Here is a 91618-nt window from a genome sequence, read left to right on the forward strand (position 1 = left end):
AGTTCACCCGGAGATTACGCCGCCGTCCAATTTCCACCACTTCCGAGACACGACCCTTACATCGGCGCCCACCGGCTGATCCAGCACGAGCGCCACGTCCAGATCCGGCGTGACGGGATATTTCAGCCCGAGGATGTAGGTGTTGAAGTTCCCCATCACGCCACCGCCGGTTGACACCGGCAGGCCGTTCAACCGCCCGCTCGAGTCGAGATTCACCGTGCCGAGGCTCAACTCCACATAGCGACCCTCTTCGAACAGGATCGAGGATGACGTGAAGGTGCGCTCGATAGCAGCAGCCTGTGCGAGAGTGGCGGACAACCCGAAAAAGGCCGTCGTGAGCAGCAGTCGTTTCATTTTCCCCCCTTTTGGGCGCGGCCTGCGGCACGCCCTTGTGATGAGGCTAGATAACGCATGCGAGCGGTCAACGGTAACCCAAGGGAAAGCAGATCGTTTTTTGCGCGCGCGGCGATGATGCTACACCTGTGGTTGCGTGAATTCCTGTGATGGCGAGTATTTCTCAGCCGCCGCCGAATCCGGGCGACCGTTCCGCAGTTGCGCCTGCGAGGCGGCGGATGTTCCGACGGACGGCCACGGGCAGGATTTTCTTTCTACGGGCCAGCAATGGTGAGTTGGTTGAAGGGATAAGTATTCTATAAAACGTAGATCATATAGCATGTTATGCTTTCAACGGTGCCAAAATCGCCCATCCCGTTTCCTTGTTCAGGGTGTTCGCCGCCTCTAGCTTCCGTTGACCCGGAACCCGAGGAAAATGGTAATGGCTCTGATCATCGAAAGGCTCACCAAACGCTTCGGGACGACGGAAGTGCTGCGGGGAATCGGGCTGGAAATCGGCTCGGGGGAGCTTGTCGCGCTGCTGGGGCCGTCCGGTTCCGGCAAGACGACGCTGCTCAGGATCATCGCCGGGCTGGACTGGCCGGATGCGGGCGCGATTTCCCATGACGGGACGGATTGGCTGGCGCTGGACGCGCGGACCCGAAACACCGGGTTCGTGTTCCAGCATTACGCGCTTTTCCCGCATATGACGGTGCGCGACAACATCGCCTTCGGCCTGACAGTGCGCCCCCGCTCCAGCCGTCCCGCGAAGGCGGAGATCGCGGCGACGGTGACGGAGTTGCTGAACTTCCTGCAGATTGCGCATCTTGCCGACCGTTATCCGGCCGCTCTTTCCGGCGGGCAGCGGCAGCGGGTGGCGCTCGGACGCGCGATGGCCATCGGGCCGGAAGTCCTGCTGCTCGACGAGCCCTTCGGCGCGCTGGATGCCGCCGTGCGCCGCGATCTGCGCCGCTGGCTGCGCGAGGTGCACGAGGCGCGCGGCACGACCACGGTCTTTGTCACCCACGATCAGGAGGAGGCCTTTGAACTGGCCGACCGGGTCGTGGTGATGGGCGAGGGGCGGATCGAGCAGATCGGCACGCCCGACGAGATCTACGACCATCCCGCGACACCCTTCGTGGCCCGTTTCCTTGGCGCGACGGTCGAACTGCCGGTCACGCTCAGGGCAGGGCGGGTGGAGGCTGCGGGCGTGGATGCGTCCCACCTGCCACGCGTGGCCTATCCCGACGGGGCTGCGCGGCTGTTCCTGCGCCCCGGTGAGATCAGCCCGGCGGTGGATCGGACATCCCCGTTCACGGTCTCGACCATCGTCAGCACCGGCGCGACGCTCCGGCTGTGCGTGACCGGCCCGGGCGGGCTGTCCTTCGATATCGAGGTTCCGCGCCGGTCGAGCGGGGTCGCGGATATCCGCACCGGCACCCCGATCAGGCTGCGCCCCGAAGCGGGCCGCGTCTTCGCCGACGGAAAGCGCGCCCCCCAAGCCGCGCCGCTCGTCGCTCCCACCGCCATACTCAAGGAGAACCGTTCGTGAAACACGCCCTTTTCGGAGCCGTCCTTGCCGCAGGGCTGGGCTTCGCCGCGCCCGTTCTGGCGCAGGACAAGCTGCTCAACGTGTCCTACGACATCGCACGCGAGCTTTTCGCGGCCATCAATCCGGCCTTCGCCGAGAAGTGGAAAGCCGAAACCGGTCGCGACGTGACGATCGACCAGTCGCATGGCGGATCCTCCCGTCAGGCGCGCGCGATCCTTGAGGGGTTGCCCGCGGACGTGGTCACCTTCAATCAGGTCACCGATATCGACGTGCTGGCCGAAGGCGGTCTGATCGCGAAGGACTGGCGTGACCGGCTGCCGAACAATGCCTCGCCCTATTACTCGCTGCCGGCCTTCCTCGTGCGGCAGGGGAACCCGAAGAACATCAGGGACTGGTCCGACCTTGTCCGCGACGATGTGAAGGTGGTTTTCCCGAACCCCAAGACCTCCGGCAACGCGCGGTATACCTATCTCGGCGCCTATGCCTTTGCGCTGGATCAGAACGGCGGCGATCAGGCGAAGGCGCAGGCGTTCGTGAAGAAGCTCTTCTCCAACGTCCCGGTGTTCGACACGGGCGGCCGCGCCGCGACGACGACCTTTGCCGAACGCGAGATCGGCGACGTTCTCATCACCTTCGAGGCGGAGACCGGCGGCATCGCGCGGGAATATGGCGACAAGGGGTTCGAGCGTGTGACCCCCTCGCTCTCCGTCATGGCGGATTTTCCGGTGAGCGTGGTGGACGAGGTCGCCAAAAAGAACGGCACGGAGAAGCTGGCGGCGGACTATCTGGATTTCCTCTACGCGCCGGAGGGGCAGAAGATCCTCGCCGAGCATTTCTACCGCGTGCATGACGAAGCCGCAGCGGAAGAGTTCGCCGAGAACTTCCCGGAGGTGAAGCTGGTGACGGTGGACGATGTCTTCGGCGGCTGGGAAAAGGCACAGGCCGAGCATTTCGCCGAAGGCGGCATTCTCGACAGCGTGTTCGTCAACCAATGAGCCTCTCCGCCCCCTCCACCGCGCCGGTGCGGCCGAAACGGGTGCTTCCCGGTTTCGGCCTCTCCATCGGCGTGACGATGATCTACCTCACGGTGATCGTGTTGGTGCCTGTCGCGGCGCTGGTGCTGAAGGGGGCGGATATCGGCTTCGCGCGCTACTGGCAGATCGTCACCGGCCCGCGCACGCTTGCCGCGTTTCGGCTCACGCTGACGGCGGCGGCGATGGCGACGGTCGTCAACGCCGTCTATGGCCTGCTGATGGCATGGGTGCTGACGCGCTACGACTTTCCCGGCAAGCGGCTGCTGGACGCGCTGATGGATGTGCCCTTCGCGCTGCCTACGGCGGTGGCGGGCATCACGCTGACGGCGCTTTTCGCCGGGAACGGCTGGTTCGGCATGTGGCTGGAGGCCGCTGGCTTTCCGGTTGTCTATACGATCTGGGGCGTGGCCATCGCGATGGCCTTCACCTCCATTCCCTTCGTGGTCCGCACGGTGCAGCCTGTGCTGGAGGATCTGGATCACGCGCTGGAGGAGGCCGCGACGACGCTGGGCGCGCGGCCGTTCACGATCTTCCGCAGGGTGATCTTTCCGGCGATCCTGCCCGCCTTTCTGGCCGGGGTGACGCTCTCCTTCGCTCGCTCGCTCGGGGAGTTCGGCGCCGTGGTGTTCATCGCGGGCAACCTGCCGTTCGAGACGGAGATCGCCTCGCTGCTCGCCGTCATCCGGCTGGAGGAATACGACTATTCCGGCGCTGCCGCCATTGCGCTGACGCTGCTGCTCTTTGCCTTCGTTCTGCTCGTGCTGTCCAACCTGCTGCAATCCTGGGCGATGCGCCACAAGGAGGCCGCATGACCGCCACCGCCACCGCCGCCGCCACTGGTGCGCTTGCGCCCCGCCGGAGCCTGCTGGTTCCCCGGCTGCTGATCGGGCTGGCCGTGGCGATGACGCTGGCGCTCGTCGTCGTGCCGCTCGTCTATATCTTCTGGCGCGCCTTCGGGCAGGGATGGGCGGTCTGGCAGGCGAATATCCTGCATCCCAACACGCTGCATGCCATCTGGCTCACGACGCTCACCGCGCTCATCGTGGTGCCGCTGAATGTGGGATTCGGGCTTGCTGCTGCGTGGCTGGTGGCGCGTTTCCGCTTCCCGGGGCGGAAGTTCGTCATGGCGCTGGTGGAGATCCCGTTCTCCATTTCGCCGATCATCGCCGGTATCTGCTACCTGCTTCTCTACGGGCGGCAGGGGCTGCTGGGGCCTTGGCTTGCTGCGCATGACATCCAGATCCTCTTCGCCCTGCCGGGCATCATCATGGTTACCCTGTTCGTCACCGCTCCCTTCGTCGCGCGGGAGGTGCTGCCGCTCATGCAGGCGCAGGGAAGCGAGCAGGAGCAGGCGGCCGTCACCCTCGGCGCGTCCGGCTGGCAGGTGTTCCGGCGGGTGACACTGCCGAACATCCGCTGGGCGCTGCTTTACGGTGCGGTGCTCTGCACGGCGCGGGCGGTGGGAGAGTTCGGCGCGGTTTCCGTTGTTTCGGGCAATATCCGCGGTCAGACGAACACACTGCCCCTGCAGATCGAACTGCTCTACAACGACTACAACGCCGTCGGCGCCTTTGCTGCCGCCACCGTTCTGACGTTGATCGCTCTGCTTGCCCTCATCGCCAAGGCTTTCGTTGAGGCGCGTCGGTCATAAACCTTCTGTTAACCTCGCCGTGAGATCGTCGATCCTCAGAGAATTCTATTGATTTGTTCTCGTTTTGATCGCATAGATGATGAGAACAATGAAAGAACTTCCGGCGAAGGTTGCCGGTCGCGGCAGGCTGTGACAAGAAGGGCGCATCACATGGCAATGGCGAACCTCCTCGACATGACGGACAAGCGCGTGAGCGACAAGCAAAAGGCCCTCGACTCGGCGCTCGCCCAGATCGAGCGGCAATTCGGCAAGGGCTCTATCATGAAGCTCGGGGTGGACAGCCCCGTGACGGAGATCGAGTCGACTTCGACGGGGTCGTTGGGCCTCGACATCGCCCTTGGTATCGGCGGTCTGCCGAAGGGGCGTATCGTGGAGATCTACGGCCCTGAAAGCTCCGGCAAGACCACGCTCACCCTTCACGTGGTGGCGGAGGAGCAGAAGAAAGGCGGCGTCTGCGCCTTTGTGGATGCGGAACACGCGCTCGACCCCTCCTATGCGCGAAAGCTGGGCGTCAATCTGGATGAACTGCTGATCTCCCAGCCGGATACGGGTGAGCAGGCGCTGGAGATCGTGGATACCCTGGTCCGTTCGGGCGCCGTCAACCTGGTGGTGATCGACTCGGTGGCCGCCCTCACTCCCAAGGCGGAGATCGAGGGTGACATGGGCGACAGCCAGGTCGGCGCTCAAGCGCGTCTGATGAGTCAGGCGATGCGGAAGCTCACCGCTTCGATCGGCCGGTCGAACTGCATGGTGATCTTCATCAACCAGATCCGCATGAAGATCGGCGTGATGTTCGGTTCTCCCGAAACCACTTCCGGCGGGCAGGCGTTGAAATTCTATGCCTCCGTGCGCCTCGACATCCGTCGGACCGGTTCCATCAAGGATCGGGATGAGGTGGTGGGCAACACCACGCGGGTGAAGGTGGTCAAGAACAAGGTCGCGCCGCCCTTCAAGCAAGTCGAATTCGATATCATGTACGGCGAAGGTATTTCCAAGACCGGCGAACTCCTCGATCTCGGCGTCAAGGCTGGGGTAGTGGACAAATCCGGCTCGTGGTTCTCCTACGGCGATGAACGCATCGGTCAGGGTAGAGAGAACGCCAAGCAGTTCCTGAAAGACCATCCCGAGGTTGCCTCCACCATCGAGGATCGTATCCGTGCTGCCCATGGTCTCGATTTCGCCATTGCGGAGAACGATGGCGACATGGTCGAGGATTGAGCAAGGAGGCCGCTTTCAAGCGGCCTCTTTCATTCAACGGGTCAATGGACACCCATTGAATCCGCGACGTTGTACCTCTGTCAGCACACTTTCCTTCGTCTCCGGTTGTGTGCGCGGGTTGCCATAGAGCTTGCACAGATTGGTCAGGGACATGCCTGCGAGCTCCTGAGCGCGCTGCTCGGGCGTGTTGTTCTCCCGATGATTGGACGAAGCCTGTCCACATCCGGCAAGCACTGCCATGACCAAAAGCATCTTTTTCATCGTTCATCCTTTCCAAAATGACCGCTATGGGAGCATTTCATTTGCTATGACCCCCGATAGCTTGTCCATCCGATGCTAGAGGCCGACTCAAGGAGAGCACCGGACATGAAGGGAGTACTCTGCCCCCTGAGAACTGGACCGTTTGAAACTGGAGTTTTCGGCTAACCTTCCCTGGCTGGGAGAGTAGCTGAACACAGGCTGGTTCATGGCGCGTGCTGACGAGCGCGAGAAGATAGCGGCTTGACTCAAGGCTACCATGAGGACGCCCTCACGGTGCGATCGGTTGCGAGACCCCGATCAGACCTCCCAAACTCCGCAGCAGAACTGGCCAGCTGCCTCGACAAAAGCCCGGAAATCCCAACCCCGGTCGACCCAAGGTTCGCTCTCGCACCGATGTTCGCTGATGCTCCATCGAAGCAAGCGCTGAACGTTTTCACGTCAGGGAAAGACGAAGGGAGCCTTAAAAACTTCAATCGGAAAGCCATAGAAAGCCGCCGATTACCTCAACTGTCAGTAGCTTCGAATAAGCCCGACAAGCCGACCCTGCACCTTCACCTGATCGTCACGGAGAAGGCGGGTTTCATAAGTCGGATTTGCCGCTTCTAGCGCGATCATCGAGCCACGCCGCCGGAAGCGTTTGAGCGTTGCTTCCTGACCCTCGACCAAGGCGACGATGATGTCACCATTGTCTGCCGTGAGCTGTTCGCGAATCACCACGATATCACCGTCATTGATCCCGGCTTCGATCATGGAATCGCCACGCACCTCCAGGGCGTAGTGATTTCCGCGACCGGAAAGCATCTGCCCGGGCACCGCGACATGATGCGATATTTCACTGATGGCCTCGATCGGAGTACCCGCTGCGATTCGTCCCATCACCGGCAGCTCCGTTGCGTGGATCGGGGTGACAGGACGTGCACCCTTTGGCTGGGAGGGGCGATCTCCGTCAATGACGCGGGGCGCGAAGCTTGCTTTCTCCATCGCCTCCGGCAACTTGAGGATCTCGATGGCCCGTGCGCGATGGGCGAGTCGGCGAATGAATCCGCGTTCCTCGAGCGCAGTGATAAGGCGATGAATCCCGGATTTGGAGCGGAGATCCAGCGCCTCCTTCATCTCATCAAAAGAGGGGGGAATGCCGTCGCGCTGCATTCTTTTATTGATAAAATCCAGAAGTTCCAATTGCTTGCGCGTCAGCACGGAAACTCTCCCGCCAGTATGTTCCGCTTAAGTTCTAACGGTGTTCGTGCTTTGTGTCAAACTTAAAAAGGAAACCAAGTCACTGTTTCCCCGGCTTTTCTCGCCGGGTCGCCTATGGGGCGGAAGAGGAGTGCATTCGAACCCGAAAGCACCGCAATGAGCGAGCTGTCCTGACTTTCCGCCGGATGCAGCAAGGGAAGCGCTCCGGTCTCTTCGAGCCGTGCCCGCATGAAATGCGCGCGGTTACCGTTCCCGGCGATATCGCGGGCGAGGCGGGCGGTGCGAGGGCGTGGAAGGGGGTCCGGGTGGCCCTGCATCGCCCGCAGCATGGGGAGCAGAAACAGCGCGGCGCAGACCATGGCGGAGGCCGGATTGCCCGGCAGCCCCAGAAGCGGCACGCTCCCCCTCCGTCCGGCCATCAGCGGTTTGCCGGGGCGGAGGGCAATGCGGTGGAACTCCAAATCAAGCCCGAGGTCTTCACCGCGTTGCGACATCAGGTCATGATCTCCGACGGAGGCCCCCCCGATCGTGACGATCAGGTCGGCGCCCGCCGTCAGGTCCAGCACCGTTCTCAGGGCATCGAATTCATCGCGGGCGAGGGGAAGGATGCGGGCGATGCCGCCCTCCGCCTCGATCATCGCGGCGAGGGCGAAGGAGTTGGCGGAGACGATCTGGTCTGGGCGCGGCGTCTCGCCGGGCATGACCAGCTCATCGCCAGTGGCGACGATGGCAACGACCGGGCGGCGATGGACGCGGACATCGGGACGATTCATGGCGGCGATCAGCGCCAGATCGGCGGGAGAAAGGCGGCGTGGTGCGGCCAGCGTCGTGCCGACCGCGAAGTCACCCCCGCGCGGGCGGATGTAACTGCTCGCGGGATCAACATGGGCAAGCGTGACCAGCGTGCCATTCCGGCTCGTGTCTTCCTGCGGGACGACAGCAGCCGTGCCCTGGGGCACCGGCGCGCCGGTAAATATGCGGAGCGCCTCTCCTGGCGACAATCGACCTGCATGGGCATGTCCGGCGCCGGCTTCACCGATCACACGGAGCTTTGCCCCGGCATGGTGATCGGCGGCGGTGATTGCATAGCCATCCATCACTGAGGCATCGAAGGGCGGTTGATCGCGCTCTGCCAGCACGGGCTCCGCAAGCACCCGGCCGGCGGCCTCCCGGAGGGGCACCGTCTCCACCGCCAGCGGAGAGACGAGGGCCAGAACCCGGGCCTGCGCCTCCTCATGCGGGATCACGGGGCGTCTCCGGCGGTGTAGAGACCGGAGCGGCCACCATCCTTCATCAGCAGGCGAATGTCGGAGATGACCATACCCCGCTCGACCGCCTTGAGCATGTCGTAAACGGTGAGCGCAGCGACCGTGACGGCGGTCAGGGCCTCCATCTCCACACCTGTCCGGCCAGTGGTCCGCACTGTCGCCTCGATCCTGAGGCCCGGAAGCGCGTGATCGGGCACGAGGTCCACGGCAACGCGGGAAAGCGGCAACGGGTGGCAAAGGGGGATCAGCTCGGCGGTACGCTTGGCGGCCATGATGCCCGCCAGACGGGCCACACCGATGACATCGCCCTTTTCCGCCGCACCGGTGAGGATGCGGGACAGCGTGGCTTCCGTCATCCTGACGCTACCCGCAGCCGTCGCGGTGCGGGTGGTCACGTCCTTTTCGGTCACGTCGACCATATGGGCGCGGCCTTCCGCATCGAAATGCGTGAGGCGCTGGCCGATGCCTTCGCCAGCCGTGGCCCCGGTCATGGGGGCGGGCGGCTCCACGGGGGACTGGCTTGCTCCGCCGTCAGCAGCAGCCCGCGGGCCATTCCCGAGCGAACCGGCGACAGCGGAACCGGCGCGGGAAGGCTCGCTCACCCCATCGCTCCGACCATGGGGTTGGCCAGCAGAGTGCGCGTGGCGGAGGCGACATCCTCCTGCCGCATGAGGCTTTCCCCGATGAGGAAACAGCGCGCGCCGTATTGCGCCAGATCGGCGAGATCGGCGGGCGTGGACATGCCGCTTTCTGCAACGATCGTGCGCTCCGGCGGGACAAGCCGCGAGAGACGGCGGGTCACGTCGAGACTGGTCTCGAACGTATGCAGGTCGCGGTTGTTGATCCCGATGAGCGGCGAGGTGAGGTGCTGGGCGCGGTCCAACTCCCCCTCGTCATGCACTTCGATGAGCACATCCATACCCCAGTCCTTCGCAGCGCCCTCCAGCTCCGCGGCAAGGCTGTCGTCCACCGCAGCCATGATGATGAGGATCGCATCGGCGCCAAGGGCGCGCGCCTCCGCCACCTGATAGGGGTCGAACAGGAAATCCTTGCGGAGCGCCGGAAGATCAACCGCTTCACGCGCCGCGATGAGGTAGCTGTCGTCCCCCTGGAAGGACGGTCCGTCCGTCAGCACCGACAGGCAGGTCGCCCCGCCCTCGGCATAGGCGCGGGCGAGAGCGGGCGGATCGAAATCGGCGCGGATGAGACCCTTTGAGGGGCTGGCCTTCTTGATCTCCGCGATCAGGCCGTAGCCGCCGTTCGATGCCTCGATCAGCCGCTCGGCGAAGTTGCGGGGCGCGGAGGCGGCGCGCGCGTCGGCCTCCACATCGGAAAGCGGCCGCGCGGCCTTGCGGGCGGCCACTTCTTCGAGCTTGTAGGCCCGGATCTTGTCGAGGATCGTCGTCATGGCCGGAAGGTAGCGCCGCCGCCGCTCAAAGGAAAGGGCCGCGCGCGGATCGGGCTTGCGGGCGGGGCGACATGGCGGCAACAGTGCCGCATGGCAGACACAGTTCCCTCCCTCGCGCTTGTGCCGGAAGTCCGGCGGAGCGCGGCCTGGCAGGCCGCTTTCGCGCCGCCCGCCCGGGAGGAACGGCCGCCTTTCGGCATCGGCCACAATGGCGGCCCTCCCTTGCAGGGCCTGGGAATGGTGCTGCGCTGGCAGGCGGAGGTGAAGGCCGCGTGGAAAGCCCCGGTCGAGGTGGTGCGGCGGCGGATGAAGCTCGCCGAGGCCTGCGGACTGACCTACCGGGAATACACGCTGGAGATACTGGAGCGGGGGCGCTGGCTCACGCCCGGACAGGACAGCGCGCGAATCGCGCAGATCATCGCGGGGCGGTGACAGAGCACGCTCCTATCCCGGGCCAATCCCGGGGAGCACGGCATCCGGCTTGCCGGGGGAAACAGCCGGACCCGGTTTCGCACGGCAGGCGGAAGACCCTCAGGGCCGGTCCCGCTGGCATCCGCAGAATGAGGCGCTTTCCTTATCCTTCCGCAGCCGCTATATGCGCGAGCTGATCGAAAGGAGCCTAGCATGCGGGGCAGCGCCAATCTCAACCTGATGATCAAGGCCGCGCGGCGCGCGGGCCGGAGTCTTGTGAAGGACTTCCGGGAGGTGGAAAACCTTCAGGTCTCCTCCAAGGGGGCCGGGGATTTCGTCTCCAAGGCCGATATCGCCGCCGAGCAGATCATCAAGGAAGACCTTCTTGCCGGACGGCCGACCTACGGCTGGCTGGGCGAGGAGACGGGCGCCATCGCGGGCGCGGATCCGACCCGGCGGTGGATCGTCGATCCGCTCGACGGAACGACCAACTTCCTGCACGGGCTGCCGCACTGGGCCGTTTCCATCGCTCTGGAGCACAAGGGGGAGATCGTCTCCGCCGTGGTGTTCGACGCGGCCAAGGACGAGCTTTACTGGGCGGAGAAGGGCGCGGGCGCCTGGATGAACGAGCAGCGTCTCCGCGTCTCCGACCGTCGCACGATGATCGAGTGCATCTTTGCGACCGGTGTTCCTTTCGGCGGGCGCAGCACGCTGCCGGCGACGCTGAAGGATCTCGGGCGGCTTATGCCGGTCTGCGCCGGTGTGCGGCGCTGGGGGGCGGCGGCGCTCGACCTCGCCTATGTCGCGGCGGGGCGCTACGATGGCTATTGGGAACGCGGGCTGAACCCCTGGGACATGGCGGCAGGTCTGCTGCTGGTGCGCGAGGCTGGTGGCTTTGCGGAGGCCGTCCGCAAGGACGACGACCCGATCGAAAAGGGCACCGTTCTGGCCGCGAACGCGAATATCTTCGACGGTTTCGCCAAGATCATCCGCGAAGCCTGACAGTCGGTTGGAAAAAGCTTTCAGGTCTGCGTTTGAGTGAAATCCTTCGCAATCCGGCGAAATCCAGCCGGAGATCTGGACATTTCGGATCATTCATGGGCCGATTTGCCGATTTCCAGAACCTGGACATGAGACGCCTGAACCTTTGAGCAGCCTGCCAAGGAACCCTGCCCCGGGCAGGGTTTCAGTCTGGCACGCCAAGCGGTGCGCCTGCGGACGCAACGGCCGCGGACCGCCGAGCGACCGGTCTGCCCGCTCCAAAGCGGGACGGACCGTAGGCACCGAGGTGACCACCGACATCGTGTGGGTCTGCCCGCTCAGAGCGGGACAGACCGCCCGCAACGGCGTGCCGCCGTCACCCGCTTGACGTGACCGTCATGTCATTCGGGGGGGCGGAGCGGCAGGCAGGCTGATGGACCGCAAGCGCCTGTTGACCTCCGCCCGGCGCGGCACTAGGCCAGCGCCATGGCACGCGCTCCCCTTCTCCAGCTTTCTGGCATCTCTCTCACCTGGGGTGGAAACCCCGTTTTCGCAGGTCTCGACCTTGTGGTGCAGCCCGGCGACCGGCTGGCGCTCGTCGGTCGCAACGGCTCCGGCAAATCGACGCTCATGAAGGTCATGGCGGGGCTGGTGGAGGCCGATGCGGGCGAAAAGGTGCTCTCTCCCGGAACGCATGTCGGCTACATGGAGCAGGAGCCTGACCTGTCGGGCTTTGCCACGCTGGGCGACTTCGCGGCGGATGGCCTGCCCCCGGGTGAGGAATACCGTGTCGCGATGGCCGCCGAAGGGCTGGGCTTCCGCGCCGAAGCGCCGGTTGCCACGGCATCGGGCGGGGAGAAGCGGCGCGCGGCGCTGGCAAAGCTTCTGGCGGGAGAGCCGGAACTGATGCTGCTCGATGAGCCGACCAACCACCTCGACATTTCCGCGATCGGCTGGCTGGAGGAGACGCTCTCCACCACGCGCTCGGCCTTTGTGCTGATCTCCCACGACCGGGCCTTCCTGCGCCGCCTCGCCCGCGGAATGCTGTGGATCGACCGGGGGGAGGTGCGCAGGCTGGATCAGGGCTTCGACGGTTTCGAGGACTGGCGCGACCGCATCTGGACGGAGGAAGACGCCGCCCGCCACAAGCTCGATCGTAAGATCAAGTCGGAGGCGAAATGGGCGGTGGAAGGCATCTCCGCCCGCCGCAAGCGCAACCAGGGCCGTGTCCGCGCGCTTGCCGCGCTGCGGGAGGAGCGGTCCTCCATGATCCGCCGTCAGGGCACGGCGGACCTCGCGCTGGAGGCTGGAAACCAATCCGGGCGTCTCGTCGTGGAGGCCAGCCATATCTCCAAGACCTTTGGCGAGCGGACGATCCTGCGCGACTTCTCGCTCCGCATCCTCAGGGGCGACCGGGTGGCCTTCGTCGGACCGAACGGCGCGGGCAAGACCACCCTCATCGGTATGCTGACGGGGCAGATCCCGTCCGATACCGGCGCGGTGCGGCTCGGCACCAACCTTGAGATCGCCATCTTCGATCAGGCCCGCGCGCAGCTGAACCCGGCGCAGACGCTGTGGGAAAGCCTTACGGGCGACCCGGAGATGCGCGTCTCCGGCCAGTCGGATCAGGTGATGGTGCGGGGGCGGCCGAAACACGTGGTGGCCTATCTGAAGGACTTCCTGTTCGACGAGCGGCAGGCGCGCGCGCCGGTCAGCGCGCTGTCCGGCGGGGAGCGCGCGCGGCTTCTGCTCGCGCGGATCATGGCGCGCGAGTCGAACGTGCTGGTGCTCGACGAGCCGACCAACGACCTCGACGTGGAAACGCTGGACCTGTTGCAGGATCTGCTTGGCGAATATGAGGGCACGGTGCTGTTGGTCAGCCACGACCGCGACTTCATAGATCGTGTCGCGACCACGACCGTCGCGATGGAGGGGGACGGGCGCGCCACCGTCTATGCGGGCGGCTGGAGCGACTACCGCGCCCAGAAGGCGGGCGCGGCACCTGCGTCTGCCGATGAGCCGAGGGGCCAATCCCGCAGGGCGGAGCCGAAGAAAGAGGACGCCGCGCCCCGGCAGGAAAGCGCGCCGGATCGCACCGGTCTCAGCTTTACCGAAAAGCACCGGCTGGAGGCGCTGCCCGCCATCATCGCGCGGCTGGAGGCGGAGATCGCGAAGCTTACCGATTTTCTCTCCGATCCCGAGCTATTCACGCGGGAGCCTGCCAAATTCGCAAAGGCCAGTTCCGCGCTGACGGAGCGGCAGGAGGCGCTGTCACTGGCGGAAGAGGAATGGCTGGCGCTTGAGGAACGCGCCTCCGGCTGACGCGGGATACGCCGGGATCAAAAAAGGGGGGAGAGGATGACGGAAGTGAATGGCCCGCTCGCGGGGATCAGGGTTGTCGAGTTCGCGGGGCTGGGACCGACCCCCTTCACCGCCATGCTCATGGCGGACATGGGGGCGGAGGTCATCCGTATCGAGAGACCCGGCAGCGAAAGCCTGCTTGGTCTGGACTACGACATCCTGAACCGGGGCAGGGGATTCATCCGGTTGGATCTGAAGAATGCGGAGGACAGAGCGACGGCCCGCGCCCTCGTCTCCCGCGCCGACGCGTTGATCGAAGGGATGCGGCCCGGTGTCATGGAACGGCTGGGCCTCGGCCCGGATGATTTCCCTGAGAACCCGCGTCTCGTCTATGGGCGGATGACGGGCTGGGGGCAGACGGGGCCGCTCGCCCCCGCGGCGGGGCATGACATCAACTACATCTCGCTCTCGGGTGCGCTGCACGCGATCGGGCCGCAGGAGATGCCTGCGGTTCCTCTGAACCTGATAGGGGATTTCGGGGGCGGTGCGCTCTATCTCGCCTTCGGCATGGCTGCTGCGCTGCTGGAGGCTGCCCGCTCCGGCAGGGGGCAGGTGGTGGACGCCGCGATCACCGATGGCACGGTGCATCTCATGTCGATGATCTACGGCATGCGCGCAGGCAGCCGCTGGCAGGACCGGCGTGGCGCGAATCTTCTGGACGGGGGCGCGCCCGAATATGGCTGCTATCGCTGTGCGGATGGCCGTTTCGTTTCGGTCGGGTCGCTGGAGCCGAAGTTCTATGCCGAACTGCTGGCGCGGCTCGGCCTGAATGCCGCTGACCTGCCGGACCGCTCCGATCCCGCGAACTGGCCGAGCCTCAGGGAAACCTTCGCCGCCGTCTTTGCGACGCGCAGCCGTGACGCGTGGTGTGCGGAGATGGAGGGGACGGATGTCTGCTTCGCCCCCGTCCTGTCGATCGACGAGGCGGCCAGCCATCCGCACAACGTCGCGCGTGGGGCCTTCGGGGCGTGGGACGGTGTCGTGCAGCCCGCACCGGCGCCCCGCCTGTCTCGCACGCCGGGCGTGGTGCGTGAGACGAGCCAGACGGAGCCGCTGGCGGTGCCGGACATTCTGGCGCGCTGGGACTGACCTCGTAGGCTGTCGAAAAAAGCCGGCCACCTCGCCGGGCTTGCGATGAAAGCCAGAACATCTGTCCGGTCACGCGTCAAAAACTGCGGTTTCCGGGGCGCTCCTCAACAATGTGGGAAAAATCTTCGCCCCAAGGCAACCGCGGAATGCTTTTTCAGCGGCCTGCAAGGGGCGGCGGCGCGAAGGCGCCCTCCTCCTGCGCACCGGTCAGCGGGCGGTCACGCTCCGCTGGTTGGTTTCTCCGACGACGACGATATTGCGGATACCCTCAAGCTGATAAGCGTTGATGAACCGCGCTGCCGTCACCTCACGCGCAGTGGTTGAGCCTGCGGGAACGGGCGTACCGGGCGGGACGGCGACGAACCGGTAGGTCATCGTGCCGTTTTCGGCCGGGCCCTGCGGAAGCAGCGCGACGTTCCAGTAGCCCTGGGTCGGCGGGAGCCCGGTGGCGCGGACGATCACGCCGCCCGGGGCCTGATCGATTGTCAGTCCCGTCACCTGCGCGACCAGCGGCCGGGTGTCCACGGTCGCGGCGGCATAGCCTTCCTCCGGCTCCAGCGTGTCCGGAGCCGAGTTCGACCCCGCCCAATTCATCGGATTCCAGCGCGAGGCGCAGCCACCAAGCGCGATGACCAGCGTCAGGGCGGCGAGCAGCGGTATCTTCATCGGACGTCCCTCGTTCTTGGCTTCTTCGGTAGCCGAAAGGGCAGCAGTTGGAAAGCCAATTCCCGCTCGGCCTTTGCGCCGCCGGACATAGGGGCGCGCTCGCGAGCCGCGTTTGCTGCCGCGCGGTTTCGGACGCCGGGTGGAGCGCTGGCCTCCGCGCGACGGAGAGGCGATTGCCCGCCTCCCTTCCAAAGCTACTTCGGCGGCTGGGGCTGGACGAGGGGCGGCGGGACGCTTAGGTCCAGTGCCAAAGGAGACCTGCCGTGGCCACGCCAGCTTTTGAAGACATCGCCGACACGTTCGACTTCCTCGACGACTGGGAGGACCGCTACCGCCATGTAATCGAACTGGGCAAGGCGATGCCGCCGCTCGACGATGCCTTCCGCGTGCCCGCGACCAAGGTGGATGGCTGCGCCAGTCAGGTCTGGATCCGTCCCGTGATGGAGGGCGCGGGCGCGGATGCGGTGTTTTCCTTTGAAGGCGACAGCGACGCGATGATCGTAAGGGGGCTGATCGCCATTCTTCACGCGCTCTATTCCGGGCTGACCGTGGCAGAGGTGCGCAAGGTGGATGCACCGGGTGAGCTGAAGCGGCTCGGCCTTGACGAGCACCTGTCATCGCAGCGCTCGAATGGTCTCCGCGCCATGGTGCGCCGGATCCGCGACGTGGCGGATGCAGAGGCTGCCCGCGCCTCCTGATCCTTATCCCGGACGCCGGAAGAGCGCGGGCGGAACCAGTTCCAGCGTCGGCTGCGCGCCCTGCATGTCCGCCAGCGCGCTCAGCACAAGGCGGGCCACCGGCGCCGCGGAGGCCGGATTCTGCCCGGTGACCAGTCCGCCGTCGCGAAGCGCATGGGGCCGGAACAGGTATTCGTTGCGGCCGATCCGCGCGCCGCGCTCTACCAATGCCGCTTCGATGGAATAGGGGGCGGGGCCTGCAGTCGAAAGCTCCGCGTCCGGGGCGGTGCTGATCCGCCGCCGCCGTACTATCGGCTCTCCCTCTGCGTCCAGCGCCGTCAGAAGCGCCGCCGCTCCGGTGGAGACGGTCGCGACAATACCGCCCTTGGCCAGAACGGCCGAAACAAGCGCGCCGACCTCCGGGGTTTCGTGCAGATCCCACAGCGGCCCGACACCGCCCGGAAAGAACAGCGCGTCGAAATCCTCGGCCTTGGCGGCAACGATGGGCAGCGTGCCTTGCAGCAGCTCCATCTCCTGCCCGCGCTCCTGAAAGCGACGGACGGAGCGGGAGATGCGCCCATGCGGGCCATCGACCTCCGATCCGGGCAGACCCGTCGCCTCTCCGCCGAGAACCGATCCCACGACCACCTCGTGCCCCGCATCGCGGAAAGCCCAGTAGGGGGTGACGAACTCCTCCCAGTGGAAGCCTGCCGGTGTCCGGTTTCCGCCGGTTTCGCGCCGTGAGGTCAGGACGAAGAGGATGCGCGCCATGGAAACTCCTTTCGGGACTTCCCCCTGCTTAAGGGAGTGAAGCCCTCAGGGGAAACCCACAAGTGGGAGAGGTCGGCGGAAAGGGGCCGGTGCTCCCGCCTCAACCGGCGAAAGACCGCCGGAAGCCAGTTGTTATGTTCGCTAAATGTTCTAATACTGCCCGCATGGCGAAGATCGGCGATTCTCCTCTCCCTCCTCATCTGCGGCTCCGGGCGCGCGGGGCCGGCAGCAATGCCAGCGGCAGGTTCGAAGCGGAGCGGAGGGAGGTGTTCCATGACGGATGGGACATCCCGGAGGAGGAGCGCCTACTCCGCACCGAACTGCGGATCGAACGTCCGCGAAGCGCCATCACCCGCAACAAGTCACCCGACGTCGGCTTCGACCGCTCCATAAATCCCTATCGCGGGTGTGAGCATGGCTGCATCTATTGCTTTGCCCGGCCCACCCATGCCTATCTGAACCTCTCGCCCGGGCTGGACTTCGAGACGAAGCTCATCGTGCGCCCCGGCATACATGAGGTGCTGGCGCGGGAGCTGTCTTCGCCGAGATATGCCTGCGCTGTCATCGCCATCGGCACCAACACCGACCCCTATCAGCCGGTGGAGGCGAAGGAGCAGGTGATGCGGCGGGTGCTAGAAGTGCTCAGCGAATTCAACCATCCGGTGGCCATCGTCACGAAAGGCGCGCTGATCGAACGGGATATCGACATTCTCGCTCCCATGGCCGCTTCCGGCCTCGCCGCGGTCGGGGTCTCCGTCACCACGCTGGACCCCGACATCGCGCGCAGGATGGAGCCGCGCGCGCCTGCGCCCGCCCGGCGGCTGGCTGCGATCCGCAGGCTGGCGGAGGCCGGCATCCCGGTGCGCGTCATGGCCTCTCCGATGATACCGGCGCTCACCGATCATGAGATGGAAGCGATCCTCGAGGCAGGGCGCGACGCGGGTGCGACCACGGCCAGCATGATCCCGCTCCGCCTGCCGCGGGAGGTGGCCGACCTGTTCCGCGACTGGGCGGAGCAGAGCTTTCCCGACCGTGCCGCCCGGATCATGGGACGCGTGCGGGAGCTGCACGGCGGGCGCGACTACGATCCGGCCTTCGGCAAGCGGATGCGGGGGGAGGGACCATGGGCCGACCTGATGTCCGCCCGGTTCCGCGTCGCCGTGACGCGTCTCGGCCTCACGCGGGAGGGGCGGGCGCTGCGCACCGACCTGTTCCGCGTTCCACCGCGCCCGGGCGATCAGCTTTCGCTGTTCTGACTGTCAGGGATGGAGGCTTCGGAACCTGCGAAAACCCGCGCTTTCCACATCACAGATACGCGGGAACCCGCACGGAGCCGCCGCTTCGGCATTGATGGCGGCACAGGGGAAATGGTATTCGATCCGCTGCGCGCGAGGTTCCTCCGCGCCGACGGCCCTTTGACGACGCCGTCGCATGTTGCCAGCCAGCAGGAACACCGACGATGTCCATCCGCCTTACCCGACGCAGCCTCCTTGGCGCCGCCGCGGCCACTGCGCTGATGCCGCCCCTGCTCGGTATGTCATCGCGCGGCGCACGCGCGCAGGAAAACAGCCTCCACCTCGGGACCGCGCAACCCTTCACCTTCGAAACGCTGATTCAGCGGGCCGAGGCCGCGGCAAAGACCGCCTATCGCTCGCCGTACCGGCCCGCGCCGGAGGTCACGCAGGAAATCGACTACGAGGCCTGGGGCAAGATCAAGTTCAACACGGACCTCTCGCCCTATGCGCGCGAAGGGTCGGGCGGGGCCTATCCGGTCGTCTTCTTCCACTTCGGCCAGTATTTCCAGAAGTCGGTGCGGATGCACCTCGTTCAGGACAGCACGGCGCGGGAGGTGATGTATTCGCCCTCCTATTTCGCCATGCCGGACGACAGCCCGGCGCGCCGCCTGCCGGAGGATTCGGGTTTCGCGGGCTTCCGGCTTCAGGAATGGTGGGGGGCGGACGACTGGCGGACGCAGGATTGGGTGGCTTTCCTGGGTGCCTCCTATTTCCGGGCGATCGGTGCGCTCGGGCAATACGGCTTGTCGGCGCGGGGCGTGGCCATCAACCCGGCGGTCCCGGATGCGCCGGAAGAATTTCCCGATTTCACCGATTTCTATATCGCGGAATCGCCCGATCCCGAGCAACCCGTGACGGTCTATGCCCTGCTTGACGGGCCGAGCGTGACCGGTGCCTACCGCTTCACCATGACCCGCGGACAGGACCGCTCCAAGGGCGTGCTGATGGATATCGAATGCACGCTTTTCCTGCGGGAGGACGTGAAGCGCCTGGGCCTCATGCCGCTCACCTCCATGTTCTGGTACGCGGAATACGGGCGCGCACGGATGGAGGATTGGCGGCCGGAGGTACATGATTCCGATGGTCTTGCCCTCTGGACCGGCGCGGGCGAGCGTATCTGGCGCCCCCTTCGCAACCCGACGGAGACGCGCATATCCGCCTTCGGCGATGATAGTCCGAAGGGGTTCGGCCTGCTCCAGCGGGACCGGAACTTCGACCATTACCGCGATGGTGTGTTCTACGACCGCCGCCCGAGCCTCTGGGTGGAACCTTTGAAGCCGCTTGGCAGGGGAAGTGTACAGCTTCTCGAAATCCCTACGGATGACGAGATCCATGACAACATCGGCGCCTTCTGGGTGCCTGAGGAAGCGGCGGTGAAGGGGAGCCGCTACGACCTGTCATACCGGCTTCACTGGGTGGATCAGGAGCCGTTCCCGGCGACAAACGTGGCGCAGGTGATCTCCACCCGCTATGGGCGCGGCGGCCAGCCCGGCAAGCCGCGTCCGCAGGGCGTTTACAAGATCGCCATCGAATTCGACAATCCGCCCGTGCTGACCCAGATCCCCTATGGCGTCTTCCCGACAATCGAGGTCACGACCAGCCGGGGAGAGATCACCCGCACGCTGGTGGAGCCGGTGCCGGGGGGGAACGTCTGGCGCGCGATATTCGATCTGACCGTGGCCGGGACCGACATCGTGGAGATGCGCGGTTACATGGCGCTTGACGGAAAGCCCCTGACGGAGACGTGGCTCGCCCAGTTCGCCCCCAACAATCCGGGGGGCTGAGAAAAGGGGCGCCCGCTGTTGGGGCGCCCCCTATTGCAGATCGTCAAGAACCTCCCGGCGCGCCCGGGAGGTGCATTCGTTGAGCTTGTCGCGTATATCCGCCTCCGCCGCGCTGCCGGAGAGTTGCTCCACCAGATGCGCGACCACGTCGGCCTGGCCGCCGCTCAGAAGATCGGTACGAACAATTGCGGCAGCGAAGGCGCTGGCCTCCGGGCCGGTCTTGCCGAGGACATCCGCAGCCCACAGGCCGAGCAGCTTGTTCCGCCGCGCCTCCACCCGGAACTTGAGTTCGGCGTCATGCGCGAACTTGGCTTCAAACGCGCGCTCACGGTCGGCAAACATGGTCATGACTGCAACCTCCTCGCATCTTGGTTATAGGGCCCACAATACACATATGTTCGTCACGGCCACGGTCGCAAGTCCGCGACCGGCTTGCGGGAAGGGCCTTATTATCCTATGACGCAGCCAAGGGCGACGGGTGCGACCGCCGCCGGCCGACGGAGAATTCATGGCACGGCGCAACAAGATTTACGAAGGCAAGGCAAAGATCCTCTACGAAGGGCCTGAGCCGGGTACCCTGATCCAGTACTTCAAGGACGATGCAAAAGCGCAGAACGCGCAGAAATCCACCGTGGTGGAAGGGAAGGGTGTGCTGAACAACCGCCTTTCCGAGTTCTTCATGAATGGCCTCAACGCGATTGGCGTTCCCACGCATTTCATTCGCCGGATCAACATGCGTGAGCAACTGATCCGTGCTGTGGAGATGATCCCGCTGGAGGTTGTCGTGCGGAACTTCGCCGCGGGGGAGATCTCCCAGCGGCTGGGCATTCCGGAGGGAACCGCATTGCCGCGGCCCATCGTGGAGTTCTACTTCAAGGACGACGCGCTCGGTGACCCGCTGGTATCCGAAGAGCATATCATCGCCTTCGGCTGGGCCGCGCAACAGGACCTGGACGATATGGTGGCGCTCGCGCTCCGGGTGAACGACTTCATGTCGGGCGTGATGATGGGCGTCGGCATCCGGCTGGCCGATTTCAAGATCGAGATCGGACGCATCTGGGATGGCGACTATCAGCGGCTCGTGGTGGCGGATGAGATCAGCCCCGACAGCTGCCGTCTTTGGGACATGAAATCTCCCGTCGAGCGGCTCGACAAGGATCCGTTCCGGCGCGAGGCTTCCAACCTCTCCGAAGCCTATACGGAGATCGCGCGGCGTCTCGGCGTCCTTCCGTCCAACGTGACCCATGCGACGAAGCCGACCCTCATCAACTGAGGCGGTTTCGGCGTAAGCGGGCTTTCTTTTCCGCGCTGAACCGCCTAGGAGAGCGGCGAATGCCGGGGGGCCGGCGACTGTCCAGGAGAGCGATCCCATGAAAGCCCGCGTCCACGTCATGTTGAAAGACGGTGTGCTCGACCCGCAGGGCGAAGCCGTGCGCCACGCGCTCGCGACGCTCGGGTTCGGGGGCGTGGAAGGTGTCCGCCAGGGCAAGGTGATCGAACTCGACCTGGCAGAGACGGATCGCGCCGCCGCCGAGAAAGCCGCCCGCGAGATGTGCGAAAAGCTTCTCGCGAATACGGTCATCGAGAAATATACTGTCGAACTGAGCTGATCACCCGCGGCAGGCCATTGTCACGTTGATCGGGTTTGGCACGAGTTCCTGCGATGCCCCTGTGGCAGCGTCGATGCCAAGCCCGATGATGCCGCCTGCAAGGATGTTGCCCGCGAGGGCCGCCCCGCCGCTGCCCGATGTCTTGTGCGTGACATTCACCTCTGTCGGCTCGCATTTTTCTCTGGTGAGCGAGACGGCGAATTCCGACCGGCGCGGCATCTTGATCGCGCAGGGCGTGCTTGCACAGCTGTAACCATTGCTAGTCTGGACGGTGGCGCCGGGCGGCAGCGTGATGATCTCGAGCACATCGCTCTTCCCGCGTGTGACGGTGGCGCATCCGCTTATGAGCAATGCAATCGGCAGAAAAAGGGCAACGGAAACCATGTTCATGAGAAACTCCTGTTTAGTGAGCAGAAGAAATCACCAAGAAGTGAACATTAAGTGAACAAGTCGCGCGCTTTCTCGACCCCCGTTGCCTGAGGAGGCGTTTGGCGCTACAGCATCGGCCATCCCGCATCGACATCCTTCGAGGAGCCCGCCATGAAGGCCGCCGTCATCGTTTTTCCCGGATCGAACTGTGATCGCGATCTTGCCGAAGCGTTCCGCAAGGTGGACGGGATCGAACCCGCGATGGTCTGGCACAAGGAAACCGCACTTCCGCCCGGGATTGACGTGGTGGGGGTGCCCGGCGGCTTTTCCTTCGGCGATTATCTGCGCTGCGGGGCGATTGCCGCGCGCTCGCCCATCGTTTCCGCCGTCCGGGAGTTCGCGGAGCGGGGCGGCTACGTTCTGGGGATCTGCAACGGCTTCCAAGTGCTCACGGAAACCGGCCTGCTGCCGGGTGCGCTGATGCGCAATGCGGGGCTGAAATTCCTGTGCAAGCCCGTTGATCTGACCGTCGCCACGACTGACAGCGCTTTCACCTCCGGCTGGGAAAAGGGCGCGCGGGTGTCCATCCCGATCGCACATCACGATGGAAACTACATCGCCGATGCCGCGCTGCTGGACCGGCTGGAGGCGGAGGACCGCATCGCCTTCCGCTACGCCGACAACCCCAATGGCTCGACCGGCGACATCGCGGGCGTTCTGTCGGAGAACCGCCGCGTCCTTGGCATGATGCCGCATCCCGAGCGCGCCGTGGAAGCGATCCAGGGCGGAACGGATGGGCAGGCGCTGTTCCGTTCTCTCGCCGGCCTGATGGCGGTGGCCTGACGTCATTGGCGGCGGAGCGCCTATCTGCCGCAGGCGTGAGTTGAGCCTGCCCGCGCCTGTGGCTAGAGTGCCGCAATGACGGCAATAGATGAAATGAGCCTTGCAGAACGTGCGGGTCGCATGCCTTGGGTGATGCGGACCGTCATTGCGCTGTTCGTCGTCGGCGCGGTTGCCGTTGTCTGGCTCACCAATCACCTGCTGACTGATCGTCTGACCGATACCACCCGCAACCGGGCGGAGCTTCGGCTCGTTCTCTATGCGGGCAACGTGGCCAGCGAGTTGCAGCGGAATTCCGTGGTTCCGCTGCTGCTGGCGCGCGATCCGGCGTTGATCGGCGCGCTGCAATCGGGCGATTTCTCGGTGACGACGCAGCGGCTGATGTCTTTCCAGACGGAAATCGGCTCTGCCGCGCTGACGCTGATGGACAATGACGGGCGTGTGGTGGCGGCGACGAACCGGAACCTGCTCGGCACCAATCATTTCGACGATCCCGCCTTTGCGGAGGCGCAGAAGGCCAAGGAAACCGTGTTCACCGTCGCCGAGACGGAGACGCAGGGCTATCAGTTCAATTTCTCGCGCGCCGTTCTATCCGACAGCCGTCCCATCGGGGTCGTCTCGGTGAGTGTCGATCTGAGCAAGTATGAGCGGTCCTGGGGCGGCTTCTCCGACGCCGTTTCGGTGATCGACAGCCAGGGCAAGATCATCCTCTCCACCGAGCCGCGCTGGCGGGGGCTGACAATGGAGGAGGCGCTGGCCGTCCGCTCCGCGCCCTCCGCCATTCAGCGCGCGCTGCAGGCGACGACGGATTGGGCGCAGGCGCCCCCCGATGCCTATCTCCGGGGCGAGGCGGTGATGCGCAATGAGACGCGCATTCCGTTCCGGGGCTGGAAGCTCGTCTCCTACACCCGCTACGACAGTGTGCGGGAGGGGGTGAACACCATCCTCGCGCTGGAGATCATGGGCTTTGCCATTCTGCTGGCGCTTATCTTCTATATGTTTTCTCGCAGGGCGTGGTCGCAATCGGCCAGCCTCAAGAAGGAATCGGCAGAGTTGCGTATTCTGAACGCCCGCCTCCAAAGGGAGATCGCGGAGCGGGAGAAGGTGCAGAAGGATCTCGCGGTGGCGGAACAGACGCTGGCCCAATCCTCGAAACTGGCGGCTCTGGGAGAAATGTCCGCCGCCGTCAGCCATGAGTTGAACCAGCCGCTCGCCGCCATGAAGACCTATCTCGCGGGCGCGAAGCTTCTTCTGCAACGCAAGCGGCCGGACGAGGCGCTGTCCTCCTTCCAGCGGATCGACGACCTCATCGAACGGATGGGCGCGATCACCCGGCAGCTCAAGAGTTTTGCGAGAAAAGGCGGAGAAGCCTTTGAGGCTATTGATTTTCGTTCGTCCGTTTCCACGGCGCTTTCCATGATGGAGCCGCAGCTCAAGACCCGTGCCGTCAAGATCACGCGTGGCCTGCCGCGGCAGCCGGTCATGGTGATGGCGGACCGGATCAGGCTGGAGCAGGTTATCATCAACCTGCTTCGGAACGCGCTGGACGCGACGAAGGACTCCAGCCAGCCGCAGATAGACATCCTCCTCTCCGCCGGGGAGACGGCGACCCTGACCGTGCGCGACAACGGCCATGGGATCGAGGACTTGGACAATCTTTTTGAACCTTTCTATACCACGAAGAAACCGGGAGACGGGACAGGGCTCGGCCTCGCCATCTCCTCCGGTATCGTGACCGATCTCGGCGGTCGTCTGACGGCGCATAATGCGTCCGGCGGCGGCGCCGTATTCGAGGTGCAGATCCCGCTCCTCGATCAGCAAGCTGCAGCAGCGGAATAGGAGACCCATGGCCCGCACGATGAAGATCGCCATCGTCGATGACGAACAGGACATGCGTCAGTCGATCAGCCAATGGCTGGCACTTTCGGGCTTCGACACGGAAACCTACGCCTCCGCGGAGGAGGCGCTCAAGGTCATCGGGCCGGACTGGCCCGGCGTGGTGGTGTCCGACATTCGCATGCCCGGCATGGATGGCATGGCGTTTCTGAAACGTCTGATGAGCATGGATTCCGGCCTGCCCGTCATCATGATCACCGGTCATGGCGACGTGCCGATGGCAGTAGAGGCGATGCATGTCGGCGCCTACGACTTCCTTGAGAAGCCGTTCAACCCCGATCGCATGACCGAACTGGCAAAGAAGGCCACCCAGACCCGCCGCCTCGCGCTCGACAACCGGACCTTGCGGCGGGAGCTGTCCGACGGCACGACGATGATGAAGAAGCTCATCGGCGGTTCCCCGGTGATGGACCGGCTGCGGGAGGATATCCTCGATCTGGGGCAGGCGGATGGCCACGTCCTGATCGACGGTGAAACCGGCACGGGCAAGACGCTGGTGGCCCACGCGCTCCATGCCGTGGGGCCGCGCGCAGGCAAGAAGTTCGTCTCGCTTTCCTGTGCCGCGCTTGGAGAGGACCAGCTGTCCCAGCGGCTGTTCGGACCGATGGAGGAGGGCGCGTCCAGCCTTCCAGCAGTGGAGGAGGCGCGGGGCGGCACGCTGGTTCTGGAGGATGTGGAGGCGCTCAGCCCGGCGGCGCAGGCCCGCCTGCTGGAGTTCATCAACGATCAGGGCACGCCCGCCGCGACCCGGATCATCGCCATCGTCAATCAGCATGAGGCCGGCCGGACGGTGGAGGACGTTCTGCGCTCCGATCTCTATTACCGGCTTGCCGCGCTGAAGATCACTCTCCCGCCCCTCCGCCAGCGGGGGGAGGACATCCTGACGCTCTTCACCCGCTATGGCGAGCAGTTCTCCGAGGAATACGGTTGCGATGCGCCGCAGGTCACGGCGCAGGAAGCGGCGCAGCTTCTGCAGGCGCCCTGGCCCGGAAACGTCCGTCAGCTCATCAATATCGCAGAGCGTGCGGTGTTGCAGAACCGGCGCGGCTCCGGCTCCATCGCCTCGCTGCTGATGGCCGACAGCGACGACAACTCCTCTCCCGCAATGACGACGGAGGGCAAGCCGCTCAAGGAATATGTCGAGGCGTTCGAGCGGATGCTGATCGACAATACCATGCGGCGGCACAAGGGATCCATCGCCGCGGTGATGGACGAGTTGTGCCTGCCGCGCCGGACGCTGAACGAGAAAATGGCGAAATACGCCCTGTCGCGTACCGATTACCTGTAACGCAATGATTCGGTCGGCCATGGGCTCACCGTGCGCCAGCCTCCGGCTGGAGGAGCGATCGACGGCGGGGCAAGGGCCGCGCAGCACCGGAGAGATCTTTGCGATCCATGCCCGGCGCCCCATTTCGGGACGCTGGCATCGGCGACCTGCGATGCCTATGTAGCGCATAACCTGCGGGGGGATGAATTTTGGCGTTGGCAATCGCCGGGATACCCCGTTAGTGTTGCAGTTATCTGGAGTGCGCGGTTTCCGCCCTCCGGGCAAAGATTTCGCCGCGAACGATGCGAAGGCAGGGCGTCCCGAGTATCCGTTCGTCGGAGGATTTGGCCGAAAGGCCGGAGCAGCGCCTCACGCATCAAGCACGGGGCGCACATTGGGGGCGCGGCAGACCGCGTCCAGGATTTGAAATGCGATGGACCGAGTCATGAGGAAAGGACAGCCGAGCGTGCAGACCCCGTCTGCCGCCGCCCTTGCCATGACACGCCTCGCCCCAGCCAGTCACCACCCGGAACCTGTCCGCCCGCCCGTTCGCATGCCGATCGGGCTTTCGGGTTGCCGCGGTGCAACGAGAGATCATGACAAAGAAGATGCTAATCGATGCCACGCACGCGGAAGAAACCCGCGTCGTGGTCGTGGATGGGAACAAGGTCGAAGAGTTTGACTTTGAGACCGTAAACAAGCGCCAGCTCGCGGGAAACATCTACCTCGCCAAGGTGACGCGCGTGGAGCCTTCGCTTCAGGCGGCCTTCGTGGATTACGGCGGCAACCGGCACGGCTTTCTGGCATTCGCCGAAATCCACCCAGATTACTACCAGATCCCGGTGGCCGACCGCCAGGCGCTGATTGCCGAGGAACGTGCGCTGGCCGAGCAGCAGGAAGCCGATGAGGCTCGCCGCGGCCGCCGCCGCTCCAGGGCTGCCCGGGCGGAAGGGGATGGCGACGCCGTTGCCCAGTCGGAGGCGGATGCCGAACCGACGGGTATGGACGTCGTCGATCTCGGTGAGCCGATGGAGGCCGACCTGTACGTCGCGCCCGACCGGTCCGAGGATGAGGGCGCCTATGCCGCCGTGGATACGGCCTCCGAGACGGATTCCGACATCGAGTCCATCGCGGAGGAGGACGTCTCCGAGGAGCTTCCGCCGCCGCCGAAACAGCGTGCCCGCCGCTACAAGATCCAGGAAGTGATCAAGGTCCGGCAGATCATGCTGGTCCAGGTCGTGAAGGAGGAGCGAGGCAACAAGGGTGCGGCGCTCACCACTTATCTGTCCCTGCCGGGCCGCTACTGCGTTCTCATGCCGAACACGGCGCGGGGCGGTGGTATCAGCCGCAAGATCACCAATGCCGCCGACCGCAAGAAGCTGAAAGAAATCGCCTCCGAACTGGAAGTGCCGGAAGGCGCGGGTCTCATCATCCGCACCGCGGGCGCGCAGCGCACGAAATCCGAGATCAAGCGCGATTATGAGTATCTGATGCGGCTCTGGGAACAGATCCGCGATCTGACGCTCAAGTCCATCGCTCCCGCGCCGATCTATGAAGAGGGCAACCTCATCAAGCGCGCGATCCGCGATCTTTATGAATCCGGTATCGAGGAAGTGCTGGTCGAGGGAGACGCGGGCTATCGCACCGCGCTCGACTTCATGAAGATGATCATGCCGCCGGATGCGGGAAAGGTCGTCCACTACCATGACACCATGCCGCTGTTCGCGCGGTATCAGGTGGAAAGCTACCTGTCGGGCATGTTCAACCCCGTGGTGCAGCTCAAGTCGGGCGGTTACATCGTCATCGGTGTGACGGAAGCGCTCGTCGCCATCGACGTGAACTCCGGCCGGGCGACCAAGGAAGGCTCGATCGAGGATACCGCGCTCAAGACCAACCTTGAGGCGGCGGATGAGATCTCCCGCCAGCTTCGTCTGCGCGACCTTGCCGGGCTGATCGTCATCGACTTCATCGACATGGAGGAGCGTCGCAACAACGCCTCCGTCGAGAAGCGGCTGAAGGAAAAGCTGAAAACTGACCGTGCCCGTATTCAGGTCGGCCGCATCTCCGGCTTCGGTCTGATGGAAATGTCGCGCCAGCGGCTCCGCCCCGGCATGATCGAGGCGACGACGGCTCCCTGCCAGCACTGCCACGGCACCGGGCTCGTCCGCTCGGACGACAGTCTCGCGCTCGCCATCCTGCGGCAGATCGAGGAAGAGGGGACGCGCAAACGCTGCCGCGAGGTGGTGCTGAAAGCGCCCGTGGGCGTGGTCAACTTCCTCGTCAACCAGAAGCGGGAGCATATCGCGCAGATCGAAGCGCGCTACGGCATGTCCGTGCGCATCGAGGCCGATCCCTTCATGATCAGCCCCGATTTCTCCATCGAGAAGCTGAAGACCGCGACCCGCGCGCTGCCGGAAGCCCCGAGTGCGGTGATCTCCCTCGATACGACGGAAGCGATGCCGGAGTATGAGGAAGACGTGGCCGAGGTGGAGGAAGCTCCCGTGGTCATCGCCGCCGCTCCGGTTGCGGAGGAACCCCGCGAAGAGGGCGAAGGGCCGGCGCGTAAGAAGAAGCGCCGGCGGCGGCGTCGGCGGAACGGCCAGAACGGTGAGGGCAACGCCACGGCTCAGGACACTGATGCCGAAGGTGATGAGGGCGACGACGAGGTCTCGGAAGCCGAAGCTGAAGTCGTGACCGCTGAACCGGCTGCGGAAGAAGCTCCTGCCGTGGTTGAGCCTGAACCTGTTGTCGCCCCGGTTGAAGCCGAAGCGCCGGTGGTTGAGGTTGCGGCTGTTGCTGTCGAAGCCGTGGCCGAAACGGTGACCGCCGAGGTGGCGCCCGCCGAAGAACCGAAGGCCGAAGCCGAACCGCCGAAGAAGAAGCCGCGCACCCGCCGCAAGAAGGTGGAACCGGTTGCCGAGGCGCCTGCCGAGGCCGCGGAAGCTCCGGCGGAGGCTGAGCCGCCGAAGAAGAAACCGCGCACCCGCCGCAAGAAGGTGGAAACACCCGCGGAGGCAGTGACGACCGAAATCGCCCCCGAAGCGACTCCGGTGTCCGAGGCGACGCTTCCCGCGGATCTGGAGACGGCGGAGCCTGCTCCCGCAGCTCCGGTGTCGGAAGCGACCGCACCCGCTCCTGCAGAGGAGGAGACGGTGACGGCGGAACCGGCGCTCGCGGAGGGAGAAGATGGTGAAAAACCCGCGTCGAAGCGGCGCGGCTGGTGGACGGTCAACACCTGATCGCCGCTGGAACTATCGAGAAAGGGCGCCCCGGTGGCGCCCTTTTTTCGTCCTCGTCACCCGCGGGCCTGTATGAGGAACGTTATCTCGTCCCCGTTTTCATGACTTTCGAGCAGCCTGTGCCCGGTCTCGGTGCAGAAATGTGGAATGTCTATTCGAGCCATCGGGTCGGTCGCGAGCACGCGAAGCACCTTGCCGGGGGACAGACGGGCCAGCCGCTTCTGCGCGCGCAGCACAGGCAGGGGGCAACGCAGGTCTCGCGCATCGAGGTCTTCATCCCACATATTCAATCCTTTCGCGGCTGTGCTCTGCCTACCTTCGACTGGCAGGCCACGGCAAGCACCGGCAGGCCACGGCACGAATGGGCCACGGCAAGGTGACATTGGTCGCAGGTGACGGGGGCGTCGGAAGCGGCTAGGAGAAGACATGTTCGGAATCGATCTCTTCGACGCAGCCCTTTTGCCCGCGATGCTCGTCGCGCTGGTAGCGGGTGTGCTGTCCTTCCTGTCGCCCTGCGTCCTCCCCATCGTGCCGCCCTATCTTGCCTATATGGGCGGGGTCAGGATGCACGAAATGACCGAAGGGAGCCGAAGTCGCGCCGCGATCCTGCCCGCGCTGTTCTTCGTCATGGGCCTGTCCACGGTGTTCCTGCTGCTGGGCTTCACGGCCTCGGCGCTCGGCACGTTCTTCCTGCGCAATCAGGAGATGTTCACCCGGATCTCCGGGGCGATCGTCATCATCTTCGGTCTGCATTTTCTGGGCGTGTTCCGCATCCCGATCCTGGATCGCGAGGCGCGGCTGGATGCCGGCGACAGGGGGGGATCGGCTTTCGGCGCCTATGTTCTGGGGCTGGCCTTCGCCTTTGGCTGGACCCCCTGCATCGGCCCGCAGCTGGGGGCGATCCTGTCGCTTGCCGCCTCGGAGAGTTCGGTGACGCGGGGGACGGTGCTGCTTGGCGTCTATGCGGCAGGGCTGGGCATTCCGTTCCTGCTCGCGGCGGTGTTCATCCAGCGCTCCATCGGGCTCATGAACCGGCTGAAGAAGCATATGAAGGTGATCGAGCGGGCAATGGGCCTGCTGTTGATCCTCGTCGGGCTGGCGCTGGTGTCGGGGGCGTTCTCCGCCTTTTCCTGGTGGCTTCTGGAGACATTCCCCGCGCTCGGGCGAATCGGCTAACGGGTGAGCGCCCGCTCCAGCACCCAGACCCGGATGGCGGAGGCGAGGCCGACATCCGGCGCGCGGGCCGCGTCGATTTCCGCCGCCAGCGCATTGATTGCGCGGCCATCCTCCTCCGCGTAACGGCGGAACGCGCGCCAGAAGGCCTCCTCCAGCGAGACGCTCGTTCTGTGGCCGTTGAGGGTGAGCGAATGCTTGACGGGGCGCCCCTTCACCGCCGCCGCTCCATCGTCACCGTGCGCTCCCCCTCGAAGTTCCGCTCGCCCGTCGCCACGAAGCCGAGCGCGGCGTAGAAGTCCACCGCCGACAGGGAGGCATCGAGCCGCAGCACCGGCACCTCCTTCGCCTCCGGTGCGGAGAGCAGGGTTTGCATCAACGCGCCGCCGATTCCACGGCCCTGATGGGCAGGATCGACGAAGACGCTCCGCACCCGATCCCCCTCCAGCGCGGCAAGCCCGACCGGATGGCCCCCAGACAGCGCCACGTGGCAACAGGGTCCGGCGATCAGCGCCGCGATTCGCTGGACGGTAAAGGCGGTGACGAGCCGTTCGATGACGGCGGGCGGGTAATCTCTGGCATTGGTCTGCCGCAAGGCCCGGTGGATCACTTGCAGCAGAGCACTCGTATCCCCGGCCTCTGCGCGGCGGATTTCCGGTTGCAGACGGTGGCCATCGAGAAAGGCGCGCTCCTTTCCGGCGCGCGCCTCCTCCATCTGACGTTCGGCCTTGGTCCGGCCGAATTTCGCAGCGTTGGCGTCTCCCTCCGCGCGGCGGGTGGCCCGCTCGCGCGCCTTCCGTGCCTCGCGGAGATTGACGACCTTCGCCATCAGTCCTCCGGGCCGACCATCTTTTCGGGCCGCACCACCTCGTCGAAGGTCTTCTCGTCCACGAAGCCGAGGGCGATGGCCTCTTCCTTGAGCGTGGTGCCGTTCTTGTGCGCCGTCTTGGCCACTTTCGTCGCGTTGTCGTAGCCGATCGTGGGCGCGAGCGCCGTGACCAGCATGAGCGACTCCTTCATCAGCTTGTCGATCCGCGGCTTGTTGGCTTCGATCCCGACGACCATGTTGTCGGTGAAGGATCCCGCCGCATCGCCCAGAAGCTGCATGGACTGCAGGACGTTGTAGCTCATCATCGGGTTATAGACGTTGAGTTCGAAATGCCCTTGCGAACCCGCGAAGCCCACCGCCGCGTCATTGCCCATGACATGCGCGCAGACCATGGTCAGCGCCTCTGCCTGCGTCGGGTTCACCTTGCCCGGCATGATGGAGGAACCGGGTTCGTTTTCCGGCAGGATCAGTTCGCCCAACCCCGACCGCGGGCCGGAGCCGAGCAGGCGGATGTCGTTGGCGATCTTGAAGAGCGAGGCCGCCACCGTCTTCAGCGCGCCGGAGAACATGACCATCGCGTCATGCGCAGCCAGCGCCTCGAACTTGTTGGGGGCGGTGACGAAGGGCAGGGCGGTGATCTCCGCGATCTTGCCGGCGATGGCGGTGTCCCAACCCTTCTTGGTATTGAGCCCGGTGCCGACGGCGGTGCCGCCCTGCGCCAGCTCGTAGATGTCGGGCAGGCAGGCTTCGACCCGCTGAATCCCCTTGGCCACCTGATGCGCATAGCCGGAGAATTCCTGGCCCAGCGTCAGCGGCGTCGCATCCTGCGTATGGGTCCGGCCGATCTTGATGATGTCCTTGAACTCCTCCGCCTTGGCATCCAGCGCGGCGTGGAGCTTCCTCAGCCCCGGGAGCAGCACGTCACGCGCCTGTGTGCCGATGGCGACATGCATGGCCGTCGGGAAGGTGTCGTTGGAGGACTGGCCCATGTTCACATGGTCGTTCGGGTGAACGGGCTTCTTCGACCCCATCTTGCCGCCCAGGATCTCGATGGCGCGGTTGGAGATGACCTCGTTCGCGTTCATGTTCGACTGGGTGCCGGAGCCGGTCTGCCACACGACCAGCGGGAAGTTATCGTCGAATTTGCCGGCCACGACTTCCTTCGCCGCTTCCACCATCGCATTGCCGATCTCGGGCGACAGGTTGCCGGTGGCCATGTTGACCTCTGCCGCCGCCTGCTTGATGACGCCGAGCGCGCGGATGATTGGCACGGGCTGTTTCTCCCAGCCGATCGGGAAGTTCTGGATCGAACGCTGCGTCTGCGCCCCCCAATACTTGTCGGCAGGAACCTCCAGCGGGCCGAAGCTGTCGGTTTCGGTGCGGGTCGCGGTCATCTCGGACTCCTTCATGGACACCGGGCCGGTTTAGCGACTCCCGCCGAAAAGGCAATCCGGCGTTACCGCTAGCGTTGAGACAATGCAGAATCTCATGCTACCCTTCGACCATTGGGAGAAGGAGAATCTTATGAAAATCTGTATCTTGTGCGCTGCAGCAGGCCTCGGGATGGCGACGCCTGCGGTTGCCGCGACATACACTTACCATGGCAGTCAATTCACCTGCAGTTACGCCTATGACCTCAACACGGGGGAGATGCTGGACGGCTGTCCGACCGGAGAAGTCGCGGCGGCCGCCAAGGCGAGCATCGAGATAGATGAGACCAAGGTCCCCGGCGGCAGTCTGGCGGGCCTCACGGTCAGCCTTTCCTTTGACTGGGACTTTCCTGCGCCCGCGATACCGGAATATCTGATCTCCGTTTCGGCCACCTCTCCGCTTTACTTCGGGGGTGGGGACAGGTCGATCTTTGAATTGGGCTATGGTAAGCCGGTGCCGTGGGTACCCGGTATGCTCTATCTGAAATTCGATGAAGCGGAGAATTTGATCAGCTATTACATGGGATTGTTCATCGAATATGACAGTATGATCGCCAGCGGGGGGGATGCCATCGCGGGCTTCCTTACGCGCAGCCCGACGGGAAGCACGGATGTGGTCGCATACTATCATGCTCCAGCTGGTTATTGGGAGCGCGGGGAGCCAAGCCCGGTTCCGCTGCCCGCGGCGGGGTCTTTGCTGCTGGCGGGGCTGGGCCTGACGGGAGCCGTCAGCTACCGGAAAGCTCGCGCGCGGGGATGATCGGGAAGAAGCTGCGGCCTGACCACAGGCCCAGCCAATCCTCACCCTCCCGCTCCTCCACCGTGGCGATTTCCACCAGCCGGTAGAAGCTCTTGCGGTCTATCAGCGCCTCCAGCCCGCGGCGGATATGGACATAGGGGGACGGCTCGCCGGTGGCGGGATCGCGCGCGACGCGGATCGGATGCTCCTCTCCCGCGACGACGATGTCGCCGACCTGCGTGGTGAAGGTGAGGCTCTGGTCCTTGCCTAGCCCCTCGCGCTCGAAATCGACGGCGACGAAGGGGGCGTCATCCACGGTGATGCCCACCTTCTCGCCCGGCGTGACGAGGAAATATTTCCCGTCCTCCAGCTTGAGGATGGAGGAAAAGAGCCGCACCAGTTCCGGCCGTCCGATAGGGGTGCCGAGGTAGAACCACGTTCCGTCCCGCGCGATCCGCATGTCCAGATCGCCGCAGAACGGGGGGTTCCACAGATGCACGGGCGGCAGGCCCTTCTTGCCGCCCTGTGCCGCCGAAACGCTCTTTGCGAGGCCATCCGCCGAAAGTTCTGCCATCTGTTCCTCCGGTAACGGTTTTGCCATTTGTACCAGTCACGTTATCTGGCTCTAATGTTGGTATAACCTACAATCACCCGGCAAAAGGGGGAGCGCCGTGACCGAGGAAACCGATCTTGTGGCGGGCATCGAAGCGCTGGCCGGGAAGCTGGCGGAGGCGCGGTCCTCCATCGACCGGCGGTTCATCGGGCAGGAAAGGGTAGTGGAGCTGACGCTCGCCGCGCTGCTTTGCGGCGGACATGCGCTGCTCGTGGGGCTTCCGGGGCTGGGGAAGACGCGGCTCGTCGATACGCTGTCCACGGTGATGGGGCTGAAGGGCAGCCGCATCCAGTTCACCCCCGATCTCATGCCGGCCGATATTCTCGGCTCCGAAGTGTTGGAAACGGGCGGCGACGGCTCCCGCGCGTTCCGCTTCATCGAGGGCCCGATCTTCTGCCAGTTGCTGATGGCCGACGAGATCAACCGCGCATCCCCCCGCACCCAGTCCGCGCTGCTGCAGGCCATGCAGGAGCAGGAGGTGACGATCGCCGGGCAGCACCGGCGGCTCGGCCCGCCGTTCCACGTGCTCGCCACCCAGAACCCCATCGAGCAGGAGGGCACCTATCCCCTGCCGGAGGCGCAGCTTGACCGGTTCCTTGTGCAGGTCGATGTCGAATACCCCGACCGCAAGACGGAGAAGGATATCCTGATCGCCACCACCGGGGTGGAAGAAGGCGCGGTGCATCAGGTCTTTGCGGCGGAGGAACTGATGGCTGCGCAGCGCCTCGTCCGCCGGATGCCGGTCGGGGATTCCGTAGTGGAACTGATCCTCGATCTCGTCCGGTCCTGCCGCCCCGGCGAGCCCGAGGCGCTGGCCGTGGTGCGGGAAAACGTGAGCTGGGGCCCCGGTCCCCGCGCGGCGCAGGCGCTGATGCTGACCGTCCGGGCGCGGGCGCTGCTGGAGGGGCGGCTGGCGCCTTCGGTGGAGGACGTGCAGGCGCTGGCACGGCCGGTGCTCATCCACCGGATGGCGCTGAACTTCGGGGCGCGAGCGCGGGGCGTGCAGCTTTCCGATGTCATCGCCACTGCCGTCGAGCGCGTTGCGGGCATCGAGGCCGCGGCGTGAGCGAGGCCGCCCATCTACGCGAAAGCGCCGAAAATCTCGCGGGCGGGTTGCCGCCGCTGCTTGCCGCGGCAGAGCAGCTGGCGGCGACGGTTCTGCTTGGCCCGCACGGGCGGCGGCGCTCCGGCATGGGCGAGGAATTCTGGCAATACCGTGCGTTCCAGAACGGCGATGAGGCGCGGTCGATCGACTGGCGGCGTTCCGCGCGTTCGGACACTCATTTCGTGCGCGAGCGGGAGTGGCAGGCGGCGCAGAGCGTCATGGTCTGGATCGACCCGGGCCGTTCCATGGCTTTCAGCGGGACGCCGAACCGGCCCGAGAAACGCGCGCGCGCAGAGCTTCTGGCGCTCGCCCTGTCCGTCCTGATGATCCGGGGCAACGAGCGTGTGGGCCTGCTGGGTGCCGATGCGCCGCCCCGCGCGGGACAGGCGCAACTTCTGCGTCTGGCCGATGCGCTGACCCGGACGGAGGAGGGCGGCGACCATGCCGACCCCGACGGGCGCGCCCTGGCCGCACATTCCCGCGCGGTGTTCCTGTCGGACTTTCTGGGCGATCTGGAGGGGGTGGAGCGCGCCATCGGCGAGGCCACCGGCCGGGGCGTGCGCGGCGCGCTTTTGCAGGTACTGGATCCGGTGGAGGAGGATTTCCCCTTCGACGGGCGCACGATCTTTGAGAGCGTCACCGGCGCGGTGAGCTTTGAAACCCGCAAGGCGGGAGATTTGCGCCGCCGCTATCTGGACCGTCTGGCGGAGCGGAAGGACAAGCTCTCCGCACTCGCCAGCGCGGCGGGCTGGCAGTTTTCCACCCATCACACCGGGAGCACCGCGCTGAGCGCGCTTCTGTGGCTCTATGGTGCGACGGAAAGGGGGCATTGATGTGGATGATCGGCCCCGTGGGCTTCACCGCGCCATTGCTTCTTGCCGCGCTGGTCGTGCTTCCCGTTCTGTGGCTCCTGCTCCGCGCCGTGCCGCCCGCGCCGATCCGCCGCCGGTTTCCGGGGGTGGCACTCCTCCTTGGTCTGAAGGACGAGGAGACGGTGGCCGACAAGACGCCGTGGTGGTTGCTGCTGCTCCGTGCAGCGGCGGTGGCGCTGCTCATCCTCGGCTTTGCGGGCCCCGTGCTGAACCCCGCGCCGCAGCGGCCGGAAAGCGGGCCGTTGCTGATCCTCGCCGATGGCACCTGGGCGGACGCGGGGGACTGGCAGCGGCGGGTGGAGCGCATGGACGCCCTGCTGTCGGAGGCCGCACGTGCTGGTCGCCCGGTTGCCGTCGTGGCGCTCGCGGATCTGCCGAAGGCGGGCGCTGCTCCCGATTTCCTTGCGGCGGAGGCATGGCGCGCGCGTCTGCCCTCGGTTCAACCCCGTCCATGGGAGCCGGATCCGGAGGCCGTGCGCGCCTTCATTGACCGGCTTCCCCGGGAGGCCATGGAGAGCTACTGGCTCTCTGACGGTATGGCGCGTGAAAGCCGCGAGCCGCTGCTTTCCGCCCTGCAATCCCGTGGGACGGTCACGGTCTATGAGCCGCCACATCTGGTCTATGGCCTGAAACCACCTGTTTACCGTGACGGAATGATTGCGCTGCAGGCGATTCGTCTCCCCGGAGGTCCGGCGACGACCGTGGATATCGCGGCGTTCGGACGCGATCCCGCGGGGATCGAGCGGGAACTGGTTCGGGGAAGCGCCGGGTTCGACGCCTCCGCGACGGAGGCCGGAACGGAGTTGTCGCTGCCGCCCGAACTGCGCAACCGCATCACCCGGTTCGAAGTCCCCGGTCAGCGGTCCGCCGCGGCGGTGAGCCTTACCGACGATGCCCTGAAGCGCCGCAAGGTCGCCATTGTCGCGGCGCGGAGCGACCGGGAGGGGCTGGCCCTTCTCTCACCCAGCCACTTCCTGCGGGAAGCCCTGCAACCCACCGCCGATCTGATGGAGGGACCGTTGGAGGACATGCTGCTCGCCTCGCCCGACGTCATCATCATGCCCGATATCGCCCGCGTGTCGGAGGAGGAGAGCGCCCGTCTCGTCGCCTGGATGGAGGAGGGGGGCCTTCTGCTCCGCTTCGCCGGACCCGCACTGGCAGCAAGCGACGTGAGCCGGACTGCGGAGGATCCGTTGCTGCCTGTGCGTCTGCGGGAGGGAGGCCGCTCCATCGGCGGCGCCATGAGCTGGGGGGAGCCCAAGACGCTTCGCGCCTTCGCGCCCGGGTCCCCGTTCTACGGCCTGCCGATCCCGTCCGACGTGAATATCACGGCGCAGGTGATGGCGCAGCCGGATCCGCAGCTTTCCGAGCGGACCATCGCCTCTCTCTCGGACGGCACGCCGCTGGTGACGCGGAAAGCGGTGGGACAGGGGCAGGTCGTCCTGTTCCACGTCACCGCGAATGCGGAATGGTCAAGCCTCCCGCTCTCCGGCCTTTTCGTCCAGATGCTTGAACGGCTGTCGGTCAGCGCGGGAATGGGCATGGGCGGCGCCGCTGGCGATCTGGCGGGAACGACCTGGGTGCCTGAGGAAGTGATCGACGCCTTCGGGCGGGTCAATCGCGCGGGTGCCCTGCCCGGAATCGCGGGCGAGGTTCTGGCAAATTCCCCTCCCGGTCCTGCCACGCCTCCGGGGCTCTATGCGGGGGACGACAGGCGCATCGCCCGGAATGTCATCGGGCCAGAGGCAATGCTCACGCTGGCCACCTGGCCCGCCGGGGTGCGTGTCGAAGGGCTCGTGGCCGAGACGGAGCGCGACCTGAAGGGGGGCGTGCTGACAATCGGGTTGCTGCTCCTGCTCGTCGACCTGCTGTTGTCGCTCTGGCTTGCCGGGCGCCTTGGCGGGGGGGTGCGGCGGCGGTTCGGCACGGCGGCTGTGCTGATCGTCGCGGTCTTCCTGACAGCGCCGGATGCGCGGGCGCAGGAACAGTCCGCATCGGGCGATGATTTTGCCATGGCGGCGACGGCGGAAGTGGTTCTGGCCTATGTCCAGACGGGGGATGCCGCCGTGGATCGTGTTTCGCGGGCGGGGCTTCAGGGCCTGTCGCAGCGCCTGTTCGAGCGCACGTCGGTAGAGCCCGGACAGCCGATCGGCGTTGATCTGGAGCGGGACGAGCTTGCGTTCTTCCCTTTCCTTTATTGGCCGATCACCGCTGATGAACGCCTGCCGTCGGACCATGCATACGCCAACCTGAACCGCTATCTGCGCTCCGGCGGGCTGATCCTGTTCGACACGCGAGACGCCGATATGGCAAGCGCAGGCGGCGGGCAGACACCGGAGGGGCGGAGGCTCGCGCTCATCGCGGCGCCGCTCGACATTCCGCCGCTGGAGAAACTGCCGGCAGACCACGTTCTGACCCGCACGTTTTACCTGCTTCAGGATTTCCCCGGCCGTTTCAACAGCCATGACATCTGGGTCGAGGCAGCGCCCCCGGATGCCGAGCAGGTGGAGGGGATGCCGTTCCGAAACCTGAACGACGGGGTGACACCGGTGGTCATCGGCGGCAACGACTGGGCCTCCGCCTGGGCGGTGAGTGACAATGGCATGCCGCTCATGGCGATCGGACGCGGCACCTCGGGCGAGCGGCAGCGGGAGATCGCGGCGCGTTTCGGCATCAACCTCATCATGCATGTGCTGACCGGCAACTACAAATCCGATCAGGTCCACGTGCCCGCGCTGCTTGACAGGCTGGGTCAATGACCTGCCGTAAAAGCCCCGCGCCGATCGGCGAGGCAACCTCATGACAGACAGCATACTTCTTTCACCGCTGCTGCCCTGGCCGCTGATCTGGGCTTTGGGGGTGGCGCTTGTCCTGTTGGTCGGGCTGTCCTTCTGGCGCGGCTCCTCCGGCTGGTGGCTCAGGGCGCTGGCGGGGGTCGCGCTGTTGCTCGCGCTTGCCAATCCCTCGCTGCAGCGGGAGACGCGCGACCCGCTGAGCGACATCGTTCTGCTTGTGGTGGATGACAGTTCCAGCAACCGTATCGCAGATCGCCCCGCCCAGGTGGAGGAGGCCGTCCGCGCCCTGAGCGACCGGCTCGGCGGGCTGCGGAACGTGGAGCTTCGCACCGTTCACGTCCCCGATGGGGAGGGCAACACCGGTTCCCGCGTGATGACCGCGCTTTCCGACGCGCTCGCCAACGAGCCGCGGGACAGGGTGGCGGGAGCGATCCTTGTCACGGATGGTCAGGTGCATGACATGGAACTCGCGCCCGATCTGCCCGCGCCCTTGCAGGTGCTGCTGACGGGGCGGAGCCACGATTGGGACCGCAGGCTCATCATCAGGAACGCTCCACCTTTCGCCATTCTGGGCGAGGAAGTGCGCCTGACGCTCCGCATCGAGGATCAGGGGGAGGTCCCGCCGGAACTCCGCGATCAGGCGCAGCTTACGCTGGCCATCGACGGCGGGGAGCCGACTGTCGTGACCGTTCCCGTGGGCGAGGATCTGGAGCTGCCGGTACGGCTGCCCCATGGCGGGATGAACGTTCTGCAATTCGACGTCGCCGCCGCGCCGGGTGAGCTGACCGACAGGAACAATTCCGCCGTCGTGCAGATCAATGGCGTCCGCGACCGGCTCCGCGTGCTGCTCGTCTCCGGCGAGCCCCATGCGGGGGAAAGGACGTGGCGCAACCTGCTGAAATCCGACGCGTCGGTCGATCTTGTGCACTTCACCATCCTGCGCCCGCCAGAGAAGCAGGACGGCGTTCCGGTCTCTGAACTCTCGCTCATCGCTTTTCCCACCCGGGAGCTTTTCATCGACAAGATCGAGGAGTTCGACCTCATCATCTTCGATCGCTACCGGCTGCGCGGCATCCTGCCCGCCGCCTATCTGGAGAATGTGCGCAATTACGTGGAGCAGGGTGGCGCGGTGCTGGTCGCGGGCGGGCCGGAGAGCGCCTCTGCCGACAGCCTCTACCGCTCGCCGCTGGCAGCGGCGCTGCCTGCCACGCCGTCGGGGCGGGTGATCCAGCAGCCGTTCCGCCCCGAGATCACCGATGTCGGCCACCGGCATCCGGTGACGGAGGGGTTGGAGAAGTTCTCGCCTCCCGGAGAGGATGGGGAGCCGGGCTGGGGCCGCTGGTTCCGGCTGATGGAACTTCTGCCGCGCAGCGGTGAGGTGGTGATGTCGGGCGCAGAGGACAAGCCGCTCCTCATCCTCGACCGTGTCGGAAAGGGGCGCGTCGCGCTACTGGCTTCTGATCAGGCGTGGCTCTGGGGGCGTGGGTACGAAGGCGGCGGGCCGCAGCTCGAACTGCTCCGCCGTCTCGCGCACTGGACGATGAAGGAGCCGGAGCTGGAGGAGGAGGCGCTGATCGCCACCGCAGATGGTCAGTCCATCACCATCACACGCCGGTCCCTGAAGGACGATCCGCGTCAGGTGACGATCACCGCCGCGGATGGCACCACCACTGTCGTACCGTTGGAGGAGACGGAGCCGGGGCGGTTCACTGCCACCTATGCCGCGCCTTCGGTCGGGCTGTATCGGCTGACCGACGGGGAGCTTGAGACGGTGGTCGCGCTCGGCCCCTCCGCCCCCAAGGAGTTCGAGCAGACCATTGCCACGGGCGACAGGCTCGCGCCGCTGGTCGCAGCAACCCGTGGCGGCATATTCCCGGTCGAGGATGGCATCCCCGCGATCCGTGAGGTTTCGGAAGGGCGTCTTGCCGCCGGTCGTGGCTGGCTCGGCATCACGCCGCGTCAGGCCTATGTGACCACCGATGTGCAGGTTGCGGCCCTACTGCCGCCTTGGGCTTTCCTACTCGCCGCCGGGCTGCTTGCGGTCGCGGCATGGCTGCGTGAAGGGCGCCGTTAGCGCCGCCCGCTTCGGGCTGCGAGCAAAGCCAGCGGTGTGGCCAGCAACAGCGCCGCCGCTGGCAGAGGCACCTCTGCGGGAGCCTCCGCAAGGACATAGGTGCCTCGCGGAAGGCAGCTCGTGCAGGCAAAGGCGGCACCGGTATCCGCTTCGCCGGAATACCAATAGCCGCCCTCGAACAGCAGAGCGGGCGCCGGGAGCGGAACTTCCGCACTGGCAAGATATCCGTGAAGCACGCCATCCGCATTGAGGGACAGCCCAAACATCGGCAGGCTGTAAGTCTGCATGTCCGGGTAGAGATAGGAGAGGCCGGGCAGCGAGATTTCCGCATCCGTTACGGCACCGGTAGCGGCAATCTCCACCCAACCTGCCCAGGCGCGGCCTGTCGGGATCCCGCTGAACGGCACTTCGTTGAGCGTCAGCCGGTATGTCGCCGCTTCTGCAGCCGGGGCCGCAAGCCAGAGCGCAAGGATGAGAGCCGCCCCGTTGCGCCACGGTTTTCCTCGCGGACCGTGCCTGTGGTTCCCGGTCCTTGCATAGGACTTCCAGGGACTGATGGACGCCACCGCGGGCGCGTATGGAATGAACATACGATGACCCTTCATGAAGAGGCCCTACACCGTCCAATTTTTGCCCGAGATCCGCATCTGTCAAGCGGCTTGAAAGCAGGGCCAAGGTCTCCGGCGACGATAGGGAACTCCGCTTAACAGGCTGCCGGGAAAAGTCTGTGTTGGAGCCGAAATCGTGCGCGATATGAGGTAATCCAGCCGGACATATTCACGTTTTGACCATTCCGGAACCGATTTCGCGATCCCAGAGCATGGCCTTCGACCTGTCCCGCTGCCTCTCAAAGGACCGAATAGAAGTCGGAAATTGGCGGCGGAGGGGAGTGGTTCGCACCCCTCTTTCGGTACAAAAAACCCCCGGAGTTGCCTCCGGGGGGATCATTTGCGTGATACCTGCGCGGCTCGGCTCAGCTCTTGGCGAGGTTCCGCAGCACGTAGTGCAGCACACCGCCGTTCTTGAGGTATTCGATCTCCACCTCGGTATCGACGCGGGCCTTGAGCGTGATGTTCTTCACCGAGCCATCGGGCGAGGTGATGGTGCAGGGCACGAGCGAGAGCGGCTTGAAGTCGCCCGCAAGGCCATGGATTTCCACCGTTTCATCGCCTTTGAGGCCGAGATTCTTGCGGTTCTGGCCCTCGGTGAACTCGAACGGGATCACGCCCATGCCGACGAGGTTCGACCGGTGGATCCGCTCGAAGCTCTCCGCGATCACCGCCTTCACGCCGAGCAGGTTGGTGCCCTTGGCCGCCCAGTCGCGCGAGGAGCCGGCGCCGTATTCCACACCGCCGAAGATGACGAGCGGAATGCCCTCCGCCTTGTACTCCATCGCCGCGTCGAAGATGGAGGTCTGCTCTCCGTCAGGGCCCTTGGTATAGCCGCCCTCGACCCCGTCCAGCATCTCGTTCTTGATGCGGATGTTGGCGAAGGTGCCGCGCATCATGACCTCATGGTTCCCGCGGCGCGAGCCGTAGGAGTTGAAGTCCTTCTGGGCGACCTGCCGTTCCACCAGATACTTCCCGGCCGGAGTCGTCGGCTTGAACGACCCTGCGGGGGAGATGTGGTCGGTCGTGATCATGTCACCGAGCACGGCGAGGATGCGCGCACCCTCGATATCCGTGATGACGCCCGGCTCCCTCGCCATACCCTGGAAGTAGGGCGGGTGCTGGATGTAGGTGGATGCCGGCGGCCAGTCGTAGGTTTCGGAGTCGGTCGTCTCCACCGCCTGCCACTTCTCGTCGCCCTTGAACACGTCGGCGTATTTGGATTGGAACGCCTGCCGGGTGACCGTCGCCTCGACCAGCTCGGCGATCTCCTGGTTGGTCGGCCAGATGTCCTTCAGATAGACATTCTTGCCATCCGGCGTCTGGGCGATCGGATCCTTGGTCAGGTTGATGTTCACGTCACCTGCGATGGCATAGGCGACGACCAGCGGCGGAGAGGCAAGGTAGTTCGCCCGCACGTCCGGCGAGATCCGGCCCTCGAAGTTCCGGTTGCCCGAGAGCACGGCGGTCGCGACCAGATCGTTCTCGTTGATCGCCTTGGAGATCGCCGGATCGCCCAGCGGGCCGGAGTTGCCGATACAGGTCGTGCAGCCGAAGCCGGCAAGGTTGAAGCCGATCGCGTCCAGATCTTCCTGAAGATTGGCGGCGTTCAGATATTCGGCAACCACCTGCGATCCGGGGGCGAGAGAGGTCTTCACCCAGGGTTTCCGCGTCAGGCCGAGCGCCCGCGCCTTCCGCGCGACGAGCCCGGCGCCGATCATCACGTAGGGGTTCGACGTGTTGGTGCAGGAGGTGATGGCCGCGATCACCACGGAGCCGTCGCGGATGGTGTAGTCCGCGCCTTCGACCGCCGCAGTCTTGCGCACATCCTGCCCGGTGGAGATGACACCGCCACCTTCTTCCGCCATTTCATCGGCGGCGACGGACATGTCGATGCCACGGTATTCGCTGACCGTCTTGTAGAAGGCACGGGCGGCGAGGCTCAGCGGCGTGTAGTCCTGCGGGCGTTTCGGGCCGGAGATCGCCGGAACGATTTCCGCCATGTCGAGGTGCAGCGTATCGGTATAGACCGGCTCGTAATCCGCGCCGCGCCACATGCCGTTTTCCTTGGCATAAGCTTCGACCAGCGCGATGCGATCCTCGTCCCGTCCGGTGTTGCGCAGGTAACGCAGCGTTTCGTTGTCGATGGGGAAGAAGCCGCAGGTCGCACCGTATTCGGGGGCCATGTTGGCGATGGTCGCCCGGTCCGCGAGCGGCAGGTGATCCAGGCCCTCGCCGTAGAATTCGACGAACTTGCCGACCACGCCCTTCTTGCGGAGCATCTGCACGACCTTCAGCACGAGGTCGGTCGCGGTGGTGCCCTCAACCATCTTGCCGGTGAGCTTGAAGCCGATGACTTCAGGGATGAGCATGGAAACGGGCTGCCCCAGCATCGCCGCTTCCGCCTCGATCCCGCCAACGCCCCAGCCGAGCACGGCAAGGCCGTTCACCATGGTCGTGTGCGAGTCGGTGCCGACCAGCGTATCGGGGTACGCGACCTCGTTGCCGTCCTGATCGGTGTCGGTCCACACGGTCTGCGCGAGGTATTCGAGGTTCACCTGGTGGCAGATGCCGGTGCCGGGCGGAACCACGCGGAAGTTGTTGAACGCCTTCTGGCCCCATTTCAGGAACTGGTAGCGTTCGATGTTGCGCTCATATTCCAGATCGACGTTGACCTGGAAGGCGCGCGGGTTGCCGAATTCGTCGATCATCACCGAGTGGTCGATGACGAGATCGACGGGGTTCAGCGGGTTGATCTTCTGCGCATCACCGCCGAGCGCGATGATCCCGTCCCGCATCGCGGCGAGGTCCACCACGGCGGGGACGCCGGTGAAGTCCTGCATCAGCACGCGCGCCGGACGATAGGCGATCTCCCGCGGGTTCTTGCCGCCGAGTTTCGCCCATTCGGCGAAAGCCTTCACATCCTCCACGGAGACGGTGAAGCCGCCATCCTCGAAGCGGAGCATGTTCTCAAGCACCACCTTCAGCGAGGCGGGGAGTTTCGAGAAATCGCCGAGCCCTGCCGCCTCCGCTGCCGGTATGGAGTAATAGGAATACGTCTTGCCGCCAGCGGTCAGCGTCTTGCGCGTCCCGGCGGTGTCTTTACCGACCATGATGGGCATATTGGCTCCCTTCCGTCTTCAGGGGGTGTCGCTGATGCCGCTATGCCGCAATGGCGCCCTCTGTTCAAGGGGCGGCGAGCGAATGTATACCGTTGTGCACTGCAAACCGCCAGAGCGGAAGCAGCATTATCACGGGGGTCTGATCGTTGCCGCGACGGCGTGGACGGGCGAGTGTTGCCTGCGCGCAACGCCGTGAAAAGCCATCGCTTCGCCCTCGCAAAACCTTGATTGGCCTTGCCCCGGTCGCTTCACTACGACCGGGGCAGGGAGAATGGTCGGAGGACAGAAGATGCATCGCCGGATCTGCACCGCTTTCGCCCTCGTCATCGGTCTTGGCGGGCCGGTCGCGGCGCAGGAGACGGGAGGCGGCTGGAGCGGGGCGCCGTCGATGAACTTTCTGGCGCAGGACCATGCCTCCGGCCAGCCCGTTGCACCCCAGCCCGCCGATCCGCTTCCCGGAGCCGCCGAAGCCCCCCGTGTTGCCGTGGTCGAGCTTTTCACTGCGCAGGGTTGCTCCGCCTGTCCGCCTGCCGATGCCTTTCTGGGCGAGCTTGCTGAGCGCAGCGACGTGATCGCACTGGCCCTGCATGTGGACTATTGGGACTATATCGGCTGGGCAGACGGCTTTGCCCGGGCGGAGGCCACGAAGCGGCAGAAGACCTATGCCCGCGTTGCCGGCGCCAAGATGATCTATACGCCGCAGGTCATCGTCGGGGGGCAGGAGCAGCTTATCGGCAATGACTTCGCCGCCATCGGGGAAATCATCCGCGCGCATCTCGCACAGGCATCGACACTCCGCCTCCGCATCCGTGTGGACGGGGATACGGCCATGGTCGAAGCGGTGGCGAGCGATCCCCGTGATGCGGCGGCGGCGGCGTCCATTGCCAGTCTCGACGGGCCGCAGGGCACGCCCGCGCCGGGGGAGATCGTGGTGCAGCTCGTACGCTACAAGCCGGAGGAAACGGTGAGGATCGACGACGGCGAGAATGCCGGACGGACCGTCAGCTACCACAATATCGTCACCGACTGGAAAACGCTCGGACGATGGAACGGCACGGGGACGCTGCGCTTCCGCGTCCATGTCGAAGGAGCAGAGCCCGCAGCGGTGTTGTTCCAGCGTGCGGGGCAAGGCCCCATACTGGCCGCCGCACGGGTGCAGTAGCGCCCGGGGCCAAGTCCGGGCTAGCATTCCGCCAAAGCAGCGGAGACCGCTATGACCCAGAACGACTGCGACATTCCCCCCGGCGGAGAGCCGGAAACCCCGGACCAGCGCAAGATCGAAGACACCGCGGCCCATTATCTTGAACCGGAGGAGATCGGCCCGCGGGAACGCAACGTCATCCGTCGCCTGCTCAGCCGCCGCACCGTCGCCACGGACATGAACCGAAGATTCGACTCCCGGCGCGACGTTGGCGACCGGCTGGCGGATGGGGTAGCACGGTTCGGCGGATCCTGGACCTTCATCCTGTGCTTCATCGGGTTCCTGACGCTCTGGACCCTGGGAAACATCCTGGCGCGCGGCGAGGCGCCCGACCCCTATCCGTTCATCTTTCTCAATCTGATTCTCTCCATGCTTGCCGCGTTTCAGGCGCCCATCATCATGATGAGCCAGAACCGGCAGGCCGAGAAGGACCGGCTGAATGCCAGCCACGACTACGAGGTGAACCTGAAGTCGGAGATCGAGATCATGGCCCTGCACGAAAAGCTCGACCGGATGCGGAACGAAGAGCTTCGCGCCATCGTCGCCAAACAGGAGGAGCAGATCACACTGCTGGGAGATCTGCTGCGGCAGGCGATCCACAATCTTCCGCAAGACGCGCCGCCGAAGTCATAGGCCGTTCCCATTGCTGCGACAACATGGCACAGCACCCGGATGTTGTGGATCCCCGTTACCGTCTCCGCCGCGCTTCTTCAGACAGTGCGCTTCCTGCTCCAGAAACGGCTGAAGGACACCGGCCTTTCTACAGGCGCCGCCAGCTATGCCCGGTTCCTGTTCGCCGCTCCGTTTGCCGTCGTCTTCGCTTTGCTCGCCTGGGGAAGTTCCGGGCTGGGATGGCCGGACACGCCCGCGATGTTCTGGGTCTTTGCGCTTGGCGGGGGCGTGGGGCAGATCCTTGGCACACTCGCCACGCTCGCCCTGTTCGGAGAGCGAAATTTCGCGGTCGGCATGGCGTTCACCAAGACGGAGACGCTGCAGGTCGCCCTGTTCTCCGCCGTGGTGCTGGGGGAGGCGGTCTCTCCGCTCGCGCTCGGTGCGATCCTTTTGGGTGTCGCGGGGATCCTGACGCTCTCCCGCAAACCGGGCAGCGCCAGCCTTCTCAGCCGCTCGGCCGCGCTCGGCATCGCGGCCGGGGCAGGGTTCGGGGTATCCGCGATAGGCTACCGGGGCGCAACGCTGGCGCTGGGAGAGGGGAGCGCCTTTCTCCGCGCGGCCTTCACGCTGGCCTGCGTGACCAGCTTTCAGACCCTCGCCATGGGTCTCTGGCTTTCACTCCGGGAGCGGGGGGCCATTCTGCGCGTGGCGCGAGCATGGCGGGTAACCGCGGTGATCGGCCTGTCGGGCATGCTGGCCTCGCTGTGCTGGTTCACCGCATTCGCGCTGCAGAACGCCACTTATGTACGCGCCGTCGGACAGGTGGAGATGGTCTTCACCATCGCCGCCTCATGGATCGTGTTCCGGGAGCGGATCACACCGCGCGAATACCTCGGCATCGCGCTGGTGCTGGGAAGCATCCTGCTTCTGGTGCTCACGCTTCGCTGATCAGCCGATGCGGGAAAAGACGGAGCGCGCCGTGCGGTTGTCGAAGAAAGGCACGCTCGCCGGTCGTCCGCCTTCGCGAACGGCGCGCGAGATCTCGCCCAGAACCACCTCCGTCACGAACGGCAGGTTGAAGGAGCGGGTTTCCGGCAGGGGGATCCACTGAAGGTCCGAAAGCTCGTCGCAGGCGCGGGAGAAATCGTCCAGATCACCCACCAGCTCGGCGGCGTCCACAAGGAAGAACCGCGCATCGAAGCGGCGGGGACGCCCGTCGGGAGTGATGGCACGGAACACGAAATCCAGCGCCCCCGCGGCAGGCAACAGCCCCGCCGCCGCGAAACCCGCCCAGTCATCGGGGACTTCTCCCGTCCAGGTGCCGGGGCGCCCGAGGGCAAGACCGGTCTCCTCCCACAATTCACGAATTGCCGCACCGGCGAGCGCCGGGATCAGCCGTTCCTCGGAATCATGCGAAAGCCGCGTGGCGACCTGCGGATCGAGCGGCGTGGCAAAGGGCACGCTGCCATCGAAGGGATCGACGGCCCCGCCGGGAAAGACGAATTTCTCCGGCATGAAGGCAGCGGTCTTGCCGCGCTGCCCCATGAGCACGCGGGGCACCGGGCCATCGGCCCGGACAACGATGGTGGTGGCGGCGTCGCGGATGCGGACGGGCAGGATATCGGCGCTCATTTGCGGCCCCCGAAACCGTGCATCCGCTTGGCCCATTGCAGACCGACCAGCGCCCCCTTGAACCGTGGCAGAAGCCAGAGCGACAGTGCGACGGTGCCGATGGAGAAGGTCGTGATCAGCACAAGCGGGGAAGGCCGCCACGCGTTGAACACCACAAGGATCAGCGGCGCCATGATGTGACCGACGACAAGGATCGTCATATAGGCAGGACCGTCGTCCGCCCGCTGATGGCTCAGATCCTCGCCGCAGGAGGGGCAGGTCTGGCGCACCTTCAGATACCCTTCCATGATGTGCCCTTCGCCACAGGCCGGGCAGCGCCCGCGCCAGCCCCGCAGGACCGCGGGCCAGAACGGGCGTTCGACACCAGAATCGGAAGCCGATTTTGACAGGATGGAAGCAGTGGTTTCGGTCATGACGCGTCTCCTCGCCGCCAAGGTGGCCCATCCCTCGGACAATGGGAAGGGGGAGAGCGACGGAACCTCGCGTCTCGTCCGTTAGGAGGAGGACAGCCGGAACGATCCGGCGTCCTTCAGACAGGAGCGACCGATGAAACTCAGAACCGCAGGAGCCGCGCTGATCCTTGCCACGCTCGCGCTGCCGGGCCTTGCAGTCGCGCAGGATCGCGCCGCGGAGCAGGGGCCGCGCGGACCGCATGGCATGTTCGACCGGCTTGACACCGATGGCGACGGCCGGGTGACATGGGACGAGGTGCAGGCCGCCCGCGCCGCCGCCGTGGCGGGGCTGGACGCCAATGGCGACGGCTATCTCTCCAAGGAGGAGATCGTGAACTTCCGCCTCGCGCTGGCCAAACAGCGGATCGAACGTCAGGTCGATGGGCTTTTCGACCGCCGCGATGCGAATGGCGATGGCCGGCTCGGCGCCGATGAACTGCTCGCCTCCGGCGGGTTCGGGGAGGGGGGCAGCATGCAGATGACGCGCCGCCTGTTCGACCGGATCGACGCCGATGGCGACGGGGTCGTGACGCGGGAGGAGGCGGATGCGGTCCGTGCCCGGATGCAGGAGCGGATGGCGCAGCGCGGCCCGAAGGGCGCGCATCCCTGGGGCAAGGGTGAGGGGCGGCGTCCGATGCCGCAGGCGCCCGCCCATCCGGGACCGGACGCGAACTGAAGATGAGCAGGCTCATGGGGCGGATTTCCGCGCCTTGAGCCTGCCCGCCGCCTCGACTACCCCTTTCGGACATGGCCATGCCGCTCGACGACCTTGCTGACGTGCCGGACGAGACCTTGCTCGTCCTCTACGCCAACGGCGATGCCGCCGCTGCGCGTGTGCTGACGTTGCGGCTGACGCCGCGCGTCCTTTCCTTCGCGGCACGCATGCTGGGCGACCGGGCGGAGGCGGAGGATGTCACGCAGGAGGCGATGCTCCGGCTCTGGCGCATCGCCGCCGAGTGGCGGCGGGGGGAGGCGCAGGTCTCCACCTGGCTCTACCGCGTGGCCTCCAACCTCTGCACCGACCGTCTCCGGCGGCGGCGCGGCGTGGCCCTGGACCAGATCGCGGAACCTGAGGACGACCGGCCCGGCGCGGACGAAGGGTTGATGGAGGCCGACAGGGCCCGCGCGCTGGAGGATGCGCTGGCCCTCCTGCCGGAGCGGCAACGGCAGGCGGTGGTGCTGCGCCATCTGGAAGGCCTGTCGAACCCGGAGATCGCTGCTGTGATGGAGATAGGGGTGGAAGCGGTGGAAAGCCTTCTGGCAAGAGGCAAACGTATGCTGGCGGCGCGGCTCGCGGGGCGGCGTGAAGAACTGGGGTATCGACATGGCTGATCGCAATACGGAAACCGGCGGGGACGATTTCCCCGAACTGGATGTCTTCTTCGCGGCAGGCAGGGCGGCGTCTCCCACGCCCGACGGAGAGTTGCTCGCGCGGGTCTTGGCGGATGCGGAGCGCGAGCACAGGGATATCGCCACGGCATCCCGGCCAAGGGCAGAGCCCCCCCCGCGGCGCAGGTGGTTCGCCCTGCTGGGCGGATGGCAGGGCGTCACGGGGCTGGCGACGGCGACCGTCGCGGGGCTCTGGCTCGGCATCGCAATGCCGGAAGCCGTGCGCGGCCTCGCTGCACAGGCCCTGCCGGACACCGCCGAGAACACCACCATTGATCTGATGGCCGCGCCCTTTGACATGGCGGCGGCGGAGGAATGAGATGACGACCGAAACCCCGCTCCGCATGAGCCGCACGACACGCCTGGTGCTCGTGGCCTCGCTTGGGCTCAACCTCATCGTCGCGGGCTTTCTGGTGGGGGCCTACCTCTTTCACAGAGGCCCTCCGCCGGGCGGAATCGGCTTTGGACCCTATACCTATGCGCTTGCCCAAGAGGATCGCGAAGCGCTCAGGCGCGCTTTCATCACGCAAAGCCGCGACACGAATTTCCGCGGGCGGATGCAGGAGGAACGGCAGGCCCTCTCTGGCCTTTTGCGTGCGGAACCGTTCGACCGGGCGGCAGTCCAGCAGCTGTTCGAGGCGCAGCGACAGCGGGCCGACGAAAGCTTTCGGATGGGGCAGAGCCTGCTTCTCGACCGGATCGCGGCGATGACGCCGGAGGCCCGCTTCGCCTTTGCCGAGCGGCTGGAGAGTGGCCCGAAACGCTCTCGCGACGAACGCCGCGAAAGCAAGTAGTCAGACACCGCGCAGGAAGTCCGCGAGAATGGTGTCGAACCGCTCCGGCCGCGTGACGTTCACCGCATGCGCGCCCTCCGGTTCCAGCACGAACCGCGCACCCGCTATCCCCTCCGCCAGCCGGGTGGAGCGGCTCCACGGGACAAGCAGATCGTCCCGCGTCGCCAGAACCAGAACCGGGACGGCGACCTCTCCCAACCGGTCGTCGCGGTCGAAGGCGGCAAGGGCGGCGATGCGGCGCCTCACATTCTCTGCTCCCTGAAAATGCGCGATGCCATGCGCCTCCTCCGCCGCCATGTGTTCGGGGCGCGCAGCCATCCACTCGCCAGGATAGAGAAACAGCGGCTGCGCTTTCACGAACGCAGGCACACCCGCGTGATCCAGCAGGGCAAGCCGTGTCTCGAAACAGCGCAGCGACTGGCCATCCACCCGGCTCCACGCGTTGATGAGCGTAAGGCTCGCCACACGTTCCGGCGCGCGCAGGGCCAGCTCCAGCCCGATCAGCCCGCCGAGGGCATGACCCACGATATGGGCGCGTGACGTGGCGGAGGCGTCCAGCACCTCCTCCAGATCATCGGCCATGCCGGTGATCGCCGTGCCCTCCGGCACGAAGCCGCCCGTCCGTCCGCAGCCGCGATGATCGTAGGTCACGACACGGTGGCGCGCCGTGAGCGCGGGCAGGTTGGCCGACCAGTATCCCGCGGATCCGCCCAGCCCGGAGGAGAGGACGACGGTCTCCGCCCCCTCCGGCCCCTCATGGATATCGAAGCGCAATCTACTTGCCGATATGCGCGACGGTGGCGATCTCGACCAGCGCGTCGGGCTTCACCAGACCCGTCTGCACACAGTAACGCGCCGGTTTGTCACCCGGAAAGAACTCCGTGTAAACCGTGTTGATGGCACCATAATTGGACCAGTCCGTCAGGAAGATGTGGTTCATCGTCACATCCTCCATCGTGCCGCCCGCCGTTTCGATCACCGACTTGATGAGTTCCAGCACATGCCGCGTCTGGGCCGCTGCATCGCCCACGTGAACGACGTTGTTGTCCTTGTCGAAGGGCAGGGTGCCGGAGACATAGACGACCCCATCCGCCTTGGTTCCGGGCGAATAGGGGGCGAGCGGCTTGCCGCTGCCGGCGGGGACGACGATTTCCTTGGGCATGATGATCCTCTCTCAGACGGTCGCATCGCTGGGTGCGATCTGACCGATCGCACCGCAGAAGTCGGCGGTGGTGGAGACCCAGCCGAAGAAGGTCTCGATATTGTAGATCGCGGCATCCTGCATGAGCTTCGGCCCCAGATGATGGGTCGCATCCTCCAGCACCACGCCGAAATACTCCAGATGGAACGCATCGCGGAGCGACGATTCCACGCAGACATTCGTGGCGATGCCAACGAACACCAGATTGCGGATGCCCCGCGCACGCAGCGTGGAATCCATGGTCGAATTGAAAAAGCCGGAATAACGCGTCTTCGGCACCACGATGTCGCCTGCCTGCGGCACCAGCTCATCCACGATGGCGTAATCCCAGCCGCCCTTTGACAAAAGCTCACCCTTTGCCGAAGGATTGGCCCGCATGTATTTGAGTGCGTTGGACTTGTGATAGTTCGGGGAGCCCGGGCCGCCTGCCTCGACATAGTCGGGATCCCAGCCGTTCTGAAAATAGATGACCGGTATCGCCGCCGCCCGCGCGGCTTCCACCACCCGCGCGATATTATCGATCACAGAGCGGGAACCGGAAATGTCGAAGCCTGCGCGATCCACATAACCGCCGGGAGTGGAGTAGGCATTCTGCATATCCACAACCACGACCGCCGTCTCATCGGGATTGACGATCAGCGCCTCGGGGCGGGAGGGCAGGGTCACGCTGCGCCCGGCTTCACGACCGGCGCGCGTATCCACAGGCGCGCTCATTCCGCCGCCTCTGCATGGATATGCCGGCGGGATTTCATCAGCGGTTGGACGCGCGTGCCGAACTTCTCCACCCCCTCAAGGAAATCATCGAAGGTGAGCATGACGCCACCCGTTCCCGGAACCTCCGCCATCTCGTCCAGCATGGCCGCCACCTCCTCATAGGAGCCGACGAGCGTGCCCATGTTGATGTTGACGGCGGACACCGGGCTGGACATATGCCGCACGTTGGTATCAGCGCCGGATTTCGTGTCTGCGGCGCTCTGAAGCCCCAGCCATTTGATCGCCTCCTCATCCGCGCCGGATTTGTAAAGCTCCCATTTGGCCCAGGCCTCTGTTGCCGTCTCCTCCGCAATGATCATCGTCAGCACAAAGGAACGCACGTCGCGCCCGGTCTTTTCGGTCGCGGCGAGCAGTCTCTGATTTGTTGGGGCGAAAGCAGCGGGCGTATTGACGCCAACGCCGAAACAGAAACTGTAATCGGCATATTGTGCGGAGAATGCCATGCCCTTATCCGAAGAGCCGGCACAGATGATCTTCACCTCTCCCTCCGGCACCGGCTTCATATGACAGTCTTCCATCTGGAAATAGCGGCCTTTCGTGTCGGATTGGCCGGTTTCCAGTAATTCCTTGAGAATAGTCGCATATTCCCCAAGGTATTCATACCGGTCGCCGAAATAGTCGTCGCCGGGCCACAGACCCATCTGGCTGTATTCCGGCCGCTGCCAGCCAGTGACAAGATTTATGCCGAAACGTCCGTTGGATATTGAATCGATCGTCGTTGCCATGCGCGCAACGATGGCAGGAGGCATCACCAGCGTCGCCGCCGTGCCGAACAGCTTGATCCGCGAGGTGACGGCCGCCAGGCCCGCCATCAGCGTGAAGCTCTCCAGGTTGTAATCCCAGAACTCCGTCTTGCCGCCGAAACCACGCAGCTTGATCATCGACAGGGCAAAGTCGAAACCGTGCCGCTCAGCGGCGAGCGTGATCTGCTTGTTCAACTCGAATGTCGGCTTGTACTGCGGCGCTGTCTCGGAGATCAGCCACCCGTTGTTGCCGATTGGAATGAAGACACCCACTTCCATTTCGGTTTCTCCCTGTTCGGATATTTTGACTGTATGGTAAAATTTCTCACTGAAAAGACATTTTCTTTCGATTCATGCCGTGAGGCGGTGATTTTCTTCTTCCTGCCTACAGTTTGGGCTACTTCACTGCCCGCATGTCCCGTTCATGGGCGATCTTCGATGGTGCCGGTCAATTCGGGGATCTCGGCATCGTGATGCCGATTGCGGCGCAGCTCGCAGAACACCGTCGAGCGGTGACGGTCGAGCTTGCGCGCGATTTCCTCGCCGCTCATCTTCATCAGCCGTTAGCGTTCGATCTGCCGTCTGTCGGCAAGCGTCAAATGGCTGTAGCGTCGCTTCATTCAGGATGTCCTTTCGGTTTCCAACATCCTGTCACAGATCAAAAGTCGCAGTTCAGGGTAGCGCGTCCCGTCTTGTTATACAGAGATACAATAGCATAGATTATGTAATATATGCAGGTTCAACTTCCGTTGCCGCTCGGTATCTGGCATGGACTTTGCGGACTCGCTGCAGAGGAGCTCCCCATGACCTTCAACCGTTCGATCAAAATCGCGCCTTCCATCCTCTCGGCGGACTTCGCCAACCTCGGAGCTGAAATACGCGCGATCGAGGCTCAGGGCGCCGACTGGATCCACGTCGATCCCATGGACGGCCACTTCGTGCCCAACCTGACCATCGGACCGAATGTCGTGGCGGCGATCCGGCCCCATGTGACGACGTTCATGGATGTTCACCTGATGATCTCCCCCGCAGACCCATATATCGAAGCCTTTGCAAAGGCTGGCGCCGATCTTCTGAGCATCCACGCGGAAGCCGGGCCGCATCTTCATCGCTCGCTTCAGGCCGTTCGTGCACAGGGCAAAAAGGCCGGCGTTGCGTTGAACGTCACGACGCCTCTTGCTGGACTGGAGCATATCCTCGACGCAATCGACCTTATCCTCGTCATGACGATCAATCCTGGATTCGGCGGCCAAAAGTTCCTTCCCGCGCTGGTGGACAAAGTGCGCGACGCGCGGAAGATGATCGGTGACCGGCCTATCCATCTGCAAGTTGACGGGGGAATCGATCCGCAGACAGCACCACTTGTCGCGGCCGCTGGCGCGGATGTCCTCGTTGCCGGCTCCGCCGCCTTCCGGGGTGGCTCGGTAGAGCAGCCGGACGTTTATGGCCGCAATATTTCGGCACTCCGCTCCGCAGCCGAGGCCGCCTTGGATTGACACCCAAGTCTGGCGCTTTCGACGCAGTTATTGAATTTTCTTAGTGTAGTTTACCTATTTTTAAGCAAACTCTTGAAGAAGCCGGTGCCGTCGTAAAGATGGAGTCCGGCTTTCCACTTTTCAAAATTCTAATGATAGACTTCGACAAGATTAACTCACTTCTCGATTCCTCAAACTTTGAAGATCTCTGGGAGATTTACACCAGACTACTGGTGGCAGAGGGGTTTGATGCCATTCTTTTCGGCCAGGCAAGGCCTGCACCGGGGTATCCTCTCCGCGCCTCACCGGCAGGCACGATGCTCATCAGCAACCTCGACAAGAGCTTTTGCCAGGCGTACGGCGGAAAAAATTTTTTCTGCTCCCCCATCGTAAGATGGGTCGCCAATAATTCGGGTGTTCTGCTGTGGTCCGAGATCTATCGCAGACGCAATCGGGGCGAGCTGTCGTCCGAAGAGCAGAAGATGCTCGACCTGCAGAAAAGCTATGGAATTCGTGGTGGAATTACGATCGCTTTGGGCGAAACTGGCAGCCGTAGACGTGCCGCAATCGACCTGATGACATGCCGCGATACGGCTACCCAAGCCGATATGGAACGGATTTGGGCAGAGAAAGCGGACTTCCTTCTGCTGCTTACCCGCGTCTTCCACCTGAAGGCGTTGACGGTGCCGTCGGTTGTGACTGCGGTGTTGACCAGGCGCCAGCGGGAAGTTCTGGAATGGGCTGCGGCGGGAAAATCGGTTCAGGATATCGCAGCTCTCCTCGGGATCAGCAGAGCCACGGCGGAGAAGCACCTTAGGCTTGCGCGAGAGATGCTGGGCGCCGAAACGACGGCGCAAGCGGTGGCGAGAGCGCTCTCTTCTCAACTTATCCAGGCAGGGCCGCCTGCCCTTTTGCCTAATAATCATGCATATGCGGAGAATACGCTCAAGCCGAGGGAAGCGGACTAACTTTTCGCTGCAACATAGCGAAGGGTATGGATTCCCCCACTTTAGTTTCCCGTCCGACCTGCCAACCTGTAGCAGTTCCGAGAGTGGCGGCTTTGGCCGTGGGACACGGTGGGGCGGGGAAACTGGGTATTTCAGGACCATCCTCTCCAAGTCGGAAGGGCGTCGTTTTCATGGCGTCATTTCGTCTGGTAAATCGGTCTTCCCAAGGGGCCGAAATGCCAGCGGTGCAGCCTTTTCAGGCTGCACCGCGCACTAGACAAGATATGGAGCCGACTTCAGCCAGCGAGAGTCTTGGCGACCTCGGCAGCAAAGTCCTCTTCTTTCTTCTCGACGCCCTCGCCCACCATGACGCGGACGAAACCGGTCACTTCGACGCCAGCTTCCTTGGCCGCTTCGGCAACGGTCACATCGGGATTAATGACGAATTTCTGACCGAGGAGCGTGACTTCCTCAAAGAACTTCTTCATCCGGCCCTCGATCATCTTCTCGATCACCGCTTCCGGTTTGCCGGATTCACGGGCCTGCTCGCTCAGGACATGCTTCTCGCGCTCAACAAGCGCCGGGTCGATGTCCTTGTCGGAGAGCGACGCCGGGTTGGTCGCGGCGACGTGCATGGCGATCTGCTTGCCGATCTCCTGTGCCTTGTCGGCAGGTCCGTTCAGCGCGACGAGCACGCCGATCTTGCCCATGCCGTCGGTCGCGGCGTTGTGCACATAGGAGACGACCGTATCGCCTTCCAGAACGTGCAGCCGACGGAGAGTCATGTTCTCGCCGATGCGGGCGATCGCCTCGGTCAGCACCTCGTCCACCGTCTTGCCGTTCAGATCGGCGGCCTTGACGACCTCGACCGACTCACCGGTTTCGAGCGCAACCTTGGTGATCTCGCGTACGAGCTGCTGGAAGTCGGCGTTCTTCGCGACGAAGTCCGTCTCCGAGTTCACCTCGATCGCAACGCCGCGACCGCCGTCAACGGCGACGCTGACGAGACCTTCGGCAGCCACGCGCCCCGATTTCTTCGCCGCTTTCGCGAGGCCCTTGGTACGCAGCCAGTCAACGGCCGCTTCCATGTCGCCATCGGTTTCGGTCAGGGCTTTCTTGGCGTCCATCATGCCTGCGCCGGTGGATTCGCGCAGTTCCTTAACCATCTGGGCGGTGATCGCCATCGGGGCTCTCCTTCTGTCTCGAAAATGCCGGGAAAGGCTGATGAGCCCTCCCGGCAACAAAGGTATGACGATCCGGCGGGAGCCGGACCGAAATCAGGCGTCCTGCGTCTCGTCGAGCTCTTCGGCCGGAGCATCCTCCAGCGCGCCGAGGTCAACGCCGGCAGCGCCGAGCTGGGCGGACATGCCGTCCAGAGCCGCACGCGCCGCAAGGTCGCAGTAGAGAGCGATCGCGCGGGCCGCGTCGTCGTTGCCCGGGATCACGTAGTCCACGCCCTTCGGCGAGCAGTTGGTGTCGACCACGGCCACGACCGGGATGCCGAGCTTCTGGGCTTCCGCGATGGCGAGGTCTTCCTTGTTCACGTCGATGACGAACAGCAGGTCCGGCACGCCGCCCATCTCGCGGATACCGCCGAGGGAGGCCTGAAGTTTCGACTGCTCGCGCTCCATGTGGAGACGCTCTTTCTTCGTCAGACCTTCAGCGCCGGTGGAGAGCACTTCGTCGAGCTGCTTCAGACGCTGGATCGACTGGGAAACGGTTTTCCAGTTGGTCAGCGTGCCGCCCAGCCAGCGGTGGTTCATGTAGTATTGCGCCGATTTTTCAGCAGCTTCCGCGATCGCGCCGGAGGCCTGGCGCTTCGTGCCGACGAACAGCACGCGGCCGCCTTTGGCGACGGTCTCACGGATGACGTTCAGCGCCGCATCCAGCATGGGAACGGTCTGCGTCAGGTCGATGATGTGGATGCCGTTCCGGTCGCCGTAGATATACGGCGCCATGCGCGGGTTCCAGCGTTGGGTCTGGTGACCAAAGTGAACGCCAGCTTCGAGGAGCTGACGCATGGAGAAATCAGGAAGCGCCATGTCTTTTCCTTTCCGGTTTACGCCGCGGCGAAGCCAATAGGGTTTCCCCAACCGGTGGACCTTTCGGGGATGTCTCCCCCGAGGGCCCGAGCCTCGCCTGTGAAGTGAGCGCGCATATAAGACCTGTGCGGGACATTTGCAAGAGAGGTTCTCCTGCTCCCTTGCCCGCACGCCGCCTCCCTGCCATTGAAGGGGCATGACCGGCGGTACTCCTTCCATCCTGTGTCTTGGCGCGCTTCACTGGGATGTCATTGCCCATGCGGCGCGCCCGCTCACACGGGGAGGTGACGTGCCGGGGCGTATCTCGCGCCTGCCGGGGGGTGTCGCGTTCAATGTCGCCCGCGCCCTTGTCCGCCAGGGCCTGCGGGCGAGCCTGATCTCGGCCACGGGCAGCGGCTCGGAGGGGGACGCGCTGATTGCCGAAGCGCGGCGGGCGGGTGTCGGGGTGGACCATGTCCTCCGTCGGCCTGACGATGCGGCGGACCGCTATCTTGCCATCGAGGATGAAACCGGCCTCGTCGCCGCCGTGGCTGACAGCCGTACACTGGAAGCCGCGGCAACCGCCCTCCTCACCACAGCGGTTGCCTGCCTCTCGGATCCGCCCGAGGCCCTTCTGGTGGAAAGCAACCTGCCCGCCGCCACGCTCACGGCGCTTTCTGCTGTGCCTGAGCTGGTGCGCATGGATCTGCGCCTGCTGCCCGCCGGGCCAGGCAAGGCCCGGCGCCTCCTGCCCCTGCTCGGCCATCCCCGCGCGACGGTCTATCTCAACCGCGCGGAAGCGGAGGAGATCGTGTCGCATCCGCTGAAGGATGCGGCGGATGCGGCCCGCGCCCTTCGCGCGGCGGGCGCATGTCGTGTCGTGGTGACGGACGGCCCCCGCGCAGTCGTTGCCGCAAGCCGGGAGGGCGAGTGCAGCGCCCTTCCCCCGCAGGTTCGGGTTGCGCGCGTGACCGGCGCAGGCGACACATTCGTGGCCGCCCATATGGCGGCTGAGCTTCGGGGCCTGCCTGTGGAAGCGGCACTTGCCGCCGCCCTCGCTGCCGCGGCCCATCACATCTCGGCGCCCGCCGCCGCAACCGGAGAGACGCTATGATCCCCGTGGACCTGCCCCTGATCTATGCCCCCGAAGTCGCCGACGCGAAGGCGCGTGGCTTGCCCGTCGTCGCGCTCGAATCGACGATCATCACTCATGGCATGCCCTATCCCGAGAATGTCGAAGCCGCGCGCGCGGTGGAGGCGGAAGTGCGGGCCGCAGGGGCCGTTCCCGCCACCATCGCCCTGCTCGACGGCATGATCCACATCGGGTTGACGGAGGCGGAGCTGGAAGCGCTTGGGCACGCGGAAGACGTCATGAAGGTTTCCCGCGCCGATTTCGCGGCCTGTCTCGCACAGCGCCGCACGGGCGCAACCACCGTTGCCGCAACGATGATCGCGGCTCATATGGCGGACATCGCAGTCTTTGCCACGGGGGGCATCGGTGGCGTCCATCGTGGGGCCGAAACCAGCTTCGACATCTCCGCCGACCTGAAGGAACTGGCCCGCACACCCGTGACCGTGGTCGCTGCCGGTGCCAAGGCCATCCTCGACCTGCCGAAAACGCTGGAGGTTCTTGAGACGGAAGGCGTCCCGGTCATCACCTTCGGACAGGATGACTTCCCGGCCTTCTGGTCACGCTCCTCCGGCCTGCCCTCGCCGCTCCGCATGGACACGGCGGAGGAGATCGCGGCCGCCCATGCCATGCGCACGGGACTGGGGCTCGGCGGAGGGCAGCTCATCGCCAATCCGGTGCCTGCGGAATACGAAATCCCGCGGGAGGAGATGATCCCCGCCATAGAACAGGCCCTGACGGAAGCGGAGGCGCAACGCATCGCCGCCAAGGAAGTGACGCCCTTCCTCCTCTCCCGCATCTTCGATCTCACGGAGGGACGCTCGCTCGCCACGAATATCCAACTCGTTCTCTCCAATGCGCGCCTTGCCGCGGCGATCTCCCGCGCCCTCTCCGCGCAGGGCTAGCAGGGCGCCGAAAGAGTAGTCCGAGGTTGCTCCGGGGCGGAGATCTTCCCTACATGGTTGAAGAACGCCCCGGACACCGCAGGTTTTGGCGCGTGACCGGACCGATCTTCCGGTGCTCAACGCAAGGCTAGGTAAACCCGCGACTTTTTCAGCAAGCCTTAGAGCATTGCGCTTATATCGGCGGTCGATCGCTGGTTGAGATCCTCCATGTGCTCAGCCAAAAACCGGTCGGCCGCCGCCCAACCCGCCTGCCGCAGACCATTGAGGAAGAACGGCGTGGGCAGAAGCTTCGTCGTGGCCGAGAGGTCGTTCATCAGCGCGTCGTCAGAGATCATGTGGACGTTCACATCCTTCATCGCCCCGCGCGCGACCTTCCCCTCCGCGATAAGCTCCTTCACGAAGGCGATCGCCCTCAGGTCGCGTAGCAGGGATGCGTTGAAGCTGATCTCGTTCACCCGGTTCTCGATGTCGAGCGGGGTGATGGGCAGCGCCTCCCGCGTCATGGGGTTGATGTTCACGATGACGATGTCATCGGGCAGAGCCGGATCGTAGAGCGGAAAGAGCGCCGGGTTTCCGACATAGCCGCCATCCCAATAGGCCTCGCGCCGCCCGGTCTGCGGGTCATCGATCTCCACCGCCTGAAAGATCGTCGGCAGGCAGGCGGAGGCAAGGATGACATCCGTGGTAATCTCGCAACTGTCGAAGATACGGATCTTGCCGGTGCGGACATTGGTCGCCGAAACGTAAAGCCGCGGCCCCTTGTCAGCCCGGACCTTCTCGAAATGCAGCCGTTTCACCACGCGTTCCAGCGGGTTCATGTAGGCTGGCCCGTAGGAATTGGGGCTGACGATCTGGCTCAGATAGTCCACCGTCCCGACGCTCAGCCAGACCTCCGCCATGCGGGCGATCAGAGGCGCGGCGGGCCAGAGCGCGGTCATCCAGTTGGTCAGGCGCATGTCGGTGACAGCACCCATCTGGGCCCAGAGCCAGTCGAGATGCTCCTGCGCTTCCGCCCGGCCCCCGCCCGCCAGCCCCGCTTTCAGCGCGGCCCCGTTCAGGGCGCCCGCCGACGTGCCGGAGATGGCGGCGATCTCGATCTCATCCTCCTCCAGAAGGCGGGTGAGCACCCCCCAGGTGAACGCGCCATGCGCGCCTCCGCCCTGCAGGGCAAGGTTGATGCGCTTGCGGCGCGGCAGTTCGTGGGAGGTGTCGCGCATGGGATTACTCCGCTGTCCATCCCCCGTCGACCGATATGGTCGTACCGGTGATCTGGGCTGCATGGTCGCTGCACAGGAAGGCCGCCGTGCCGGCGATCTCGTCCACGGTGACGAATTCGCGGGAGGGCTGGCGCTCCAGCATCACATTCTTGATGACGGTTTCGCGGTCCATCTTGTGGGTCTTCATCTGGTCGGGGATCTGCGCCTCCACCAGCGGGGTCAGGACGTAGCCCGGACAGATGGCGTTGCAGGTGATCCTTTCCCGCGCAGTTTCCAATGCTACCGTCTTGGTGAAGCCGACAACACCATGCTTCGCCGCGACATAGGCCGATTTGTAGGGCGAGGCCCGCAGCCCGTGTGCGGAGGCGATGTTGACGATCCGCCCCCAGCCGGCCGCCCGCATCAGGGGAAGCGCCGCTGCCGTCGTGTGAAACGCGGATGTGAGGTTGATCGCGATGATCGCGTCCCATTTCTCGACCGGGAATTCATCGACCGGCGCGACATACTGGATGCCCGCGTTGTTGACGAGGATATCGCAGGCCCCCACGGTCTCGATCAGCTCCCGGCAATCCGCGGCCTTGGACATGTCCGCCTTCACATAGCGGGCGGCGACCCCCGTTTCTTCCGCGATGCGCCGGGCGATCTCATGGTCCTCCTCGCGGTCGGTGAAGGAATTCAGCACCACGTCGGCACCCTGCCGCGCGAGTTCCTGCGCGATGGCCAGCCCGATGCCGGAGGTCGAACCCGTCACGATGGCCGTCTTACCCTTGAGCGTCATGCGTCTCTCCCAGATGTTCCACGCAGGGAGCAGAATAGGCCCCGGCGACGCAAAGGCCAGATGACGTTGCGCCCGGATTGTCGCACCGCAGAGCGCGAGCGCAAAAAAAACGCCCGCACAAGGCGGGCGTAGTATGAGGCAGGTTTCATACAGGCAAGAAACCTATCGAGCAGTGAGGTTGTTATACGCCCTCTGCATTCGCTGTCCAAGGTAAAAGTTTGAAAAGACAGCCGCCGGAAGGTAGCGTCACGTCAAACAATAAAGACATGGGCAGATGCACTTCAGCGGACGATACCGGCAATCAGGCCAGAAATTGCGTAGTTTGATTGCGGTTTTGGCAATCGCGACATGGGCTTGTCATGCGGGGGCGGAACCACGGCATGGAATTGCGATGTATGGCGAACCTGCACTGCCCCCGGATTTTTCGGCCCTGCCCTATGCCAATCCCCTTGCACCTAAAGGTGGACGAATCGTTACCGGCGAAGTGGGCGGATTCGACTCGCTCAATCCGTTTATCTTGAAAGGCCGTGCTCCATTCCAATTGTCGCCACTTACCGTGGAAACCCTGATGGCGCGGAGCATCGATGAACCCTTCACGCTTTACGGTCTGCTTGCCGAATCGATTGAAACGGATGACGACCGCTCCTGGGTCGAATTCACGCTTCGGGAGGGCGCGCGGTTTTCCGACGGCTCCCCGGTGACGCCGGAGGATGTGCTGTGGTCCTTCAACACCCTCTCCGAACAGGGTCATCCCCGTTATCGCGTCGCAGCGGACCGGATCGCCATGGCGGAGCAGTCAGGACCGCGCTCCGTGCGGTTTACCTTCTCGGCGCCGGACCGGGAGTTGCCGTTGCTTCTGGGCCTGCGCCCGGTGCTCAAGAAGGCGCAGTGGGAGGGTCGGGACTTCGCCACATCAGGGCTTTCCGTCGTGCCGATCGGCTCCGGCCCCTACGTCGTTGCGGGTTTTGAGCCGGGACGATCCATCGCCTTCCGGCGGAACCCGGATTGGTGGGGAAAAGACCTGCCCTTCAACCGTGGACTTCACAATCTGGATGAAGTGCGGGTGGAATATTTCGGTGACGGCGGCGCGATGTTCGAAGCCTTCAAGGCGGGCGTGCTGACCAGCTACCGGGAGCAGAATCCCGCCCGCTGGCAGCGCGCCTACGACTTCCCCGCCATGAGAAATGGCAGCATGGTGCGCGAGGAAATTCCGCATCATCGTCCATCCGGTATCTACGGGTTGGCGTTCAACACGCGCGATCCGCTTTTTGCGGACTGGCGGGTGCGGGACGCGCTGATCCAAGCCTTCAACTTCGAATTCATAAACCAGACCGTCAACGGCGGCACAGAACCCCGTATCACATCTTACTTTTCCAACTCACCTCTGGCGATGGATCATGGCCCGGCGGAGGGGCGCGTGGCGGAGTTGCTCCGCCCCTATGTGACGGAGCTGACACCGGATGCACTGGATGCCTATGCCCTTCCGGTCGCGGACGGCACGGCGGCGAACCGGCTCAATCTCCGCCGCGCCATGCAACAGCTTTCCGCAGCAGGCTGGGAAGTGGATGGCGGCGGGACACTTCGCAACGCTGCGGGCGAGCCCTTCTCATTCGAGCTTCTGATGCCGCTTGGATCCGGCGACCTCATGTCCGCTGTCACGATTTACCGGCAAGCTCTTGCCAGGATTGGAATAAACATGCGCGTCACCCAGGTTGACAGCGCCCAGTATACGGAGCGCACGAACCGCTTCGACTTTGCGATGACGCCGGTAACGCGCGCGCTCTCCCTTTCACCCGGCAATGAGCAGCGGCTTTACTGGGGCTCGGAAGAGGCACTGATGCAGGGGAGCCGCAACATCATGGGGATCCGTTCGCGCGCGGTGGACGACATGATCTCCACCCTGCTCGCCGCACGGACGACGGAGGATTTCCGAACCGCCGTTCAAGCGCTCGACCGGGCGCTTACCACTGGCCGTTACGTGATTCCCCTGTGGTTCGCCGACCGCTCGCGGGTTGCGCATGTCGAGGGGTTGAGGCATCCACGGACCCTGCCGGTCTATGGCGACTGGCCGGGCTTCCAGCCGGATGTCTGGTGGTTCGAAACAAAACAATAAACGGCAGAACGGGCAGGCAGATGACACGTTACCTTCTTGTCGCGGCGCTTCTTGCGCTTGGCGGATGCAACACGGTGGCCGGTGTGGGCGATGACATCTCGGGCGGCGCACGTTGGGTTCAGGGCTGGTTCTGATGCGACTTGCGCGTGACGGTCTCATACCGTAACCCCGTCTGAACTCAGGAGGATGCGATGGTTACGCTCGACATCATTTCGGATCTGGTCTGCCCGTGGTGCTACATCGGCAAGACGCTGCTCGACCGGGCGCTCGAATCAGATGCATCGCAGCCTTTCACCGTCGCCTGGCATCCCTACCAGCTGAACCCGGAGATCCCTGCAGGAGGGATCCCCTATGCCGATTTCCTCCGGTTGAAGTTCGGTGCTCCCGAGCGGGCCAGCCAAGTGCTGGTAAAGGTCACGGAGGCGGCGAAGGCGGCGGGCGCCCTCATCGACTACGTGGCCATCACGCGGGAGCCCAACACGCTTGATGCGCACCGGCTGATCCATTGGGCCGGGCTGGAGGGGCGGCAGACGCCCGTCGTCTCTGCCCTGTTCCGCGCCCATTGGCGGGAGGGCCGCGACATCGGTTCTCATGACGTTCTGGCCGACATCGCGGGCGAAACCGGGCTCGATCGCAAAATGATTCTCCGTCTGCTTGACAGTGACGCGGATCGGGAGGAGATTCGGGGAAGAATTCAGCACGCCCGTGATCGCGGGGTGCAAGGAGTTCCGACCTTCGTCATCGCGGACACCCATGTTCTCACCGGTGCTCAGCCGGTGGAAGTGTGGGCGGACGTGATTAAGCAGATCAAGGCCCAACTCACCTGACGGCGAGGGGCGCAAACCGGAAAGCGCCCCCGATGGCTGGCTCGCTCCTCTCCACCCAACGGCGTGGCGGACTTTTCAATCCGCGGACGCAGCCGCCCTTCGGCGAGTTCGTTGCGCTGATCGCGATGATGTTCGCGACCATCGCGCTTTCCATTGATGCGATGCTGCCCGCGCTGCCGCAGATTGCGCAGGAGCTGGACCTGGCCAACCCGAATCGGGCGCAGATCATCATCACGGTCTTCATGGCCGGGATCGGTCTGGGTCAGCTTTTCGCGGGGCCGCTGTCAGACAGTTTCGGCCGCCGCCGGATCATCGTGATCGGCGTGGCGATCTACATCATAGGCTCGCTCACGGCCTATCTCTCCCACACGTTCGAAGTGCTGCTGGTCGCGCGCTTCCTTCAGGGCATCGGAGCCTCCGCGCCGCGGATCGTCGGCGTGGCCATTGTGCGGGACAGGTATGAGGGGCGGATGATGGCGCGGGTGATGTCCTTCGTCATGACGCTGTTCATCCTCGTGCCCGCCATCGCGCCGCTGTTCGGCACCTTCGTGATCCACCTTGCGGGATGGCGCTCCATCTTCCTCGTTCTGGTGTTCGCCGGAGTGGTGATGGCGCTGTGGCTGCTCTCCCGCCAACCGGAGACGCTGGAGGTCAGCCACCGCCGCCCCTTCTCGTTCCGCGCCATCGGTAGCGCGATGCGGGAGATTTTCGGCAACCGGCTGGTGCTCGTCTATCTGATGGCGATGAGCCTCGGCTTCGGGCCGCTGTTCGGCTTCATCTCCTCCGTCCAGCAGATCTATGACGTGAGCTTCGGCATGGGCGAGAGCTTCGCGCTCTGGTTCGCGGCGCAGGCGCTGATCGCAGGCACCGCAGGGCCGCTGAACGCGACGCTGGTGATGCGCTTCGGCATGCGGCGGATGGCTTCCACCGCGTTTCTGATACAGGCGGTGCTTTCGGTCGTGATGTTCACGCTCTGGCGGATCGGCGTATTCGAAAGCCACCCCTTCCCCGCCTTCTTCTGCTGGGCCGCCTCCGTGTTCTTCCTGAACGGTTTCATCTTCGGCAACCTGAACGCCCTGTCGCTGGAGCATCTGGGCCACATCGCCGGTATCGCGGCCTCCGTCATCGGCGCGGTTTCCACGGTGATCGCGGTGCTGATCGCGGTGCCGATCGGTCTGGCCTTCGACGGGACGCCAGTGCCGCTGATCTTCGGCATCACCTGCTGTGCCTGTGCGGGCTACCTGCTCATGCTCTACAGCCGCAGGCACGGTTGAGGAATGGCAAGAGGCTCGCTGTCCGCCACCGCGACGGGCATCGCCTATATTCTGGCGGCGATGCTCTGTTTTTCCGTGCTGGACGCGATGGGCAAGGCGCTTCGGCTTGCCGGGCATCCTGTGGGGCAGATCGTCTGGGCGCGGAACGCCGGGCAGTTCCTGATCGTGCTGCTCATCTTCCGTACGGCAATTCCCGCTATCGCACGGACCCGCCATCTTGGTCTGCACAGCCTTCGTGCGGTGAGTCAGCTTGGCGCGGCGGCGTTCTTCTTCCTGAGCCTCGGCTACATCGGGCTGGCGGAGGCGACGGCGATCATGGACCTGAACCCTGTGCTCATCACGCTCGGCGCGGCGCTGATCTTCGGTGAGAAGCTCGGCCCGCGGCGGATCGTGGGCATCGTGTTGGCGCTGCTTGGCGCGCTCATCATCATCCGGCCGGGAAGCTCCATGTTCACCCCTGCCGCCTTCCTGCCCCTCATCGGTGCCGTCTGCTACACCTCTTTCGCGCTCGCCACCCGCAAGGTGGGACGGAGCGAGAATGTCTGGACGGCGATGTTCTGGTCCGGCGCCATCGCGACTCTGCTGACAAGCCTTCTCCTCCCGTGGCAATGGGTGACACCCGCGGCGGGGAGCCTGTTGCTGTTTGCAGGTGTGGGCATCGCCGGAACGCTGGCGCAGCTTTTCATGATCCGCGCCTTCGCGCTGGCCGATGCGGGTGTGATCGCTCCCTTTGGCTACATCGGCATCCTGTTTGCTACCGTATGGGGCTATGTCTTCTTCGGAGAGATTCCCGATATCTGGGTGGGCGTGGGCGCGCTTGTGATCGTCGGAGCAGGACTTTATGTGTGGCACCGCGAAACGCGGGCGCGGCAGGAGCAGGTCGCCGCAGACTAGAGGGTGGCATGCCGCAGGAAGACGCCGCACAAGGGACACGTATCCGCGCAAAGGACCGGATCACCGACATCGTCGGCCGCATCCTGATGGGTGGGCTGCGGCTGATCCCTTACGAGCGGCGCATCCCGCTGGCCGGATGGGTCTTTTCCCGGCTCGTGGCCCCGGTCGCGGGCTATCGCAAGCGCATACGGGAAAATCTCGCGCTCATCTTTCCCGACATGGATCCGGCCGAGGTGCGGCGCCTTTGCCGCGACGTTCCCGACAATGTCGGCCGCAGCCTTGTCGAACTGTTCTCTGGAGAGGAGTTTCTGGCCCGCGTCTCCGGCACTCCGGTTCGTGGTCCCGGTGTGGATGCGGTCGCTGCGGCACAGGCTGCGGGGCGTCCCGTCATCATCGTGTCAGGTCACTTCGGCAATTTTAACGCGGCCCGCCCGGTTCTGGCGGCGAAGGGTTACAAGGTAGGCGCGCTCTATCGGCCGATGGACAATCCGCTCTTTCACGACGCCTATGTCACTGCGATGGAATCGCTGTCCAAGCCGCTGTTCCCCCGCTCCCGGCGGGGCATGGCGGAGATGCTGCGCTTCCTGCGCTCCGGCGGGCTGGTGGCGATATTGATCGATCAGGCGATGACGGGGGAGCCCGCGCTGACCTTCTTCGGTCATCCGGCGCATACCTCGCTTTCCGCCGCGGAACTCGCGCTGCGTTACGATGCGGTGATCGCGCCCGGCTATGTCATCCGCAAGGACAACGGTCTGGACTTCGACATGTGGATCGAGGCGCCGCTGGATCATACCGATCCCATGACGATGACACAGGCGCTGAACGACAGCCTGGAGGCGCAGGTCAGGGAGCATATGGACCAGTGGTTCTGGATCCATCGCCGCTGGAAACAGGCGCGTCAGCGGACATAGCTCAGGCGGTCAGGGTCTCCATGCGTCCTGCCTGAATGCGCCATACCACGCCCTGCCGGTCCTCCAGATAGGGCAGTTCCTCCTCCGCCAGACCAAGGGCGGCCCCGCGCAGATAGCGGGAGAAGAACCCGTGCGTGACCAGAACGGCTGGGCCGTCAAGCCGCGTCAGAACCGCCTCTGCCCGCGCGCGCAGATGGGCAAGCGGCTCTCCTCCCGGCGCTGCGGCATACCACGCGAGCGGGTTGGACAATGTGGCGGAAGCGGGCCAGCGATGCGCAATCTCCTCCAGCGTCAACCCCTCCCACGCCCCCATGCCGATTTCCCGCAGGTCCGGCTCAACCTCCACGGGGCCAAGCGGGGCAAGTGCGATTTCGGCCGTATCCAGTGCCCGGCCCAGCGGGCTGGAAAGGAATCGCCACCCCCGCCAATCGCGCCGATTCGCTTGCAGCAGGCGGTGAATCGCCACAGCCTGTGCTTTCCCCGCCGGTGTGAGTGCGGAATCCTGCCGACCCTGCATCCGCCGCTCCCGGTTCCAAAACGTTTCGCCGTGGCGAAGGATCAGCAGCTCTGTCATGAAACCGTCAAAAGTACAGGTTGAAGTCGAGTTACCCTGAGCTAGCGCTTGCGTCTACACGCCAAAGGCGATTAGCATCTTTTAAAACAAATGTGTTCGAAAGAGGAGATGGCATGAGGATCGACAATCCGCTCACTCTCCCCGCTTGTCCACCTTCACTCGAGAGAACTCCTGTGGATGCGGAACTGGAGGAGATCCTCGCGCTGGCTGCGGATGCGGCACAGTCGCAGGTGGCGGCCGTGCTTGCCTTCTGCCCTCTCGGCGCGAGGGTTTTCGCCGGGCGTGGCCTGCTCCGCCACCCGGAAGGCTATGTCCCCGTCACCGCAAGCGTCTATGAACGCATGTTCCCTTCCTGCAGAGCCGTCACGCTGCCTGCGGCGCATCTTCCGACGGACATCCGCCGCATCCTCTCGACCGAGACTTCCGGCAGCTATCTGGCCTTTCCGCTTTTCGTGGACCTGGACCGGCGCGGTCTCCTGATCCTGCGGCGCGAGGGGCCGGCGGGCTGGGCCGAGGCAGAGATCGCTCATCTGGAGCGTTTCGCCCGGCTGATCAGGCTCAGGATGCGCAACATGCTGGACGCGGTTGCAGCCCAGACGGTATTCGAGCAGGCCGATTCCGGCCTGCTGATCGGTCGCTTCCTCACCGACGATACCGGGGAGGCGAGCGATCTGCTCATCGAAAATGCAAACAAGGCCTTTCGGGTCTTTGTGAACAATGACGTGTCGGACCGTCTTTTGGCGCTCTGGCCCGATCCGACCGTGATTCTCGCCGCCGCAGCAACGCTCATGCCCGATACGCCTATGCAGCGGCTGGAGCTTCCGGGGCCGCGCGGCGGAAAGGAATGGTTCGAAGCCCGCTTCCGGCGGCTGGCGGACGACCGGCTGTTGCTGCTCGTGACGGAAGTGAGCGAACGGCGGCGGCTCTTTCAACGGCTCGTGGAGCAGGAGGAGCGGCGGCGGCTGGCCAACCGTCTGGCGGAGCTGGGCGTCTGGGACTTTGACCCGGCGACGGGCGATGTGACGGTGGATGACAACCTTCGGGGCATGTTCGGCGTGATCGGCGCGCGTCCCATCGGTTTTGCCCAGGTGCTCCGCGCTATCCCCAACGAGGATCGCCGCCGCGCCCGGAGGGAAGCCGCGGCCCTCCTCCTCACCGAAAACCGGGAGGGGGTGAGCTTCCCCATCCGGGTGAAGGGAATCGACGACGGCATCATGCGCCATGTCATGCTCAGCGGTGTCCGCATGACGCGGCACGACGGGCGTCCCGCATGGCTGATCGGTGCCGCCCGCGACATCACCTCAAGGGTGGAGCGCGAGGAGCGGGACCGTCTGCTGCATCAGGAGCTTGGCCATCGGCTGAAGAATACGGTGACGCTGGTGCTCGGGCTGGTCAACCAGACCTTCCGTACCTCCCGCGACATCGAGGGCGCCCGGACCGCGCTTCTGTCACGCATCCGGGCGCTCGGCGCGGCGCATGAGCATCTCCTGCTTGGTGATACCAACGGCGCGCGGTTCGAGGATGTGGTGCTGGGCGCGCTCGCCTTCGGCGAGTTCGAGCCCGAGCGCATCTGCGCCTCGGGGCCGGAACTTCGGGTTGGTCAGCGGTCTGCGCTCCATCTGGCGCTGGTGCTGCATGAACTGGTCACCAATGCGGTGAAATACGGCGCCCTCTCCTCTGACGCAGGCCGTATCGCGATCCATTGGTCGATCAAGGATCAGGACGCCGTCATGGAATGGCGGGAGAGCGGCGGTCCCCGCGTTGCCCCGCCCGCCCGCTCCAGCTTCGGCACGCGGCTCATTGCCTCCGGGCTGACAGGCGGCGGACAGGCGGCGGCGGACATCCAGTATCGCCCGGAGGGCTTCTACTGCCGCCTGTCCGCCCCGCTTTCCGAACTGGCGGGCTAGACGCCGTCTTCCATCCGCGCCATCAGGCCGGTGCGCAGGAATATCTGTTTCTCCAGCTCGCAGATTACGAACACCGCCAGACCGAAGAGGATCACCACCGCCCCGTCCAGCAGCGTCAGCGGGCGGGTATCGAACAACTGCTGCATGACCGGCAGATAGGTGAACAGAAGCTGCGCCACCACGACCACCGCCACAGCACCCAGCACCGCCGGCGTCCCCTTGAAGCCAACCGCCCGGAGGGAGCGGACATGCATATAGCGGACGTTGAAGAGGTAGAAAATCTCCATCACCACCACGGCGTTCACGGCAAGCGTCCGCTGCCCGGCCAGATCATAGCCCCGGGCGGCACCATAGGCCGATATCCCGAATACGCCGATGGCGAACAGCAAGGACACCAGAACCACGCGCCAGAGCATGAAGGGCGTCAGGAGTTGCGCCCCGGCAGGGCGTGGCTTGCGTTCCATCACATCCGGTTCCGGCGGCTCAAAGGCCAAGACCAGGCCCAGCGTCGCCGACAGGATCAGGTTGATCCACAGGATCTGCACCGCCGACATGGGCACCGGCCAGGCCAGCAGCAACGCGACGATCACCGCCACCGCTTCGCCGCCGTTGGTCGGCAGCGTCCAGGAGATGACCTTGCGAATGTTGTCGAAAACGGTCCTTCCCTCTTTCACGGCCGCGACGATGGTGGCGAAGTTGTCATCGGTCAGCACCATCTCGGCTGCCTGACGCGCGGCTTCCGTCCCCTTCCGGCCCATCGCGATACCGACATCCGCCTGCTTGAGCGCGGGTGCATCGTTCACCCCGTCACCCGTCATGGCGACAACCTCTCCCCGTGATTGCAGGGCACGCACGATGCGCAGCTTGTGCTCGGGGCTGGTGCGCGCGAAAACCGTCGTGCGTTCCGCCACATCGGCAAGATCGGCATCGGTCAGTGCCTCGACCTCCGCCCCGGTTGTCGCCAGCGGGTTCTCCGCCATGCCAAGCTGCCCGGCAATCGCCCGGGCGGTAAGCACGTGATCCCCCGTGATCATCTTCACCCCGATCCCCGCCGAGCGGCATAGGGCGACCGCCTCCGTCGCCTCCGGCCGGGGAGGATCGATGAACCCGGCGATACCGAGGAAGGTAAACCCGCGTTCCATATCCGTCATCGTCAGGTCATCGCGCTCCGCCGGACGCTCGGCAAAGCCAAGCACCCGCTGGCCCGCCTCCGCCAGCGCGTTGATCCGCTGCTGCCAGAGCGCTGCGTCGAGCGGCCCGGCGCTGTCGCTGTCGCACATGGCAAGCACCGCCTCCGGTGCGCCCTTCACCCGGATCATCCGCCCCTCGGGACCGCCGGTCAGCACCGCGAGGAAGCGGTATTCCGCATCGAACGGAATTCCGTCCAGCACCGGCTCCGTTTCCCGCTCGACCTCTCCCATCCCGGCCTTGGCGGCCACGGCGAGCAGCGCACCATCCATCGGGTCGCCTGCAACGCGCCAGGTTCCCTCCCGCTGGATGAGCTTGCCATCGTTCGCGAGCATCCCCGCGCGAAGCAAGCGCATGGCGCCCTCCGCAGAGACCTCCTGCCCGTTGCGGAGGAACCGGCCCTCGGGCGTATAGCCTGCGCCCTCCACCTGCCAATCACCCTCAGGCGTTATGATGCGCGCAACCATCATCTCGTTCAGGGTGAGCGTGCCGGTCTTGTCGGAGCAGATCGTGCGCGTCGCACCGAGTGTCTCCACCGCCGGAAGCTTGCGGATGATGGCATGACGCGCAGCCATCCGCCGCACCCCGATGGCCAGCGTGATGGTGATGACGGCGGGCAGGCCTTCCGGGATCACCCCGACGGCCAGCGCGACCGAGATCAGCAGCGCCTCCTCCCAGCCGTAGGCATCGACGAAATGGGCATAAAGAAACACGGCCACCGCACCGACAAGCGCGACCAGCGTGAACTGTCGTCCGAAGCGGTTGATCTTCTGGAGAAGCGGTGTCGTTCCGGTCTCCACCTCGCCGATCATCACGCTGATCCGCCCGATCTCGGCCCGCGGGCCGGTGCCGACCACCAGCCCCTGCGCCTGCCCCGTCGCGACCAGCGTGCCGGAGAATGCCATGTCGGAGCGGTCGCCGATCGCTGCAGCGGCAGCAACGGGCCGGGTGTCCTTCTGCACGGGAACGGACTCGCCGGTCAGGATGGACTCGTCGATCACCAGATGCCGCGCGCGCAGCAGGCGGAGATCGGCGGGCACCTGATCCCCCGCCTCCAGCAGCACCACATCCCCCGGGACAAGATCGCGCGTGTCCACCTCCACCCTCTCGCCATCCCGCAAGGCGACGGCATGGGGCGCGATCAGCTCCCGGATGGCGGAAAGCGCCTGTTCCGCCTTTCCCTCCTGCACGAAGCCCACGATGGCATTGGCCAGCACCACGGCAAGGATGACACCCGCATCAATCGGATGGCCAAGCAACAGGGCCGCAGCTGCAGCCGCAATGAGAAAATAGATCAGCACGTTGTTGAACTGCGCAAACAGCCGGACGATTGCGGGCCGTGCGGCCTGTTCCGGCAGGTCGTTGGGCCCGTAGCGGGTCAGCCGCTCCGCCGCTTCGATTGAGGACAGCCCCTCCAGGCCGGCACTCAATCGATCTGCAGTGGCCTCCGCTGTCAGGGCATGCCACGGATCACCGGAAGCATCGGTCAGATCAAAGGACGGAACGGGTTTGGAGGTCTGGACTTGCACGTGCTGTCTCCTGCGATCCCTCACAGCTAAGGTAGGCGCAGGATCCGCATGAACAAACGACAAATAGTGGGCAAGCAGGCGGAAGGGTCGGGACCGGTCCGCCCGTCACTTCCCCGTCAGCCGGAGGTGCCGCAGGTGATACGGTCTTGATCTGGCGCACGCTGCCGTTAGGTTCCGCGGGGCAAGCGCCTTTCCGGGCGCCATCCAGCGGAAATCTGCGGAGGTTTTCATGCCGCGCCTGACCGGCCTTTTCGTTCTCGCCCTTGTCGCGCTCCCTGCGGCGATACCGCTCGTCCGGCCCGCGATGGCCGCAGAGGCGGTCACCACCTTCTCTCTTCCCAACGGCATGCAGGCCATCGTGGTGGAGGATCACCGCGCGCCCGTCGTGGTGCATATGGTCTGGTACAAGGTGGGGTCCGCCGACGAGAAACCCGGTACCTCCGGCATCGCGCATTTCCTTGAGCACCTCATGTTCAAGGGCACGGACAAGATGGCGTCGGGCGAGTTCTCCAGAGTGGTGGAGGCGCAGGGCGGCAACGACAATGCCTTCACCTCCTATGACTATACCGGCTACTTTCAGCGGGTGGCCGCCAACCGGCTCGACCTGATGATGCAGATGGAAGCGGACCGGATGCGGAACCTCCACCTGACGGAGGAGGAGGTCACCACCGAACGCGCCGTGATCCTGGAGGAACGCAACCAGCGGGTGGAGAACGATCCGGGCTCCCTGCTGAACGAACAGCAGCGCGCGGCGCAGTATCTCAATCACCGTTACGGCATTCCGGTGATCGGCTGGCGGCACGAGATGGAAAAGCTCGACCAGCAGGATGCGCTGGCCTTCTACCGGACCTATTACGCGCCCAACAACGCGATCCTCGTCGTCTCCGGCGATGTGGAACCGGCAGAGGTGAAACGGCTGGCGGAGGAAAACTACGGCCCGCTGAAACCGTCCGAGAACCTGCCCCCCCGCATCCGCCCGCAGGAGCCGCCGCAAATCGCCGCCCGCCGCGTCACGCTGGAAGACGGCCGCGTCGCCCGTCCCTATGTCATGCGCACCTATCTCGCGCCCGAGCGGAATACCGGGGATCAGAAGGAAGCCGCCGCGCTGACCGTGCTGGCGGAACTGCTGGGCGGCGACCCCGCGACCTCCGTGCTGGGGCAGAAGCTCCAGTTCGAAACGCAGGCGGCGCTTTCCACGGGCGCATTCTACGATGGCGTGGCGGTCGATCCCACGACCTTCGGCCTCTATATCGTGCCCGCGGCGAACGAGGGGCTGGCGGACGCGGAAGCCGCGCTCGACAAGGCTCTGGCGGAGTTCATGACGGAGGGGGTGAATGCCCAGCAGCTTGAGCGGATCAAGACACAGCTCCGCGCCTCCGACATCTATGAGCTGGACAACGTGGACCGTATCGCCCGCCGCTACGGAGAGGCCCTGTCCGTCGGGCTGACGGTGGAGGATGTGCAGGCGTGGCCCGACGCGCTCCGCGCGGTGACGGCCGAGGACGTGATGGCGGCGGCACATGATGTCTTTGACCTCCGCCGCTCCGTCACCGGCTGGCTGACCCGCCCCGCCGATGCGCCCGAGCCGCCCCCCAACGCCCCAATCGCCGGCCCCGCCGAGGGAGACATCGCCCAATGATCCGCTTCGCCTTTACCCTTGCCACGAGCATCGCCTTCGCATTCCGTGCCCTCGCCGCCGTGGATATTCAGGAAGTGACCTCTCCCGGGGGGATCAAGGCGTGGCTGGTGGAGGAGCACTCCATCCCCTTCACCGCGCTAGAGATCCGCTTCAAGGGCGGCGCCAGCCTTGACGCCGAGGGCAAGCGCGGCGCGATCAATCTGATGTCCGGCCTGCTGGACGAAGGCGCGGGCGATCTGGATTCGCGCGCCTTCTCCGCCGCGCGGGAGGACCTGGCGGCAAGCATCCGGTTCAACGCCTCGGACGATGCGGTTTCTGTCTCCGCCCGCTTCCTGACGGAAAACCGGGCGCAGGCGGTGGACCTGATCCGCTTGGCGGTCACCGAACCGCGCTTCGACGAGGATGCCATAGACAGGGTCCGTGGGCAGGTTCTGGCCTCCATCGCTTCCGACGCGCGTGATCCGAACGCCATCGCGGCGCATACCTTCGCCCATCTCGCCTTCCCCGATGACCCTTATGGAACCGCCATCGACGGAACGGAGGAGAGCGTCCGCGCGCTCACCCGGGACGACCTGATCGCCGCGAAGGATCGCGTCATGGCCCGCGACCGGGTGGTCGTCTCCGCCGTGGGTGACATCGACGCGGGGGAACTGGGGCGCATCCTCGATGAAATCCTCGGGCCTCTTCCCGCGACGGGGGCGGACATGCCGCCTGCCGTCTCCTATGATCTGGCGGGCGGAACGACGGTGGTGGATTTCGATACGCCGCAGTCGGTGATCCTGTTCGGCCAGCCGGGGATCGACCGCGACGATCCCGATTTCTTCCCGGCCTTCGTGCTGAACGAGGTGCTGGGCGGCGGACGTTTCACCGCGCGGCTGATGAAGGAGGTGCGGGAGAAGCGCGGCCTGACTTACGGCATCTACACCTCCATCGCCAACTACGACCGCGCCTCCTATATCGTGGGGTCGGTTGCGACGGTGAATGCGCGCGCGGGTGAGACGCTCTCCGTCATCCGTGACGAATGGGCCAAGGCGCAGGCGGACGGCATCACGCAGGAGGAGCTGGACGCGACCAAGACCTACCTGATCGGCGCCTACCCGCTGCGTTTCGACGGCAACGCGACCATCGCGCGGATCCTTGTCGGCATGCAGGCGCAGGGCTACGGTCCCGACTACATCACCAGGCGCAACGACTTCATCGAGGCCGTGACGCTGGAGGGCGTGAAGCGCGTGGCGGCAAAGCGGCTAGCCCCGGAGAAGCTGCATTTCGTCGTGGTCGGCCATCCCGAGGGCGTGACGGCGAACTGATTGGGCTTTGAGTCGCGTCGGGCGGCGTGCTACACCATGGGCCATGCAAGCCGCTCGCCACAACATATCGACCGACGCGCCGGTAATCCGGCAGCTTGACGACTCCGTCATCAACAGGATCGCCGCCGGTGAAGTGGTGGAGCGGCCCGCCTCCGCCGTTAAGGAACTGGTGGAAAACGCGCTGGACGCGGGCGCGCGGCGCATCGACATCGCCTATGCGGACGGGGGCAAGACGCTCATCCGTGTCACGGACGACGGATGTGGAATGCGGCCTGCGGATCTGCCGCTCGCCCTGTCCCGCCACGCGACGTCCAAGATCGACGGGTCCGACCTGCTTGCCATCCATTCCTTCGGCTTCCGGGGAGAGGCGCTGCCCTCCCTTGGCGCGGTGGGCCGGCTGACCGTCACCTCCCGCGCAAAGGGGGAGGAGGCCGCCTCCCTTCGGGTCGCGGGCGGCGTGCCGGAGGGGGTGCGGCCTGCGGCTCTCGGCAGCGGAACGGTCGTCGAACTCCGCGATCTGTTCTATGCAACACCGGCGCGGCTGAAGTTCCTGCGCTCGGACCGGGCGGAGGTTCAGGCGATCGGAGAGGTCGTCCGCCGCCTCGCCATGGCGGAGCCGTCCGTCGCCTTCACCCTCCGCGACGAGACGGCGGATCGCACCATCCTGCGGCTGGAGGCGGAACAGGGCGATCTGTTCGACGCGCTGCACCGCAGGCTGGCCCGGATCATCGGCAATGACTTCGCCGAAAACGCCCTGCCCATAGAGGCGGAACGGGAAGGGCTGCGGCTTTCCGGTTACGCAGCACTCCCCACCTATTCCCGCGGGTCGGCGGTGGCGCAGTATCTGTTCGTGAACGGACGTCCGGTGGCGGACCGTCTGCTGATCGGGGCGCTTCGGGGCGCCTATGCCGATTTCCTGAGCCGTGACCGCCATCCCGCTGCCGTGCTGTTTCTGGACTGCGACCCGCACCGGGTGGATGTGAATGTCCATCCCGCCAAGGCGGAGGTGCGATTCCGCGAACCTGCCCTCGCCCGCAGCCTGATTGTCACGGCGCTTCGTCATGCGCTGGCGGAGGCGGGGCATCGTGCCTCCTCCACCGTTGGAGCGGAAACGCTGGCCGCCTTCCGTCCGGAGGAAGCCGCGGCGCAGCCCCGCATCTACCAGATGGACCTGCCGAGCCGTCCCTTCCGCCCCTCACCGCAAGCGTTGGGCATGGCCTATGCGGCGCAGGCTCCCGGCTTTGCGGAGGGCCCAGCGGCCCCGGTTTCCGCCCGCAGCGAAGGGCCTTCCGATATGCCGGAGGCCAGCCACCCGCTCGGCGCCGCGCGGGCGCAGATGCATGAGAACTACATCATCGCCCAGACACAGGACGGCATCGTCATCGTCGATCAGCATGCCGCGCATGAACGGCTGGTCTATGAGCGTCTGAAACGGCAGATGGCGGAGCACGGCATTGCCCGGCAGGCGCTGCTGATCCCGGAGGTCGTGGAACTCTCCACCACCGATGCGGGGCGGCTCCTGGACAACGCCGCGGAGCTGGCGGACCTCGGGATCATCATCGAGCCGTTCGGGGCGGGAGCCGTCGCCGTGCGCGAGGTTCCCGCGCTTCTGGGCACGGCAGAGGCCGCACCGCTCCTCCGCGACATCCTGGACGAACTCGCGGATATGGGCGAGAGCCGCACGCTCCGCGGACGCCTGGACGCCGTGCTCTCCCGCATGGCCTGCCACGGGTCGGTGCGCTCGGGGCGATGGATGCGAGCGGAGGAGATGAACGCCCTCCTGCGGGAAATGGAAGCGACGCCCCACTCCGGCCAGTGCAACCATGGCCGCCCGACCTATGTGGAACTGAAGCTGTCCGACATCGAACGGCTGTTCGGCCGCCGCTGACCGGTATCGCCCGGAACGCGGAGGCGCGGGCCGCCGTCAGCTCTTGATCGGCTTGCCCACGTGTTTGCGCAGACGCGAGGGAGTGGATTTCTTCTTTGCCCGGTAGGGGTTCTTGTCCGACTGGCTGCGCAGCGTCAGCCGGATCGGCGTTCCGGGCATGTCGAAGGAATCACGCAGCCCGTTCACCAGATAGCGGCGATAGCTCTCCGGCAACTGATCGGGATGGGAGCACATCAGGACAAAGCCCGGGGGCCGTGTCTTGACCTGCGTCATGTAGCGCAGACGGATACGCCGGCCCCCCGGAGCGGGCGGCGGATGCGCCTCCGTCATGGCGCCGAGCCACTGGTTCAGCTTCGCGGTCGTGATGCGGCGGTTCCAGACCTGATAGGCGGAGATAATCGCGTCATGCAGCCGGTCCAGCCCGCGCCCCGTCGCCGCGGAAACGGTGACAAGCGGCGCGCCCCGAAGCTGCGGGAGGGAGCGGTCGAACTGCTCCTTCAACTCGCGGAGCTTATCCTGCCGATCTTCCACCAGATCCCATTTGTTGACGGCGATGACGACCGCGCGCCCTTCGGTCTCCGCGAAGTCGGCGATGCGCAGATCCTGCTGCTCGAACGGGATTTCCACATCGAGCAGCACGACCACCACTTCGGCGAACCGCACGGCGCGAAGACCGTCGGAGACGGAGAGCTTCTCCAGCTTGTCCACCACCTTGGCCCGCTTGCGCATCCCGGCCGTATCGAAGATGCGGATGGGCGTGCCCTGCCAGTCGGCCGCGACGGAGATCGCGTCGCGCGTGATGCCTGCCTCGGGCCCGGTCAGCAGACGATCCTCGCCGATGATCCGGTTGATGAGCGTCGATTTCCCGGCATTGGGCCGCCCGATGACGGCGATCTGAAGCGGCTTTGCGCGCGTGGGAACGGGAACGGCATCCTCGTCCGTCTCCCCCTCGGTCACATCGACATCCGTGACGGGAGCATAGTCGGAGGCGCGTGCCTCGAACTCGTCCGACAGCGGCACGAGGACGCGGTAGAGATCGTCCATCCCCTCGCCATGCTCGGCCGAAAGGCGCAGCGGCTCGCCAAGGCCCAGCGACCACGCCTCCAGCGCGCCATCTTCGCCCGCACGCCCCTCGGCCTTGTTCACGCCGAGAATGACATGGGCGTTCTTGCGGCGCAGAATGTCGGCAAAGCCCTGATCCGCCGCCGTGATCCCCGCGCGTCCATCGACAAGGAACAGGCAGATGTCCGCCATTTCCACCGCACGCTCCGTCAGGCGGCGCATCCGGCCCTGGAGACTGTCGTCCGTCGCCTCCTCAAGCCCCGCCGTGTCGATCACGGTGAAGCGGAGATCGCCCAGCCGCGCCTCGCCTTCGCGCAGGTCGCGGGTCACGCCCGGCTGGTCATCGACAAGGGCGAGCCGCTTGCCGACGAGCCGGTTGAACAGCGTGGACTTGCCGACATTGGGCCGCCCGACGATGGCGAGGGTGAAGGACATGACATGACTCCGGTTCCGCCAAAGGGGCGGCGAGGGGCTTCCTTACACGTGCTTTGGCTCAGCGGAAAGCGCGGAGTTGCCCATCCCGCGTGACGACGTAGAGCGTTCCGCCCGCAATGGCCGGGGCGGCAGCCGCGCCATCGGGCAGTTCCTGCGAGCCGATCAGCGCGCCGGAGGCCGGGTCGAAGCTGCGGATCACCCCGTCGGAGGAGACGAGCAGGAGCCGCCCGCCCGCCAGAAGCGGCCCGTAATGGACAAAGATCTCCGCCCGCCGCTTTTCCTTCTGGGGCACGAAGAACGGCAGGTCGCGCACCCAGACCGGCGCGCCGGTGGCGCTGTCGAGCCGGACGAGCTTCGCCTCGTCATTGACGAGATAGACCGCGTTGCCGCTGACGGCGACGGGGCCATAGGATCCCTCCCGTGCCGTCCACCGCGCGTCTCCCGTGCGGGCGTCGAGTGCGACCGTGCCGCCGCTCTGGTTCCCCGCATAGACCGTGTCGCCCACGATCACCGGATCGCTGGTGATGTCGGTGAAGCCGGACCAGGCGCGGCCCACCCGCTTGCCCGCGACCGCCGCCTCCCAGAGCGACGCGCCCGAGCCTTGCGTGACCGAAATGAGGTTGCCCGAGGCGAAGGGGAAGATCACCATCCCTTCGCCCACCGCCGGGGCCGATCCGCCCATCACGCCGGAGACGGAGGGCGTGCCGGGCAGCGTCCAGAGCACCTTGCCCGAGGTGTCCAGCGCCCAGGCGCTCGAATCCCGCGCGACGACGTAGATGCGGTTTCCCGCGACCGCTGGCGCGCCCATCGCGGGCGCATCGAACCGCTGCCGCCAGAGTTCCGCCCCCGAAGCCGCGTCCAGCGCAACGAGGTCACCGTAGGCCGTGGTCACGTAGAGCCGGCCATCCGCCGTCGCAAGTCCCCCGCCGGAGCGTGTGCCCGCAGCGCCGGACCGCGGCAGAACGCTCTTGCTCCAGAGCGTCTGACCGGAGGTGGAGGTCGCCACGACCTGCATCGCGGCGTCGAGCGTGTAGATGCGGCCACCCGCGATCACAGGCTCCGCGGTGATGCGTCGCCGCTCGCTGTCGCCCTGCCCGATGGATGCCGACCAGATCGGCGTCAGCGTGCGCCCCAGCGCCGGGTTGGCCAGCCGGTGCGCGGCATTGCCGCCGGGTTGCGTCCATTCCGCATTCGCCGTCTGCGCAGGAAGCGAGGCGGGCCGGGATTCGTTGCCCGGCCGGGGGTTGTGATAGCCGGAGATGGTATCGCGAATGTCGATCCGCTCGCCGGGAAGGCGTTCCTCGGGCTTGGAGCAGGCCGTCGCCAAAGCCGCCAGCGCAAGTATCCCGATGCTCCGTTTCAGCATGTCGCGCGCCCTGTCCCTTTATCCTGTCTTGCGTCGCGTTCCGAAGTCCGCGCCGATGTGTCAGCCCGCATCCAGCGTGCCGCCGAGGGCGACAATCAACTGGCTTGCACGGCGACGCAAGCCCGGCGTGACATCCGGCTCCTGAAGGAGCGCGCGAAGTGTCGTCATTGCCGTCTCCCGGTCGCCGGAGGCGATTTCCAGAAGGGCCACCTGCTCAAGCGCCAGCGCCCTATAGGGCGCACCCGGGCGGGACAGTTCGTCAAGCGCCGCGCGGCGGTCGGCTTCCGGCATGGTATCGCCCGCTGCGATCACCTGACGAAGCCGCGCCAGCTCGCGCCATGCGGGAGCAAGCGAGCTATCCCCCGCGACGGCAGCAAGGGTATTGGCTGCCGAAGCGGGTTCTCCCGCCGCCGTGGCCGCATCCGCCGCCAGCATCGCCGCCAGCGCCCGGCGCCCGCCGGTTTCCCGCGCGGCGATCGCTTCAAGCGTGCCGTGACGCGCCGTAGCATCCTCTGCCTGAAGGGCCGCGATCATCTCGTCGCCGAAGGCTTCCGCCGATTCCCGCGCCTGATGCTTGCGCCATTCCCACACGCCCGCCCCGCCGACGACGAGCAGAACGGCAAGCGCCGCCACCCAGCCATAGCGCAAGGCGGCGCCCTTCAGGCGCTCGCGGCGCACCTCCTCGTTGACTTCGTCGAAGAAATGATCGGGATTGCTCACTCGAGGCGCCTCCAGCCGGAACCGACGTCCTCTTAGCCGATAGCGGGCGGGCTTGCCAACCCCGCCCGCCCCGACTTACTGGCTGTCCGCGCCCTGCGGGGCCATCCGATAGATCGCGCCATCCCCGACGGACGCGAACCAGATCGACCCGTCGGGTGCGACCTCAACGGCGCGCACCCGTGCGGTTTCCGGGGATTTCAGACGTTCCTCGGTGAAACCGTTCTGCGGGTCCAGACGTGCGATATAGTCGAACTTCAGACTACCGATGAAGTGATCCCCCTCCCAGTCGGAGAACATCTCGCCCGTATGGATGGCATAGCCGGAGGGCGCCATGGAGGGATCCCAGAACAGCACCGGCTGCTCCATTCCCTGCTGCCTGGTGCCCTCGCCGATACTGGACCCATCATAGTGAACGCCGTAGGAGATCACCGGCCAGCCATAGTTCCCGCCGCGCTCGACCCGGTTGACCTCATCCCCGCCTTTCGCGCCGTGCTCATTGACCCAGAGCTGCCCCGAGGCATCAATCGCCGCCCCCTGGATGTTGCGGTGGCCCAGCGACCAGATCTCGGGCCGTGCGCCCTCCTCGTCCACGAAAGGGTTGTCAGCGGGCACCGAGCCGTCACGGTTGAGCCTGAGCACCTTGCCCTCGATCCGCGACATGTCCTGCGCGGGATCGAACTTCTGCCGGTCGCCGGTTGTCAGAAAAAGATATCCGTCCGGCGCTTCCACCACGCGGGAGCCGAAGTGACCGTTCCCGTCCACACCCGGCGCCTGGAACAGCACGCGCAGGTTTTCCAGCCGTGTTCCGTCAGCTGCAAGCGTACCCGCGGCAAGCGCGGTGCCGGCCCCGGAACCTTCACGTCCCGCATAGGTCAGAAAGACCTCGCGGCTCTCGGCGAAGTCGCGCGGGATCATGACATCCAGAAGTCCGCCCTGCCCCCGCGCCACGACGTCAGGCCCTCCCCGGACAACGGTGGTCGCTCCCTTTCCGTCATGGAGCGTCAATCTGCCGCTCCGCTCCGTCACCAGAAACGAACCGTCGGGCAGGAAGGCGAATCCCCATGGTTCTTCGAGACCGGTCGCCACCGCCGTGACGCTGACAGGACCGGCGGAAGTCTGCATCGTTGCCGCCATGGCAGCGGGGGCCGCCGCAAGCGCGAGGCCGGCGGCGATCATGGCAAACGGGCGGTTCAGGCGGGTCATCTGCGCTCCTCTTTTCAAATTTGGCTCCCTGTCAACGATCGCGCAGCACATTCGATCCCGGCGCGGCGGGGGACGTGATGACGCAGGCAAAGGACGCTTTCTTTTCGAAATGAGCCGGTCTAGGCTCACCTTAGAAAAAACTAAGTTACAGGGAGTAACACGATGAAACGGATGCTTCTCGCCTCTGCGGCGATGGCAATTCTGACGGGTGCCGCCAGCGCGGAAGAAGTCAAGATCGGCATCTCCATCGGCTTCACCGGCCCGCTTGAATCTCTCGCGCCCGCGATGGCAGCCGGGGCGGAACTGGCGATGAAGGAAGTCAGCGACTCCGGCAAGCTGCTGGAGGGATCGACGCTGGTTCCGGTGCGGGCCGATTCCACCTGCATAGACGCCGCCGCCGCAACCGCCGCAGCCGAGCGGATCGTCACGTCTGACCGCGTCAAGGCGATCATGGGCGGCATGTGCTCCGGCGAGACGATCGCCACGCTGCAGAACGTCGCCATGCCGAACGGCATCGTGATGATCTCCCCGTCCGCGACCTCTCCGGCCCTTTCGACCATGGAAAGCAACGGGCTGTTCTTCCGCACCTCTCCCTCCGACGCCCGTCAGGGTCAGGTGATGTCAGAGATCATGGCAGCGCGCGGGATCAAGAAGGTCGCCGTGACCTATACCAACAACGACTACGGCAAGGGTCTTGCCGACAGCTTCGTCGCGGCGTTCAAGGCAGCGGGCGGCGACGTGACAATCGTCGCCGCGCATGAAGACGGCAAGGCCGACTACTCCGCCGAAGTCGGCGCACTCGCCGCTGCGGGTGGAGAGGTGCTGGTCATCGCGGGCTATATCGACCAGGGCGGCGGCGGCGTGCTCCGCGCGGCGATCGACTCGGGCGCCTTCGACACCTTCGAATTCCCCGACGGCATGGTCAGCCAGACGCTGGAGGACAAGTTCGGCAAGGAGATCAACGGCTCCTTCGGGCAGAACCCCGCCGCAGCGGGCGAAGGCCGCGACAAGTATGTGGCCATGGGAAAGGAACATGGCTTCGACGGCACGTCCGCCTTCTCCGCGGAATCCTATGACGCGGTGGCGCTGATGGCCTTCGCCATGGAGGCGGCGAAATCCTCCGATCCGGCCCAGTGGAAGACGAAGGTCATGGAAGTGGCCAATGCGCCGGGTGAGAAGATCTATCCGGGCGAACTTGCCAAGGGGCTCGAACTCATCAAGGCCGGTCAGGATGTGGATTACGTCGGCGCGACGGCCGTCGAACTGGTGCCTCCGGGTGAAAGCGCGGGCTCCTATCGCGAAGTGCAGTTCACCGACGGCAAGCTGGAAGTGGTCGGCTACCGCTGACCCCCGCCCGCGAGGGCTCAGCCTCTCATCTTCCGGGTTCGCGCTGTCATCTCGGCGCGGACCCCTCCTCCCCATGTAAGGACATGTTCGCGGATGATTGTCGTCCACGACCTGACGAAGCGTTTCGGCGGCTTCCACGCAGTGGACGGCGTCTCGCTGCGCATCGAAACCGGCTCCATTACCGGTCTCATCGGCCCCAACGGCGCCGGCAAATCCACCCTGTTCAACGTGATCGCGGGCGTACTGCCGCCATCATCCGGGCGGGTGGAGATGGATGGGCAGGACATTACCGGCCTGCCCCCGCACACGCTCTTTCATCGCGGCCTTTTGCGCACGTTTCAGATCGCGCAGGAGTTCTCCTCCCTCACGGTGCGCGACAATCTGAAGATGGTGCCCGCCAACCAGCGGGGCGAAACGCTTTGGAACACGTGGTTTGCCCGTGGCCGCATCGCCGAGGAGGAGCGCGCCCTTGCCCGCAAGGCCGATGAGGTGCTCGACTTTCTCACCATCTCCCATCTGGCGGAGGAAAAAGCGGGCAATCTCTCCGGGGGGCAGAAGAAACTGCTCGAGCTCGGCCGGACCATGATGGTGGACGCCAAGATCGTCTTTCTGGACGAGGTGGGCGCCGGCGTGAACCGCACCCTGCTCAACACCATCGGCGATGCGATCGTGCGCCTGAACCGGGAGCGCGGCTATACCTTCTGCGTCATTGAGCACGACATGGATTTCATTGGGCGGCTCTGCAATCCGGTGATCGTCATGGCGGAGGGCAAGGTGCTCGCGCAGGGCACGGCGGACGACATAATGAAGAACGAAGCGGTGATCGAGGCCTATCTCGGCACCGGTCTGAAGAACAAGGTGACGGCGTGAATATCTGCGCAGAAACACTCGGGAGCATCGTGTGAGCGCTCCCTTCCTTATCGGTGATGCGATGACCGGCGGCTACGGCGCGGCCGACATCCTCCACGGCTGCACCATCGCAGTTGAGCGGGGGAGGATCGCGGTAATCGTCGGCCCCAACGGCGCGGGCAAGTCCACCGCCATGAAGGCGGTCTTCGGCATGCTGCCGCTCCGCGGGGGCAAGGTGCTGCTGGAGGGGGAGGAGATCACCTCCCTTTCGCCACAGGATCGTGTCGCGAAGGGCATGGCCTTCGTCCCCCAGACCCATAACATCTTCACCTCCATGACGGTGGAGGAGAACCTGGAGATGGGCGCCTTTCTACGCCGCGACGATATCCGCCCGACGATGGAGCAGGTCTATGATCTGTTCCCCATCCTGCGGGAAAAGCGCCGCCAGCCGGCGGGTGAGCTTTCGGGCGGGCAGCGACAGCAGGTGGCCGTCGGCCGTGCGCTGATGACCCGGCCCAAGGTGCTGATGCTGGACGAACCCACCGCGGGTGTCTCTCCCATCGTCATGGATGAGCTGTTCGACCGGATCATCGAAGTCGCGCGAACGGGGATTTCCATCCTGATGGTCGAGCAGAATGCCCGGCAAGCGCTGGAAATTGCCGACAAGGGCTACGTCCTCGTCCAAGGTGCCAACCGTTTCACCGGAACCGGGGCGGAGCTTCTCGCCGATCCCGAAGTCCGCCGCACATTTCTGGGAGGCTGAGCAATGTTGCCTGCTGTCCTTCTTGCCGCCATCCCGCTTCTGGGCGCCACCGCGAACGGGCTTGAGTGCAAGCTTGACCACCGCTGTATGAGCGGCGTCTGCCTCTCCTCCGAACCCGCGGCGATGCGCGTCGTTTTCGTCAGAACGCCGAACCCCGCCAAACCGACCGTCTTCGTATTGGGCAACGAACGGCTCATGCAGGGCATGGAGATCAGCGAACGCGAAATCCCGGCCATGTCGAGCGTGTTCGGGAGTTTCGAGTTCAAGCCCAGGACCTATGCCTATGCCGTCGGCCGGATCGAAAGCTACGATCCCGCAACCGGCAGCGTGGAGGTGGCCGTCGGCGGGAACAGCCTTTCCGTCGCCGCAGATGGTCAGGCGGAGGTGACATCGCTCCGGCAAGGCCGCCCCGGCATTTCCTGGCTCACCCGATACACCGGAACGTGCACGACGAGGAACTTCTAGTGGATCTGCTGAACGCCCTCGCCACGCTCGCGAATTTCGTCATCATCCCCGCGCTTGCCTATGGCAGCCAGCTCGCGCTCGGCGCGCTCGGGGTCACGTTGATCTACGGGATACTGCGCTTCTCCAACTTTGCCCATGGCGACACGATGGCCTTCGGCACCGCCGTGACCATCCTGATGACATGGTATCTTCAGTCCATCGGGGTGGCGATCCATCCCCTGCCCACGGCGCTCATCGCCCTTCCCGTCGGCATCGCCGTGACGATCGCGCTGCTGCTTGGCACGGACAGGGTCGTCTATCGCTTCTACCGCAGACAGCGGGCGGCGCCGGTGATCCTCGTCATCGTGTCCATGGGCGTCATGTTCATCATGAACGGCATCACCCGCTTCCTGATCGGCGTGGACGAAATCAGTTTCGATGACGGCGAACGCTTTCTCATGACTGCGCGGCAGTTCCGCGACATGACGGGACTCGATGAAGGCGTGGTCATCCGCTCCAGCCAGGCGCTGACCGTGGTCACGGCTGTCATCACCGTGGGCGTTCTGTTCTGGTTCCTCTACCGGACGCGGACGGGCAAATCCATGCGCGCCTTTTCGGACAATGAGGATCTGGCCCTGCTCTCCGGCATCAATCCGGAGCGGGTGGTGATCGTGACATGGGCCATCACCGCGGTGCTGGCAACCATCGCCGGCGTTCTTTACGGGCTGGACAAGTCCTTCAAGGCCTTCACCTATTTTCAGCTTCTGCTTCCGATCTTTGCCTCTGCCGTGGTCGGCGGGCTCGGTAATCCGCTGGGCGCCATCGCAGGTGGTTTCGTCATCGCGTTTTCGGAGGTGACCTTCACCTACGCGTTCAAGAAGGTCGCAACCTACCTGCTGCCCGACGGCCTCGCGCCTGACGGGCTGCTGCAACTGCTGTCCACCGACTACAAATTCGCCGTCTCCTTCACGATCCTCATCATCGTGCTGCTGTTCAGGCCCACCGGACTTTTCAAGGGGAAATCGGTATGAGCCCGCGTCTCCGCACCTTCCTGCTCTTTGTTCTGGTCGCGCTTTTGTATGTCTCCACCGGCTTTCTGCAAAGCTGGACGCTGGCTCTCACCATCTTCAACATGGGGATCCTGTCCGCGATCATGGCGCTCGGCGCGAACATGCAATGGGGCTATGCCGGGCTGTTCAACATCGGCATCATGGGCTTCACCGCGCTTGGCGGACTGGCAGCGGTGCTGATCGCCATGCCTGCCAATCCGGGCGCCTGGGCGGCGGGCGGATGGCGACTGGTCGCCGCCCTGCTGATGGGCGCGGCAACGATAACGCTCGCCGTGCAACTCTGGCGGCGGATGCATTCCGGTGCAGGCCGGACGCTCGCCATGCTCTGCGTGCTGATCGTCGGCTTCTTCGCCTATCGCTGGCTGTTCGATCCGGCTGTCACCGCGATCGAGGCCGTGAATCCCGCCTCTGCAGGCAACCTCGGCGGTCTTGGCCTGCCGGTTCTGCTTGCCTGGCCGGTTGGCGGGGCGCTGGCGGGGGCTGCAGCCTGGGGCATCGGCAAGGTCGCCTTGGGCCTGCGTTCGGACTATCTTGCCATCGCGACGCTCGGGGTTGCCGAGATCATCGTCGCAGTGATGAAGAACGAGGACTGGCTTGCCCGGGGTGTCAAGAACGTCGTCGGAATCCCGCGCCCCGTTCCCTATGAGATCAACCTTCAGAACGACGCGGGTTTCGTGGCTCAGGCCGCTTCGTTCGGACTGGACCCGGTGACTGCATCCACGCTCTGGGTGCGCATCTGCTATGCCGGGTTGTTCCTCGCGGTGCTCATCGTGTTGATGGTGCTGCTCGAACTCGCGCTGAAATCTCCGTGGGGCAGGATGATGCGCGCAATCCGCGACAATGAAATCGCGGCGGAGGCAATGGGCAAGGATGTCCGCCGCCGCCATCTGCAGATCTTCGTTCTCGGCTCCGCGGTCATCGGTCTTGCGGGGGCGATGATGACCACGCTGGACGGCCAGCTCACGCCCACCACCTACAATCCCCTGCGCTACACATTCCTTGTCTGGGTGATGGTGATCGTCGGGGGGTCCGGCAGCAACTGGGGCGCGGTGCTGGGCGGTTTTCTGATCTGGTTCTTCTGGGTGCAGGTGGAACCTCTGGGGATCCTGCTCATGCAGGGGCTGACCTATTTCATGGCGGACAACTCATGGCTGCGCGGCCACCTTCAGGACAGCGCCCAGCATATGCGGTTGATGACCATGGGGATCATCCTGCTTCTCGTGCTGCGTTTCAGTCCCCGAGGCCTGATACCGGAGCGGTAATACCGCTTCGGCTCCACGCTGCCCGGAATTAGATCAAATGCCGAAAAGGGAGGAAGGCCGCATCGGCCTGTTTGGCGAGATGTCTCTCTCCACGCCTCGCCAATAAAAACGCTTGCTGAAGACTTCCCGCAGGACCTTCAGCAAGCGTATGAGTTGGCTCTTCTCGCAGCGCGCCAGGCGCCCGTGATCACCCCCATGACCACGTCCCTTATCGGGATTACTTAGATATATGCCAAGGCGCCCCCTGCGGCCAGCCCAAATATACAAAAGAATATCTTCCAATTTGTTTCGAAATATCAGGGCTTGGCAAAGGCCCGACTTTCCCGTCACCGGACTTGCAAAACCTCTCCAGACAGCGCATTGAGAGACCGCAATCCGTGCCGGGATGGCGGAATGGTAGACGCAGCGGTCTCAAACACCGCGGCCGCAAGGTGTAGGGGTTCGAGTCCCCTTCCCGGCACCACGGATTTCCCTGTTTTGCCGTAAGCGGCAGAAAAATAGGGAAATTAACCAAAGACTTCCCGACAGTGTTCCTCTTTTAGCCTTACCTGTAGCCCCGAATCGCCAGACCATTTACGCACGGATTCCGCACGCATTACGCACGAGGGGTCACGTGGCATACATTCGGAAGCTACCATCTGGCAGCTACAGGGCCGAGGTCGCGAGGGCCGGAAAGAGAATCTCGAAGGTCTTTCCGACCAAGATGGCGGCGAAGGATTGGGCGGCTCGTCAGGAGTACCTTATCGCCGAACAGGGCGAGGAAGTGCCAGCCGGGACTTTCGGAGACCTGCTCGACCGTTACAGCCGCGAGGTGTCGGACAAGAAGCGCGGCTCACGATGGGAGACGATCCGGATCGAGAAGATTAAAAAGGACAAGCTGTCGCAGGTGCAGCTAGTCGCACTCAAGGCCTCTGATCTCGCGGATTGGCGCGACAGGCGGCTGGCAGAGGTCGCTCCGGCATCCGTCAATCGTGAGATGCACATTCTCTCTGCGGCCCTCAACGTCGCGCGCAAGGAATGGGGCCTGATCAAGAGCAACCCCATGGAGGACGTGCGCAGGCCAGCGGCCCCGCCGCCACGCGACAGGCTAGCCACTGCTGACGAGATGGATCGGCTACAGCACGCGGCCGGGACGGACCTGCAATATGCGACCGCCCGGGCCTACCACGCGTTCCTGTTCGCTGTGGAGACTGCGATGCGCGCCGGGGAAATCGTCGGGCTGACCAGCGACAGGATCGATACCAAGCAGCGTGTGGTAAAGCTGTTGCAGACCAAGAACGGAAGGCCGCGGGACGTGCCCCTGTCCAGTGAGGCAATCCGCCTTCTTGAAGATTTGCCTAAGGCGGACCCTGTGTTCGGCCTGACATCTCAACAGCTGGACGTGCTCTGGCGGAAGATCAGGGACAAGGCCGCCGTCGACGGGCTGACATTCCATGACAGCCGACACATGGCCATCACCAGGCTATCGAAGAAGCTCGACGTGCTCGCCCTCGCGCGCATGGTGGGCCATACCAACATCAAGATGCTGACCGTCTATTACAACGAGTCGGCAGAGGAACTTGCGAAGCGGCTAGACTGAGCCCGACATTGACTCCCGCCCACAAAGGTTCGATCAAGCCATCATCTGATATAGGATGTGAGAAGTTAGGTGGTTGTATTTGCTCTATTCGTTGCCGTCATGGTCTTTATTGGATTCCTCTCGCTCGTAGGGTCCCCATCCGAAACGGAGACAATGATCGGCCTAATCATTGCCACGATCGTTTTCTTGTTCGCTCTCATCGGAGGGTGGAGATCAAAATCTCAATCACACGAGCAAGACCAAAACGAAAAGATCGCCGCGTTAGAAAGGGAGGTAGAAAGGCTAAGGTCACGGAAGCCGTAGCAAGCTATATCGGATCGGATAGCTAGTCCTGCCGTCGCTTGCCAATGGTACGTTTTCGACCGGTTCACCCCGCATCCACCCGCGTGCATGCCGGACACCCGTATGACTTTTTGGCCAGATCACGTCGGGGTCTCATCAATCGCCAGCGAGCCGTCGGGTAGCGGTCGCTGAAGCGCTCTCGCCTCCGACCAGGATGCCGAGAGCCATGTATGCCACTCCTCAGGCTCCGTAAGAATCGCCGGCATCGCCTTAGGATGCACGGCCCCTACCTCGGCGTTGGGGGCGCAGGTCAGAAACCCGTAAAGGTCGTCCGTCGTGGGGCCATCCTTGAGCTTACGGACGCTTGTCCAGCTCGGCACGAATATTCCGGCGAAGAAAACGGGTCTGTCGTCATTGGGTCGAAACCAAGCATTCCCGGCGCCAGCGCCGCGGGGCTCCGCAAAGCTCGTCAGGGGCACGAGACACCGGTACTCAGGGGCGAGCCAGCGCCGCCAATGCGGCGAGGCTGTATTGCGGACGTTCGTCACGCCGCGATCGATCCCAGATTTGGTATGGAACTGCGGCGGTGACGGCAGACCCCACCGGGCCATCTGCAGCACAAGGTCCTGGCCATCCTGGCGCACTACCGGGGCCTGCTGATCGGGATAGATGCCGGTGAGAGGTGGGAGATTGCCGATCCGATAGGTCAGCGCGGGGAAAAGCCGTCGCATGGCCTCTTGCGGACGCGTGCTGCTGTAAAGATTGCACATCAGGCTGGCTCATCCCTCCAGATCCATTTGACGATCTGACGGACCGGGCGTCGCACGGTCAAGCCCTGCAGCTCGCTCGCGGCGGGGAGCCTCCCCCGCATTGTCATGTACTCCATCGATCGGCACCGGGAGCACGGCCATGGTGCGACATGCGCTTCGTGGAAAGCGCCCACGACCTGCACCAGATCGACCGCCCAGTAATGGACAGTGCGGCGGCATCCCCCGCAGTAGACCGTCATCAACAGGCCCGAGCTGGCGGCATCGGACATGTTGCGATTGTGGAATTTGTTGGTCGAGGGCGTGGTTGGCATATAAGAACATTCGCAGAACATCTGCGATTCTGCCATATCTCTCGCATTGCTTGCGTTCGATGATAGCTAGCGGCACCCCGCATCCACCCGCGCGATCAAGTCCCGCCCAGCCGCACGGCTCTGCGGCCCGCCGTCCGCCACCAGCGCGGCAGCAAGCGCCGTCCGGGACGCCTCCGTGCCGTCGCAGACCGCCTCACCGCTGCGACCTGTCGCGCAGCCAGCGAGCGTCGTCATCAGCATTGCCGCGAGATACGTCCGCATCGTCCAACCTCCTGCGTGTGTCCTGATAGTCCTGC

The 91618-nt window shown here is 64.9% G+C and carries 88 protein-coding genes and 1 tRNA gene; 53 read left to right on the top strand and 36 right to left on the bottom strand.

Annotation, left to right across the window (positions count from 1 at the left end; all coding sequences use genetic code 11):
* Positions 1-3: 3 nt before the first annotated feature.
* A complete protein-coding gene (locus tag RT513_RS11020) occupies positions 4-354 on the bottom strand; it encodes a hypothetical protein (RefSeq protein WP_313534033.1) in 351 nt (116 codons plus the stop codon).
* A gap of 421 nt (positions 355-775) precedes the next feature.
* Here RT513_RS11020 and RT513_RS11025 point away from each other — a divergent pair, with 421 nt between their 5' ends.
* The 5 genes from RT513_RS11025 (at position 776) to recA (ending at position 5788) form a co-directional block, all read left to right on the top strand.
* Positions 776-1885 (top strand): sulfate/molybdate ABC transporter ATP-binding protein, encoded by a 1110-nt coding sequence (locus tag RT513_RS11025; protein WP_088214987.1) that lies wholly within the window; start codon positions 776-778, stop codon positions 1883-1885.
* Complete coding sequence (locus RT513_RS11030) at positions 1882-2880, top strand: sulfate ABC transporter substrate-binding protein (protein ID WP_290690247.1); 999 nt, start codon at positions 1882-1884, stop codon at positions 2878-2880. The genes RT513_RS11025 and RT513_RS11030 overlap by 4 nt, the downstream gene beginning before the upstream one ends.
* Entirely contained in the window at positions 2877-3731 is an 855-nt protein-coding gene (gene cysT, locus RT513_RS11035; protein ID WP_290690244.1) for a sulfate ABC transporter permease subunit CysT, read from the top strand. Before RT513_RS11030 ends, cysT begins: the two co-directional genes overlap by 4 nt.
* Positions 3728-4570, top strand: coding sequence for a sulfate ABC transporter permease subunit CysW (gene cysW, locus RT513_RS11040; protein WP_290690241.1), 843 nt, complete (start codon positions 3728-3730; stop codon positions 4568-4570). The genes cysT and cysW overlap by 4 nt, the downstream gene beginning before the upstream one ends.
* A 150-nt stretch (positions 4571-4720) precedes the next feature.
* Positions 4721-5788 (top strand): recombinase RecA, encoded by a 1068-nt coding sequence (gene recA / locus RT513_RS11045; protein WP_290690238.1) that lies wholly within the window; start codon positions 4721-4723, stop codon positions 5786-5788.
* Between the two features lie 33 nt (positions 5789-5821).
* Here the strand turns inward: recA and RT513_RS11050 are convergent, their stop codons facing one another.
* The 5 genes from RT513_RS11050 to trpC form a co-directional block, all read right to left on the bottom strand.
* Complete coding sequence (locus tag RT513_RS11050; protein ID WP_290690237.1) at positions 5822-6049, bottom strand: hypothetical protein; 228 nt, start codon at positions 6047-6049, stop codon at positions 5822-5824.
* Positions 6050-6559: 510 nt separating this feature from the next.
* Positions 6560-7246, bottom strand: coding sequence for a transcriptional repressor LexA (gene lexA / locus RT513_RS11055; protein WP_035743074.1), 687 nt, complete (start codon positions 7244-7246; stop codon positions 6560-6562).
* Positions 7247-7308: 62 nt separating this feature from the next.
* Positions 7309-8493, bottom strand: a complete 1185-nt coding sequence (gene glp / locus RT513_RS11060; RefSeq protein ID WP_290690233.1) for a gephyrin-like molybdotransferase Glp — start codon at positions 8491-8493, stop codon at positions 7309-7311.
* A complete protein-coding gene (gene moaC, locus RT513_RS11065; RefSeq protein WP_290690261.1) occupies positions 8490-9005 on the bottom strand; it encodes a cyclic pyranopterin monophosphate synthase MoaC in 516 nt (171 codons plus the stop codon). Before moaC ends, glp begins: the two co-directional genes overlap by 4 nt.
* 107 nt (positions 9006-9112) lie before the next feature.
* A complete protein-coding gene (gene trpC, locus RT513_RS11070; RefSeq protein ID WP_290690258.1) occupies positions 9113-9922 on the bottom strand; it encodes an indole-3-glycerol phosphate synthase TrpC in 810 nt (269 codons plus the stop codon).
* Between the two features lie 90 nt (positions 9923-10012).
* Here trpC and RT513_RS11075 point away from each other — a divergent pair, with 90 nt between their 5' ends.
* The 4 genes from RT513_RS11075 (at position 10013) to RT513_RS11090 (ending at position 14764) form a co-directional block, all read left to right on the top strand.
* Positions 10013-10354, top strand: coding sequence for a hypothetical protein (locus RT513_RS11075; RefSeq protein ID WP_290690230.1), 342 nt, complete (start codon positions 10013-10015; stop codon positions 10352-10354).
* Positions 10355-10546: 192 nt separating this feature from the next.
* Positions 10547-11335 carry an inositol monophosphatase family protein gene (locus tag RT513_RS11080; RefSeq protein WP_035743068.1) on the top strand — a complete coding sequence of 263 codons (789 nt, stop codon included), beginning with the start codon at positions 10547-10549 and terminating at the stop codon, positions 11333-11335.
* Between the two features lie 465 nt (positions 11336-11800).
* Positions 11801-13636 carry an ABC-F family ATP-binding cassette domain-containing protein gene (locus tag RT513_RS11085; protein ID WP_290690227.1) on the top strand — a complete coding sequence of 612 codons (1836 nt, stop codon included), beginning with the start codon at positions 11801-11803 and terminating at the stop codon, positions 13634-13636.
* 36 nt (positions 13637-13672) lie between these two features.
* Positions 13673-14764 carry a CaiB/BaiF CoA-transferase family protein gene (locus tag RT513_RS11090; protein WP_313534039.1) on the top strand — a complete coding sequence of 364 codons (1092 nt, stop codon included), beginning with the start codon at positions 13673-13675 and terminating at the stop codon, positions 14762-14764.
* Between the two features lie 207 nt (positions 14765-14971).
* Here RT513_RS11090 and RT513_RS11095 read toward each other — a convergent pair whose 3' ends face one another.
* Positions 14972-15430, bottom strand: a complete 459-nt coding sequence (locus tag RT513_RS11095) for a hypothetical protein (protein ID WP_290690224.1) — start codon at positions 15428-15430, stop codon at positions 14972-14974.
* A 263-nt stretch (positions 15431-15693) separates the two neighbouring features.
* Here RT513_RS11095 and RT513_RS11100 point away from each other — a divergent pair, with 263 nt between their 5' ends.
* Entirely contained in the window at positions 15694-16128 is a 435-nt protein-coding gene (locus RT513_RS11100; RefSeq protein WP_088214996.1) for a SufE family protein, read from the top strand.
* A 3-nt stretch (positions 16129-16131) separates the two neighbouring features.
* Here the strand turns inward: RT513_RS11100 and RT513_RS11105 are convergent, their stop codons facing one another.
* On the bottom strand, positions 16132-16878 hold the full coding sequence (locus tag RT513_RS11105; RefSeq protein ID WP_290690222.1) for a type 1 glutamine amidotransferase domain-containing protein: 747 nt from the start codon (positions 16876-16878) through the stop codon (positions 16132-16134).
* Between the two features lie 164 nt (positions 16879-17042).
* On the opposite strand from RT513_RS11105, the gene RT513_RS11110 reads away from it, so the two are divergent.
* Positions 17043-18134, top strand: a complete 1092-nt coding sequence (locus RT513_RS11110; protein ID WP_290690220.1) for a PA0069 family radical SAM protein — start codon at positions 17043-17045, stop codon at positions 18132-18134.
* Positions 18135-18337: 203 nt separating this feature from the next.
* Positions 18338-19957, top strand: a complete 1620-nt coding sequence (locus tag RT513_RS11115) for a glucan biosynthesis protein (RefSeq protein ID WP_290690218.1) — start codon at positions 18338-18340, stop codon at positions 19955-19957.
* A 30-nt stretch (positions 19958-19987) separates the two neighbouring features.
* Here the strand turns inward: RT513_RS11115 and RT513_RS11120 are convergent, their stop codons facing one another.
* Positions 19988-20305: a DUF1476 domain-containing protein gene (locus tag RT513_RS11120; RefSeq protein ID WP_290690215.1), complete on the bottom strand. Its 318-nt coding sequence runs from the start codon at positions 20303-20305 to the stop codon at positions 19988-19990.
* A 160-nt stretch (positions 20306-20465) separates the two neighbouring features.
* On the opposite strand from RT513_RS11120, the gene purC reads away from it, so the two are divergent.
* Positions 20466-21230: a phosphoribosylaminoimidazolesuccinocarboxamide synthase gene (purC, locus tag RT513_RS11125; RefSeq protein WP_035705606.1), complete on the top strand. Its 765-nt coding sequence runs from the start codon at positions 20466-20468 to the stop codon at positions 21228-21230.
* Positions 21231-21327: 97 nt separating this feature from the next.
* Positions 21328-21567 carry a phosphoribosylformylglycinamidine synthase subunit PurS gene (gene purS, locus RT513_RS11130; protein WP_290690212.1) on the top strand — a complete coding sequence of 80 codons (240 nt, stop codon included), beginning with the start codon at positions 21328-21330 and terminating at the stop codon, positions 21565-21567.
* Here the strand turns inward: purS and RT513_RS11135 are convergent, their stop codons facing one another.
* The gene (locus RT513_RS11135; RefSeq protein WP_290690210.1) at positions 21568-21957 is read right to left on the bottom strand and encodes a translation initiation factor 2; all 390 of its coding nucleotides are present in this window, start codon (positions 21955-21957) and stop codon (positions 21568-21570) included. It lies immediately after the preceding gene.
* Positions 21958-22107: 150 nt separating this feature from the next.
* Between RT513_RS11135 and purQ the strand changes: the two genes are divergently transcribed.
* The 4 genes from purQ to RT513_RS11155 all read left to right on the top strand — a co-directional run bounded on the left by purQ (position 22108) and on the right by RT513_RS11155 (position 29178).
* Complete coding sequence (gene purQ, locus RT513_RS11140; RefSeq protein WP_088215003.1) at positions 22108-22779, top strand: phosphoribosylformylglycinamidine synthase subunit PurQ; 672 nt, start codon at positions 22108-22110, stop codon at positions 22777-22779.
* 93 nt (positions 22780-22872) lie between these two features.
* Positions 22873-24615: an ATP-binding protein gene (locus RT513_RS11145; protein ID WP_290690209.1), complete on the top strand. Its 1743-nt coding sequence runs from the start codon at positions 22873-22875 to the stop codon at positions 24613-24615.
* A 7-nt stretch (positions 24616-24622) separates the two neighbouring features.
* A complete protein-coding gene (locus tag RT513_RS11150; protein ID WP_035743035.1) occupies positions 24623-25960 on the top strand; it encodes a sigma-54-dependent transcriptional regulator in 1338 nt (445 codons plus the stop codon).
* Positions 25961-26535: 575 nt separating this feature from the next.
* A complete protein-coding gene (locus tag RT513_RS11155) occupies positions 26536-29178 on the top strand; it encodes a ribonuclease E/G (protein WP_290690206.1) in 2643 nt (880 codons plus the stop codon).
* 56 nt (positions 29179-29234) lie between these two features.
* On the opposite strand, the gene RT513_RS20840 is transcribed toward RT513_RS11155, so the two are convergent.
* Entirely contained in the window at positions 29235-29705 is a 471-nt protein-coding gene (locus RT513_RS20840; protein WP_409518409.1) for a sulfurtransferase TusA family protein, read from the bottom strand.
* Between RT513_RS20840 and RT513_RS11165 the strand changes: the two genes are divergently transcribed.
* Positions 29605-30354, top strand: a complete 750-nt coding sequence (locus tag RT513_RS11165; protein WP_290690202.1) for a cytochrome c biogenesis CcdA family protein — start codon at positions 29605-29607, stop codon at positions 30352-30354. The genes RT513_RS20840 and RT513_RS11165 overlap by 101 nt on opposite strands.
* On the opposite strand, the gene RT513_RS11170 is transcribed toward RT513_RS11165, so the two are convergent.
* The 3 genes from RT513_RS11170 to fumC are packed head-to-tail and all read right to left on the bottom strand — an operon-like array spanning position 30351 to position 32574.
* Positions 30351-30569, bottom strand: a complete 219-nt coding sequence (locus tag RT513_RS11170; RefSeq protein WP_088215007.1) for a ribbon-helix-helix domain-containing protein — start codon at positions 30567-30569, stop codon at positions 30351-30353. The genes RT513_RS11165 and RT513_RS11170 overlap by 4 nt on opposite strands.
* The gene (locus RT513_RS20845) at positions 30566-31180 is read right to left on the bottom strand and encodes a GNAT family N-acetyltransferase (RefSeq protein WP_088215008.1); all 615 of its coding nucleotides are present in this window, start codon (positions 31178-31180) and stop codon (positions 30566-30568) included. Before RT513_RS20845 ends, RT513_RS11170 begins: the two co-directional genes overlap by 4 nt.
* Positions 31180-32574, bottom strand: a complete 1395-nt coding sequence (gene fumC, locus RT513_RS11185) for a class II fumarate hydratase (RefSeq protein WP_088215054.1) — start codon at positions 32572-32574, stop codon at positions 31180-31182. The genes RT513_RS20845 and fumC overlap by 1 nt, the downstream gene beginning before the upstream one ends.
* 82 nt (positions 32575-32656) lie before the next feature.
* Here fumC and RT513_RS11190 point away from each other — a divergent pair, with 82 nt between their 5' ends.
* Positions 32657-33370: a hypothetical protein gene (locus RT513_RS11190; protein WP_313534043.1), complete on the top strand. Its 714-nt coding sequence runs from the start codon at positions 32657-32659 to the stop codon at positions 33368-33370.
* Here the strand turns inward: RT513_RS11190 and RT513_RS11195 are convergent.
* A complete protein-coding gene (locus tag RT513_RS11195) occupies positions 33339-33923 on the bottom strand; it encodes a DUF1285 domain-containing protein (RefSeq protein WP_290690197.1) in 585 nt (194 codons plus the stop codon). The genes RT513_RS11190 and RT513_RS11195 overlap by 32 nt on opposite strands.
* A 97-nt stretch (positions 33924-34020) precedes the next feature.
* Between RT513_RS11195 and RT513_RS11200 the strand changes: the two genes are divergently transcribed.
* From RT513_RS11200 to RT513_RS11215, 4 genes are read left to right on the top strand one after another with little or no spacing between them, the layout of a single operon-like run.
* Positions 34021-35028 (top strand): AAA family ATPase, encoded by a 1008-nt coding sequence (locus tag RT513_RS11200; protein WP_088215011.1) that lies wholly within the window; start codon positions 34021-34023, stop codon positions 35026-35028.
* Entirely contained in the window at positions 35025-35900 is an 876-nt protein-coding gene (locus tag RT513_RS11205; protein ID WP_290690195.1) for a DUF58 domain-containing protein, read from the top strand. Before RT513_RS11200 ends, RT513_RS11205 begins: the two co-directional genes overlap by 4 nt.
* Positions 35900-38698, top strand: a complete 2799-nt coding sequence (locus RT513_RS11210) for a DUF4159 domain-containing protein (protein WP_290690192.1) — start codon at positions 35900-35902, stop codon at positions 38696-38698. The genes RT513_RS11205 and RT513_RS11210 overlap by 1 nt, the downstream gene beginning before the upstream one ends.
* 40 nt (positions 38699-38738) lie before the next feature.
* Complete coding sequence (locus RT513_RS11215; RefSeq protein ID WP_290690191.1) at positions 38739-40808, top strand: hypothetical protein; 2070 nt, start codon at positions 38739-38741, stop codon at positions 40806-40808.
* Here the strand turns inward: RT513_RS11215 and RT513_RS11220 are convergent.
* Positions 40805-41398, bottom strand: a complete 594-nt coding sequence (locus tag RT513_RS11220) for a hypothetical protein (RefSeq protein ID WP_290690189.1) — start codon at positions 41396-41398, stop codon at positions 40805-40807. The two genes, RT513_RS11215 and RT513_RS11220, sit on opposite strands and share 4 nt — an antisense overlap.
* Before the next feature lie 383 nt (positions 41399-41781).
* Positions 41782-44538, bottom strand: coding sequence for an aconitate hydratase AcnA (acnA, locus tag RT513_RS11225; protein ID WP_290690187.1), 2757 nt, complete (start codon positions 44536-44538; stop codon positions 41782-41784).
* Between the two features lie 289 nt (positions 44539-44827).
* Here acnA and RT513_RS11230 point away from each other — a divergent pair, with 289 nt between their 5' ends.
* From RT513_RS11230 to RT513_RS11240, 3 genes are read left to right on the top strand one after another with little or no spacing between them, the layout of a single operon-like run.
* A complete protein-coding gene (locus tag RT513_RS11230; protein ID WP_256947274.1) occupies positions 44828-45700 on the top strand; it encodes a DUF1223 domain-containing protein in 873 nt (290 codons plus the stop codon).
* 51 nt (positions 45701-45751) lie between these two features.
* A complete protein-coding gene (locus RT513_RS11235; RefSeq protein ID WP_290690185.1) occupies positions 45752-46372 on the top strand; it encodes a DUF1003 domain-containing protein in 621 nt (206 codons plus the stop codon).
* 39 nt (positions 46373-46411) lie between these two features.
* Positions 46412-47299, top strand: coding sequence for a DMT family transporter (locus RT513_RS11240; RefSeq protein ID WP_088215017.1), 888 nt, complete (start codon positions 46412-46414; stop codon positions 47297-47299).
* On the opposite strand, the gene RT513_RS11245 is transcribed toward RT513_RS11240, so the two are convergent.
* Entirely contained in the window at positions 47300-47983 is a 684-nt protein-coding gene (locus tag RT513_RS11245; protein ID WP_290690183.1) for an NUDIX hydrolase, read from the bottom strand.
* Complete coding sequence (locus tag RT513_RS11250; RefSeq protein ID WP_088215019.1) at positions 47980-48396, bottom strand: DUF983 domain-containing protein; 417 nt, start codon at positions 48394-48396, stop codon at positions 47980-47982. The genes RT513_RS11245 and RT513_RS11250 overlap by 4 nt, the downstream gene beginning before the upstream one ends.
* 133 nt (positions 48397-48529) lie before the next feature.
* Between RT513_RS11250 and RT513_RS11255 the strand changes: the two genes are divergently transcribed.
* The 4 genes from RT513_RS11255 (at position 48530) to RT513_RS11270 (ending at position 50618) form a co-directional block, all read left to right on the top strand.
* Positions 48530-49111 carry an EF-hand domain-containing protein gene (locus RT513_RS11255; protein WP_290690182.1) on the top strand — a complete coding sequence of 194 codons (582 nt, stop codon included), beginning with the start codon at positions 48530-48532 and terminating at the stop codon, positions 49109-49111.
* 71 nt (positions 49112-49182) lie between these two features.
* The gene (locus RT513_RS11260; protein ID WP_290690180.1) at positions 49183-49767 is read left to right on the top strand and encodes an RNA polymerase sigma factor; all 585 of its coding nucleotides are present in this window, start codon (positions 49183-49185) and stop codon (positions 49765-49767) included.
* Positions 49760-50143 (top strand): dihydroorotate dehydrogenase, encoded by a 384-nt coding sequence (locus RT513_RS11265; RefSeq protein WP_088213695.1) that lies wholly within the window; start codon positions 49760-49762, stop codon positions 50141-50143. The genes RT513_RS11260 and RT513_RS11265 overlap by 8 nt, the downstream gene beginning before the upstream one ends.
* A 1-nt stretch (position 50144) precedes the next feature.
* Positions 50145-50618 (top strand): periplasmic heavy metal sensor, encoded by a 474-nt coding sequence (locus RT513_RS11270; protein ID WP_290690177.1) that lies wholly within the window; start codon positions 50145-50147, stop codon positions 50616-50618.
* Here RT513_RS11270 and rutD read toward each other — a convergent pair whose 3' ends face one another.
* The 5 genes from rutD to RT513_RS11295 all read right to left on the bottom strand — a co-directional run bounded on the left by rutD (position 50619) and on the right by RT513_RS11295 (position 53893).
* On the bottom strand, positions 50619-51392 hold the full coding sequence (rutD, locus tag RT513_RS11275; protein ID WP_290690176.1) for a pyrimidine utilization protein D: 774 nt from the start codon (positions 51390-51392) through the stop codon (positions 50619-50621). It abuts the gene before it with no gap.
* 1 nt (position 51393) lies between these two features.
* Positions 51394-51780, bottom strand: a complete 387-nt coding sequence (gene rutC, locus RT513_RS11280) for a pyrimidine utilization protein C (protein WP_290690174.1) — start codon at positions 51778-51780, stop codon at positions 51394-51396.
* Between the two features lie 12 nt (positions 51781-51792).
* Complete coding sequence (gene rutB, locus RT513_RS11285) at positions 51793-52533, bottom strand: pyrimidine utilization protein B (protein WP_088213699.1); 741 nt, start codon at positions 52531-52533, stop codon at positions 51793-51795.
* Positions 52530-53615 carry a pyrimidine utilization protein A gene (rutA, locus tag RT513_RS11290; protein ID WP_290690172.1) on the bottom strand — a complete coding sequence of 362 codons (1086 nt, stop codon included), beginning with the start codon at positions 53613-53615 and terminating at the stop codon, positions 52530-52532. The genes rutB and rutA overlap by 4 nt, the downstream gene beginning before the upstream one ends.
* 143 nt (positions 53616-53758) lie before the next feature.
* Positions 53759-53893 (bottom strand): helix-turn-helix domain-containing protein, encoded by a 135-nt coding sequence (locus tag RT513_RS11295; protein ID WP_313534044.1) that lies wholly within the window; start codon positions 53891-53893, stop codon positions 53759-53761.
* A gap of 246 nt (positions 53894-54139) precedes the next feature.
* Here RT513_RS11295 and rpe point away from each other — a divergent pair, with 246 nt between their 5' ends.
* Together rpe and RT513_RS11305 are read left to right on the top strand one after the other, a co-directional pair.
* Positions 54140-54832, top strand: coding sequence for a ribulose-phosphate 3-epimerase (gene rpe, locus RT513_RS11300; protein WP_290690170.1), 693 nt, complete (start codon positions 54140-54142; stop codon positions 54830-54832).
* A 131-nt stretch (positions 54833-54963) separates the two neighbouring features.
* Complete coding sequence (locus RT513_RS11305; protein ID WP_290690168.1) at positions 54964-55779, top strand: helix-turn-helix transcriptional regulator; 816 nt, start codon at positions 54964-54966, stop codon at positions 55777-55779.
* A 275-nt stretch (positions 55780-56054) separates the two neighbouring features.
* On the opposite strand, the gene tsf is transcribed toward RT513_RS11305, so the two are convergent.
* Positions 56055-56942 (bottom strand): translation elongation factor Ts, encoded by an 888-nt coding sequence (gene tsf / locus RT513_RS11310; protein ID WP_290690167.1) that lies wholly within the window; start codon positions 56940-56942, stop codon positions 56055-56057.
* 93 nt (positions 56943-57035) lie between these two features.
* A complete protein-coding gene (gene rpsB, locus RT513_RS11315; protein ID WP_088213704.1) occupies positions 57036-57800 on the bottom strand; it encodes a 30S ribosomal protein S2 in 765 nt (254 codons plus the stop codon).
* Between the two features lie 196 nt (positions 57801-57996).
* On the opposite strand from rpsB, the gene RT513_RS11320 reads away from it, so the two are divergent.
* The gene (locus RT513_RS11320) at positions 57997-58893 is read left to right on the top strand and encodes a PfkB family carbohydrate kinase (protein WP_290690166.1); all 897 of its coding nucleotides are present in this window, start codon (positions 57997-57999) and stop codon (positions 58891-58893) included.
* Positions 58894-58898: 5 nt separating this feature from the next.
* Positions 58899-59813 carry a pseudouridine-5'-phosphate glycosidase gene (locus RT513_RS11325; protein WP_409518411.1) on the top strand — a complete coding sequence of 305 codons (915 nt, stop codon included), beginning with the start codon at positions 58899-58901 and terminating at the stop codon, positions 59811-59813.
* Positions 59814-59971: 158 nt separating this feature from the next.
* Here the strand turns inward: RT513_RS11325 and RT513_RS11330 are convergent, their stop codons facing one another.
* Positions 59972-61030, bottom strand: a complete 1059-nt coding sequence (locus RT513_RS11330) for a patatin-like phospholipase family protein (RefSeq protein WP_290690162.1) — start codon at positions 61028-61030, stop codon at positions 59972-59974.
* 4 nt (positions 61031-61034) lie between these two features.
* On the bottom strand, positions 61035-61808 hold the full coding sequence (locus tag RT513_RS11335) for a 3-hydroxybutyrate dehydrogenase (RefSeq protein WP_290690160.1): 774 nt from the start codon (positions 61806-61808) through the stop codon (positions 61035-61037).
* A 274-nt stretch (positions 61809-62082) separates the two neighbouring features.
* On the opposite strand from RT513_RS11335, the gene RT513_RS11340 reads away from it, so the two are divergent.
* From RT513_RS11340 to RT513_RS11365, 6 genes are read left to right on the top strand one after another with little or no spacing between them, the layout of a single operon-like run.
* The gene (locus tag RT513_RS11340) at positions 62083-63921 is read left to right on the top strand and encodes an extracellular solute-binding protein (RefSeq protein WP_373447776.1); all 1839 of its coding nucleotides are present in this window, start codon (positions 62083-62085) and stop codon (positions 63919-63921) included.
* 20 nt (positions 63922-63941) lie between these two features.
* Entirely contained in the window at positions 63942-64055 is a 114-nt protein-coding gene (locus RT513_RS11345; RefSeq protein ID WP_084683926.1) for an entericidin EcnA/B family protein, read from the top strand.
* A 57-nt stretch (positions 64056-64112) separates the two neighbouring features.
* Positions 64113-64748, top strand: a complete 636-nt coding sequence (locus RT513_RS11350; protein ID WP_088213710.1) for a DsbA family oxidoreductase — start codon at positions 64113-64115, stop codon at positions 64746-64748.
* Positions 64749-64780: 32 nt separating this feature from the next.
* Positions 64781-66022, top strand: a complete 1242-nt coding sequence (locus tag RT513_RS11355) for a multidrug effflux MFS transporter (RefSeq protein WP_290690158.1) — start codon at positions 64781-64783, stop codon at positions 66020-66022.
* Positions 66023-66025: 3 nt separating this feature from the next.
* On the top strand, positions 66026-66916 hold the full coding sequence (locus tag RT513_RS11360; RefSeq protein WP_290690157.1) for a DMT family transporter: 891 nt from the start codon (positions 66026-66028) through the stop codon (positions 66914-66916).
* A gap of 8 nt (positions 66917-66924) precedes the next feature.
* On the top strand, positions 66925-67827 hold the full coding sequence (locus RT513_RS11365) for a lysophospholipid acyltransferase family protein (RefSeq protein ID WP_290690156.1): 903 nt from the start codon (positions 66925-66927) through the stop codon (positions 67825-67827).
* Between the two features lies 1 nt (position 67828).
* On the opposite strand, the gene RT513_RS11370 is transcribed toward RT513_RS11365, so the two are convergent.
* Positions 67829-68401, bottom strand: a complete 573-nt coding sequence (locus RT513_RS11370) for a histidine phosphatase family protein (protein WP_290690155.1) — start codon at positions 68399-68401, stop codon at positions 67829-67831.
* Between the two features lie 113 nt (positions 68402-68514).
* On the opposite strand from RT513_RS11370, the gene RT513_RS11375 reads away from it, so the two are divergent.
* The gene (locus RT513_RS11375) at positions 68515-70308 is read left to right on the top strand and encodes a sensor histidine kinase (protein ID WP_290690150.1); all 1794 of its coding nucleotides are present in this window, start codon (positions 68515-68517) and stop codon (positions 70306-70308) included.
* Here RT513_RS11375 and RT513_RS11380 read toward each other — a convergent pair.
* Positions 70305-73025 carry an HAD-IC family P-type ATPase gene (locus RT513_RS11380; protein WP_290690148.1) on the bottom strand — a complete coding sequence of 907 codons (2721 nt, stop codon included), beginning with the start codon at positions 73023-73025 and terminating at the stop codon, positions 70305-70307. The two genes, RT513_RS11375 and RT513_RS11380, sit on opposite strands and share 4 nt — an antisense overlap.
* A 229-nt stretch (positions 73026-73254) precedes the next feature.
* Here RT513_RS11380 and RT513_RS11385 point away from each other — a divergent pair, with 229 nt between their 5' ends.
* From RT513_RS11385 to mutL, 3 genes are read left to right on the top strand one after another with little or no spacing between them, the layout of a single operon-like run.
* The gene (locus RT513_RS11385; RefSeq protein ID WP_409518410.1) at positions 73255-74664 is read left to right on the top strand and encodes a M16 family metallopeptidase; all 1410 of its coding nucleotides are present in this window, start codon (positions 73255-73257) and stop codon (positions 74662-74664) included.
* Entirely contained in the window at positions 74661-75971 is a 1311-nt protein-coding gene (locus tag RT513_RS11390) for a pitrilysin family protein (protein ID WP_290690147.1), read from the top strand. The genes RT513_RS11385 and RT513_RS11390 overlap by 4 nt, the downstream gene beginning before the upstream one ends.
* A 43-nt stretch (positions 75972-76014) precedes the next feature.
* Complete coding sequence (gene mutL, locus RT513_RS11395) at positions 76015-77859, top strand: DNA mismatch repair endonuclease MutL (RefSeq protein WP_290690145.1); 1845 nt, start codon at positions 76015-76017, stop codon at positions 77857-77859.
* 36 nt (positions 77860-77895) lie between these two features.
* On the opposite strand, the gene der is transcribed toward mutL, so the two are convergent.
* The 4 genes from der to RT513_RS11415 all read right to left on the bottom strand — a co-directional run bounded on the left by der (position 77896) and on the right by RT513_RS11415 (position 82645).
* Positions 77896-79356, bottom strand: a complete 1461-nt coding sequence (der, locus tag RT513_RS11400) for a ribosome biogenesis GTPase Der (protein WP_088213719.1) — start codon at positions 79354-79356, stop codon at positions 77896-77898.
* Positions 79357-79414: 58 nt separating this feature from the next.
* Entirely contained in the window at positions 79415-80722 is a 1308-nt protein-coding gene (locus tag RT513_RS11405; RefSeq protein WP_088213720.1) for a PQQ-like beta-propeller repeat protein, read from the bottom strand.
* Positions 80723-80782: 60 nt separating this feature from the next.
* Entirely contained in the window at positions 80783-81442 is a 660-nt protein-coding gene (locus tag RT513_RS11410) for a tetratricopeptide repeat protein (protein WP_088213721.1), read from the bottom strand.
* A 75-nt stretch (positions 81443-81517) separates the two neighbouring features.
* On the bottom strand, positions 81518-82645 hold the full coding sequence (locus tag RT513_RS11415; RefSeq protein WP_290690143.1) for a PQQ-dependent sugar dehydrogenase: 1128 nt from the start codon (positions 82643-82645) through the stop codon (positions 81518-81520).
* A 162-nt stretch (positions 82646-82807) separates the two neighbouring features.
* On the opposite strand from RT513_RS11415, the gene RT513_RS11420 reads away from it, so the two are divergent.
* The 8 genes from RT513_RS11420 (at position 82808) to RT513_RS11455 (ending at position 89959) form a co-directional block, all read left to right on the top strand.
* A complete protein-coding gene (locus RT513_RS11420; RefSeq protein WP_290690142.1) occupies positions 82808-83992 on the top strand; it encodes an ABC transporter substrate-binding protein in 1185 nt (394 codons plus the stop codon).
* 93 nt (positions 83993-84085) lie between these two features.
* Positions 84086-84862, top strand: coding sequence for an ABC transporter ATP-binding protein (locus tag RT513_RS11425; RefSeq protein ID WP_290690141.1), 777 nt, complete (start codon positions 84086-84088; stop codon positions 84860-84862).
* Positions 84863-84893: 31 nt separating this feature from the next.
* Entirely contained in the window at positions 84894-85604 is a 711-nt protein-coding gene (locus tag RT513_RS11430) for an ABC transporter ATP-binding protein (RefSeq protein ID WP_290690140.1), read from the top strand.
* A gap of 3 nt (positions 85605-85607) precedes the next feature.
* Positions 85608-86069, top strand: coding sequence for a hypothetical protein (locus RT513_RS11435; RefSeq protein ID WP_290690138.1), 462 nt, complete (start codon positions 85608-85610; stop codon positions 86067-86069).
* The gene (locus RT513_RS11440; protein ID WP_088213726.1) at positions 86069-87079 is read left to right on the top strand and encodes a branched-chain amino acid ABC transporter permease; all 1011 of its coding nucleotides are present in this window, start codon (positions 86069-86071) and stop codon (positions 87077-87079) included. The genes RT513_RS11435 and RT513_RS11440 overlap by 1 nt, the downstream gene beginning before the upstream one ends.
* On the top strand, positions 87076-88380 hold the full coding sequence (locus RT513_RS11445; protein ID WP_290690137.1) for a branched-chain amino acid ABC transporter permease: 1305 nt from the start codon (positions 87076-87078) through the stop codon (positions 88378-88380). The genes RT513_RS11440 and RT513_RS11445 overlap by 4 nt, the downstream gene beginning before the upstream one ends.
* Before the next feature lie 379 nt (positions 88381-88759).
* Positions 88760-88843, top strand: a tRNA-Leu gene (locus RT513_RS11450).
* Positions 88844-89083: 240 nt separating this feature from the next.
* Complete coding sequence (locus tag RT513_RS11455) at positions 89084-89959, top strand: tyrosine-type recombinase/integrase (RefSeq protein ID WP_290690136.1); 876 nt, start codon at positions 89084-89086, stop codon at positions 89957-89959.
* A gap of 422 nt (positions 89960-90381) precedes the next feature.
* Here RT513_RS11455 and RT513_RS11460 read toward each other — a convergent pair whose 3' ends face one another.
* Together RT513_RS11460 and RT513_RS11465 are read right to left on the bottom strand one after the other, a co-directional pair.
* On the bottom strand, positions 90382-91011 hold the full coding sequence (locus RT513_RS11460) for an SOS response-associated peptidase family protein (RefSeq protein ID WP_313534049.1): 630 nt from the start codon (positions 91009-91011) through the stop codon (positions 90382-90384).
* 377 nt (positions 91012-91388) lie between these two features.
* A complete protein-coding gene (locus RT513_RS11465) occupies positions 91389-91583 on the bottom strand; it encodes a hypothetical protein (RefSeq protein ID WP_313534050.1) in 195 nt (64 codons plus the stop codon).
* Positions 91584-91618: the final 35 nt, after the last annotated feature.

The organism is Haematobacter sp., assembly GCF_032102465.1.
GTDB lineage: Bacteria > Pseudomonadota > Alphaproteobacteria > Rhodobacterales > Rhodobacteraceae > Haematobacter.

Coding starts and splice junctions, on each gene's coding strand:
- RT513_RS11020 (WP_313534033.1), bottom strand. CDS start 354: ATGAAACGACTGCTGCTCACGACGGCCTTTTTCGGGTTGTCCGCCACT.
- RT513_RS11025 (WP_088214987.1), top strand. CDS start 776: ATGGCTCTGATCATCGAAAGGCTCACCAAACGCTTCGGGACGACGGAA.
- cysT (WP_290690244.1), top strand. CDS start 2,877: ATGAGCCTCTCCGCCCCCTCCACCGCGCCGGTGCGGCCGAAACGGGTG.
- cysW (WP_290690241.1), top strand. CDS start 3,728: ATGACCGCCACCGCCACCGCCGCCGCCACTGGTGCGCTTGCGCCCCGC.
- recA (WP_290690238.1), top strand. CDS start 4,721: ATGGCAATGGCGAACCTCCTCGACATGACGGACAAGCGCGTGAGCGAC.
- RT513_RS11050 (WP_290690237.1), bottom strand. CDS start 6,049: ATGAAAAAGATGCTTTTGGTCATGGCAGTGCTTGCCGGATGTGGACAG.
- moaC (WP_290690261.1), bottom strand. CDS start 9,005: ATGACCGGGGCCACGGCTGGCGAAGGCATCGGCCAGCGCCTCACGCAT.
- trpC (WP_290690258.1), bottom strand. CDS start 9,922: ATGACGACGATCCTCGACAAGATCCGGGCCTACAAGCTCGAAGAAGTG.
- RT513_RS11075 (WP_290690230.1), top strand. CDS start 10,013: ATGGCAGACACAGTTCCCTCCCTCGCGCTTGTGCCGGAAGTCCGGCGG.
- RT513_RS11080 (WP_035743068.1), top strand. CDS start 10,547: ATGCGGGGCAGCGCCAATCTCAACCTGATGATCAAGGCCGCGCGGCGC.
- RT513_RS11085 (WP_290690227.1), top strand. CDS start 11,801: ATGGCACGCGCTCCCCTTCTCCAGCTTTCTGGCATCTCTCTCACCTGG.
- RT513_RS11090 (WP_313534039.1), top strand. CDS start 13,673: ATGACGGAAGTGAATGGCCCGCTCGCGGGGATCAGGGTTGTCGAGTTC.
- RT513_RS11095 (WP_290690224.1), bottom strand. CDS start 15,430: ATGAAGATACCGCTGCTCGCCGCCCTGACGCTGGTCATCGCGCTTGGT.
- RT513_RS11105 (WP_290690222.1), bottom strand. CDS start 16,878: ATGGCGCGCATCCTCTTCGTCCTGACCTCACGGCGCGAAACCGGCGGA.
- RT513_RS11110 (WP_290690220.1), top strand. CDS start 17,043: ATGGCGAAGATCGGCGATTCTCCTCTCCCTCCTCATCTGCGGCTCCGG.
- RT513_RS11115 (WP_290690218.1), top strand. CDS start 18,338: ATGTCCATCCGCCTTACCCGACGCAGCCTCCTTGGCGCCGCCGCGGCC.
- RT513_RS11120 (WP_290690215.1), bottom strand. CDS start 20,305: ATGACCATGTTTGCCGACCGTGAGCGCGCGTTTGAAGCCAAGTTCGCG.
- purC (WP_035705606.1), top strand. CDS start 20,466: ATGGCACGGCGCAACAAGATTTACGAAGGCAAGGCAAAGATCCTCTAC.
- purS (WP_290690212.1), top strand. CDS start 21,328: ATGAAAGCCCGCGTCCACGTCATGTTGAAAGACGGTGTGCTCGACCCG.
- RT513_RS11135 (WP_290690210.1), bottom strand. CDS start 21,957: ATGAACATGGTTTCCGTTGCCCTTTTTCTGCCGATTGCATTGCTCATA.
- purQ (WP_088215003.1), top strand. CDS start 22,108: ATGAAGGCCGCCGTCATCGTTTTTCCCGGATCGAACTGTGATCGCGAT.
- RT513_RS11145 (WP_290690209.1), top strand. CDS start 22,873: ATGAGCCTTGCAGAACGTGCGGGTCGCATGCCTTGGGTGATGCGGACC.
- RT513_RS11150 (WP_035743035.1), top strand. CDS start 24,623: ATGGCCCGCACGATGAAGATCGCCATCGTCGATGACGAACAGGACATG.
- RT513_RS11155 (WP_290690206.1), top strand. CDS start 26,536: ATGACAAAGAAGATGCTAATCGATGCCACGCACGCGGAAGAAACCCGC.
- RT513_RS11165 (WP_290690202.1), top strand. CDS start 29,605: ATGTTCGGAATCGATCTCTTCGACGCAGCCCTTTTGCCCGCGATGCTC.
- RT513_RS20840 (WP_409518409.1), bottom strand. CDS start 29,705: ATGGGGAGGACGCAGGGCGACAGGAAGGACAGCACACCCGCTACCAGC.
- RT513_RS20845 (WP_088215008.1), bottom strand. CDS start 31,180: ATGGCGAAGGTCGTCAATCTCCGCGAGGCACGGAAGGCGCGCGAGCGG.
- fumC (WP_088215054.1), bottom strand. CDS start 32,574: ATGACCGCGACCCGCACCGAAACCGACAGCTTCGGCCCGCTGGAGGTT.
- RT513_RS11190 (WP_313534043.1), top strand. CDS start 32,657: ATGCAGAATCTCATGCTACCCTTCGACCATTGGGAGAAGGAGAATCTT.
- RT513_RS11195 (WP_290690197.1), bottom strand. CDS start 33,923: ATGGCAGAACTTTCGGCGGATGGCCTCGCAAAGAGCGTTTCGGCGGCA.
- RT513_RS11210 (WP_290690192.1), top strand. CDS start 35,900: ATGTGGATGATCGGCCCCGTGGGCTTCACCGCGCCATTGCTTCTTGCC.
- RT513_RS11215 (WP_290690191.1), top strand. CDS start 38,739: ATGACAGACAGCATACTTCTTTCACCGCTGCTGCCCTGGCCGCTGATC.
- RT513_RS11220 (WP_290690189.1), bottom strand. CDS start 41,398: ATGTTCATTCCATACGCGCCCGCGGTGGCGTCCATCAGTCCCTGGAAG.
- acnA (WP_290690187.1), bottom strand. CDS start 44,538: ATGCCCATCATGGTCGGTAAAGACACCGCCGGGACGCGCAAGACGCTG.
- RT513_RS11230 (WP_256947274.1), top strand. CDS start 44,828: ATGCATCGCCGGATCTGCACCGCTTTCGCCCTCGTCATCGGTCTTGGC.
- RT513_RS11235 (WP_290690185.1), top strand. CDS start 45,752: ATGACCCAGAACGACTGCGACATTCCCCCCGGCGGAGAGCCGGAAACC.
- RT513_RS11240 (WP_088215017.1), top strand. CDS start 46,412: ATGTTGTGGATCCCCGTTACCGTCTCCGCCGCGCTTCTTCAGACAGTG.
- RT513_RS11245 (WP_290690183.1), bottom strand. CDS start 47,983: ATGAGCGCCGATATCCTGCCCGTCCGCATCCGCGACGCCGCCACCACC.
- RT513_RS11250 (WP_088215019.1), bottom strand. CDS start 48,396: ATGACCGAAACCACTGCTTCCATCCTGTCAAAATCGGCTTCCGATTCT.
- RT513_RS11255 (WP_290690182.1), top strand. CDS start 48,530: ATGAAACTCAGAACCGCAGGAGCCGCGCTGATCCTTGCCACGCTCGCG.
- RT513_RS11260 (WP_290690180.1), top strand. CDS start 49,183: ATGGCCATGCCGCTCGACGACCTTGCTGACGTGCCGGACGAGACCTTG.
- RT513_RS11265 (WP_088213695.1), top strand. CDS start 49,760: ATGGCTGATCGCAATACGGAAACCGGCGGGGACGATTTCCCCGAACTG.
- RT513_RS11270 (WP_290690177.1), top strand. CDS start 50,145: ATGACGACCGAAACCCCGCTCCGCATGAGCCGCACGACACGCCTGGTG.
- rutC (WP_290690174.1), bottom strand. CDS start 51,780: ATGCCCAAGGAAATCGTCGTCCCCGCCGGCAGCGGCAAGCCGCTCGCC.
- rutB (WP_088213699.1), bottom strand. CDS start 52,533: ATGAGCGCGCCTGTGGATACGCGCGCCGGTCGTGAAGCCGGGCGCAGC.
- rutA (WP_290690172.1), bottom strand. CDS start 53,615: ATGGAAGTGGGTGTCTTCATTCCAATCGGCAACAACGGGTGGCTGATC.
- RT513_RS11295 (WP_313534044.1), bottom strand. CDS start 53,893: ATGAAGATGAGCGGCGAGGAAATCGCGCGCAAGCTCGACCGTCACCGC.
- rpe (WP_290690170.1), top strand. CDS start 54,140: ATGACCTTCAACCGTTCGATCAAAATCGCGCCTTCCATCCTCTCGGCG.
- RT513_RS11305 (WP_290690168.1), top strand. CDS start 54,964: ATGATAGACTTCGACAAGATTAACTCACTTCTCGATTCCTCAAACTTT.
- tsf (WP_290690167.1), bottom strand. CDS start 56,942: ATGGCGATCACCGCCCAGATGGTTAAGGAACTGCGCGAATCCACCGGC.
- rpsB (WP_088213704.1), bottom strand. CDS start 57,800: ATGGCGCTTCCTGATTTCTCCATGCGTCAGCTCCTCGAAGCTGGCGTT.
- RT513_RS11320 (WP_290690166.1), top strand. CDS start 57,997: ATGACCGGCGGTACTCCTTCCATCCTGTGTCTTGGCGCGCTTCACTGG.
- RT513_RS11330 (WP_290690162.1), bottom strand. CDS start 61,030: ATGCGCGACACCTCCCACGAACTGCCGCGCCGCAAGCGCATCAACCTT.
- RT513_RS11335 (WP_290690160.1), bottom strand. CDS start 61,808: ATGACGCTCAAGGGTAAGACGGCCATCGTGACGGGTTCGACCTCCGGC.
- RT513_RS11340 (WP_373447776.1), top strand. CDS start 62,083: ATGCACTTCAGCGGACGATACCGGCAATCAGGCCAGAAATTGCGTAGT.
- RT513_RS11345 (WP_084683926.1), top strand. CDS start 63,942: ATGACACGTTACCTTCTTGTCGCGGCGCTTCTTGCGCTTGGCGGATGC.
- RT513_RS11350 (WP_088213710.1), top strand. CDS start 64,113: ATGGTTACGCTCGACATCATTTCGGATCTGGTCTGCCCGTGGTGCTAC.
- RT513_RS11355 (WP_290690158.1), top strand. CDS start 64,781: ATGGCTGGCTCGCTCCTCTCCACCCAACGGCGTGGCGGACTTTTCAAT.
- RT513_RS11360 (WP_290690157.1), top strand. CDS start 66,026: ATGGCAAGAGGCTCGCTGTCCGCCACCGCGACGGGCATCGCCTATATT.
- RT513_RS11365 (WP_290690156.1), top strand. CDS start 66,925: ATGCCGCAGGAAGACGCCGCACAAGGGACACGTATCCGCGCAAAGGAC.
- RT513_RS11370 (WP_290690155.1), bottom strand. CDS start 68,401: ATGACAGAGCTGCTGATCCTTCGCCACGGCGAAACGTTTTGGAACCGG.
- RT513_RS11375 (WP_290690150.1), top strand. CDS start 68,515: ATGAGGATCGACAATCCGCTCACTCTCCCCGCTTGTCCACCTTCACTC.
- RT513_RS11385 (WP_409518410.1), top strand. CDS start 73,255: ATGCCGCGCCTGACCGGCCTTTTCGTTCTCGCCCTTGTCGCGCTCCCT.
- RT513_RS11390 (WP_290690147.1), top strand. CDS start 74,661: ATGATCCGCTTCGCCTTTACCCTTGCCACGAGCATCGCCTTCGCATTC.
- mutL (WP_290690145.1), top strand. CDS start 76,015: ATGCAAGCCGCTCGCCACAACATATCGACCGACGCGCCGGTAATCCGG.
- der (WP_088213719.1), bottom strand. CDS start 79,356: ATGTCCTTCACCCTCGCCATCGTCGGGCGGCCCAATGTCGGCAAGTCC.
- RT513_RS11405 (WP_088213720.1), bottom strand. CDS start 80,722: ATGCTGAAACGGAGCATCGGGATACTTGCGCTGGCGGCTTTGGCGACG.
- RT513_RS11415 (WP_290690143.1), bottom strand. CDS start 82,645: ATGACCCGCCTGAACCGCCCGTTTGCCATGATCGCCGCCGGCCTCGCG.
- RT513_RS11420 (WP_290690142.1), top strand. CDS start 82,808: ATGAAACGGATGCTTCTCGCCTCTGCGGCGATGGCAATTCTGACGGGT.
- RT513_RS11425 (WP_290690141.1), top strand. CDS start 84,086: ATGATTGTCGTCCACGACCTGACGAAGCGTTTCGGCGGCTTCCACGCA.
- RT513_RS11435 (WP_290690138.1), top strand. CDS start 85,608: ATGTTGCCTGCTGTCCTTCTTGCCGCCATCCCGCTTCTGGGCGCCACC.
- RT513_RS11445 (WP_290690137.1), top strand. CDS start 87,076: ATGAGCCCGCGTCTCCGCACCTTCCTGCTCTTTGTTCTGGTCGCGCTT.
- RT513_RS11455 (WP_290690136.1), top strand. CDS start 89,084: ATGGCGGCGAAGGATTGGGCGGCTCGTCAGGAGTACCTTATCGCCGAA.
- RT513_RS11460 (WP_313534049.1), bottom strand. CDS start 91,011: ATGTGCAATCTTTACAGCAGCACGCGTCCGCAAGAGGCCATGCGACGG.
- RT513_RS11465 (WP_313534050.1), bottom strand. CDS start 91,583: ATGCGGACGTATCTCGCGGCAATGCTGATGACGACGCTCGCTGGCTGC.